At 63.9% G+C, this 114,463-nt stretch carries 97 protein-coding genes and 1 tRNA gene; 46 read left to right on the forward strand and 52 right to left on the reverse strand.

What is annotated here, in order from left to right; translation table 11 throughout:
* The first annotated feature begins 222 nt into the window (after window positions 1-222).
* The 4 genes from ACV1FX_RS22575 (at window position 223) to recQ (ending at window position 5,559) form a co-directional block, all read left to right on the forward strand.
* Window positions 223-1,524: an O-acetylhomoserine aminocarboxypropyltransferase/cysteine synthase family protein gene (locus ACV1FX_RS22575; protein ID WP_473119763.1), complete on the forward strand. Its 1,302-nt coding sequence runs from the start codon at window positions 223-225 to the stop codon at window positions 1,522-1,524.
* A 12-nt stretch (window positions 1,525-1,536) separates the two neighbouring features.
* Window positions 1,537-2,532: a homoserine O-succinyltransferase MetA gene (gene metA / locus ACV1FX_RS22580; protein ID WP_473119764.1), complete on the forward strand. Its 996-nt coding sequence runs from the start codon at window positions 1,537-1,539 to the stop codon at window positions 2,530-2,532.
* 110 nt (window positions 2,533-2,642) lie between these two features.
* Window positions 2,643-3,386 carry a polysaccharide deacetylase family protein gene (locus tag ACV1FX_RS22585; RefSeq protein ID WP_473119765.1) on the forward strand — a complete coding sequence of 248 codons (744 nt, stop codon included), beginning with the start codon at window positions 2,643-2,645 and terminating at the stop codon, window positions 3,384-3,386.
* Between the two features lie 307 nt (window positions 3,387-3,693).
* Entirely contained in the window at window positions 3,694-5,559 is a 1,866-nt protein-coding gene (gene recQ, locus ACV1FX_RS22590; protein ID WP_473119766.1) for a DNA helicase RecQ, read from the forward strand.
* Between the two features lie 206 nt (window positions 5,560-5,765).
* On the opposite strand, the gene ACV1FX_RS22595 is transcribed toward recQ, so the two are convergent.
* The gene (locus ACV1FX_RS22595; RefSeq protein ID WP_473119767.1) at window positions 5,766-6,782 is read right to left on the reverse strand and encodes a 1-aminocyclopropane-1-carboxylate deaminase; all 1,017 of its coding nucleotides are present in this window, start codon (window positions 6,780-6,782) and stop codon (window positions 5,766-5,768) included.
* A gap of 163 nt (window positions 6,783-6,945) precedes the next feature.
* Between ACV1FX_RS22595 and ACV1FX_RS22600 the strand changes: the two genes are divergently transcribed.
* Window positions 6,946-7,410, forward strand: a complete 465-nt coding sequence (locus tag ACV1FX_RS22600; RefSeq protein ID WP_473119768.1) for an Lrp/AsnC family transcriptional regulator — start codon at window positions 6,946-6,948, stop codon at window positions 7,408-7,410.
* Window positions 7,411-7,469: 59 nt separating this feature from the next.
* Here the strand turns inward: ACV1FX_RS22600 and ACV1FX_RS22605 are convergent, their stop codons facing one another.
* From ACV1FX_RS22605 to ACV1FX_RS22615, 3 genes are read right to left on the reverse strand one after another with little or no spacing between them, the layout of a single operon-like run.
* The gene (locus ACV1FX_RS22605; protein ID WP_473119769.1) at window positions 7,470-8,777 is read right to left on the reverse strand and encodes a citrate-proton symporter; all 1,308 of its coding nucleotides are present in this window, start codon (window positions 8,775-8,777) and stop codon (window positions 7,470-7,472) included.
* Between the two features lie 27 nt (window positions 8,778-8,804).
* Window positions 8,805-10,265, reverse strand: coding sequence for an NAD(P)-binding domain-containing protein (locus tag ACV1FX_RS22610; RefSeq protein WP_473119770.1), 1,461 nt, complete (start codon window positions 10,263-10,265; stop codon window positions 8,805-8,807).
* Entirely contained in the window at window positions 10,262-11,242 is a 981-nt protein-coding gene (locus tag ACV1FX_RS22615) for a LysR family transcriptional regulator (RefSeq protein WP_473119771.1), read from the reverse strand. The genes ACV1FX_RS22610 and ACV1FX_RS22615 overlap by 4 nt, the downstream gene beginning before the upstream one ends.
* Before the next feature lie 80 nt (window positions 11,243-11,322).
* Here ACV1FX_RS22615 and ACV1FX_RS22620 point away from each other — a divergent pair, with 80 nt between their 5' ends.
* The 3 genes from ACV1FX_RS22620 to ACV1FX_RS22630 are packed head-to-tail and all read left to right on the forward strand — an operon-like array spanning window position 11,323 to window position 13,540.
* Window positions 11,323-12,486 (forward strand): PLP-dependent cysteine synthase family protein, encoded by a 1,164-nt coding sequence (locus ACV1FX_RS22620; RefSeq protein WP_473119772.1) that lies wholly within the window; start codon window positions 11,323-11,325, stop codon window positions 12,484-12,486.
* Entirely contained in the window at window positions 12,483-12,971 is a 489-nt protein-coding gene (locus ACV1FX_RS22625) for a CMD domain-containing protein (protein ID WP_473119773.1), read from the forward strand. The genes ACV1FX_RS22620 and ACV1FX_RS22625 overlap by 4 nt, the downstream gene beginning before the upstream one ends.
* Window positions 12,968-13,540 (forward strand): peroxidase-related enzyme, encoded by a 573-nt coding sequence (locus ACV1FX_RS22630; protein WP_473119774.1) that lies wholly within the window; start codon window positions 12,968-12,970, stop codon window positions 13,538-13,540. The genes ACV1FX_RS22625 and ACV1FX_RS22630 overlap by 4 nt, the downstream gene beginning before the upstream one ends.
* 23 nt (window positions 13,541-13,563) lie before the next feature.
* Here the strand turns inward: ACV1FX_RS22630 and ACV1FX_RS22635 are convergent, their stop codons facing one another.
* Window positions 13,564-13,779: a hypothetical protein gene (locus tag ACV1FX_RS22635; RefSeq protein ID WP_473119775.1), complete on the reverse strand. Its 216-nt coding sequence runs from the start codon at window positions 13,777-13,779 to the stop codon at window positions 13,564-13,566.
* Between the two features lie 73 nt (window positions 13,780-13,852).
* Here ACV1FX_RS22635 and ACV1FX_RS22640 point away from each other — a divergent pair, with 73 nt between their 5' ends.
* Window positions 13,853-14,413: a carboxymuconolactone decarboxylase family protein gene (locus tag ACV1FX_RS22640; protein WP_473119776.1), complete on the forward strand. Its 561-nt coding sequence runs from the start codon at window positions 13,853-13,855 to the stop codon at window positions 14,411-14,413.
* Between the two features lie 15 nt (window positions 14,414-14,428).
* Here ACV1FX_RS22640 and ACV1FX_RS22645 read toward each other — a convergent pair whose 3' ends face one another.
* Both ACV1FX_RS22645 and ACV1FX_RS22650 read right to left on the reverse strand, forming a co-directional pair.
* Complete coding sequence (locus tag ACV1FX_RS22645; protein ID WP_473119777.1) at window positions 14,429-16,009, reverse strand: GGDEF domain-containing protein; 1,581 nt, start codon at window positions 16,007-16,009, stop codon at window positions 14,429-14,431.
* 235 nt (window positions 16,010-16,244) lie between these two features.
* Entirely contained in the window at window positions 16,245-17,144 is a 900-nt protein-coding gene (locus tag ACV1FX_RS22650; RefSeq protein WP_473119778.1) for a hypothetical protein, read from the reverse strand.
* Window positions 17,145-17,351: 207 nt separating this feature from the next.
* Here ACV1FX_RS22650 and ACV1FX_RS22655 point away from each other — a divergent pair, with 207 nt between their 5' ends.
* On the forward strand, window positions 17,352-17,603 hold the full coding sequence (locus ACV1FX_RS22655; protein ID WP_473119779.1) for a hypothetical protein: 252 nt from the start codon (window positions 17,352-17,354) through the stop codon (window positions 17,601-17,603).
* A 136-nt stretch (window positions 17,604-17,739) separates the two neighbouring features.
* Here ACV1FX_RS22655 and ACV1FX_RS22660 read toward each other — a convergent pair whose 3' ends face one another.
* The 3 genes from ACV1FX_RS22660 to ACV1FX_RS22670 form a co-directional block, all read right to left on the reverse strand.
* A complete protein-coding gene (locus tag ACV1FX_RS22660) occupies window positions 17,740-19,809 on the reverse strand; it encodes a methyl-accepting chemotaxis protein (RefSeq protein WP_473119780.1) in 2,070 nt (689 codons plus the stop codon).
* Between the two features lie 303 nt (window positions 19,810-20,112).
* Window positions 20,113-21,309, reverse strand: a complete 1,197-nt coding sequence (locus tag ACV1FX_RS22665; protein WP_473119781.1) for an L-talarate/galactarate dehydratase — start codon at window positions 21,307-21,309, stop codon at window positions 20,113-20,115.
* Window positions 21,310-21,346: 37 nt separating this feature from the next.
* The gene (locus ACV1FX_RS22670; protein WP_473119782.1) at window positions 21,347-22,702 is read right to left on the reverse strand and encodes an MFS transporter; all 1,356 of its coding nucleotides are present in this window, start codon (window positions 22,700-22,702) and stop codon (window positions 21,347-21,349) included.
* Between the two features lie 124 nt (window positions 22,703-22,826).
* On the opposite strand from ACV1FX_RS22670, the gene ACV1FX_RS22675 reads away from it, so the two are divergent.
* The 3 genes from ACV1FX_RS22675 (at window position 22,827) to ACV1FX_RS22685 (ending at window position 25,838) form a co-directional block, all read left to right on the forward strand.
* Window positions 22,827-23,705, forward strand: coding sequence for a LysR family transcriptional regulator (locus ACV1FX_RS22675; RefSeq protein WP_473119783.1), 879 nt, complete (start codon window positions 22,827-22,829; stop codon window positions 23,703-23,705).
* Between the two features lie 303 nt (window positions 23,706-24,008).
* The gene (locus ACV1FX_RS22680) at window positions 24,009-24,740 is read left to right on the forward strand and encodes an RraA family protein (protein WP_473119784.1); all 732 of its coding nucleotides are present in this window, start codon (window positions 24,009-24,011) and stop codon (window positions 24,738-24,740) included.
* 180 nt (window positions 24,741-24,920) lie between these two features.
* Window positions 24,921-25,838 carry an aldose epimerase family protein gene (locus ACV1FX_RS22685; protein ID WP_473119785.1) on the forward strand — a complete coding sequence of 306 codons (918 nt, stop codon included), beginning with the start codon at window positions 24,921-24,923 and terminating at the stop codon, window positions 25,836-25,838.
* A gap of 171 nt (window positions 25,839-26,009) precedes the next feature.
* Here ACV1FX_RS22685 and ACV1FX_RS22690 read toward each other — a convergent pair whose 3' ends face one another.
* From ACV1FX_RS22690 to urtA, 8 genes are all read right to left on the reverse strand, one after another.
* Entirely contained in the window at window positions 26,010-27,050 is a 1,041-nt protein-coding gene (locus ACV1FX_RS22690) for an aliphatic amidase (protein WP_473119786.1), read from the reverse strand.
* A gap of 40 nt (window positions 27,051-27,090) precedes the next feature.
* On the reverse strand, window positions 27,091-27,441 hold the full coding sequence (locus ACV1FX_RS22695) for an FmdB family zinc ribbon protein (protein WP_473119787.1): 351 nt from the start codon (window positions 27,439-27,441) through the stop codon (window positions 27,091-27,093).
* Between the two features lie 67 nt (window positions 27,442-27,508).
* Entirely contained in the window at window positions 27,509-28,738 is a 1,230-nt protein-coding gene (gene fmdA, locus ACV1FX_RS22700) for a formamidase (protein ID WP_473119788.1), read from the reverse strand.
* Between the two features lie 25 nt (window positions 28,739-28,763).
* The gene (urtE, locus tag ACV1FX_RS22705; RefSeq protein ID WP_473119789.1) at window positions 28,764-29,453 is read right to left on the reverse strand and encodes an urea ABC transporter ATP-binding subunit UrtE; all 690 of its coding nucleotides are present in this window, start codon (window positions 29,451-29,453) and stop codon (window positions 28,764-28,766) included.
* A 12-nt stretch (window positions 29,454-29,465) separates the two neighbouring features.
* Window positions 29,466-30,221 carry an urea ABC transporter ATP-binding protein UrtD gene (urtD, locus tag ACV1FX_RS22710; protein WP_473119790.1) on the reverse strand — a complete coding sequence of 252 codons (756 nt, stop codon included), beginning with the start codon at window positions 30,219-30,221 and terminating at the stop codon, window positions 29,466-29,468.
* A gap of 11 nt (window positions 30,222-30,232) precedes the next feature.
* On the reverse strand, window positions 30,233-31,372 hold the full coding sequence (gene urtC / locus ACV1FX_RS22715) for an urea ABC transporter permease subunit UrtC (protein WP_473119791.1): 1,140 nt from the start codon (window positions 31,370-31,372) through the stop codon (window positions 30,233-30,235).
* Between the two features lie 22 nt (window positions 31,373-31,394).
* Window positions 31,395-32,321 carry an urea ABC transporter permease subunit UrtB gene (gene urtB, locus ACV1FX_RS22720; RefSeq protein WP_473119792.1) on the reverse strand — a complete coding sequence of 309 codons (927 nt, stop codon included), beginning with the start codon at window positions 32,319-32,321 and terminating at the stop codon, window positions 31,395-31,397.
* A 158-nt stretch (window positions 32,322-32,479) separates the two neighbouring features.
* Entirely contained in the window at window positions 32,480-33,739 is a 1,260-nt protein-coding gene (gene urtA, locus ACV1FX_RS22725) for an urea ABC transporter substrate-binding protein (protein ID WP_473119793.1), read from the reverse strand.
* A gap of 171 nt (window positions 33,740-33,910) precedes the next feature.
* Here urtA and ACV1FX_RS22730 point away from each other — a divergent pair, with 171 nt between their 5' ends.
* The 3 genes from ACV1FX_RS22730 (at window position 33,911) to ACV1FX_RS22740 (ending at window position 38,793) form a co-directional block, all read left to right on the forward strand.
* A complete protein-coding gene (locus ACV1FX_RS22730) occupies window positions 33,911-37,282 on the forward strand; it encodes a hybrid sensor histidine kinase/response regulator (protein ID WP_473119794.1) in 3,372 nt (1,123 codons plus the stop codon).
* Complete coding sequence (locus tag ACV1FX_RS22735; RefSeq protein WP_473119795.1) at window positions 37,272-38,195, forward strand: response regulator; 924 nt, start codon at window positions 37,272-37,274, stop codon at window positions 38,193-38,195. Before ACV1FX_RS22730 ends, ACV1FX_RS22735 begins: the two co-directional genes overlap by 11 nt.
* A 244-nt stretch (window positions 38,196-38,439) precedes the next feature.
* Window positions 38,440-38,793: a hypothetical protein gene (locus ACV1FX_RS22740; RefSeq protein WP_473119796.1), complete on the forward strand. Its 354-nt coding sequence runs from the start codon at window positions 38,440-38,442 to the stop codon at window positions 38,791-38,793.
* Between the two features lie 171 nt (window positions 38,794-38,964).
* Here the strand turns inward: ACV1FX_RS22740 and ACV1FX_RS22745 are convergent.
* Window positions 38,965-39,054 (reverse strand) — tRNA-Ser (locus tag ACV1FX_RS22745).
* A 278-nt stretch (window positions 39,055-39,332) separates the two neighbouring features.
* On the opposite strand from ACV1FX_RS22745, the gene ACV1FX_RS22750 reads away from it, so the two are divergent.
* Window positions 39,333-39,593, forward strand: a complete 261-nt coding sequence (locus tag ACV1FX_RS22750) for a hypothetical protein (RefSeq protein ID WP_473119857.1) — start codon at window positions 39,333-39,335, stop codon at window positions 39,591-39,593.
* A 158-nt stretch (window positions 39,594-39,751) separates the two neighbouring features.
* Here the strand turns inward: ACV1FX_RS22750 and ACV1FX_RS22755 are convergent, their stop codons facing one another.
* The 3 genes from ACV1FX_RS22755 to ACV1FX_RS22765 form a co-directional block, all read right to left on the reverse strand.
* The gene (locus tag ACV1FX_RS22755; RefSeq protein WP_473119797.1) at window positions 39,752-41,215 is read right to left on the reverse strand and encodes a trehalose-6-phosphate synthase; all 1,464 of its coding nucleotides are present in this window, start codon (window positions 41,213-41,215) and stop codon (window positions 39,752-39,754) included.
* A gap of 240 nt (window positions 41,216-41,455) precedes the next feature.
* Window positions 41,456-42,265 carry a trehalose-phosphatase gene (gene otsB / locus ACV1FX_RS22760; RefSeq protein WP_473119798.1) on the reverse strand — a complete coding sequence of 270 codons (810 nt, stop codon included), beginning with the start codon at window positions 42,263-42,265 and terminating at the stop codon, window positions 41,456-41,458.
* Between the two features lie 3 nt (window positions 42,266-42,268).
* Window positions 42,269-43,744, reverse strand: a complete 1,476-nt coding sequence (locus tag ACV1FX_RS22765) for an MFS transporter (protein WP_473119799.1) — start codon at window positions 43,742-43,744, stop codon at window positions 42,269-42,271.
* A gap of 128 nt (window positions 43,745-43,872) precedes the next feature.
* Between ACV1FX_RS22765 and ACV1FX_RS22770 the strand changes: the two genes are divergently transcribed.
* Complete coding sequence (locus ACV1FX_RS22770; protein ID WP_473119800.1) at window positions 43,873-44,289, forward strand: DUF3175 domain-containing protein; 417 nt, start codon at window positions 43,873-43,875, stop codon at window positions 44,287-44,289.
* A gap of 220 nt (window positions 44,290-44,509) precedes the next feature.
* Here ACV1FX_RS22770 and ACV1FX_RS22775 read toward each other — a convergent pair whose 3' ends face one another.
* Together ACV1FX_RS22775 and ACV1FX_RS22780 are read right to left on the reverse strand one after the other, a co-directional pair.
* A complete protein-coding gene (locus ACV1FX_RS22775; protein WP_473119801.1) occupies window positions 44,510-46,555 on the reverse strand; it encodes a methyl-accepting chemotaxis protein in 2,046 nt (681 codons plus the stop codon).
* Between the two features lie 358 nt (window positions 46,556-46,913).
* Entirely contained in the window at window positions 46,914-48,956 is a 2,043-nt protein-coding gene (locus ACV1FX_RS22780; RefSeq protein WP_473119802.1) for a methyl-accepting chemotaxis protein, read from the reverse strand.
* Between the two features lie 261 nt (window positions 48,957-49,217).
* On the opposite strand from ACV1FX_RS22780, the gene ACV1FX_RS22785 reads away from it, so the two are divergent.
* Together ACV1FX_RS22785 and ACV1FX_RS22790 are read left to right on the forward strand one after the other, a co-directional pair.
* Entirely contained in the window at window positions 49,218-50,384 is a 1,167-nt protein-coding gene (locus tag ACV1FX_RS22785; protein WP_473119803.1) for an FIST N-terminal domain-containing protein, read from the forward strand.
* On the forward strand, window positions 50,381-51,739 hold the full coding sequence (locus ACV1FX_RS22790) for a hybrid sensor histidine kinase/response regulator (protein ID WP_473119804.1): 1,359 nt from the start codon (window positions 50,381-50,383) through the stop codon (window positions 51,737-51,739). The genes ACV1FX_RS22785 and ACV1FX_RS22790 overlap by 4 nt, the downstream gene beginning before the upstream one ends.
* Before the next feature lie 189 nt (window positions 51,740-51,928).
* On the opposite strand, the gene ACV1FX_RS22795 is transcribed toward ACV1FX_RS22790, so the two are convergent.
* From ACV1FX_RS22795 to ACV1FX_RS22815, 5 genes are all read right to left on the reverse strand, one after another.
* Entirely contained in the window at window positions 51,929-52,615 is a 687-nt protein-coding gene (locus tag ACV1FX_RS22795) for a response regulator (RefSeq protein WP_473119805.1), read from the reverse strand.
* Between the two features lie 115 nt (window positions 52,616-52,730).
* On the reverse strand, window positions 52,731-53,417 hold the full coding sequence (locus ACV1FX_RS22800; RefSeq protein ID WP_473119806.1) for a response regulator: 687 nt from the start codon (window positions 53,415-53,417) through the stop codon (window positions 52,731-52,733).
* A gap of 138 nt (window positions 53,418-53,555) precedes the next feature.
* A complete protein-coding gene (locus ACV1FX_RS22805; protein ID WP_473119807.1) occupies window positions 53,556-54,746 on the reverse strand; it encodes a c-type cytochrome in 1,191 nt (396 codons plus the stop codon).
* Window positions 54,747-54,873: 127 nt separating this feature from the next.
* The gene (locus ACV1FX_RS22810; RefSeq protein WP_473119808.1) at window positions 54,874-56,589 is read right to left on the reverse strand and encodes a PQQ-dependent methanol/ethanol family dehydrogenase; all 1,716 of its coding nucleotides are present in this window, start codon (window positions 56,587-56,589) and stop codon (window positions 54,874-54,876) included.
* 298 nt (window positions 56,590-56,887) lie between these two features.
* On the reverse strand, window positions 56,888-57,316 hold the full coding sequence (locus ACV1FX_RS22815) for an SRPBCC family protein (RefSeq protein WP_473119809.1): 429 nt from the start codon (window positions 57,314-57,316) through the stop codon (window positions 56,888-56,890).
* 527 nt (window positions 57,317-57,843) lie between these two features.
* Between ACV1FX_RS22815 and ACV1FX_RS22820 the strand changes: the two genes are divergently transcribed.
* The 4 genes from ACV1FX_RS22820 (at window position 57,844) to ACV1FX_RS22835 (ending at window position 62,891) form a co-directional block, all read left to right on the forward strand.
* On the forward strand, window positions 57,844-58,329 hold the full coding sequence (locus ACV1FX_RS22820) for a (2Fe-2S)-binding protein (protein WP_473119810.1): 486 nt from the start codon (window positions 57,844-57,846) through the stop codon (window positions 58,327-58,329).
* Between the two features lie 85 nt (window positions 58,330-58,414).
* A complete protein-coding gene (locus ACV1FX_RS22825; RefSeq protein ID WP_473119811.1) occupies window positions 58,415-60,757 on the forward strand; it encodes a xanthine dehydrogenase family protein molybdopterin-binding subunit in 2,343 nt (780 codons plus the stop codon).
* 15 nt (window positions 60,758-60,772) lie between these two features.
* Window positions 60,773-61,573, forward strand: a complete 801-nt coding sequence (locus ACV1FX_RS22830) for an FAD binding domain-containing protein (protein WP_473119812.1) — start codon at window positions 60,773-60,775, stop codon at window positions 61,571-61,573.
* A gap of 193 nt (window positions 61,574-61,766) precedes the next feature.
* Window positions 61,767-62,891 carry a CaiB/BaiF CoA transferase family protein gene (locus ACV1FX_RS22835; protein WP_473119813.1) on the forward strand — a complete coding sequence of 375 codons (1,125 nt, stop codon included), beginning with the start codon at window positions 61,767-61,769 and terminating at the stop codon, window positions 62,889-62,891.
* Between the two features lie 198 nt (window positions 62,892-63,089).
* On the opposite strand, the gene hppD is transcribed toward ACV1FX_RS22835, so the two are convergent.
* Window positions 63,090-64,208 (reverse strand): 4-hydroxyphenylpyruvate dioxygenase, encoded by a 1,119-nt coding sequence (hppD, locus tag ACV1FX_RS22840; RefSeq protein ID WP_473119814.1) that lies wholly within the window; start codon window positions 64,206-64,208, stop codon window positions 63,090-63,092.
* Between the two features lie 121 nt (window positions 64,209-64,329).
* On the opposite strand from hppD, the gene ACV1FX_RS22845 reads away from it, so the two are divergent.
* Both ACV1FX_RS22845 and ACV1FX_RS22850 read left to right on the forward strand, forming a co-directional pair.
* On the forward strand, window positions 64,330-64,809 hold the full coding sequence (locus ACV1FX_RS22845) for an Lrp/AsnC family transcriptional regulator (RefSeq protein WP_473119815.1): 480 nt from the start codon (window positions 64,330-64,332) through the stop codon (window positions 64,807-64,809).
* A 136-nt stretch (window positions 64,810-64,945) separates the two neighbouring features.
* Complete coding sequence (locus ACV1FX_RS22850; RefSeq protein ID WP_473119858.1) at window positions 64,946-65,257, forward strand: DUF1272 domain-containing protein; 312 nt, start codon at window positions 64,946-64,948, stop codon at window positions 65,255-65,257.
* Window positions 65,258-65,416: 159 nt separating this feature from the next.
* On the opposite strand, the gene fahA is transcribed toward ACV1FX_RS22850, so the two are convergent.
* The 5 genes from fahA to ACV1FX_RS22875 all read right to left on the reverse strand — a co-directional run bounded on the left by fahA (window position 65,417) and on the right by ACV1FX_RS22875 (window position 70,971).
* Complete coding sequence (gene fahA, locus ACV1FX_RS22855; protein ID WP_473119816.1) at window positions 65,417-66,685, reverse strand: fumarylacetoacetase; 1,269 nt, start codon at window positions 66,683-66,685, stop codon at window positions 65,417-65,419.
* Window positions 66,686-66,796: 111 nt separating this feature from the next.
* The gene (hmgA, locus tag ACV1FX_RS22860; RefSeq protein WP_473119817.1) at window positions 66,797-68,143 is read right to left on the reverse strand and encodes a homogentisate 1,2-dioxygenase; all 1,347 of its coding nucleotides are present in this window, start codon (window positions 68,141-68,143) and stop codon (window positions 66,797-66,799) included.
* Window positions 68,144-68,145: 2 nt separating this feature from the next.
* Complete coding sequence (locus ACV1FX_RS22865; RefSeq protein WP_473119818.1) at window positions 68,146-69,102, reverse strand: MBL fold metallo-hydrolase; 957 nt, start codon at window positions 69,100-69,102, stop codon at window positions 68,146-68,148.
* A gap of 19 nt (window positions 69,103-69,121) precedes the next feature.
* Entirely contained in the window at window positions 69,122-69,346 is a 225-nt protein-coding gene (locus tag ACV1FX_RS22870) for a DUF2783 domain-containing protein (protein WP_473119819.1), read from the reverse strand.
* An 11-nt stretch (window positions 69,347-69,357) separates the two neighbouring features.
* On the reverse strand, window positions 69,358-70,971 hold the full coding sequence (locus ACV1FX_RS22875; RefSeq protein ID WP_473119820.1) for an FAD-dependent oxidoreductase: 1,614 nt from the start codon (window positions 70,969-70,971) through the stop codon (window positions 69,358-69,360).
* Window positions 70,972-71,081: 110 nt separating this feature from the next.
* Between ACV1FX_RS22875 and ACV1FX_RS22880 the strand changes: the two genes are divergently transcribed.
* Window positions 71,082-71,630 (forward strand): MarR family winged helix-turn-helix transcriptional regulator, encoded by a 549-nt coding sequence (locus ACV1FX_RS22880; RefSeq protein WP_473119821.1) that lies wholly within the window; start codon window positions 71,082-71,084, stop codon window positions 71,628-71,630.
* A gap of 121 nt (window positions 71,631-71,751) precedes the next feature.
* Here the strand turns inward: ACV1FX_RS22880 and ACV1FX_RS22885 are convergent, their stop codons facing one another.
* Together ACV1FX_RS22885 and ACV1FX_RS22890 are read right to left on the reverse strand one after the other, a co-directional pair.
* The gene (locus ACV1FX_RS22885) at window positions 71,752-72,294 is read right to left on the reverse strand and encodes a GNAT family N-acetyltransferase (protein WP_473119822.1); all 543 of its coding nucleotides are present in this window, start codon (window positions 72,292-72,294) and stop codon (window positions 71,752-71,754) included.
* Entirely contained in the window at window positions 72,291-73,100 is an 810-nt protein-coding gene (locus tag ACV1FX_RS22890) for an N-acyl homoserine lactonase family protein (RefSeq protein WP_473119823.1), read from the reverse strand. Before ACV1FX_RS22890 ends, ACV1FX_RS22885 begins: the two co-directional genes overlap by 4 nt.
* A gap of 358 nt (window positions 73,101-73,458) precedes the next feature.
* Between ACV1FX_RS22890 and ACV1FX_RS22895 the strand changes: the two genes are divergently transcribed.
* The 4 genes from ACV1FX_RS22895 (at window position 73,459) to ACV1FX_RS22910 (ending at window position 80,080) form a co-directional block, all read left to right on the forward strand.
* Window positions 73,459-75,036 carry a caspase family protein gene (locus tag ACV1FX_RS22895; protein ID WP_473119824.1) on the forward strand — a complete coding sequence of 526 codons (1,578 nt, stop codon included), beginning with the start codon at window positions 73,459-73,461 and terminating at the stop codon, window positions 75,034-75,036.
* Window positions 75,037-75,158: 122 nt separating this feature from the next.
* Window positions 75,159-75,833 (forward strand): OmpA family protein, encoded by a 675-nt coding sequence (locus tag ACV1FX_RS22900; protein ID WP_473119825.1) that lies wholly within the window; start codon window positions 75,159-75,161, stop codon window positions 75,831-75,833.
* Window positions 75,834-75,989: 156 nt separating this feature from the next.
* Window positions 75,990-76,919: an efflux RND transporter periplasmic adaptor subunit gene (locus ACV1FX_RS22905; RefSeq protein ID WP_473119826.1), complete on the forward strand. Its 930-nt coding sequence runs from the start codon at window positions 75,990-75,992 to the stop codon at window positions 76,917-76,919.
* On the forward strand, window positions 76,919-80,080 hold the full coding sequence (locus tag ACV1FX_RS22910) for an efflux RND transporter permease subunit (protein ID WP_473119827.1): 3,162 nt from the start codon (window positions 76,919-76,921) through the stop codon (window positions 80,078-80,080). Before ACV1FX_RS22905 ends, ACV1FX_RS22910 begins: the two co-directional genes overlap by 1 nt.
* Window positions 80,081-80,086: 6 nt before the next feature.
* On the opposite strand, the gene ACV1FX_RS22915 is transcribed toward ACV1FX_RS22910, so the two are convergent.
* Window positions 80,087-80,761, reverse strand: a complete 675-nt coding sequence (locus ACV1FX_RS22915) for a Crp/Fnr family transcriptional regulator (protein WP_473119828.1) — start codon at window positions 80,759-80,761, stop codon at window positions 80,087-80,089.
* Window positions 80,762-80,963: 202 nt separating this feature from the next.
* On the opposite strand from ACV1FX_RS22915, the gene ACV1FX_RS22920 reads away from it, so the two are divergent.
* Both ACV1FX_RS22920 and ACV1FX_RS22925 read left to right on the forward strand, forming a co-directional pair.
* Complete coding sequence (locus ACV1FX_RS22920) at window positions 80,964-82,997, forward strand: AsmA family protein (RefSeq protein ID WP_473119829.1); 2,034 nt, start codon at window positions 80,964-80,966, stop codon at window positions 82,995-82,997.
* A gap of 228 nt (window positions 82,998-83,225) precedes the next feature.
* Complete coding sequence (locus ACV1FX_RS22925) at window positions 83,226-85,679, forward strand: adenylate/guanylate cyclase domain-containing protein (RefSeq protein WP_473119830.1); 2,454 nt, start codon at window positions 83,226-83,228, stop codon at window positions 85,677-85,679.
* A 132-nt stretch (window positions 85,680-85,811) separates the two neighbouring features.
* Here the strand turns inward: ACV1FX_RS22925 and ACV1FX_RS22930 are convergent, their stop codons facing one another.
* Window positions 85,812-87,068: a Spy/CpxP family protein refolding chaperone gene (locus tag ACV1FX_RS22930; RefSeq protein ID WP_473119831.1), complete on the reverse strand. Its 1,257-nt coding sequence runs from the start codon at window positions 87,066-87,068 to the stop codon at window positions 85,812-85,814.
* A gap of 181 nt (window positions 87,069-87,249) precedes the next feature.
* Window positions 87,250-88,221: a LysM peptidoglycan-binding domain-containing protein gene (locus ACV1FX_RS22935; RefSeq protein WP_473119832.1), complete on the reverse strand. Its 972-nt coding sequence runs from the start codon at window positions 88,219-88,221 to the stop codon at window positions 87,250-87,252.
* Window positions 88,222-88,518: 297 nt separating this feature from the next.
* Here ACV1FX_RS22935 and ACV1FX_RS22940 point away from each other — a divergent pair, with 297 nt between their 5' ends.
* The 5 genes from ACV1FX_RS22940 (at window position 88,519) to ACV1FX_RS22960 (ending at window position 92,165) form a co-directional block, all read left to right on the forward strand.
* On the forward strand, window positions 88,519-88,875 hold the full coding sequence (locus tag ACV1FX_RS22940; protein WP_473119833.1) for a hypothetical protein: 357 nt from the start codon (window positions 88,519-88,521) through the stop codon (window positions 88,873-88,875).
* 425 nt (window positions 88,876-89,300) lie between these two features.
* Complete coding sequence (locus ACV1FX_RS22945) at window positions 89,301-89,738, forward strand: hypothetical protein (protein WP_473119834.1); 438 nt, start codon at window positions 89,301-89,303, stop codon at window positions 89,736-89,738.
* A 16-nt stretch (window positions 89,739-89,754) separates the two neighbouring features.
* Window positions 89,755-90,870 (forward strand): lactonase family protein, encoded by a 1,116-nt coding sequence (locus tag ACV1FX_RS22950; RefSeq protein ID WP_473119835.1) that lies wholly within the window; start codon window positions 89,755-89,757, stop codon window positions 90,868-90,870.
* Window positions 90,871-90,992: 122 nt separating this feature from the next.
* Window positions 90,993-91,130, forward strand: coding sequence for a hypothetical protein (locus ACV1FX_RS22955; protein WP_473119836.1), 138 nt, complete (start codon window positions 90,993-90,995; stop codon window positions 91,128-91,130).
* A 159-nt stretch (window positions 91,131-91,289) separates the two neighbouring features.
* On the forward strand, window positions 91,290-92,165 hold the full coding sequence (locus ACV1FX_RS22960; RefSeq protein WP_473119837.1) for an efflux RND transporter periplasmic adaptor subunit: 876 nt from the start codon (window positions 91,290-91,292) through the stop codon (window positions 92,163-92,165).
* 190 nt (window positions 92,166-92,355) lie between these two features.
* On the opposite strand, the gene ACV1FX_RS22965 is transcribed toward ACV1FX_RS22960, so the two are convergent.
* Window positions 92,356-93,204 (reverse strand): caspase family protein, encoded by an 849-nt coding sequence (locus tag ACV1FX_RS22965; RefSeq protein WP_473119838.1) that lies wholly within the window; start codon window positions 93,202-93,204, stop codon window positions 92,356-92,358.
* A gap of 420 nt (window positions 93,205-93,624) precedes the next feature.
* Between ACV1FX_RS22965 and ACV1FX_RS22970 the strand changes: the two genes are divergently transcribed.
* From ACV1FX_RS22970 to ACV1FX_RS22985, 4 genes are all read left to right on the forward strand, one after another.
* Window positions 93,625-95,355, forward strand: coding sequence for a hypothetical protein (locus ACV1FX_RS22970; protein ID WP_473119839.1), 1,731 nt, complete (start codon window positions 93,625-93,627; stop codon window positions 95,353-95,355).
* A gap of 157 nt (window positions 95,356-95,512) precedes the next feature.
* Window positions 95,513-96,238, forward strand: coding sequence for a thermonuclease family protein (locus ACV1FX_RS22975; RefSeq protein WP_473119840.1), 726 nt, complete (start codon window positions 95,513-95,515; stop codon window positions 96,236-96,238).
* Between the two features lie 127 nt (window positions 96,239-96,365).
* On the forward strand, window positions 96,366-97,553 hold the full coding sequence (locus tag ACV1FX_RS22980) for a pyridoxal-phosphate-dependent aminotransferase family protein (RefSeq protein WP_473119841.1): 1,188 nt from the start codon (window positions 96,366-96,368) through the stop codon (window positions 97,551-97,553).
* Between the two features lie 269 nt (window positions 97,554-97,822).
* Window positions 97,823-99,922 (forward strand): S9 family peptidase, encoded by a 2,100-nt coding sequence (locus ACV1FX_RS22985; protein WP_473119842.1) that lies wholly within the window; start codon window positions 97,823-97,825, stop codon window positions 99,920-99,922.
* Between the two features lie 181 nt (window positions 99,923-100,103).
* Here ACV1FX_RS22985 and ACV1FX_RS22990 read toward each other — a convergent pair whose 3' ends face one another.
* The 5 genes from ACV1FX_RS22990 to ACV1FX_RS23010 form a co-directional block, all read right to left on the reverse strand.
* Window positions 100,104-100,823, reverse strand: a complete 720-nt coding sequence (locus tag ACV1FX_RS22990; protein WP_473119843.1) for a ribonuclease activity regulator RraA — start codon at window positions 100,821-100,823, stop codon at window positions 100,104-100,106.
* Window positions 100,824-100,969: 146 nt separating this feature from the next.
* Entirely contained in the window at window positions 100,970-102,706 is a 1,737-nt protein-coding gene (gene araD, locus ACV1FX_RS22995; protein ID WP_473119844.1) for an L-arabinonate dehydratase, read from the reverse strand.
* Window positions 102,703-103,566 (reverse strand): ABC transporter permease, encoded by an 864-nt coding sequence (locus tag ACV1FX_RS23000; RefSeq protein WP_473119845.1) that lies wholly within the window; start codon window positions 103,564-103,566, stop codon window positions 102,703-102,705. The genes araD and ACV1FX_RS23000 overlap by 4 nt, the downstream gene beginning before the upstream one ends.
* An 11-nt stretch (window positions 103,567-103,577) precedes the next feature.
* Window positions 103,578-104,339 carry an ABC transporter ATP-binding protein gene (locus ACV1FX_RS23005; protein ID WP_473119846.1) on the reverse strand — a complete coding sequence of 254 codons (762 nt, stop codon included), beginning with the start codon at window positions 104,337-104,339 and terminating at the stop codon, window positions 103,578-103,580.
* A 4-nt stretch (window positions 104,340-104,343) separates the two neighbouring features.
* Window positions 104,344-105,375: an ABC transporter substrate-binding protein gene (locus ACV1FX_RS23010; RefSeq protein WP_473119847.1), complete on the reverse strand. Its 1,032-nt coding sequence runs from the start codon at window positions 105,373-105,375 to the stop codon at window positions 104,344-104,346.
* 95 nt (window positions 105,376-105,470) lie between these two features.
* On the opposite strand from ACV1FX_RS23010, the gene ACV1FX_RS23015 reads away from it, so the two are divergent.
* The 3 genes from ACV1FX_RS23015 (at window position 105,471) to ACV1FX_RS23025 (ending at window position 110,375) form a co-directional block, all read left to right on the forward strand.
* Window positions 105,471-106,187, forward strand: a complete 717-nt coding sequence (locus ACV1FX_RS23015) for a GntR family transcriptional regulator (protein WP_473119848.1) — start codon at window positions 105,471-105,473, stop codon at window positions 106,185-106,187.
* A 194-nt stretch (window positions 106,188-106,381) separates the two neighbouring features.
* Window positions 106,382-106,801, forward strand: coding sequence for a response regulator (locus ACV1FX_RS23020; RefSeq protein WP_473119859.1), 420 nt, complete (start codon window positions 106,382-106,384; stop codon window positions 106,799-106,801).
* The gene (locus tag ACV1FX_RS23025) at window positions 106,779-110,375 is read left to right on the forward strand and encodes a PAS domain S-box protein (protein WP_473119849.1); all 3,597 of its coding nucleotides are present in this window, start codon (window positions 106,779-106,781) and stop codon (window positions 110,373-110,375) included. The genes ACV1FX_RS23020 and ACV1FX_RS23025 overlap by 23 nt, the downstream gene beginning before the upstream one ends.
* Window positions 110,376-110,513: 138 nt before the next feature.
* Here the strand turns inward: ACV1FX_RS23025 and ACV1FX_RS23030 are convergent, their stop codons facing one another.
* Window positions 110,514-111,149, reverse strand: coding sequence for a response regulator transcription factor (locus tag ACV1FX_RS23030; protein ID WP_473119850.1), 636 nt, complete (start codon window positions 111,147-111,149; stop codon window positions 110,514-110,516).
* A 150-nt stretch (window positions 111,150-111,299) separates the two neighbouring features.
* Between ACV1FX_RS23030 and ACV1FX_RS23035 the strand changes: the two genes are divergently transcribed.
* Window positions 111,300-111,632 carry a hypothetical protein gene (locus ACV1FX_RS23035; protein ID WP_473119851.1) on the forward strand — a complete coding sequence of 111 codons (333 nt, stop codon included), beginning with the start codon at window positions 111,300-111,302 and terminating at the stop codon, window positions 111,630-111,632.
* Window positions 111,633-111,656: 24 nt separating this feature from the next.
* Here ACV1FX_RS23035 and ACV1FX_RS23040 read toward each other — a convergent pair whose 3' ends face one another.
* The 5 genes from ACV1FX_RS23040 to ACV1FX_RS23060 all read right to left on the reverse strand — a co-directional run bounded on the left by ACV1FX_RS23040 (window position 111,657) and on the right by ACV1FX_RS23060 (window position 114,437).
* The gene (locus tag ACV1FX_RS23040; protein ID WP_473119852.1) at window positions 111,657-112,160 is read right to left on the reverse strand and encodes a response regulator; all 504 of its coding nucleotides are present in this window, start codon (window positions 112,158-112,160) and stop codon (window positions 111,657-111,659) included.
* A 143-nt stretch (window positions 112,161-112,303) separates the two neighbouring features.
* Window positions 112,304-112,618, reverse strand: coding sequence for a PilZ domain-containing protein (locus tag ACV1FX_RS23045; RefSeq protein ID WP_212402411.1), 315 nt, complete (start codon window positions 112,616-112,618; stop codon window positions 112,304-112,306).
* Complete coding sequence (locus ACV1FX_RS23050) at window positions 112,615-113,499, reverse strand: CheR family methyltransferase (protein WP_473119853.1); 885 nt, start codon at window positions 113,497-113,499, stop codon at window positions 112,615-112,617. Before ACV1FX_RS23050 ends, ACV1FX_RS23045 begins: the two co-directional genes overlap by 4 nt.
* Window positions 113,500-113,546: 47 nt before the next feature.
* Window positions 113,547-113,933 carry a response regulator gene (locus ACV1FX_RS23055; RefSeq protein WP_027554928.1) on the reverse strand — a complete coding sequence of 129 codons (387 nt, stop codon included), beginning with the start codon at window positions 113,931-113,933 and terminating at the stop codon, window positions 113,547-113,549.
* Window positions 113,934-113,963: 30 nt separating this feature from the next.
* Complete coding sequence (locus ACV1FX_RS23060; RefSeq protein WP_473119854.1) at window positions 113,964-114,437, reverse strand: chemotaxis protein CheW; 474 nt, start codon at window positions 114,435-114,437, stop codon at window positions 113,964-113,966.
* Between the last annotated feature and the right edge of the window lie 26 nt (window positions 114,438-114,463).

The following is a 114,463-nucleotide window of genomic DNA, read 5'->3' on the forward strand; positions in this document are numbered from 1 at the left end:
CCACCTTCTCCCGCAAGGGGAGAAGGGATCGCACCGTTCACGTGGCGCAAGCTATAATAGATTCAAATTTTAGCTAATTCGGCATCAAGCGTTAGGGTTACTTCGTCAATCTCTAGACGAATTATTGCCCGCTTTACCACCCGCCTCTAACACGAGGACGGCGGATAACGCACATCCCTTGACGTGCCAATAAGTGCGAGCCGCCGGACGCGGAGGTGGACGATGCGCAACGAAACGATCGCTATTCACGCCGGCTACGAACCAGAAGCGACCACACATGCGGTCGCCGTGCCGATCTACCAGACCGCGGCCTATGCGTTCGACAGCGCCGATCATGGCGCGGCTCTCTTCAATCTCGAAGCGGAAGGCTATCGCTACAGCCGCATCGCCAATCCGACTACGGCGGTGCTGGAGAAGCGCATCAGCGAGCTCGAGGGCGGCGTCGGCGCGCTGGCAGTCGCGACCGGTCAGGCTGCGCTGCATTTCGCCTTCGTCAACGTCGCCGATCACGGCGGCAACATCGTTTCCGTGCCGCAGCTTTACGGCACCACGCACACCCTGCTCTCCCACATCCTGCCGCGCCAAGGCATCACCGGCCGCTTCGCCGAGAGCGACAAGCCCGAAGCGCTCGCGCGCCTGATCGACGAGAACACGCGCGCGGTGTTCGCCGAGTCCATCGGCAACCCCGCCGGCAATGTCTGCGACATCGAGGCGCTGGCGAAAATCGCCCATGCCCATGGCGTGCCGCTGATCGTCGACAACACGGTGGCGACGCCGATCCTGCTCAAGCCGTTCGATTATGGCGCCGACATCTCCGTGCATTCGCTGACGAAATTCCTGGGCGGCCACGGCACCACCCTCGGTGGAGCAATCGTCGACTCCGGGCGCTTTCCCTGGGCGCAGCACGCCGCGCGCTTCCCGGCCTTCAACACGCCCGACGCGTCCTATCACGGCCTCGTCTATGCCGAGCGCTTCGGCAAGACCGCCTTCATCGAGCGCGCGCGCAGCATCTATCAGCGCACCATGGGCTCGGTGCTGTCGCCCTTCAACGCCTTCCTGCTGCTTCAGGGTATCGAGACCGTGGCGCTGCGCATGGAGCGCCATGTCGAAAACGCGCGCAAGGTCGCGGATTTCTTGCGCGCTGACCCGCGCGTAGCCTGGGTCAATTATGCGGGCTTCCCGGACAGTTCGTATTATCCGCTGGTGCAGAAATATCTGGCAAGCAACGGCTCCTCCCTGTTCACCTTCGGCATCAAGGGCGGCATGGAGGCCGGCAAGGCGTTCTATGATGCGCTCAAGCTGATCACGCGGCTCGTCAATATCGGCGACGCGAAATCGCTCGCCTGCCACCCGGCCTCGACGACGCACCGCCAGATGTCGGCCGAGCAGCAGCGCGCGGCTGGCGTCCTGCCGGAGACGATCCGCCTCTCGATCGGCATCGAGCATATCGCCGACATCATCGAAGACATCGACCAGGCGTTGGCAAAGGCCTGCCCGTCGGAACGGCTTCAGGCCGCGGAGTAGACGACAGCGCCGATGACCATCTTGATCGACAAGGATCAAGGTATCTTGAGCCCGGCCCTCGTGCCGGCGCTGGGTGACGCGCGCGGCGAGGCCCGCGAGATCAAGATCGGGCTGATCAACAACATGCCGGATCCTGCACTGAAAGCGACCGAGCGACAGTTCATGAAGCTGTTGCAAACCGCCGCCGGCGAACGCCGCATCCGCTTCCAGTGTTTTTCGCTACCTTCGGTCAAGCGCTCGCCGGAAGCGCGCTGGCATGTCGAGAGCGAGTATTCCGATCTCTCCGATCTGAAGCGGCAAAGATTCGACGGATTGATCGTGACCGGCGCCGAGCCGGTCGCACCCGATCTCGACCAGGAGCCCTACTGGCACGATCTCACCGACATCATCGACTGGGCGAGGACCAACACGCGCTCGACGATCTGGTCTTGCCTTGCCGCGCACGCAGCGGTGCTGCATCTCGACCGGATCGCGCGGCGACCTCTCGCCGTCAAATGCCACGGCGTTTTCGATTGCGAGACGATCGGCCGCGATCCGCTCACGCACGCCGCTCCGTCGTCTCTCAAAGTCTCGCATTCGCGGCTGAACGAGGTCGCAGAGGCCGATCTCGTCGACCATGGCTATCAGGTGCTGACACGCTCGGCCAAGGCCGGCGTCGACGTTTTCGCCCGGCAATATGCCAGCCGTTTCGTGTTCTTCCAGGGCCATCCGGAGTATGACGCGCTGTCGCTGCAGCGCGAATATCTGCGCGATATCGGCCGTTTCCTCGCGCGCGAGCGCGACATCTATCCGGCGTTGCCCATGAGCTATTTTGACGCGCCGACCGAGGAGAGGCTCATCCGCTTCGAAAAGCGCGCCAGGCATCAGCGTCATCCGGCAATGGCGAGCGAACTACCCGCGCTGAATTTGCGCAGCGATATCGCCGCAGGCAGCGCTGCAGCCGTGCTTTTCCGGAACTGGCTCGATTTTCTCGCCGAAGATGCAGTCGCGACGCTGTCTCTGCGCTAGAGGGACGAGCGAGTTCCCCGTTAGGATTAACGAACCGTAAAGCTTGCGTCGGGCCGAGGACGGATGGTTCATTGCTACGGCCCCATTTGGAAATACAGGGAAACAACCCGGTGTGGTCGGCCATCAATGGACGCGTAAGCAATCGGCTGGCCCGGCATTTCGCGGTCTCGCCGCACCGGCTGTCGGCGCATGCGCCGATGGTCAGCTTCACCTTCGATGATGCTCCCGACAGCGCCGCGAGCCATGGCGCGCCCATGCTGGAGGAGTATGGCGGCCGCGCCACGTTCTATTTGGCCGGCAGCCAGATCGGGCAGTGGTCCGGTCACTGGCTCGGGCTGTCTAACGACGCCATCCTGCGGCTTCACGGTCGCGGTCATGAGATCGCCTGCCACACATTCTCACACCGCCGCGCGGCGGACCTCGACGAAGCCACGCTGGCGCGCGAGATCGAGCAGAACCGCAACTATTTTCACGCGCTCGACCCGACGATCAAGCTCGAGAATTTCGCCTATCCGTATGGTCTCGCCTCGATCTGGCGCAAGGCGCAACTCAGCAAGAGCTTCCGCTCCGCACGCGGCATCCTGCCCGGCGTCAATCGCGATGTCATCGACCTGCAACTGCTGCGCTCCACGCCTTTGATCGACAAGGACATCGATGCCGGCGGAATCGATCGCTATTTCGACGAGACGGCTGCGAGCGGCGGCTGGCTGATCTTCTATGGCCACGACGTCGTCAACCAGCCGAGCCCCTATGGCTGCTCGCCGTCGCTATTGCACCACGCATTGGAAGCGGCACAGAAGCGCGACGTTCCGATCGTGACGGTCGCCGAAGCCCTGCGACGAATCGGGGCCTAGACGGTTCTCTTCCCTTCTCCCCTTGCGGGAGAAGGTGGCATAGGCGGCCTCCGGCCGCCGTTCTTAAGAACGCCGAAGCGAAGCTTCGGCTATGGCGCCGGATGAGGGGTTTCTCTCCGCGCGAAATAATTGCTTGCGAGTACGTGGAGAGAGACCCCTCACCCGTCTCGCCGCTGAGCGGCAAGCCACCCTCTCCCGCAAGGGGAGAGGGGAAGGGCACCGCCCGTGTCGAGCAAATACCCTTGCCACCGCGGCCGCGCCATGCGACTGCCGTTAACCGAATCTCACGGCCCGGTCCGACGCGTCCATGTCCGCCCCCTCCACCGCCTCGCAACCAGCGCCGACCGACGGCCGCGACGCGTTGTCGGTGTTGCACTCGGTCTTCGGCCTCTCCGGGTTCCGTGGCGCGCAAGGCGAGATTATCAGGCATGTGACGGCGGGCGGCAATTGCCTGGTGCTGATGCCGACCGGTGGCGGCAAATCACTGTGCTACCAGCTGCCTTCGCTGCTGCGCGAGGGTTGCGGCATCGTGGTGTCGCCCCTGATCGCGCTGATGCGCGACCAGGTTGCAGGCCTGATCGAATCCGGCGTCAACGCTGCCGCGCTGAACTCCTCGCTGACGCCGCAAGAGGCCTCCGAGGTGGAGCGGCGGCTGATCGCAGGCGATCTCGACCTGCTCTATGTCGCGCCTGAGCGACTGGTCACGCCGCGCTGCCTGTCAATGCTGGCGCAGGCCCGGGTCGCCGTGTTTGCAATCGACGAGGCGCACTGCGTCTCGCAATGGGGTCATGATTTTCGTCCTGAGTATGTTGCGCTATCGGTCATCGCAGAGCGTTTTCCCGACGTACCGCGGATCGCGCTCACTGCCACCGCCGACGAGCTGACACGCAAGGAAATCGTCGAGCGGCTGCAACTCTCAGGCGCGCCGCAATTCGTTTCCAGCTTCGACCGGCCAAACATCCGGTACGAGATCGTCGATAAGCGCAATTCGGTGGCGCAGTTGAAGGAGTTCATCCGGGAGCGCCATGCCGGCGACGCCGGCATCGTCTATTGCCTGTCGCGCAATCGGGTCGAGGAGGTCGCTGCCGCCTTGAGCGATGCCGGCATCCCGGCGCTGCCCTATCATGCCGGGCTCGACGGCGGTGTGCGCTCGCGCAACCAGGATCGTTTCCTTAGCGAGGACGGCATCGTCATCGTCGCGACCGTCGCCTTCGGCATGGGCATCGACAAGCCCGACGTGCGCTTCGTCGCGCATCTCGACCTGCCCAAGAGCATCGAGGCCTACTACCAAGAGACGGGGCGCGCCGGCCGCGACGGCAATCCGTCCGCCGCGTGGATGGCCTACGGCCTCTCCGACATCGTGCAGCAGCGTCGCATGATCGACGAGTCCGGCGCCTCGGACGCGTTCAAGCGGGCGTCGATCGGCAAGCTCGACGCCCTCGTTGGGCTTGCCGAGACCGCGCATTGCCGGCGCAGGCGGCTGCTCGCCTATTTCGGCGAGACGGTCACGGCTGAGAATTGCGGCAACTGCGACAACTGCCTGACACCGCCGCAGATGCGCAACGGCAAGGTGCTGGCGCAGAAGCTTTTGTCCTGCGTCTACCGCACCGGACAGCGCTTCGGCGCCATGCACCTGATCGACGTTCTGGTGGGACGGCTGACCGAGAAGGTGACGCAGTTCGGCCACGACAAGCTGTCGGTGTTCGGCATCGGCCGCGAGCTCAACGAGAAGCAGTGGCGCACGGTGCTTAGGCAATTGGTGGCGATGGGACACCTGCAGAGCGACAGCGAGGCTTTTGGCGCGCTGAAGCTGACGGAGTCCTCGCGCGACGTCTTGCGTGGCGAGACGGAAGTCTGGCTGCGCGAGGAAGCGCCTGGCACACGCCTTCGCGCCAGCCGCGCAAAATCGCGCCGCGGCGATCTTGCACCCGCCGCCAGCACTCCACAGGGCGACGTTGATCCCGAATTGCGCGCACGTCTGCGCGCCTGGCGCTCCGAGATCGCCCGCGAGCGCGGGGTGCCCGCCTATGTCGTGTTGCACGATGCAACGATCGACGGCATCGTGCGCGCCTGGCCGACGACGCTGGATGAGCTACGCAACGTGCCCGGCATCGGCGACAAGAAGCTCGAGCATTACGGCGAGGAGCTGCTGCGGCTGGTCAGGACGCGGTAGGGTGCACGACAATATCTTCGCTGTCATCCCGGACAAGCGCAGCGCCGGACAGCGTGGAGCGCTGTCCCGTAGCGGAGCGACCCATACCGCGTGATTCGTCTTGAGGCAGGCGGGACGACGTTCTTCGCCAAACCACTGCCTGTGGTTATGGGTCCCGGGCTGGCGACTTCGTCGCGCCCCGGGACGACAGTCTTGGTGGGGCCGCCTCAGCCGTTCCGGAACGCGTAGGCGTAGCCGTTGAGCGCGGGCGCGCCGCCGAGGTGGGCGTAGAGAATCTTGGCGCCCTTCTCGAAATAGCCCTTCTTGGTGAGGTCGATCAGGCCCTGCATCGACTTGCCCTCGTAGACGGGGTCGGTGATCATGCCTTCGAGACGCGCGGTGAGGCGGATGGCTTCCTTGGTCTCTTCCGACGGCACGCCATAGGTCGGATAGGCGTAATCCTCGACCAGCACGACGTCGTCTTCGACGAGCTCCTTGCCGAGCTCGACGAGTTTAGCCGTGTTCTGCGCGATCGAAAGAACCTGTGCCTTGGTCTGCGCCGGCGTGAAGGAGGCGTCGATACCGATCACTTTTCGCGCGCGGCCGTCCGCGGCGAATCCAACCAACATGCCCGCATGGGTCGAGCCGGTGACGGTGCAGACGACGATGTAGTCGAACTTGAAGCCGAGGTCCTGCTCCTGCTTGCGCACCTCTTCAGCGAAGCCGACATAGCCGAGGCCGCCATATTTGTGCACGGAGGCACCGGCCGGAATCGCGTAAGGCTTGCCGCCCGCGGCCTTCACTTCATCGATCGCCTGCTCCCAGCTCTTGCGGATGCCGATGTCAAAACCGTCCTCGACGAGACGCACGTCGGCGCCCATCACGCGCGACAGCAGGATGTTGCCGACGCGGTCGTACACGGCGTCCTCGTGCGGCACCCAGGCTTCCTGCACCAGGCGGCACTTCATGCCGATCTTGGCCGCAACAGCGGCCACCATGCGGGTATGGTTGGACTGCACGCCGCCGATCGACACCAGCGTGTCGGCATTCGAGGCAATCGCGTCGGGAATGATGTATTCGAGCTTGCGCAGCTTGTTGCCGCCATAGGCAAGACCGGAATTGCAGTCCTCGCGCTTGGCATAGATCTCGACATTGCCGCCGAGATGTTTTGACAGCCGCTCCAGTTTCTCGATGGGGGTCGGCCCGAAGGTCAGTGGATAGCGCTCGAATTTTTCCAGCTTCATGCGAAATCATCCCAATCTGGCGTTGAACTCAAGGGAGGAACTATCACCCCTCGAATGAAATGTGCTCTCGAATATTGCGCAACAATCTCGCAGAATATTGCACTGCGAACGTCATATGCTATTCTTTCTCTCATAATACATTGCAAAAACGGAATAATCTTCCATGTCCGGAAGGCTCGATCGCACCGACCTTAAGATATTGCGGTTGCTACAGAATAACGGCCGGCTCAGTAATGCGGAGCTAGCCGAAACGGTCGCCATCAGCCCTGCCACCTGTCATCGCCGCACCCAGCGCCTGTTCGAGGAGGGCTTTATCGCCTCGGTGCGCGCGATGGTCGCGCCGAAGAAGGTGGCCAAGGGCACGCTGGTGATGGTCGGCGTCGTGCTCGACCGCTCGACGCCGGAAAGCTTTGCGCTCTTCGAGCAGGCGGTGGCGAAGCTGAAATGCGTGCTCGACTGCCACCTCGTCGCCGGCGACTTCGATTATTTTTTGAAGATCCGGGTCGGCGACATGGAGGATTTCAACCGCATCCACGCCGAGCAGCTCATCGCGCTGCCGGGGGCACGCCAGACCCGCACCTTCTTCGTGATGAAGGAGGTCGTCGACAACGCGCCGCTGGAGTTCTAGAGCACCATCCGGAGCGCGATGAGATCCTCATCTCATCGCGTTTCGAGCGGCGAGGCCAGTCACGAGACCTGTTCGGCGACGCGCTCCGCCGCAGCCACGCCGCGCTCGCTGTCCTCGGGCCGCATCGCGATCACCGAGATCAGACCGAGGCCGACGCCGATCATGACATAGAAGATCGGCGCGAGCGGGGAGCCCGTGAGCGCGATCAGCCAGGTCACGAAGAACTGGGCGAAGCCGCCGAAGATCAGCACCGCGATATTGTTGACGATCGCAAGCGCCGTCGAACGGACGCGGATCGGGAACAGCTCGACCAGCGTGGTGCAGTAGACGCCGAGGAAGAACGCGCTGAAGAATCCGATCACGACCTGGGCGACCAGGAGCTTCGCGATCGACGGCTCGGAGATCACCCAGGCATAGAGCGGATAGAGCGAGATGAAATAGCCGGTGAGCGAGGCGAGAAGCAGCGGCTTGCGCGGATAGCGGTCGGAGACGGCGCCGGCAACGGGGACGACGACCACCATGACGATCGCCGCGATCATCTGCACCAGAAAACTCTGCATCAACGGCAGCTTCAGCACCTCCTTGGCATAGGTAACGGTGTAGCCGAACGTGACGTAGAACGAGACCGCGCTCGCGACCACCATGCCCATGCCGATCAGGAAATTGCGACCAGGATGTTTCAGCGCGGCGATGAAGCGCTCCTTGTGCACGGTTGCCATGTTGCGCTGGGAAGCTTCGGGCTCGACCACCTTGGCGCGCATGTAGAGCAGGATCGGAACGATCACGAGGCCGACGAAGAACGGAATGCGCCAGGCGCCGGCCGCAAGCTGCTCCTGGGTGAAGGTGAGCGTGAGGATGGCACCGAGCACCGCGCCCAGCACGTTCGCCATGAGCTGGCCTGCGATCTGCCAGGAGCCGTAGAATCCGGTACGGCCGGCAGGCGCCGCCTCGATCAGATAGGCGGTCGAGGTGCCGAACTCACCCCCGACGGAAAAACCCTGGAGCAGCCGCGCCAGCAGCACGATCAGCGGCGCGGCGATGCCGGCCGTCGCATAGGTTGGCGTCAACGCGAGTAGCGCGACCGAGAGCGCCATGATTCCCATGCCGAGCGTCATCGCCGCCTTCCGCCCCTTGCGGTCGCCGAAATAGCCGAGCACGAGACCGCCGACCGGCCGCATGAAGAAGCCGGTGCCGAACAGCGCGGTGGTGAGCAGCAGCGCGTTGATCTCGCTGCCCGGGACTTTCGGGTCGACCGGGAAGAACAGGTTCTTGATGACCGGCGTCATCAGCGCGAACACCGTGAAGTCGTACCACTCCATCGCGTTTCCGGCGATCGCCGCCACGATGGCTTTTCTGTTCGTCTGCATCTCGCGCTTGCCTGTCCGGTTGCTGGGTTACTCGGCGGGTTGATGGGTGGCGTCGGCGTCGATCCATTCGTCGCCAAGGATCTCGGCCGTGGCGAACGCCTTGAAATTGGCGAAGTGAATCTCGCGATCCTCGACGAAGAGGCGACGAACGATGCCGCGTGCGAGCCGGTCGGCGCCTTCGCTGATCGCGGGGATATCGCCGGAGAGCTTGCCGTGGCTGAGCGTTGCCGGATAGTTGAAGCCGTAGAGCCGCGACAGCATCGGACAGGCGCCGGCCACCCTCTCCTGAAACTGGAAGATGTCGCCGAGGTCGGGCGAGCCTTCCAGCTCGGCATTGTCCATGCCTGCAGGCGTCGGGAAACGATCGCGCCAGAACCGGATATGCGGCGCGAATTCCCTAAGCTCGGGCCGCAACGCCAGGTCGACCTTGAAGCCGGTGCCGAAGATGATGAAGTCGGTCTCATAGCGACCCTTCGGCGTCGTCACGACGAGATGATCGCCTTCGACGACGAGATCGTCGATCGGGCTTGCGAGATGGAAATGCGCATGGGGGTACGCCGAGACGCGCAGCACGCTCTGGCGCGGTGGCGGCGTCTGCGCTTTCATAGTGTGATCGAGGAAGCGCCATTTCCACTCGTCAGCGAGGCCGGCAAAGCCGTGCACGACGCCCTGGCTGCCGATGCCCGTGAATTTGTTGATGCGCGGAATGTCCGCGCGCCGAATGAAGAGGTCGAGCCGCGCAGCGCCGGTCTCCAGCGCCACCGCCGCATTGTCCATCGCCGATGCGCCGGCCCCGACCACGGCAACGCGCTTGCCGCCGAGCTTCTCGAAGTCGATCGCATCGGACGAATGCGCCCAGAACCGCCGGTCGATGCTGTTCACGAGCGGCGGCACGTAGGCGCTGCCAAGGCCGTCGCGTCCCGTCGCCAGCACGACATGGCGCGCCAGGATTCTTTGCGACGCGCCGCGCTCGCTGACATCGAGCTCGAACAGCTCGTCGGCACGCGCGTGGATGCGCTCGACCGTCACCTCGTTGCGGACCGGCAGGTTGAGCACCTTGCGATACCAGACGAGATAATCCATCCACATCGTGCGCGGCGCGCGGTCGAGCGCCTTCCAGGCGTCGCGGCCATATTGCGCTTCGTAGAATGCGCGGAATGTCAGCGCCGGCATGCCCATCGCAGGACCGGTCAATTCCTTCGGCGAGCGTAGCGTACGCATCCGCGCGAAGGTGACCCATGGCCCCTCTTCGCCCGCGCGCGCACGGTCGAGCACGAGGTGGTTGTCGACGCCGAGCCGCTTCAGCATGGCCGATGCGACGAGGCCGGCCATGCCGGCGCCGACGATCACGACGTCGACCACGGCCTCGCCATCCACCACGCGACGCGGCACCCAGGATTTGGCCGGCAGTTCCAGCCAGGACAGATCCTGCTTGAGTCGCTCTTCGAGCGCCGCGAGGCCGGCCGCGTTTGGCGTCATCGTCGTCATGAACTGGCTTTCTCGAATGCGTCGACCACCTCATCGGGCTCGAGGCTTGCGGCCGCGCCGTTGTGCAGCTTGGCGCCGGGCATCAGCGCCACCGCCGCGCGCAGCGCGTCGTTGAGGGAGGCAACGGTGGGCGTCAACTCGCGCCCGGTTGGCGAGAGTGCAGCGAACAGGAAAGGAATAGAGACATCGAGACGCCTGACGACAACGCCTTCCACCGGAAGGCTCGACGTCAGCACCGGCTCGACGATGGCGACGCCGAGCGACTGCTTGGCCATCGCGATCGCGGTCATCGAGGAATTGGTGTCGATGATCTCCGCGGGTGTCACGCCCTCGCGCTCCAGCGCTTCGTCCACCCGGCGGCGCAGCCGGTAGGGATTGGCCATCGTCAGAAGACGGCCGCCGCTGAGATCCTTCAGCCGGATCGCCTTCTTCTTCGCGAGCGGATGATCCATCGCGACGCAAGCGACACACGGCACCTCACAGACCCAGTGCACGTCGAGGCCGGGATGCTGGACCGGCAGGCTGGCGAGCCCGAAATCCACCGATTGCGACAGCACCGATTGCACGACGTTCTCGGCCGAGAGCGCCTGCACATGCACCTGGCCGGGCAAGAGTCCGCGCTCCAGCGCGGCCAGCGCAGCCGGGACGAAGCCCGCGGCGAGCGCCGGGATTGCGGCGAGGCTCAGCACCGGAAGCGCACCGGCGCCGATCGCGTTGGCGCGCTGACGGATGTGCTTCAGGCCCATCAAGAGCCGCTCGACCTCGGCATGAAACAGCACGCCCTTCGCCGTCGGGCTGATGCGCGGACCATTGCGGGTGAACAGAAGATAGCCGACATCGGCCTCGAGGTCCTGGATCTGCCGCGTCACGACGGACTGCGAGCGGCCGAGCAGCCGAGCCGCGCCGGTGATGCTGCCGGCCGACATCACCGCGGCGAAGGCCTCCAAGAGCCGAATGTCGATAATTTCATTGTTCATGGATGGGCTGCTTGCATTATTCAAATACAGCATGAACAATATTTCTTGATGCGCAAGTCGAATTATGAGAGATTTTTGCCATGCCAAAGGAGCCCGTTCCTTTTCGCCATCAAGATCCGGCTGGACCGGCCTACAGGCGCGGCTGGGCGGACGAGGCCGTGGCGGCGATCGAGGCCGACCAGTGCCGTTCGGCGGATACGCACCTGATCCGCCTGATCGTGCCGGCGCTCGCCGGCATCGACATCTATCTCAAGGATGAATCGACTCATCCGACCGGCAGCCTGAAGCATCGCCTGGCGCGGTCGCTGTTCCTCTATGCACTCTGCAACGGCCACATCCGCGAAGGCACGCCTGTGGTCGAGGCGTCGTCGGGATCGACGGCGGTCTCGGAAGCCTATTTCGCGCAGATGATCGGCGTACCCTTCTACGCGGTGATGCCGCGCACCACCTCGGCAGAAAAGATCGCCGCGATCGAGCATTATGGCGGCAACTGCCATCTGATCGACGACGGCCGCGCGCTTTATGCCGAGGCCGCCGCGCTCGCCACCCGGCTGAACGGCCACTACATGGACCAGTTCACCTTTGCCGAACGCGCCACCGACTGGCGCGGCAACAACAACATCGCCGAGTCGATCTTCACCCAGCTCAAGGGCGAGCCGCGCCCGGTGCCGGACTGGATCGTGATGGGTGCCGGCACCGGCGGCACCTCGGCGACCATCGGGCGCTATTTGCGTTATCGGCAATATCCGACGCGACTTTGCGTCGCCGACGTCGAGCATTCCGCCTTCTTCGACTGCTTCCGCACCCAGGACCGCACGCAAGTTTGCGAGCGGCCCTCGCTGATCGAAGGCGTCGGCCGTCCGCGCTGCGAGCCCTCCTTCGTGCCCGGCGTGGTCGACCGCATGATGAAGATCCCGGACGCCGCGACGATCGCGGCGATGAATCTTCTGACCCGCCGGCTGCGCCGCGCGGTCGGCGGCTCCACCGGCACCAACTTCCTGGCGCTGTGCCGGCTCGCTGGCGAGATGCGCAACGCGGGCGAGACTGGATCGCTGGTGACGCTGATCTGCGACTCCGGCGAGCGCTACCGCCAGACTTATTACGAGCCGCAATGGCTGGCCGCACGCGGGCTCGATCCCGCGCCCTATGAAACCGAGTTGTCGGCGTTCCTGGAGACGGGAAAGCCGCTCGGCTTTGCGGTCGCGGATGTGGCAAACCCGCAGAGCTCGCGAGGTGGCGCGTGACGCTGATCGAGACGATGGCCGGCGTGCCCGAGGGGTCACGGCTTGGCCAGGCACTGAGAGCGCGCGCCGAGATTTTGCGCCTGAGCGAAGCCGCCCATGACGCGGTGCTGGTGCCGCGAGAGCCGGGCGGACTGAGCCACGGCCTGCGCGCGGCGCTCGCGGCGCGCATGTGCCGGCATGTCGGCGATGCCGCGCTGACCGCACACTACGAATCCTATCTCGCGCACTCGCATGATCTGGATGTCGCCGCCCTCGCCGAGCCCGGCGGCACTTGCGGCAATGCGCTGAACGACGCCATGGCGCGCCACGCCGACCTCCTCACGGTCTCCCCGCGCGAGGCGACGCGACAGGACGTCGAGACGCTGAAGGCCGCCGGGGTCAGCGAGGCCGACATCGTGCGGCTGTCGGAGCTGGCCGCTTTCGTGAACTATCAGTTGCGGGTCGTTGCCGGCCTGAAACTTCTCAAGGCAGTCGAGGCCCGATGAGCGAGGTCGTTCACACCTTCACCGCCACGATCCCGACCTGGTCGCCCTACGTCACCCCGGTTGAGCTCGCCTCCGCAACGCCGGAGCAGCTCGCGGCGATGAAGGTCACGCCGTCGAACAAGGGCGTGTCGCCTTACGTGCTGACGCTGGCGCATGATCCGGAATCGCTCGAGGTCCGCTCGCCGCTGTTCAACATGATCATGTACGGCAAGGACGGCTTGTCCTCTGCCGAGCGCGAGCTCGGCGCGCTCAGCGCCTCCATCGTCAACCGCTGCATCTATTGCGCGGCCGTCCATGCCTCGCGCTTCATCGGCCTCACGGGGCAGAACGATGTCGTCGAGGAGATCTTTGCCGACGAGCGCGACGCCACGCTGGAGGCGCGACAGCAGGCTCTGTTCGATTTCGCCACGAAGTTATCGACGACGCCGATCGAGGCCACGACGGAGGACGCGCAGCGCCTGGCAGACGCCGGTCTCAGCGAGCTCGAGCAACTCGACCTCGTGCTGTCGGCCGCGATCTTCGGCTGGGCCAACCGGCTGATGCACACGCTGGGCGAACCGCGAGCGTGATGCCGAACGTAGGTGGCTCGAACTTAGTCCTCCCAAGTCCGGATGTGGAGCGACGGCGCCAGAAAATCGGTCCAAAGGAGATAACCGCCCAGCAAGGCCAAGGAGCCGCCAAAGAAGAGAAGGCGGAAGTAGATCGCTTCGCGCAATAACAGCTCAACATCCGCGACGGCCTGCGACTCCTGCCAAGACATAGCACGGTTGTGGCGGCGTCTCCATGCCACCAGGATCGCGACGCGCATGTCACGGCAACTTCACTTGCCTTGCGCCGCTACCCGGGCAACGTTCGCCACTCCCTGAACGAGGAGAGCTGCCATGCGCCTTCCCATTCTCGATCCGAAAGAGCTGACCGCCGAGCAGAAGCCGCTGTATGACGACATGCGAGCGGGCATCAAGGATCATTTCAAGGGCTTTGTGAACATGCGCGAGGACGGCGCGCTGCTCGGCCCGTGGAATCCGTGGCTCCGCGAACCGCGTTTCGGCAAGCCGGTGTGGGATCTGGTCAAGGCGATCGCATCGAATCCGCTGCTGCCGGCGCCGGTGCGCGAGGTCGCGATCCTCGTCACCGGCTCGCATTTCCGCTCCGGCTACGAGCTCTATGCCCATGTGCTGGTCGCCGAGCAGCGCGGCCTGTCGGATGAGAAGCTTGCGACCATCGTCGCCGGCCAGCGGCCGGTCGACCTGACCAAGCAGGAGGCCGTCGCCTACGACATGGCATCCGCGCTGGTCAGCGGCGGCGTGCTCCCCGAGCTGACCTGGCGCGCGGCGGTGAAGGAGTTCGGCGAGCACGGGGCGGCCGAATTGTCCTATCTCGTCGGCATCTATTGCATGGTCTCGGTTACGCTGAACACGTTCGACGTGCCGGTGCCGGACTAGAAGCGGCTTCCGCGATTACTCCGCCGCCTTGCTTGCGGGCGGCGGGGGCGACCAGGCAATGCAGCGATTGCGGCCTTCCGCCTTGGCCTGGTAGAGCGCGTGATCGGCCGCGCTCATCAACGCATCGGTGCCGGACATGCTGACGCTGGCCTCGGCGATGCCGATGCTCACGGTGACGCCGAACTGGATCTTATGGGCGGCGATAAGCGAGCTCATCACGCGCTTCCGGATGCGCTCGGCGACCGTTCGCGCGCGGGACAGGCTGGTTTCGGGCAGGAGAACCGCAAACTCCTCGCCGCCAAGGCGGCCGATGATATCTGACTTGCGCTTGCCATCGAGGCACGCGGCAGCGACCGTCTTGATCGCGGCATCGCCGACCGCATGGCCGTAGCGATCGTTGACCGACTTGAAGTGATCGATGTCGAGCATCAAGACCGATACCGAGCGATAGTAGCGCTGGAAACGGCTCCATTCAGCATCGAGGCTTTCCAGGAAATGGCGCCGGTTGAAAAGGCCGGTGAGCGGATCGGTGGTGGCCAGCGTCTCCAGCATCTTGGCCTTCTGCGTGAGGTCGGAGATGTCGACATAGGTCAGCATGCGGCCGCCATTCGACATCGTCGTGCAATGAGCGCGAATGCGTCTGCCATCTGGCGTCTGAAGGTCGCGCACGTGATCGCCGGCCTTGACCTCTTCGACACGTTTGGCCGGAAATTTCGCGAGCTCGCCTGGGAGAAGATCCGGCGCGCTGGCACGATGCACGCGCCGCACCAGCGACGCGTAGGCCGGCCGGCTTGCCGCTTCCTCCTCGCTGACCTCCCAGAACCGCCGCATCCGCCGGTTCATGAAGCTCGCGTTCAGGTCGGAATCGAGCAGAAGCACGCCGTCCTGGACGTTCTCCAGCGCGTCCCGCAGCAGCTTGAGCTCGTCGGAGGCGCGCACGATGTCAGTGACGGGCGTGTAGGTCAGCATCCGCCCGCCGTCAGGCAGAGGGGTGCACTGGACGCGCATGACATCACCGTTTGTTCGGCGCAGATCGACCGGCGTCGGGTCTCCCGCCTCAATCTGGCGAACGCGCCTTGCAACGAGCGCATCGAGGTCGGCGGCCGGCACTTCGTAAGCGCCGGTATCCCGTCCATGATAGAGCAACGTGAGGATAGAGGGATTGCTGTCGGCGACCTCCTCGGGCAACCGCCACATCTGGCGGAATGACCGATTGATCAGGCGCGCCCTGAGCTGCGGGTCGAGCAGCACGATGCCGGTCGGCACGTGATCGAGCGCGGCGCGCAGCGCCAGCATCTGGCTGCGCATCAAGGCATCGCCGCGTCGCGCCGAGGGCTCCTCGCTTCTCGTCTCGCCTGCGGCCCTGCCGAGCGCGACACCGATCTCGCGATCGGAACGCCAGACCACGCGGCACGCCAGCAACTCGTCGTCGGCAAGCTTCAACTGGAATTGGTCGGGTACGCCAAGGCCGGTCTCGAATTGGAGCGTGGCGCCTTCCTCCGACATGCGGCGCACCACGCAATCGAGCGACGATTGCCCAAAGTTGAAGATAATCTTCCCGGCCAGAAACGTTCGTTCCGGCGTCAAGCGGGGCATCACGACCTCCCAGACGAAACCGGTTTTCAGTCTGCCGCAATGCTCCTTGCGGCGGGATAACGCAGCTGGCGATTCAACAGGGAAGGCTAACGATCTGTTGATCGGACAAGGCTGGCAGGCGACGGTCGGCGCATGAAAAAACCTTTGTCCATCAATGAGCGCGAGCGTACGCACAGCACCGTCATCCGGGCAATTGCGGCAGGTTTGCTTTACCGAAAATCCACCACGCTGGAAGTCAGTTGCGCACCGCGTAAAGCGGCGTCCGCAGCGTTACCTGGTAAGACGGTTTCGGCATCCACGCGATTTGCGCCGTGATGCCGAACAGGCGGTTGTCGTTGTCGTCCATGCGGTCCAGATCGAGCCGCAGGATCGGCTGGGTGAAGGGCTGGATCTGCGCCAGGCCACCGAGCCGTGCCCCGCCGAAGGATTGCGCACCCAAGCGGCCGGTGAATTTCCAGTTGCTCGGCCATTGATAATAGCCGCCGGCATAGACGATCGTGTTCGGATTGATGCTGGCGAATGGGCTGGCGATATCCGTGCGGGTATACTGCACGCCGGCCAGCCAGCCGCGCGTTTCGTCCTCGTCGAGCGCGTAATCGAACTCCAGGATATTGTTGAACGACGTTGTGACGCCGGGTTCGTTGGGCACCGATTGTGTCAGCGTCGATTGCAGCGTGATGGTCGGAATGCGCCCGCCGTTCTGCTGATAGAGATCAGCCTGAATGCCTATGTTCCAACTCGTGATGACAAATGACGACCAACCGCTGGTGCCGAGATTGGTCGTGCTGCCGGATACGCCACCATAGAGCGACACCCGATCACTGACGTCGACGGTGAGCGGCAGATCGACCGCGATCGACTGCGCCGCCGGCAGGCCGCGGGGAAGTGAGACGCTTCTCAGCGCGGCCAGCGCTTCAAGCGCGGTCGACAGCGAGGAATTGCCGAAACCGAGGCCGAGCGTGCCGGCCGGAATGGCCGCATAAATCGTCCTGAGGTCGAGATAGATGTTGGGGACCGAGGGCTTTGCCGCATCGTCCTCGTCGTTCTCGGCGGCGAACGCTATGCCGGATGCATAAATGCACGCGACGCAACCAAGCACCGCCTGGCGCAGTGAAGCAGCGGCGCGAGCGCTCATTGTTCGACTTGCACCGGCCATGCGACAGCCCACGGAATGACGCTTTTGTGGAGAATGCTTCGCGTAAGTTGGGCCGCGATCGCCTACAGCGTCAAGCCGTATCCGCAATCTGTGGACTGTCCGGCCGCGCATCGTTACCCTGCCGTGATCGCAACGACACACTCGCCTGCCAAGCTCATGCGACCAGGATCAGAGAGGATAAATGCAATGAAGACATCACGCCGTGTTTTGCTGGCCGGAATGGCAGGACTCGTCGCGGCACCACAGGCCACAGGCAGCGCTTTCGCTTCGACCACCGATGCGGCGGACATGACGGTCGCCGAAGAGCATTTCGCCCGGTTGATCGCAGCCGCGCACGCACCCGACATCATTTGCGCGCGACAGGCCGGGCGCTACGCGGAAACGCATTGGCGGGAGTATGTGGCAGCGGCCCGGGCGGTGCTGGGCGCAAGAGGGTGAGCTTTCCTCCTTCTCCCATTGCCGGAGACGGTAGCATGGGCCGATCGCGAAGAAGCTCGGCATCACGATGCGGATCGACCTGGTGCGGACCGCGACGCAGTCGTTCGCGGATACGGCCTTTAGCGCGAGCCTGAGCTCAAGCCGCGCGCAAGGAGACGAGGAACTGCTCCATCTGCGCCCTGAGATTTTCGGTGCGTTGCGCCAGCTCGGCCGAAGCGGCCTGCACCTCGCTTGCCGCAGCGCCGGTACGTTGAGCGTCCTCGCTGACCCCGGAGGCATGCTCGGAGGTGGCGTCCGTACCCTGTGCGGACTGGACGACTGCCCGTCCTATCTCCTGAGTTGCCGCCGCCTGCTGCGAGGCTGCCTCGGCGACAAGACCGCTGGTCCGATTGAGCCCTTCGATCAGGGCACTCACCTCGGAAATCGCATCGACGGTGCGACCTGTCTCCGACTGCATTGCAACGATTTGCTCTTCAATCTCGCTCGTTGCGCGTGCCGTTTGATTGGCGAGGGATCGTACTTCCGCCGCGACCACTGCGAATCCTCTACCCGCCTCGCCGGCGCGCGCCGCCTCGATCGTCGCGTTGAGCGCCAATAACCTTGTCTGCTCCGCGACGCTGTTGATCAGTTCCATCACCTTTCCGATGCGACCGGCCGCGTCCGAAAGACCGCTGACCGTCGCACCGGCCTGACCGACCGCAGCGGACGCGGCTGCTGCCTGACGCGCACTTTCTCCCATCTGCTCGGCAACCGTCGAAATGCTGGCGCTCAACTCCTCCGTGGCAGCAGCGACGGCACGCACGCTCTTGCTGGCTTCCTCCGATGCAGTCGATACGGCGCCTGCGCGACGCATTCCATCTGCAGCGATGGTCGACATGCTCGTGGCCGTCGCATCCAGCTCGGTCGCGGCCGAGGCAACGACGCTCAGCACGGCCGTGGTTTCGGTTTCGAAGTGGTTGAGGAGCTCGTCGACCCGCCTCGCCCTTGCGAGCTCCGCCTGTTGCGTTTCGCGCTGGGCAGCGGCAAGAGCTATTCGCTCCTGAGATCCTTTGCGCAAGGTCTCGATCGCCTGTGCCATCTGGCCCAGTTCGTCCGCCCTTTCACATCCGGGCACCTCGATCTCGAGATGGCCTTCCGCAATCTCTCCGAGCGTGCCGGTGAGCCGATGCAGAGGCCGCATCAATCGACGCAACAAGACCACGATACTGGCAATCGTCAGCGCGAGGATGAAGATAACCAGGGAGATTGCCGTGACGAAGCCGAGCGTCGCCGCTTCCGCGATGGCGGCGGCACGGGCAAGCGCCTCGTCCAACGCCGCATCGCGCATATCAAGGATCGCGAATTGAGCCGGCATCGCCCAGGCCCGCCACTGTTCCATCTTTTCGGGCCAGACGGCGGCAGTATTCGCGGCGAGCGCGCCGGAGGCGAGCTTCAGCGCGGCCCGCCAGCGCGGTTCCGATCGATCGAGATAATTCTGCCGCTGTGTCTCGAGCGCCCGAAGCAATCCTTCATTTCCGGGAATCGCCTGCACGAAGCGAACCAGAGTTTCCCAGGCCAGCGCGGCGCGGCCGGTGAGCATGACCGCGGTCTCGACACCTTCGGCCGTGACCGGCGCGCCGCCGACCCAGGCCGTGAGAGCGCCGTTGCGACGCCCGACGGTGTCGCGCAGGATTGTCACGGTGTTGGCGATCTCGACCAGCGGAACGATGTCCGGAGCGCGGCGCGAGAGCTGGGAGGAGGCCACTTCAGAGAGTTTCTGCAGGGTCTCCGTGCCGGTGTTCCGGATGGTAAGGGCCGCATTGCGCAAAGCGGGGTCGCGCTGCCCGACAGGCTGCGCCAGGGCCGCCAAGGCTTTCTCTCGCAGCTGTGCGGCCGAGCGAGCGATCTCGCGCGATGGCTGCGCATCGATGCCGGCTGCCAACGCGCTGTCGATCGCCCTGTTGATGAGCTTGTCGGCTTCAGCGGCGGTTTTCCGGGCGGATTCAATATCGGGCGTGTCGCTGAGCAGGGACGGGCCGATGCCGCCGAATTCAAGCGCTATCGCGAATTGCGCACGCTGAGCATCGCTGACCGTCCGCATGGCGGAAATGGCAGCCTGCCCATCACGCATCCCCTCCCAGGTTCGATGCGCAAACCACACCGACCCGACGATGCTCGGCGTCGCCACCAGGCAGAAACTGACCAGAAACAGGCTGCGGATTCGCATTTGGCTGAGTCATCCCCCCGGACGAGCCGTTGAACGTGCCGCGAATCTAGTCTGATGGTCCTTCCGCTGAGTTAATGGCTAACCACGACGCTCCCGAGCAGATACTTGTCTCACATGATGAGACAGGCATCTAGACTCCCATTCTCAGCAAAGCGATGGCTGAGCGACCGCGGCTGTTCCAGCATTCCCCCACTCAGATGAATTAAGAACGCTCGCGGCTTTTGCAGCCGCTGTTTGGATCGCTGCCCGGGAAATCGGGCCCGGACGTCTGGCTCGGTCGCCCGAGCCAGACCGGCTTCGTCATTACGGCCGCTTTCCGACCTCGTGAGTGCTTCGCGTCCACGCGCGTGCCTGCTCCGAAAGGCTGAAGCCGAGTCCGGGACGGTTCGGCACGATCATGCGGCCGTTGCGAACCTCCAGCGTTTCGTTGAACATCGCTTCCGACCATTCGAAATGCTCGACCCACGGCTCGCGGCCATAGGCGGCCGTGAGATGGAGATGGATCTCCATGCAATAGTGCGGCGCGAGCTGCAGCTTCTTGTGATCGGCAAGCGCGAGGATTTTGAGGAACGGTGTGATACCACCGACCCGCGGCGCATCGGGCTGGATGAAATCGACGGAGTTGTGCCGGATCAGCTCATAGTGCTCGTCCACGCTGGTCAACATCTCGCCGGTGGCGATCGGCGTCGCGAGCTCCGCAGCCAGCGCGGCATGTCCTTCGTAGTCGTAGGCGTCGAGCGGCTCCTCGATCCAGGTCAGGCTGTACTGTTCGGCGATGCGGCCGAATCGCAGCGCGGTGGTGCGGTCCCACTGCTGGTTGGCATCGATGGCCAGCGGAACATCGCCGATGTGCTTGCGCACGGCTTCGATGCGCTGCAGATCGACCATCGGGTCGGGCTGGCCGACCTTGAGCTTGATCGCGCCGATGCCCTTTTCGAGCGCCATGGAGACGCGCTCCTTGACCTCTTCGATGGGCATGGAGAGGTAGCCGCCCGACGTGTTGTAGCAGCGCACGGAATCGCGATGCGCGCCGAGCAGCTTGGCGAGGGGCAGCTTCGCGCGCTTGGCCTTCAGGTCCCAGAGCGCGATATCGAACGCCGCGATCGCCTGCGTGGAGAGGCCGCTACGGCCGACCGACGCGCCGGCCCAGACGAGCTTGTCCCAGATGCGCGCGATATCATTCGGATCTTCGCCGATGAGTTCGCCGGCGATCTCCTTTGCGTGAACGAATTGGCCGGGACCTCCCGCGCGCTTGGAATAGCTGTAGCCGATGCCGCTGTGTCCCTGCTCGGTCTCGATTTCGGCGAACAGGAATGCGATTTCGGTCAGCGGCTTCTGCCGGCCGGTGAGAACCTTCGCATCGCTGATCGGCGCTGCAAGCGGCAGAAAGACCAGCGACAGCTTGACCCAGGCGATCCGGTCGGTCGTGGCCTCGCCCGGGGCCAATCCTGCCGCAAGCGGGTTGGCGATAATGCGCGGTGTATTTTGCACGAAGCTCATCTCTGCTTTCTCCTATGTGTTGCTTTGAGGGAATGTTCTATTCAGCGGGAACGGGAGCGCCGCCAGGCAGCTGTGCGCTCTCCCGAATGACCATGCGCTGGATCGGACCTACGACGACCCAATAGCTGATAATCGCGAGCAAGCCGTGCAAGCCCACATAGAGCAGCGCGCCGTTGAAGGATCCGGTCGCCGCCAGGATGTAACCGATCGCAACGGGCGTCACGATGCCGGCCGTATTGCCGATGGCGTTAAATACGCCGCCGGTGAGTCCGACCACCTCCTTCGGTGCGGTATCGGCGACGACGGTCCAGCCAAGTGACCCAAATCCCTTTCCGAAGAAGGCCGCGCTCATCAGAACCAGGATGAGGGCGGTGGAGTCGGTGTAGTTGCAACCGATGATCAGCATCGTCATCAACAGGCCGATCGTAATCGGGGTCTTTCGCGCGACGCCGAGCGATCCGCTTGTCTTGAGCAGCCAATCCGAGAAGAAGCCCGTCGCCACGCCACCGATGAAGCCCGCGATCGCCGGGATCGTTGCGATGAGGCTGGCATCCAGAACGGAGAAACCGCGCGCCTTCACGAGATAGCTGGGAAACCAGGAAACGAAGAACCAGGTGATCGAACTGATGCCGTATTGTGCGAGAAAGATGCCGACGAGCATCCGGCTGCGGAAGATCTCGGCGAGATCCGACCACTTCGGGCCGGCATGTTCGGCCGCGCCGGCTCCCGTCGATCCCAGATCCACAAGTCCGCCGCCCGCGCGAATGTAGTCCAGTTCGCCGCTGCTGACCTTGGGATGAGTCGCCGGCGGAAAGTAGGTGAAGAACCACAAGGCGGCGAATGCAAGGCCCAGCACGCCCATGACCGTGAAGATGTGCTCCCACCCAAAGCGATGATCGAGCAGGCCCATCAGCGGCGTGAAGATCACAAGCGACACATACTGAGCACTGTTGAAGATCGCGCCTGCGATGCCGCGCTCGTTCGACGGAAACCAGGCAGCGATGATCCGACCGGCCGCCGGACCAACTGGGGCCTCAAAGACACCGAGCAGGAAGCGCAATGCCAGCATCGCCAGAAACGGATAGGCCAACCATCCCACGCCGCTCATCAGGAAGGTGACGATCGACCACAGCATCAATCCGACCAATATCGTGATCTTCGCCCCGAGCTTGTCGCTGATCCAGCCTGCGGGAATGTGGGCCAGCACGTAGGCCCAGGCGAATGCAGAGAACATCCAGCCGAGTTCGACCGGGCTGATGCCCAGGTCCTTCGACATGTTGGGACCGGCGATCGCCAACGTCGCGCGGTCGCCGCTGCTTAGCGCCAGAAGCATCGTGATCAGCGCCAGGATCACGAACCGATACTGAATTCGCCCCAACCGCATCCCCGGCATGCTCGGTCCTCCGTCGATGTTTCTTGCGGATCGATCTCGCGTCGATCGCGGGCTCGAACCTAGACGGCAGATCAATTCACGTCTAAGCTCAATTTTGGATCGTATTAATACCTAATAGGTATGGATGATTGAATTCGCACAAATTCGCGCCTTCGTGGCGGTGGCCGACGAGCTCCATTTCGGACGCGCGGCCAAGCGCCTGAACATGACGCAGCCACCGCTGAGCCGGCACATCCAGCTGCTTGAGCAACAGCTCGACGTGACGCTGCTCGAACGAACCAGCCGGTCGGTCGAACTGACAGCTGCCGGTCGCGCTTTCCTGGTCGAGGCGCGCGCGCTGCTTCAGCAGCGGGAGAATGCGGTCAAGGCCGCACGAGAAACGGCTGTCCGTGTCGGCGGCTCGCTCAAGATCGGCTTCGTCGGCGCGACCACCTACGGATATCTCCCCTGGCTGGCCTCCCGCCTCCGCAACGAGCTGCCGCACGTCGAGACGGACTTCGTCGAGCTCACGTCACGCGAGCAGCTCGAGGCACTCAAGTCGGGACAGATCGATCTCGGCCTGGTGCGGCCGCTGCAGACGATCGACTCGATCAGCAGCGCCTGCGTTTTTCGCGAGGAACTAGCGCTCGCCCTTCCGCTCGAGCACCCGCTGGCGGTGCGCCGCCGCCCTGAGCTGGCGCAACTCGATGGCCAGCCCTTCATCATGTACTCAAAGGCGGGACCGTATATGAACTCACTGCTGACCTTGGCTTTCGCCGCCGCCGGAATTCGCCCGAACGTCGTCCAGTCGATGAGTCAGGCCCAGGCCATTCTCGCACTTGTCAGTACCGGTTTGGGCCTTGCGATCGTTCCCGGCGAAACCCGCAACGCCTGCTTCGACAACGTCGTGTTCCGGCCGATCCGGCTTGGTTCATCGGTGTTCGCTGAGTTGCACGCCATATGGCGCAGCGACAACAAGAATCCTTTCCTCACGCGTCTGCGCGAACTGAGTTTTAGAAACTAAGGCCGCGCATGCGCGATATCGCCTTCGGCGGGAATTTCTTGTCCGAATTCACCGTAACGACGACAGCGTAGGCGGCACCGCCTCTCGCTCGTACGCGCTCGCCATGGTCTCATTCGGGTCGAAGATGAGGCGGGATATCTCGCTCCGACATGTTCCTACGATGTGAGACACCCGTTTGTCTCCGCAGACGGGAGCATCTTCCTCCAGCCCGAACGAGAGTTATGGTGCTCCCAGTCAAGGAGAGCACCGGGTGCGACGCCACGTCCGTCATTCGATTGCTGATCGCTCTGGAGAGAGACCACAATGGCCGCGATTTCAAACCAAATCCTGGAAAAGCTGAAAGCCTGCTCGACTGCGACGCTCACCACACAACTGTTCAAGCGCAACTATCGCCAGCAGTTCCTCGTCGGTGTGAAGCCTCTCAATCCGAATGCCGGGTCCTTTGCAGGCGAGGCCTTCACACTGCGGTTCATTCCCTCGCGCGAAGACAAGGATTGGGATCTCGCGGATCTGCGCAAGCGCGGCGAAGACAACATGCAGTGGGAGGCGATCGAAGCAATCGGCGCAGGCCAGGTTCTGATGATCGATAGCCGCAACGATCCCCGTGCAGCATCCGCAGGCAACATGCTGATGACGCGCATGATGCGCAAGGGCGTCGCAGCCGCGATCACCGACGGGGCATTCCGCGACGGAACGGAAATCTCCAGAATGCCCTTTCCCGCCTACTGCACGGCCAACACGGCATCGACACGCCCTGCTTACCATCGCGCCGTCGATATGCAGTTGCCGATCGGCTGCGCCGATGTCGCCGTCTATCCCGGCGACATCATTGTCGGTGACAGTGATGGTGTCGTCGTCGTGCCGCGCTCGATCGCCGAAGACCTGGCGAACGATTCCTACGAGCAGGAGCTTCGCGAAAAGTTCTTGTTCACGAAGATCGATGCCGGCGTACCGCTCTGGGGAACCTACCCGCCAAACGAGGCAACACTGAAGGAATATGCCGAATGGCGTGCCCGTCAGCAGGCGGCGGAATAAGGCGATGACCGCGCCGACCAAGGCTTAGCAAGCCGAAGCTCTCATTCGGCATTACTTCCAGGCCTGCAACGACGCCGATCATCGCGCCCTGCTCGATTGCTTCACGAACGACGCAGCGCTTCGCGGGCGACCTCAACCAGATCTCGCGATGCGTGATCCTAGCGGCTTGAAGGATATTCCATGAGTACGACGCCTTTGTTGATTGCCGGCGCAGCTCGTCTCGGCTTTTCCGCAGCAGCAGGCGGACGCGTAACGCTGCTCCGGCTGTGTCGCACCGATGGGGACAATCTGGCGCGCGACGTGTTGCGACCGTTTCCGGACGGAATCGAACCGACGGAATTGCTGCACTGGCCAAAGGGCGGGATCTATCCGCTCATTCCCTACAGCAACCGCGTCAAGGACGGGACGCTTCTGTTCCAAGGCAAGCGATACGATCTGCCGGCACATCCCGACGCCCATCCGCACACATTGCACGGGCATGCGCACCGGATGACGTGGGAGGCGATCTCGCAGGCCCAATCTCGCGTGAAGATGCGATACGTCCACAGCGGAGGCGCCGAATGGCCCTGGCCGTTCAGCGCGACGCTGGAGATCGACCTTGAACCGTCCCGCGCTCTCTTCCTCCTGTGTCTTCGGAACGATGGGCAAACGCCGATGCCGGGTGGAATCGGCCTGCATCCTTACTTCCTGCACGACCCGGACGACCGGATCGCATACGACGCCCCGATCGACTGGCCAGTGACCGCGGACTACCTTGCCGCGCTCCCGCGGGATTGCCCTGATCCCGCCGAGGCGGGTCCCCTGCCACCTGGCGAGGTGACGCTTTATCGCAGCGGATGGCGCGGTCTGTGCGTCATCGACCGTACGAACGGAGACCGGATCGAGATGCGGGCAGATTCAGTATTTTCCCACTTCGTCCTGCATCGGCCGGCAAGTGCAGAACATCTCTGCACGGAACCGGTGAGCCATGTCGCCGACGGGTTCAACCTGTTCGCCGAGGGGCACCCGGACACCGGAACGGTCGTTCTCGAACCGGGAGAAGCGTTGACCGGCTCTATGACGATCTCGCTTGGCACGGCTGACGCAGCATCGCCGTGAGCTCCGGCATCTGAGCCCCCCTGACAAAGCAAGCGATCGCGCCGATGAGCCTCGGGCTTTGCCAGCGGATAACCTTGGCGAAGCAGAGATCGACCGCGTCCATCGGCAAGCGTAAGCTTCGAGCACAGAATCCCAAAGCTGAGATGACATCGGGATATCTGGCGCAGCGGTCTAGTAGTTGCTCGCCGACAACTCGTTCGGAATGCCCTCGATCGGGCACTCCTCCGTGCCCACGGTCGAACGGGTCATCGCCTCAACCATCTCACGGGTACCGTCGGGATCAGCGATCCAGTTCTTGTAGAAATCATAGGGACATGCGGCGACGCCGCGCACGTCTTCGCCGGAGTTGATCTTGCCGGTGTAGCCGCGATGCAGCAGCTTGAAGAGATGGTTCTGCGACTGGCCGTTGCGGCGGGCGTCGCGGATCAGGTTCTTCGACAGGCCGGCGTACTGGATGCCGTATTCCTCCTCGCCAGTCTCGCCGAGCGTGCGGCCGTCGAAGCCGATGATCGCGGAATGACCGAAATAGGAGTAGACGCCGTCGAAGCCAGCAGCGTTGGCAACCGCGACATAGACGTTGTTGGCCCAGGCCATCGCCTTGGAGATCAGGACCTGCTGCTCCTTGGCCGGATACATGTAGCCTTGGCAGCGCACGATCAGCTCGGCGCCCTTCATGGCGCAGTCGCGCCAGATTTCCGGATAATTGCCGTCGTCGCAGATGATCAGGCTGATCTTGAGACCCTTGGGCCCCTCCGACACATAGGTGCAGTTGCCGGGGTACCAGCCTTCGATCGGCACCCAGGGCATGATCTTGCGATACTTCTGCACGATCTCCCCCTTGTCGTTCATCAGGATCAGCGTGTTGTAGGGCGCCTTGTTCGGATGCTGCTCATGGCGCTCGCCGGTCAGCGAGAACACGCCCCACACCTTGGCCTTGCGGCAGGCCGCGGCGAAGATCGCCGTCTCCTCGCCCGGCACCTGCGAGGCAGTCTCGTACATCTCCTTGGCGTCGTACATGATGCCGTGGGTGGAATATTCCGGGAAGATCACGAGATCCATGCCGGGCAGGCCGAGCTTCATGCCCACGACCATGTCGGCGATCTTGCGGGCGTTGTCGAGCACCTCGGCTTTGGTGTGCAGCCGCGGCATCTTGTAATTGACGACGGCAACGCCAACCACGTCGCTGCTGGAAGAGATGTCACCGTGAAGCATTTGAAACGCCCTTCTGTTCTGGTTCGAATTTTTCCGTCAATCAGTGGCTGATCATCCAGGGCCGTGCGGTCGGAAAGCCGACGGCGCCGCTCTTGCTTTTCGTCACGAGCCGTCCCGGCTTCTTCTTCGTACCGGTCCCGCAGCAGCCGCAGCCCGGTCCGTGCGCGGCCTTGTATTGGTCGAGCGTCTTCGGCGCGTGCTTTGAGCGTTCGTTGGTGGCATTCGCCTTGCGCTTGTCCGCGGGCATGCAGAAGAACGCCGGCGCGGTCAGGATCACGCGCGGCGATTCCGTCTCGCAGCGCGGACAATCCTGCGGCGCATCGCATTCGGCCATCGGCCGCATGTCGGTGAACGGGCCGCAATCATTGCAGAGATATTCATAGACGGGCATCGTCGCCCCCTTCGATGTTGCACATCGGATGCGGGGCTCGCCGCCCCGCATCCACCTCGCTCAGGGATTATTTGTCGGGCGAGATCGGCATCTGGATATCGCCCGTGATGTGCTTGATCGGCCCGGCCGACGACGGCATCACGTCGAAGTCGAATATCTCGGTCGGCAGCCATAGCGTGGCACAGGCGTTGGGCACGTCGACCACGCCGGAGATGTGGCCTTGGCAAGGCGCGGTGCCGAGGATCGAATAGGCCTGCGCGCCCGAATAGCCGAACTTCTTCAGATACTCGATCGCGTTCAGGCACGCCTGCCGATAGGCGATGTGGACGTCGAGATAGTGCTGCTTGCCGGCCTCGTCGACCGAGATGCCCTCGAAGATCAGATAGTCCTTGTAGTTCGGCGTGATCGGCGACGGCTTGAACACGGGGTTCTTGATGCCGTATTTCGAAACACCGTCCTTGATGACGTCGACCTTGATGTGCAGCCAGCCCGCCATCTCGATCGCGCCGCAGAAGGTGATCTCGCCGTCGCCCTGGCTGAAATGCAGATCGCCCATCGAGAGGCCACCGCCGGGTACATAGACCGGGAAGTAGATCTTCGAGCCGCGCGACAGGTCCTTGATGTCGCAATTGCCGCCATGCTCCCGCGGCGGCACGGTGCGGGCGCCCTCGAGACCGATCTTGGCCTTGACGTCACCCTTGGCCTGACCGGCATGCGCGGTCGGCGCAAACGGCGGATTGGCGAGGCCCGGTACGCGGGTCGGATTGGTCGCGATCAGCTCGGCTTCCCGCGCATTCCAGGCCGCAAGCATCTTGGCATCGGGCAGACAGCCGATCAGCCCCGGATGGATCAGGCCGGCGAAATTCACGCCTGGCACGTGACGCGACGAGGTGTAGAGACCCTTGATGTCCCAGATCGACTTCTGCGCCAGCGGGAAATGGTCGGTCAGGAAGCCGCCACCGTTCTGCTTGGAGAAGAAGCCGTTGAAGCCCCACAGGCTCTCTTTCAGAGGCCCGACATCAAGCAAGTCAACGACGAGCAAGTCTCCGGGCTCGGCGCCCTTGACGCCGATCGGGCCGGACAGGAAGTGCACGATCGACAGGTCGATATCGCGCACGTCATCGGCCGAGTCGTTGTTCTTGATGAAGCCGCCGGTCCAGTCGACGGTTTCGATGATGAAGTCGTCGCCGGGGCTGACCCACTCGACGATCGGAACCTCCGGATGCCAGCGGTTGTGGATCTTGTCGTTTTCATAGGCTGACTTGCTCAAGTCGACCTTGATCAGCGTATCAGGCATCGAGATGCTCCCCTTCGTTTACTGGTTAGACGGACAAAAACTTGGAGATCTGCGCGGCATCGACGCTGTCGCGCGGATCGTCCCGCACGATCTCGCCGTTCTCGATCACGAGCACGCGGTCGGCGATATCGAGCGCAAAACTCAGCACCTGCTCGGAGACGACGATCGAGAGTCCCCGCTCGTCGCGAATGCGCTTAAGCGTACGCGCCATCTCCTTGATGATCGACGGCTGGATGCCTTCGGTCGGCTCGTCCAGCAGCAGCACCTTCGGCTTGGTCGCGAGCGCGCGGGCGATCGCGAGCTGCTGCTGCTGACCGCCGGAGAGATTGCCGCCGCGGCGGCCCTTCATTTCCAACAGCACCGGAAACAGCTCGTAGATATCAGCCGGCACCTCCGAGCCGCCGGAGACGACGAGGCCGGTCTCGATGTTCTCCTTCACCGTCATGGTCGAGAAGATCATGCGGCCTTGCGGCACATAGGCGAGGCCTTTCGCGACCCGGTCGTAGCTCGGTAGTGCGCCGAGTTCGGTGCCGTCCATGGTCACCTTGCCGCTTCTGGTCGGCACGATGCCCATCAGCGATTTCATCAGCGTGGTCTTGCCCATGCCGTTGCGACCCATGATCGCGACGATCTCGTTCGGCGCGACCGAGACGTTGAGGCCATGCAGCACCTCGCTCTGGCCGTAAGCGACGTGAAGATCATCGATTACCAGCATTGATGTCGCTCCTTAATGGCCGAGGTAAACTTCGATCACTTTCGGGTCGTTCTTCACCTTCTCCATGGTGCCCTCGGAGAGGATCTGGCCCTGGTGCAGCACGGTGACCTTGTGCGCGATGTCCTCGACGAACTTCATGTCGTGCTCGATCACCAGCACCGAGCGGTCCTTGATGATGCGGTTGAGCAACTCGGCGGTCTTGGTACGTTCGGAGACGCTCATGCCGGCGACGGGCTCGTCGAGCATCAGCAAGTCCGGATCCTGGATCAGCAGCATGCCGATCTCGAGCCACTGCTTCTGGCCGTGGCTGAGCAGCGCCGCGCTCATGTTGAGACGGTCCTTGAGGAAGATCATTTCCGCGACCTCGTGAACGCGATCGCGTACGGCGGCATCGCGCGTGAAGGTCAGCGCGCCGAACACGGTGCGGCCGCGCGGATAGGAAATCTCCAGGTTCTCGAATACGGTGAGGTCGTCATAGATCGACGGCGTCTGGAACTTGCGGCCGACGCCGGCCTTGACGATCTGGTTCTCCTTCAGCTTGGTCAGGTCTTTGCCGCGGAATTCGATCGAGCCTGAGGTGGCTTTGGTCTTTCCGCAGATCAGGTCGAGCACCGTGGTCTTGCCGGCGCCGTTGGGACCGATGATGACGCGGATCTCATTCTCCTCGACGTAGAAGGAAAGATCGTTGACCGCCTTGAAGCCGTCGAAGGAGACGGTGAGGCCTTCGACCGAGAGCAGGAAGGGTTTTGGCTGATGTCCAACGAGCATAAGGATCCTCCTCACTCTGCCGGCGCGCCGTCGGCGACCGAATTGTCGGTCCAGCCCGACTTCGGCTTGCGCGAGGCGATCAGGCGGTTGATGCGCGGCTGGATGTAGTCGCCCCAGATGCCGGCAAGGCCGTTCGGGAATGCGAGCACCACGGCGATGAACAGCCCGCCGAGGCCGAACAGCCAGAGCTCGGGGAATGATTCGGACAGACCGGTCTTGGCGAAATTGACCAGGAGCGTGCCGTAAACCGCGCCGAGGATTGAGAGCCGACCGCCGACCGCGGTGTAGATCACCATCTCGATCGACGGCACGATGCCGACGAAGGACGGCGACATGAAGCCGACATTGAGCGCGAACATCGCGCCGCCGATCGCGGCGAATACCGCGGCGATCGTGAAGGCGAAGATCTTGAAATTGGCGACGCTGTAGCCGGAGAACCTCACCCGGTCCTCCTGATCGCGCATCGCCACCAGGATGCGACCGAGCTTGGAGTGGCGCACTAGCTGGGCGATGCAGATGCAGGCGAAGAGACAGCCGACCTCGAAGAAGTAGAGAACGACCTTGGCGTGGTCGGGACGGATGTCCCAGCCCTTCAGCGTGCGCAAATCGGTCATGCCGTTGATGCCGCCAGTGTAGCCCTGCTGTCCGACGATCAGGATCGTCAGGATCGCGGCGACGGCTTGCGTGATGATCGCGAAATAGGTGCCGCCGACACGGCGCTTGAACATCGCAGCGCCAATGATCAGGGCGAAGATGCCGGGCACCAGGAGGACGGCTGCGATGGTGAAGGTCAGGCTGTGAAACGGCTTCCAGAAGAACGGCAGCGCGGTAATCTGATTCCAGTCCATGAAATCGGGGATGCCGGGGGTCGACTGGATCTTGGTGTTCTCGACGCTCGAGGCTTCGAGCTTGAGGAACATCGCCATGCAGTAGCCGCCGAGGCCGAAGAACACGCCCTGCCCGAGGCTCAGGATGCCGCCGTATCCCCAGCACATCACCAGCCCTAGCGCGACGAAGGCGTAGGTCAGGTATTTGGCGACCAGGTTGAGGCGGAAGACGTCGAGGGAGAGCGGCAGGATCACCACCAGGAATGCGGCGAGCACCAGAATGCCGATCAACTCCGAACGCGTGGCAAAGCGATTGTCGTTCATGGTTGCGCACCCCTGCATTTCGTTATTTTCGGACCTTGAGGGCGAACAGCCCCTGCGGCCGCAGCATCAAGATTCCGACCACCGCGAGCAGCGTCAGCACCTTCGCCATCGAACCCGACATGAAGAACTCGAGCGTCGACTGGGTCTGCGAGATCGAGAAAGCCGAGGCGATGGTGCCGAGCAGGCTGGCGGCGCCGCCGAACACGACGACCAGGAATGTGTCGACGATGTAGAGCTGGCCCGATGTCGGACCGGTCGAGCCGATCATGGTGAAGGCCGAGCCGGCGACGCCCGCGATGCCGCAGCCGAGCGCGAAGGTATAGCGGTCGACCTTCGCGGTATTGATGCCGACCGCGCCCGCCATGATGCGGTTCTGCACGACGGCGCGCACCTGACGGCCCCAGCGCGATTTGAACATGACATAGGCCACGGCGATCGTGATCAAAACGGTAAGACACATCACGAAGACGCCGTTGATCGGCACTTCGATGCTGTCGCTGACATGCAGCGAGCCGAGCATCCATTGCGGCAGCTCGACGCCGACCTCACGCGCGCCGAACACGGAGCGGTAGGCCTGCTGCAACATCAGGCTGAGACCCCAGGTCGCGAGCAGCGTATCGAGCGGGCGCTTGTAGAGATGGCGTATCAGAACCCATTCCACCAACATTCCCAGCGCGCCCGATGCGACGAAGGCCAGGATCATCGCGAGGAAGAAGTAGCCGCCGAACAAGCTCGGCATATAGGTCTGGAACAGATTGGAGGTCATCCAGGTGACGTAGGCACCGAGGATCATGAACTCGCCATGGGCCATGTTGATGACGCCCATCTGGCCGAAGATGATCGCAAGGCCCAGCGCCATCAGCACGTAGACGGAGAACAGGATCAGGCCGGCAAAGCCCTGCATGACGAAGATGGAGCCAAGATCGCCAATCGAATAGTCGCCGAACATCTGATTTCTCCGTCGAGGGGGACAGCGTCTCGCGTCCGGGGACAGCGTCCCGCGTCCGAGGTTCCCGCGTCGCGAGTGATGTCGCGACGCGGGGTCGTGAAGCGTGGATTGACGGCCCACGCCAGGGAGCTCTTGCTCGGGGAAGGATCGCGAAGAACTTACTGGTAGCCCTTCGGGAACGGATCGGGCTCGACGAGATCAGCCGTCTCGTAGATCAGCTCGAACTGCCCATCGAGCTTGGCGCGGCCGACGCGGGTCTTGGACCACAAGTGATGGTTCTCGTGGATGCGCACGTAACCTTCCGGCGCACCCTTGAACTCCACGCCCGGCGACGCCGCCGCGATCTTGTCGACGTCGAAGGAGCCGGCCTTCTCGACCGTCAACTTCCACAGCCACGGGCCGAGATAGGCAGCCTGGGTGACGTCTCCGATGACAGTCTTCTCGCCCCACATCTTCTTGAATGCCGGCACGAAGGCCTTGTTGTTCGGATTGTCGAGCGACTGGAAGTACTTCATGCAGGCATAGGCGCCCGCGATGTTCTCGCCGCCGATGCCGTCGATCTCATCCTCGGTCACCGAGATCGTCAGCAGCGGCTGCTTGGCGAGATCAATGCCGGCGGCCTTGAGCTGCTTGTAGAAGGCGACGTTGGAGCCACCGACGACGTCGGTGAAGATCACGTCGGGCTTGGTCAGCTTGATCTTGTTGATGACCGAATTGAACTGGGTGCTGCCGAGCGCATAATACTCCTCGCCGACGACCTTGCCCTTCAGCACGTTTTCGACGTGCTTGCGTGCGATCTTGTTCGACGTGCGCGGCCAGATGTAGTCGGAGCCGATGAAGAAGAAAGTCTTGGCGCCCTTCTCCTTGGCGATCCAGTTCAGGCCTGCGAGAATCTGCTGGGTCGCCTCCTGGCCGGTGTAGATCACGTTCTTAGACTGCTCGAGACCTTCGTAGAACGTCGGGTAGTACAGCATGCCGTTGTACTGCTCGACCACCGGCAGCACCGCTTTGCGCGAGGCCGAGGTCCAGCAACCCATGATCGCCGCGACCTTGTCGTTGACCAGCAGCTTCTTGGCCTTCTCAGCGAAGGTCGGCCAGTCGCTGGCGCCGTCTTCCTGGATGAACTTGATCTTGCGTCCGAGCACGCCGCCGGCGGCGTTGATCTGTTCGATGGCGAGCTTTTCAGCCTCGATCGAACCGGTCTCGGAAATGGCCATGGTGCCGGTCGCCGAGTGCAGGATGCCGACCGTCACCTCGGTGTCGGTGACAGCCAAGCCCGTGGTGTTGACCGCCGAGGTCGCCGGGACATCGGCCAGCGATGCCCGCGGCAGCATCGTGATGGCCGGCAAGGCCGCCATTCCCATCAATAATTTGCGCCGCAGAGGCGAAATCAGGCCCTTGTTTGCTTCGTCTGACATGAGCACCCCACTGTTTGTTCGAGGACACGCGATTGGTGCCGTGAGGATGGCTCGATTTTGTGCAGCGCAAGCATACGCAAGATCGCGTATACTGCACCGCAAAATACCGACGTAGGCTTTTGGTACGGGATTTGCGAGGGCTCCGGCTGGTCCAGGAGCGGGGTGTAAAGAGTGGCAGGGCGGCAGCGAATAGACCGCGTCAGGCGCCAGTACAACCAATGGGTCGCCAACCAGACGCTGGAAGACTACGCGCTGCGCTTCACCGCCAAGAGCGCGCGCCGCTGGTCCGCTGCCCGCGTTGCCAACACCGCCCTCGGCGCCATCTCCTTTCTGGCGCTGGAGGCCATCGGTGGCACCATCACGCTGAACTACGGCGTCACCAACGCCAGCGCCGCGATCCTCGTCGTCTCCATCATCATCTTCTGCTGCGGCGTGCCGATTGCCTATTACGCCGCCAAATGCGGCATCGACATCGACCTGCTCACCCGCGGCGCCGGCTTCGGCTATATCGGCTCGACCGTCACCTCGCTGATCTACGCCTCCTTCACATTCATCTTCTTCGCCATCGAGGCGGTCATCCTGGCCACCGCGCTCGAGATGTGCTTCGGCATTCCGCGCCCGATCGGCTATCTCATCAGCGCTGTCGCGATCATCCCGCTCGTCACCTACGGCATCACGCTAATCAGCCGATTCCAGCTCTGGACCCAGCCGATCTGGATCATCCTGCACATCCTGCCCTTCGCGGCGATCGCCTGGGCCAACCCCTACTCGTTCACGGAATGGCGCAAATTCGCCGGCGAGCATGGCGACGCGAACGGACATTTCGACCTGTTGCTGTTCGGTGTCGCATCTTCGGTGGTGTTTTCGCTCGTTGCGCAGATCGGCGAGCAGGTCGACTTCCTCCGGTTTCTGCCGCGCGACCGACGCACATCGCGAACCTCATGGTGGATCGCCCTGTTGATCGCTGGCCCCGGCTGGATCTTCTTCGGCGCGCTGAAGCTGTTGCTGGGTTCATTTCTCGCTTTCTTTGCGCTGAGCCACGGCCTCTCCGGCGAACAGGCGGCCGAGCCCGCGCACATGTATCTCGAGGCGTTCCGCTATGTGCTGTCGCAGCCGGACATGGCGCTGGCGCTCACCGGCACATTCGTGATCCTGTCGCAGATCAAGATCAACGTCACCAACGCCTACGCCGGCTCGATCGCCTGGTCGAACTTCTTCTCGCGGCTGACGCACAGCCATCCCGGACGCGTGGTGTGGCTGGTATTCAACGTGATGGTCGCGCTGCTGCTGATGGAGATCGGCGTCTACAAGGCGCTGGAGCAGACGCTCGCGCTCTATTCCAACGTTGCGATTGCCTGGGTCGGCGCACTGGTCGCCGATCTCGTGGTCAACAAGCCGCTCGGCCTGCGACCGCCGCAGATGGAGTTCAAGCGCGCTCATCTCTACGACATCAACCCGGTCGGTGTCGGTGCCATGACGATCGCAACCATCGTTTCGATCGCGACCTTCTACGGCCTGTTCGGCCCGACCATGAAGGCACTCGCCGCTTTCGTCGCACTGACGGTCGCCTTCGTCACCGCGCCTGTCATCGCATGGCTCACTGACGGGAAATTCTACATCGCGCGCAAGCCGAAGAAGAGCTGGGCCAATATCGAAGCGATCCAGTGCTGCATCTGCGAGCACCATTTCGAACCGGAAGATACCACCTCCTGCCCGGCCTATGCCGGTCCGATCTGCTCGCTGTGCTGCTCGCTCGATGCGCGTTGCCACGATCTCTGCAAGCCGCACGCACGCGCCCAGGCGCAATTTTCCGAGACGCTCGGCAGGATCCTGCCGCAGCCGATCTATGAGCGGATCAACTCGCAGCTCGGCCACTATATCGGCGTGTTCGTGATCTCCGCCGGCCTCGTGGCGCTGGTGCTGGGGCTGATCTATCTCCAGACTTCGGCGAGCGTGCATGGCGAGAACATTCTGGTCTCCAACGTGCTGTGGAAGGTGTTCTTCTCGCTCAGCATCATCATCGGCGTGGTGGCCTGGCTGTTCGTGCTGGCGCAGCAGAGCCGCCGCGCGGCGGAGGCCGAGACGCGGCGGCAGACCACGCTCCTGATCCAGGAGATCGACGCGCACAAGCGCACCGACGCCGAGCTCCAGCGCGCCAAGGAGGTGGCGGAATCCGCCAACCTCGCCAAAAGCCGCTATGTCGTCGGCCTGAGCCACGAGCTGCGCTCGCCGCTGAACGCGATCAGCGGCTACGCCCAGCTTCTGGAGCAGGACGCGACGCTTCTCACCAAGCCGCGCGACCAGGTCCGCGTCGTCCGTCGCAGCGCCGATCACCTCTCCGGTCTGATCGACGGCATTCTCGACATCTCCAAGATCGAGGCGGGACGGCTTTATCTCTCGCGCGACGAGGTGCGCCTCAGCGAGTTCCTGGACCAGCTCGTCGGCATGTTTCGCCTCCAGGCCGCCGCCAAGGGCATCGACTTCGTGTTCAGGCGGCCGGCGCGGTTGCCGCTCGTCGTCTATGCCGACGAGAAGCGGCTGCGCCAGGTGCTGATCAATCTGCTCTCCAACGCGATCAAGTTCACCCAGACCGGCAGCGTGCAGTTCGTGGTAAACTATCGCAGTCCAGTTGCCGAATTCGAGGTGACCGACACCGGCCCCGGCATCCAGGGCGACGATCTCGAACGCATCTTCGCGCCGTTCGAGCGCGGCGCGCTCGGCGTCTCGCAGCCGCAGACCGGCACCGGGCTCGGCCTCACCATCAGCCGGTTGCTGGCCGGCGTGATGGGCGGCGACATCAAGGTCACGAGCACGGTCGGCAGCGGCAGCACGTTCAAGGTCAAGATTTTGCTGTCGGAGGTCATCAATCCCCGGCGCATCGCGCCGGTGGAGGCTCCGGTCTCCGGCTATCACGGCGCGCGCAAGACCATTCTGATCACCGACGACGACCCCGCGCATCGCGACCTCCTGCGCGAGGTACTGGCACCGCTCGGCTTCATCCTGCTCAGCGCGCCCGATGGCCCCGGCTGTCTCGCGCTGGCGCAGCATTGCCGACCCGACCTGTTCCTGCTCGACATCTCGATGGCCGGCATGGACGGCTGGACGGTGGCGGAGACCTTGCGCGCCAACGGGCATCATCAGGCACGCATCCTGATGGTATCGGCGAGCGCGATCGAGGCGCATGGCGCGCCGCTCGCTCAGCCGTTCCACGACGGCTATCTGATGAAGCCGATCGACATCCCACGGCTGCTCGAAACCATCCGCCAATTGCTCAAGATCGAATGGCAGTACGAAGCCGACCGGGTGCCGGCGCCGCTGTGGAAGCCGGAAAGCGGCTCGCGGCCGCCGGCAAAATATGTCGACGAGCTGATCGGCCTCGGCCAGATCGGCTATGTCAGGGCGATCCAGCTCAAGCTCGACGAAATCAGCACCGAGCATCCCGAGCACGCCGATTTTGTCACCCAGATGCGCGCGCTGGTCGACCGCTTCGATCTCGACCAATACATGGCGACGCTGAAAACCTTGCATAGCTATGATCACTGATCCCAAGAAGCGCGAGGTCGCCCTCGTCGTGGACGACTCCCCCGAGACGTTGCGGCTTTTGACCGACGCGCTCGACGGCGCCGGGATGACCGTGATGGTCGCACTCGACGGTGCGTCGGCGATGCGGATCGTCGACCAGATCACGCCCGACATCGTGCTGCTCGACGCCGTGATGCCGGGCATCGACGGGTTCGAGACCTGCAAGCGGCTGAAGCGCGATGCCGGCCTCGACGACGTCCCGATCATCTTCATGACGGGTCTCGCCGAGACCGAGCATATCGTACGCGGCCTCGAGGCCGGCGGCGTCGACTATGTGACAAAACCGATCATGGTTGAGGAGATGTTGGCGCGGATCCGCGTCCACCTCGCCAATGCGCGGATGACCCGGAGCGCGCGCGCAGCGCTCGACGCCTCCGGCCGCTATCTGCTCGCGGTGAACAATGCGGGCAAGCTGTTATGGGCGACACCGCAGGCGCGGAAGTTGCTGTCGGATACGCTCGCCGGCGCCGACGACGATTTCGCGCTGCCCGAACCGATTCCGCAATGGCTCGACCAGGTGCAGAAGAGCAAATCCGCAAAGACCGCGACCACGGCCTCTTTCCCGGGGAACGAGCAGTTGCGGCTGCAATACATGGGCAGGCTCAGCCCGAACGAATTCCTGCTGCGGCTCGCCAAGGACACCAGCGGCGACATGCCCGCGGAATTCTCCAGCCAGCTCGGCCTCACCACGCGCGAGAGCGAGGTGTTGTCCTGGCTCTCCAAGGGCAAGACCAACCGCGACATCGCTCAGATCCTCGGCCTTAGTCCGAGGACGGTCGACAAGCACCTTGAGCAAATCTATTCCAAGCTGGGTGTCGAGAACCGAACCGCGGCGGCGGCGATCGCCGTGAACGCCACACGACGGAACTCCTAGCAAAAAGCACCTGCGCTCCACCGACTCTACGGGAACCAACTACGGCGATTGCTGCGGACACAGTGGGATCGCGTTCACCGGCAGCACATTTCGCGCCGCATCAATTCGCGATCGCCTCTGTCGCTCAATCTTTGGGCATGCATCCGCCTCGCAGCTCGGGCTAATTCGTCATCAAATACGAGTTCGCGATGCGTCGCTGAGCCGTGCGCGACGATGATGCGAACATAGCGCTGTGGAGGGTCGCATGCGAAAGTCGGCGCAGATCGCCTTGCTGGCGTATCTGCTCGCGCTGGGGCGGGTCAGTTTCGCATTCGACAGCGGGCAATACGAGAACGTCCCCGCGGATATCCGCACCTGGTTCAAGAGCGTGATTGCGCCAAACGGCGTGCCCTGCTGCGATATTTCCGATGGCCACCGCACCGAATATGATGTTCGCGAAGGCGCCTATTGGGTTCCGATCGAAGGCCAGTGGATGGCGGTCCCCGAGCGCGCCATCATCCGCGACCGCGGCAATCCGGTGGGGCAGGCCGTGGTGTGGTACGTGCATCACCGCGGCAGCATCGTGATCAGCTGCTTCGTACCTGCGGATGCGGTATGAAAGCGCGCCGATTTAGCATCAGCGACACCTGAACAGGATGAAGCGCCCGATCTCATCGCAAAGACGACTTCAGCCTTAGGTCGACACTGCTCCTCAGAGCGCCCGTTTTCGCTCACCCTGATCACGTACCCAAGCGCACGAAATCGCAGCTTGCAGCATGCAATCGTGCAATGGCGGAGAGAGTGGGATTCGAACCCACGGTACGGTTTCCCGCACACACGCTTTCCAAGCGTGCGCCTTAAGCCACTCGGCCATCTCTCCGGAGCGCCCTCTCTTGAAGGTGCGCCGCTGATTTTGCAAGGGACTGCGGGCCGATCGGTTGAAATTTCCTTAAGCCGTTGTATTTCAATGATAATCTATATTGCTCCGAGGCCTGAGCGATACCCCGCGGGGTGAACCGGAGGCGGTTCTGCCGCGACGATTCACGGAGAAGCACGTATCCGACAGTTGAGGGGGACACCGTGACCTGCTTTCGAGCCATCGCCGCCCTGGGCTTTGTATGCGCCGTCTCCGTGATTTCGGGTCCGGCGGCCGCGCAGATGTGCACGCGCCAGGGCGTCGATGTCACCTGCGATGATGGCCGGCGGGGGCTGCTGGCGGGCGATGCCATCATCTGGCCGGACGGCACGCGCTCAAGCGCCTCGCCGCATCCCAGTGTGATCATCGGCAACAAATCATCGGTCCATGTCGGCCAGGGCGTGTTCGTCGGTCAGGGCAACGGCATGGTGCCGATGGACGACCCGAACGCGCCAAACAAACGGCGCTGCGCGGTGCTCGACGGCGTGTCGTATTGTTATTGAGCGAGCTTGCGCCGCGGTCCTAACCTCGCCCCGCCTGCGGGGAGCGGTCGATCGCAAAGCGATCGGGTGAGGGGGCCACCAGTCCGTCTGTCACCATCTTTGTGGAAACAGCCCCCCAGCCCTCTCCCCGTAAGAATGGGGAGAGGGAGAAGAGAGGGCTACATCAACCTCACGCCTGAGATCGCCGACCTCAGCCAGCGCAGCGCCTGCGGGGATTGGGCGGTCAATGGCGCAACGGTGGACTTCTCCGTTCGGCTCTTCTCCAGCTCCGCGACGAAGTCGGACGACCATTGCTGGATAGTGTGCCCGCGCAGCTTCTTCATCATCGCGGCCCAGCGCATCTTGCGCTCGGTGAGCGGCATCGAGGCTGCGATCGAGATCGCGCGCGCCATGCCGTCGATATCGTGCGGGTTGACCAGCAGCGCGGTATCGAGCTCATTGGCAGCGCCCGCGAATTTTGACAGCACGAGCACGCCGGGATCGGCAGGGTTTTGCGCGGCAACATATTCCTTTGCGACGAGGTTCATGCCGTCGTGCAGCGGCGTCACCACGCCGACCTGCGCGGTGCGATAGAGCCCCGCGAGCACCGCCTGGCTAAAACCCTTGTTGAGGTAGCGGATCGGCGTCCAGTCGACCTCGCCATGGCGGCCGTTGACGTCGGTAACGAGACGCGCGACCTCGTTCTGGAGATTGCCGTAGGCCTCGATGCTGCCACGCGAGGGGTTTGCGATCTGAAGCAGCGAGATGCTGCGCGAAAACTGCGGCTGCTCGGTCCACAGCCGATCGAACGCGCTGATGCGATTGATCAGACCCTTGGAATAGTCGAGCCGATCGACGCCGATCGCGAGCTTCTCGCCATTGAGGCTGCGACGCAGCCGCGACACGTCGGGATGCGAGACCGACTTCGCGGCGTACTGCGCGAATTTTTCCGCATCGATTCCGATCGGAAAAACCTGACAGCGCGTGCGGCCATGCTTGGAGGTGACGATGCCGTCCTCGATCGTCAATTCGAGTTCCTGGCCGACATAGCCGAGAAAATTCCGGCAATCCTCAGCGGTCTGGAAACCGATGAGATCATAGCCGAGCATCGCATCGATCAGCTCGCGATGATGCGGCACGCCCTGCATCACGGCAGGCACCGGCCACGGCGTGTGCAGGAAAAAGCCGATGGGGTCATCGATACCGAGATCGCGCAGCTCCGCGCCGAGCGCGAGGAAATGATAATCCTGCACCCAGAACGCAGTGCGCTCCTTGCGGAAGCGCAACAGCGCACGCGCCATGAAGGCGTTGACCTCGCGATAGCTGAGATAGTCGCCTTGCGAGACGCGAATGAGGTCGCTGCGCGAATGCAACGCCGGCCATAGCGCCGAATTGGCAAACCCCTCGTAATAGCCGCCGTAATGCGCCGCCGGCAGATCCAGCGTCGCCAGCGCGCCGGTGCCCAGCGCTTCGATCTCGGCGAAGGGTTCCTTCTGGTGGCCATCGCGCACACGGCCCGAGGAACCCACCCAGATCGCTCCCGAATGTTCCACCACGGGAAGCAGGGCAGCCGCAAGGCCGCCGGTCATTGGTTCGTTAGCTTTGCCGCGCGCAACGCGGTTCGATACGACGACGAGATTCACAGGGTCGTCCCCTCCTGTTATTCCGCCTCGTTTAACTGGCGTTCATCAATATGGTTCCGGATCATGGTTTCAACGAATTGAAACCAAAATCAGGCGCGCGTCGCGGAACCTTCATTTGTCCTCTGAAACGAAAAATTCGACGCAAACACAGTTTTCTGCGTTCCCATCGCCCAGCAAAAATCGACCGCGTGCACAGCGGTTCCGAGGCCTTTGTGGCCCCCGCATGGCGCTGCCTTGCTTTTACCTTGTGTCGCCATCGAGCAGATGGGCGAGGAACTCGCGCACATCACTGGGTGAGTCGAAGTGACCATTCACGCCACGCGCGCGACGTCCCACCGAGAATGCGAGCCCGTTCATGTCGGGCATGATCGCAAACACGGTCTCATCGGTAACATCATCGCCGATGAAGAGCGGACGGCGTCCCCTGAAGGGCTCGTGCGTCATCAGTTCGCGCACGCCGCTCGCCTTGGTGAAGCCGGAATGCTTGATCTCGCAGACGAACTTGCCGGGCAAAACCTCGATCGGCGCGTTCGGCAGATCGGCGCGGATCAGCGACACGGCCGCATAGATCGCCTTCTCCGCATGCGGAGCGAGACGGTAATGCAGTGCGAGCGAATAACCCTTGTCCTCCAGCAGAATGCCGGGTGACAGCTTTGCGATCGCAGCCAGCCGCCGCTTCAACTCCTTGTCCATCGGTGGAGCGTGGCTTGCCACCGCCTCGCTGTCCGGCTCCAGCCGCATTTCGGCGCCATGGCCGCCGACGGCCGGAAATTGATCCGGCGCGAAAATCAGATCGATGTCGTTGAGCGAGCGTCCGCTGACGAGCGCGAGCGCGCCGGAGGTCCGCTCGACGAGACGATTGAGCGTGTTCGAGAGGCCGGGCGGCACCCAGACCTCGCGCGGCGTCGGCATCAGTTCGAGCAGTGTGCCGTCGATGTCGAGCAGTATGGCCGTCTCGCTGAGATGCGGGACTAGGGCCTGCGGCACCGGCACCGTCTCCGGCGTCTCATCGTCTTCCATGGTTCGTACGTCCATCACTTCCGAATTCATAGCTTACTCCATAAAGGCAAGCGGCCGCGCGATTTGCTCGAGCGATTTGCGCTCCGCGGCGACGGCGTAGCGCCACGCCACGATTGCGGCCGCGATCATCAGCGCCGATCCCAAAAGGTAGCCCGCGAACACGCTGGTGCGGGACCCGGTGTCGATCAGCGCTCCGAACAGTGCAGGCCCCACGACCCCGCCTATGCCGGTGCCGATCGCGTAGAACACCGCGATCGCAAGCGCGCGCACCTCCAGCGGAAAGGTCTCGCTGACGGTAAGATAGGCGGCGCTCGCGGCCGGCGAGGCAAAGAAGAAGATTATCATCCAGGCGATCGTCTGCCCCTGCGCGCTCAGCGCGCCGATCGAGAAGAGGTAGCCCGAGATCGCGAGCAACAGGCCTGATACGCCGTAGGTCAGCACGATCATGGTGCGGCGGCCGAGCGTATCGAAGAAGCGGCCGAGCAGCAGCGGGCCCAGAAAATTTCCGGCGGCAAAGGGGAGGATGTACCAGCCGACGCCGTCGGCGCTGATACCGTAGAAATCGGTCAGGACCAGCGCGAAGGTGAAGAAGATCGCGTTGTAAAAGAAGGCTTGCGCGCTCATCAGCACGAGCCCCACCAGTGCGCGCTGGCGATAGACAGAGAACAGCGTATGCACGACCTCGCCGAGAGGCGTGTGGTCGCGCATCTTGAGGCGGATCTTCGCGAAAGCGGTATCGCTCTGCTGGTGGCCGATCACGGTGCGCTCGATTTCGTCAACGATCGCATGGGCCTCGTCAGGTCGACCGTGGATCATCAGCCAGCGCGGGCTCTCCGGAATCCACATCCGCATGAACAGCACGACCAGACCGATCGTTGCACCGATGAGATACGCGAGGCGCCAGCCGAGATCGGGGCCGACCACGGCGGGATCGAGCAGGATGATGGCGCTCACCGCGCCCATGGCGGCGCCGATCCAGAAACTGCCGTTGATGACGAGATCGGTCCAGCCGCGGTAGCGCGCCGGCACAAGTTCCTGGATGGTCGAGTTGATCGCGGTGTATTCGCCGCCGATGCCGGCGCCGGTGATAAAACGAAACAAGGCGTAACTTGCGATATTCCACGACAGCGCAGTCGCGGCGGTCGCGGACAGATAAACCGCCAGCGTGATGAAGAACAGCTTCTTGCGCCCGATGCGATCGGTCAGCCAGCCGAAGCCGAGTGCGCCGAGCACGGCACCGGCGAGATAGGCGGAGTTGGCAATGCCGAGGTCAAGATTGGAGAAGCGCAGCGTGGCGCTTTGCTTCAAGGCGCCCGAGAGTGCACCGGCCAGCGTCACCTCCAGCCCGTCCAGAATCCAGGTGATGCCGAGTGCCAGCACGACGCGGGTGTGAAAGCCACTCCACGGCAGTGCGTCGAGGCGCGAAGGGATGCTGGTCTCGACCACGCGATCATGCACCGCCGCCGAGGCAGAATCAAAATTCAGCGCTGGGGTTTGCTGCAAGTCCATCGCGCTATTGCTGGAGGTGCGGTGTGATTCAATCCGCGACCATCGACAACGCTTGCGGCGAAGTCGGGTTCCCACGGGAACTGCCTTGCAGCGTGGCGGTTTTCAGAGGAGCTGCAAGGAGTTAACGCATGGCTCAGGTCAGAAAGTCGACACATTCGCGCAAAACCGCGAAGCGCAAGGCGGCACATCACACATCAAGCCGCGCAAGGCGCCGTCCCGGCTCGCGCAAGGCTTCCTCACGCAAGACTTCGAAAACGACATCGAAACGAGCAGCGCCCAAGCGCTGGTCGCAGCGGGTGACGAAGGAGAGCGACGCGCTCGATCTCAAGCAAGGCGTGTTCAAGCAGACGAGCCCCAAGAAGATCGCAGCGTCCCTGAAGCGTTCAGCCGAGCACTCGCGGCGCCGCAAATCCGGTGCCTATCGCTCGGCGCTATCTATGCTGACCTTCTACATCAACCGCGCCGGCAAGACTTTGCCGAAAACGCAGCGCACGCGGCTCGAGCGCGCAAAGGTGGAGCTGAAGCGTGCGTTTGGGAAGGAGTAAAGGTTCAAAACCCTCCGTCATCCCGGACAAGCGCAGCGCCGATCCGGCATCCCCGCGCGAGCGCACTGTGCGCGTCGCGATAACCACAGGGAGTAGTTTGGCGGAGACTCGTGGTTATCAGCTTCGCGCCGCAACCGCTCGCCGTGGTTATGGGTCCCCGCCTTCGCGGGGACGACAGCGGAGTGTGGGCGACGGCGGAACGCTAACGCGCAGCGAATACTTACGCCGCCCTGATGTTCGCCATGAAGCGATCGAGCTCGGCGCGCAGGCGCGTGCTTTCGCTGGAGAGCGTCTTGGCCGAGTTCAGCACCTCCTCCGAGGCAGAGCCGGTCTCGGCGGCGCCGCGGTTGACCTGGCCGATGTCGGTGGCCGCAGTCTGAGTGCCCTGCGCGACGTTCTGGACACTGCGGGCGATCTCCTGCGTCGCCGCGCCCTGCTCTTCCACAGCGCTGGCGATCGACGTTGCGATGGTCGAGATCTGGCCGATGGTGGCGCCGATCTCCTTGATCGCCGCAACCGACTCGGCCGTGGCGCCCTGCATGCCCGTAATGTGCGAAGAGATCTCGTCGGTCGCCTTCGCGGTCTGGCTCGCCAGCGACTTCACTTCGCTGGCGACCACCGCAAAGCCGCGGCCGGCTTCGCCGGCGCGGGCCGCCTCGATCGTGGCGTTCAAGGCCAGAAGATTGGTCTGCTCGGCGATCGCCGTGATCAGCTTGACGACCTCGCCGATCTGCTGGGCCGCATGCGACAGCTTGCCGATGCGACCATCGGTCTCCCTGGCCTGCACAACGGCGGCTTCCGCGATGCGGCTGGAATCACGGACCTGGCGGCCGATTTCCTCGACCGAGGCCGAGAGCTCCTCGGTCGCGGTGGCAACCGACTGCATGTTGGACGATGCCTGCTCGGAGACCCCTGCGACCTGGCTCGACAGGGTCTGCGTGGTCTCGGCGGTGCGGGTCAGGGTCGAGGCGGCCGATTCGAGCTGCACGGCCGAGGCCGACACGTTCGAAACGATGGCGCCGACCGCGGTCTCGAAATCATCGGCAAAGCGGATCAGCTCATTGCGGCGTACCGCAGCCGTCTCCTTGTTCTGGGCTTCGCTCGCCGCCGCATCGCGCTCGGCCTTCGCAACAGCCTGCATCTTGAACGCTTCGACCGCACCGGCCATCTCGCCGATCTCGTCCTTGCGACCGAGGCCCGGCAGCACGACATCGAAATTGCCCGCGGCGAGCTCCCGCATCGCCTTGCACATCGCGATCATCGGCCGCGAGATGCCGTTGCCCAGCATCAACGCGAGCACGGCGCCGATCGCGAGGCCTCCCAGCGCGAGCATCAGGATGAGCCGCTCGGTCTCGCCGATCGCTGCATCGGCACTGGCCTCGATGCGCTGCTGATCGGCTGACAGGTCCGACCTCAGTTCATTCGAGAGTTTCAGGATTGCGCCGGCAGACTTGGTCATCTCACCGTTCAGCTTGGCAATCGCCTTCACGTTGTCGGACAGTTTTGCGAAGGAGGCGCGGTACTGCTTCAGGAGATTGCCGATCTCGGTGACGCGATCGGTGATCTTCTGGTCGCTGGCATAGATCGAGACCAAAAGGGTCTCCAGGAACTTGATACGCGCGGTGATGCCGTCTGCGGCCTTCATCTCGGGCTTGGCGACGAAGGCGCTGACCGAGGTGGAGACGGCGAGATATTGCGAGGTGATGTCCTTGGCCGTGGTCTGGACCGACGGCAGCCCTGCCAGCGCAGCCGTGTCGGCGAGATCGTCGAACTTGACGCGGATCTTGTTGCCGACTGCGTTGAGCTCTTCGCTGGCGATCCTGGTGTTCTCGCGCGTCAGCGTGATGACGTCGCCGAAGACTTTTGCGAAGGCCTGGAATTCCTGTTGCAGCTTGCCGATCTGCTCGCGCCGCGCCGGCGCCGTGGTGGCGGCCGTCGACCTTGCGATCGCCGACTTGAGGCCCTCTTCGGCGGCCTTCGCCGCGGTCTCATCGTCTGCCGCACCTGTCAGCGTGTAGGCCCGCGCCAGCGCCTGGTAGGAAATCATGTCGCGATCGACGGCGCGGGCCAGGTCCGCTTCCGACACGCTCGTCCGGTAGGACGTCACCGCGCCTGCGACCCGCTCGAAGCCGAGATAGGCAGAGGTCATGCTGACGGCCAGGATGACCAGCACCGCGACAAAGCCGAGGATGATCTTGGCGCGGAAGCGCAACGTCGGAAGGATCGCGCGCTTGGCCTTGGTCGACTGCTTGGACTTGACGGACATGTCCCCCCCGTTTCACCTGCGGCCAGCCAGCCGCAGTCGAGGAGCAGCCCGCTCCCTGACTCCCGGATAAAATACCGCGGAAAGGATAAGCCGCCGTAAATTGGCGGTGGTGCGGCTGGCGAGGGGATGGAGCGGCGGTGAGGCATCCTCACCTGTCATCCCGGGCAAGCGAAGCGCAAATCCGGGATCCCCGCGCGAGCGCACTGTGCTCGTCGCGATAACCACAGGGAGTAGTTTGGCGAAGACTCGTGGTTATCAGCTTCGCGCCGCAACCGCTCGCCGTGGTTATGGGTCCCCGCCTTCGCGGGGACGACAGCGGAGTGTGGGCGACGGCGGAACGCTAACGCGCAGCGAATACTTACGCCGCCCTGATGTTCGCCATGAAGCGATCGAGCTCGGCGCGCAGGCGCGTGCTTTCGCTGGAGAGCGTCTTGGCCGAGTTCAGCACCTCCTCCGAGGCAGAGCCGGTCTCGGCGGCGCCGCGGTTGACCTGGCCGATGTCGGTGGCCGCAGTCTGAGTGCCCTGCGCGACGTTCTGGACACTGCGGGCGATCTCCTGCGTCGCCGCGCCCTGCTCTTCCACAGCGCTGGCGATCGACGTTGCGATGGTCGAGATCTGGCCGATGGTGGCGCCGATCTCCTTGATCGCCGCAACCGACTCGGCCGTGGCGCCCTGCATGCCCGTAATGTGCGAAGAGATCTCGTCGGTCGCCTTCGCGGTCTGGCTCGCCAGCGACTTCACTTCGCTGGCGACCACCGCAAAGCCGCGGCCGGCTTCGCCGGCGCGGGCCGCCTCGATCGTGGCGTTCAAGGCCAGAAGATTGGTCTGCTCGGCGATCGCCGTGATCAGCTTGACGACCTCGCCGATCTGCTGGGCCGCATGCGACAGCTTGCCGATGCGACCATCGGTCTCCCTGGCCTGCACAACGGCGGCTTCCGCGATGCGGCTGGAATCACGGACCTGGCGGCCGATTTCCTCGACCGAGGCCGAGAGCTCCTCGGTCGCGGTGGCAACCGACTGCATGTTGGACGATGCCTGCTCGGAGACCCCTGCGACCTGGCTCGACAGGGTCTGCGTGGTCTCGGCGGTGCGGGTCAGGGTCGAGGCGGCCGATTCGAGCTGCACGGCCGAGGCCGACACGTTCGAAACGATGGCGCCGACCGCGGTCTCGAAATCATCGGCAAAGCGGATCAGCTCATTGCGGCGTACCGCAGCCGTCTCCTTGTTCTGGGCTTCGCTCGCCGCCGCATCGCGCTCGGCCTTCGCAACAGCCTGCGTCTTGAACGCTTCGACCGCACCGGCCATCTCGCCGATCTCGTCCTTGCGACCGAGGCCCGGCAGCACGACATCGAAATTGCCAGAGGCGAGCTCCCGCATCGCCTTGCACATCGCAATCATCGGTCGCGAAATGCCGGTCCCGAGCAGGAAGGCGAGGATGGCACCGAGCAACGTGCCGCCGGCAGCCAGCATCAGGATCAGATGTTCCGTCTGGTCGATGCTCGCCTCGGATTCCGTTTCCAGCCGCTGCTGCTCGGACACCAGATCGGCCTTCATCGCCGTTGCGCCCTGCATGATGGCGCCCGCCGAGCCGCTCATCTCGGTGACGAGGTCGTCGATCATCTGGGCTTGGGCAACTAGCTTTTCCAGACCGGAGCGATAGGCCGCTAGCAGGTCCTTTGCGTCCTTCAGGCCGGCAACAGTCTTGTCATCCATGGAGTAGACTGCGCCCAACGCGTTCGCGACGAACTCCAACCGCGCAAGCGCGCTGCGGGCGACCGTCTGGTCGGAATTGATGACAAAATTGCTCGCTGCCGCACTTGCGGTCTGGAACTGGGCATTGACCTGCTTCGTTCCGAAGTCGATCGCCTGCGCTTCGGAATCCGGCGCACTGAAGCCGACTTCATCGAGCTTGTACTTCAGGAGGTTGGCGTTGCGCTGAAGCTCGTTCTGCACCATGACCGCGCTATCACGCTTAGACTGCAGGATCTTGGCAAAGGTCGCGGAGAAGTTCGAGAACTCCTTGGCGAGCTTGTTGAGGCTTTCCAGCCGCGCCGGTTTCTTGGCGCCCTTGATGGCCTGGTCGATCGCCTTCTTCAGGCCGGCTTCGGCCTCCAGCGCGACCTTCGCATCATCCTCCTTGCCGGTGACGACGAAGTAACGGGCGGTCGATCGATAGGCGAGCAACTCGCGGTCGATATTGCGGGCGAGGTCGGCCTCGGAGACGCTGGTGCGGTAGGAGCCGACGCCGGCCGAGACCCGCTCAAAGCCGAAATAGGCAAAGGCCATGCTGATGGCCGAGATGACGAGCACAGCGGCGAAGCCGAGGATGATCTTGGCGCGGAACTTCAGGGTCGGAAATAATAATGTGCGTTTCGATTTCGACGCGGTACGCCCGGCCATTCCAACCCCCAACCTTTGTTCTTGCAGCATTCATGCGGCCCGGAAGCAGCCCCTCCCGAACCGGTGCGGAAAATTAAGGCAGAAACGTCAAGGGGCGGTAAATTCGTCCGGCCTGCATCCCGCACGAAGAAGGTTCCGGTTCAAGCCCTCGGGGCCGTCGTGTTGCGGCTGACCGGAAAGCGCCTTACTCTTTGGCACTTTGTCGGGCACTTATCAGGCTCTTGGCGTCAGACCGAGCCGGTCCTCGAGGGGAGAAACGGAGTGGGGCAAACCGACTTTCGGTTTGGCGGTGCGTCTGGCGTTGCCGTTGCCAAATCGAAGGCAGCGAGCGTCGATGAGGCCGTGGCCGAGCTTGCGGCCCAGCTTCCGTCCGACGAGCTGGCGCTGATCCTGGTCTTCCTCTCCCCCGCTTACGATCCCCATCATTTCATCGCCGAGATCACCCGGCATTTCGACGACACCCAGGTCTGCGGCTGCACGACCGCCGGCGAGCTCGCTCCGGACGGCTGGGACGAGAACAGCGTCGTGGCGCTGGCCTTCAGCCGCGCCGACTTCTCGGCCGTGATCCGGCCCATTCTCAATCTCGACAGCTTCCGCGTCGAGGACGGCCGCAGGATCGGCGGCGAGCTCCGGCACGAGTTGCTGCGGGTGACACCGCAGGTCGACCGCGGCAATCCATTCGGCCTGGTGTTGATCGACGGCCTGTGCCGCCGCGAGGAAGCGGTGATGTCCGCCATCTATGCCTCGCTCGACGACATTCCGGTCGTCGGGGGATCGGCGGGCGACGGTTTGCGCTTCGAGAAGACCTGGGTGTTCTTCGACGGCAAGGCCCACACCAATGCCGCCCTCCTGATCCTCCTGAACACGTCGCTGCCGTTCCGGGTCTTCAAGTGTGACAATTTCGAGCCGCAGCCGCAAAAGATGGTGGTCACCGAGGCCGACATCGAAAATCGGACGGTCAGGGAGCTGAACGCGGAGCCTGCGGCGAAGGAATATTCGCGCATGGTCGGGATCATGGATGCCAAGCTCGACCCGTTCTCCTTCGCGTCCCACCCCGTGCTGGTGCGTGTCGGCGGCTCCTATTATGCGCGGTCGATTCAGCGCGTCGAGCCGGACGGCTCCTTGCATTTCTTCTGTGCCATCGACGAGGGCATGGTGCTGACGGCAGCCACGTCGCGAAGCCTGGTCGGCTCGACGCGCGAGACGTTTGCCGAAATTCGCGATGAGATCGGCGACGTGTCGCTCTTCATCGGCTTCGAATGCCTGTTGCGCCGGCTGGACGCCGAGCAGCATCAGCTTGCCCGCGACATGTCCGAGCTGTACCGGCAGAACCGCGTCGTCGGCTTCCACACCTATGGCGAGCAGTTCGGCTCGATGCATGTGAACCAGACATTCACCGGCGTCGCCATCGGCAGGCGGTCGGCGTGACCGAAGCCTGGCAGGATCGCCAGACGGTCGAACAGCTTCGGCTGGAAGCCGCCAAGCTGAGGAAGATCAATGCCGCCCTGATGTCCCGCGTCGAGCGCTCGATGGACCAGCAGCTCAACGCGTTTTCGCTGTTCGAGACGGCCATCGCGCTCGATCACCAGGTTCGCGACCGGACGCACCAGTTGCGCGAGGCGCTGCATTCGATCGAGCGCGCCAATGAGGGGCTCTACCGCGCCAAGCAGCAGGCCGAGGCCGCGAGCTCGCTGAAATCCTCTGTTCTGATCTCGGTCACCCACGACCTGTTGCAGCCGTTGAATGCGGCGCGCCTGACGCTGTCGGCGCTGACCGAGATGATGGAATCGCAGGAGGCGGGCCTCCTGATCGATCAGGTCGATCGCTCGCTGGTGACGCTGGAGGATTTGCTACGCTCCCTGCTGGAGATCGCAAAGTTAGATGCCGGCGCGCTCCGGCCCGACGTGCGTCCGATCGCGCTGGCGCCCCTGTTCGAGCAGCTCCGTAACGAGTTCGAACCTATCGCCGCACGGCAAGGTCTTTCCTTGCGCATTCGCACCTCGCAGCTTGCGGTAACGTCGGATGGGATGATGCTGCGGCGGATCCTGCAGAACCTGCTCGCCAACGCCATCCGCTATACCCGCAGCGGCGGCGTGATCATGGGGTGCCGGCGAAGAGGCGACCGCATCTGCGTCCAGGTCTCCGACACCGGACCGGGAATCGCGCAGGCGCAGCAGGAAGCGATCTTCCGCGAATTCCAGCGCGGCGAGGCCAGCGCCACCGACCAGGCCGGTTTCGGCCTCGGACTCTCGATCGTCCGCCGTTTCGCAACTGTGCTCGGACATGAGGTGCGGCTGTCATCGCAGGTCGGCAAGGGATCGACCTTCGCCCTGGAGCTGGAGCCGGCCGACCTCAGTGAAGTCAGCGACGAGGTGCATGCGGTCAAGCTGGCCGAGCGGCACTATGGCGGGCTCGAAGGCGCCAAGATCCTGCTGATCGAGAACGATCCGAACGGCTCCGAGGCCATGGCCGCCCTGCTGGAAGGCTGGGGCTGCGACGTCGCGACCACGCGATCGGCCGCGGACGCATTGCTGCGTCTCAGCGAGCTCGGCGGCGCCCCTGATGCTGTGATCGCCGACCTCCATCTCGATCACGGTGAGAGTGGCCTCGTGGCCGTCGCCGACATCCGCGAGCATTTGAAGCTGGACGTGCCGGCCATGATCATCACGGCCGACTACTCCGAAAAGGCCGCCAAGGAAGCCAGCCTCCACGGCCTCGAGGTGCTGAAGAAGCCGATCAAGCCCGCCGAAATGCGCGCGTTGCTGTCGTTCCTGCTGACTTGAGGCGCGGTGAGGTCGGTTTATCGGGCCACGCACCGATCGCGTTGGTTCGGCATGCCGGTGCCACAAGCTCGTCATGGCCGGGAGAAGCCCGGCCATGACGAGCTTGAGGGGACTGTCCTCAACGCCATATGCGATCGCCCTGCAGTAGGAACGGAGCGAGGGAAAGATGCGACCTCGCTGTTCGTCCAACTACTCCGACTGCGCGCGATCGTGCTTCGCCCGCGCGCCTTCGCTCGCCAGCGTCGCGAAGTCGATCCGGGACATTTCGACGATTGCCTTGGTGCGGCTCAGCACATTGAGCTTGCGCAGGATGTCGGAGACGTGAACCTTCACGGTGGTCTCCGAAATCTTCAGCTCATAGGCGATCTGCTTGTTCTGCAAGCCGCGCTTGAGCATTTCGAGCACGCGCAATTGCTGCGGCGTCAGCTCGTGCAGACGCTTGATGAGATCCTGCGCGGGGCCGGCGCCGCGTTGCGGACGGGTCGAACGGTAGGCGGCGGGAACGCAGACCGCGCCACGCAACGCCTCGCCGATCGACTGCGCAAGCTCCTGCTTGGACGACGATTTGAGGATGTAGCCAGCGACGCCGAGCGACAACGCGCCGGAAATGATCTGCGGATCCTGATGTCCTGACACGATGACGACGGGAATTTTGGGAAACGCCTTGCGGACGCGGATGATACCCGAAAGACCGGTCGTGCCCGGCATCGACAGATCGAGGAGGATGAGGTCCAGCTCTGATGTCGTCGACAACAGCTCAAGCGCGCCGTCGATCGAAATCGCCTCAACGATGTCGGCATCGGGCGCCACCATCTGCAGGGCGCCTTCGAGCGCCTCGCGAAACAGCGGATGGTCTTCGACAATCAGAAATCGCATCACGCGTGAGCCATTCCCAAGTTGTTGCGCAAGATATTGCCGGGTTCGACGTTGAACTGACCATGTCGCAACCTGGTCAATCCGGGTTGATCCAGGTCAAGAACGGCGGCGCGCCTCATTGTGGCCTGCCGCGATCGAGGCGTGCATAGGGCCGGCTCTTGGGGTCGGGCAGGTCCATCTTGCCGATCTCGATGATCGCCTTGTTGCGGCTGAACAGTCCGAGCTTGCGCAGGATCTCGGTGATGTGCGCCTTCACGGTGGATTCGGCGAGCTGAAGCTCCTGGGCGATCTGCCGGTTCGGGTAGCCGCGGCGCAGCAGATCGAGCACGCGAAGCTGCTGCGGGGTGAGCTCGCGCAGCTTGACCGCGAGCGCCTTGCTGGTGTCGGCCCGGCGACGCTGCGGCGTGGCGACAAAATCCTTCGGCACGGACACCGATCCGCTGAGCACGCCTTCGATCGATTGTGCGAGCTCGCGCTTCGACGTCGATTTCGGCAGATAGCCGGCGGCGCCCAGCGCCAGCGCCTCGCGGACGACGTGCTGGTCCTCCTCGCTCGATACGATGGCGACGGGCAGGCGCGGATAGGTCTCGCGCAAGCGGAGAAAGCCGGAGAAGCCGGTCGCATCCGGCAGCGAGAGATCGAGCAGCGCGAGGTCGATGCCCTGTTCGGCCGACAGGATATGCAAGGCGTCCTCGATCGACATCGCCTCGAAGATCCGCGCCTCCGGCAATGCCAGCCGCACCGCATTGCCGAGCGCCTCGCGAAACAGCGGATGATCGTCGATGATCAGGAAGCTGGTCATGGCGCCTTCCCAAGAATCCACCGCACGGGCGTCCACCGCAGAAGTGGAAGCGGTACCTCCATGCGGCGCCCATCCGGCAACGGAATGATGCCGGACGGACGTTACCTCATCCTCCTGATCGCGTCCGGTCAAGGGAGTTCAGTCGTTCGATTCGGACTGGACCGTGAGCAGGAAGGAATAGATGCTGTCGAACTGGTCGTCGGTGAAGACTTCCTTCCAGGCCGGCATGCCCTTGGCAGGCCGTCCTTCATGCACGGTGGTCCAGTATTTCTCGCGCATCTCGTCGCCGTAGCGATGACGCAGCAGTCGCAGATCGATCTTCTTCTCGCTCTGGATCGCGTCGGGACCGTGACAATGCGCGCAGGTGCCGTTGAAGATCTCCTTGCCGGCGCCGACGGCCTCGGCGCTTGGCGCGGCCGCGTCGCCCTTGGTCTCGGTCGCCACCACATTGGCGACCTCGGTCACTTGGACACCGGTTCCCGTTCCCGTCGTTGTTCCTGCAGGCCGTGCTTGCGCCGCGCCGAAGCGAACGGCCTCCCCGGTCGGCAGGCCGTATTTCACCGCGAGATCGGCAATGGTCTTCTGAAGCTGTGGCAGGATCGCGTCGACGCGATCGCGCAGCTCCGTCGACGTCTTTGCGAAGCCGATGGCCGCATCCCATGACAGTCCTTCGCCCTCGGTGAGCTCGATCTGGTAGCGACCGCCGTAGGTGGTCTTGTTCAGCCAGCCGGCGACGGGTCCCCAGATGAAGGCGACGTCCGCCCTGCCCTGGTCGAGCGCCTGCATGCCTTCCTCGGGCGACAGCACGGTGACCTTCTGGATGTCGTCGCGGCTCGCGAGCAGGCTTTGCGGCGTGCTGGCGAACTGCACGGCGACACGCTTGCCCCTCAGGCCATCGACGCCGCCGATCGCCTGTCCCTTCGCCGCCACCAGGGCATAGCCCTCTTTTGCGAAAGTGTTGGAGAAGATCACGGCCGGTCCCATGAAATCCTCGGAGCGCGGCAGGCCGATCATGGCATCACATTGCTTGCCGAGCAGCGTGACGCGCACGGTGCGCTTGCCGAAATAGGATTTGTACCAGTCATAGGCGATCGGCCGGCCGAGCGCCTGCGCGAGGGCCTCCCCGATCTCGACATAGAAGCCTGGCTGCGACGGACTATCGCTCGAGAACGGCAGATTGGTCGGATCGGCACACAGCCGGAACGGCTGCGTCTCGTCCGCATGAGCCGTTGCGGCGGGTGCGATCATCGCGGACGCGGCTGCCCATGCGACCAGCGCTGTCACGGCACGATTTCGGCTCTTGCCGCTTCCAAGATGATTCCGGCGCATCCTCATCTCCCGTGGTTGGGACTTGTTGGACCAGGCGTTGCGGCTGACGGCATCGGCCAATGCCGCAACGATCGTCTGGAAAAAGCGCGCGCGTATCTCGTCACCTCTGAGATACGCGCGCGAGTGGTCACTGGACGGAGAACACGAAGAGCGAACCGCCCTCGGGAGCTGCGGCCGTCATCTTCCCGCCGATGCCGCCCAGGAACGCAGGCATCGCAGCGGTGCGACCGACGACGATGGCCACGTATTGCTTGCCGTCGACCTGGTAAGTCACGGGACCGGCACCGATGCCGGAGCCGAGATTCTTGCTCCAGAGCAGCTTGCCGGACTTCGCATCGATGGCGCGGAAGTCGCCATGGATGTTACCGGCAAACACCAGGCCACCAGCCGTCGTCAGCGTGCCGCCGTTGAACGGCAGGTCTTCCTTGATCGACCAGACCTTCTTCTGCGCGACCGGATCCCACGCGACGAGCTCACCCATGAAGCCGCCGGGGCCTTCCTTCGGCGGAAACTCACCACCGAGGTAGAACACGCCGCGCTTGTAGGAAATGTCGCTCACCGACCAGTCCATGCAAACGTTGTTGGACGGGATGTAGACGAGACCGGTCTGCGGATTGAACGACATCGGCTGCCAGTTCTTGCCGCCGATCAGGTTCGGGCAGACGTCCTTGATCGGATGGCCCGGTCCCGGACGCTTGTCGGGGTCTTCGACCGCACGCATGGTGGCGACGTCCCACTTCTGCGCCCAGTTCGAGAAGACATATTTTTCTGCCGAAAGAACCTTGCCGGTCTCACGGTTGGCGACGAAGAAGAAGCCGTTGCGATCTGCCTTCATCAACGCCGGAACGTTGCTGCCGCCGATATTGAGGTCTGCGAGCACGGCTTCGTTGACGCCGTCGTAGTCCCAGGCATCGGCCGGCGTGGTCTGGATGTGCCACTTGATCTTGCCGGTATTGGGGTCGAGGGCGAGTGTGGACGCCGTATAGAGATTGGTCAGCTTGCCGAAATCGCCATTGCCCGTCGAACGGACAGCCGAGTTCCAAGGAGCGGGGTTGCTGGTGCCCCAATAGACCGTGTCGGTCTTGGGATCATACGAGCCGACCAGCCAGGCCGCGCCGCCGCCATGCTGGGCGGAATCGCCCTTCCAGGTGTCGCCGCCTGGCTCATCCGGCGTAGGCACGGTATAGGTCTGCCACATCTGCTTGCCGGTGTTGATATCGAAGGCCAGCAGCGCGCCGCGCACGCCGTATTCACCGCCGCCGAAGCCGGTGATGACCTTGTCGCGCACGACGAGCGGCGGCGAGGTGATGACCGAGCCCTGCTTGTAGTCGACCACCTTCGCGGTCCACAGCGACTTGCCGGTCGCGGCATCGAGCGCCGTCAGCTTGCCGTCGAGGCGGCCGACGAAGATCTTGCCGTCGGCGTAGGTGACGCCGCGATTGTTCACGTCACAGCAGGCGTATTGCAACACGTCATCGGGAATGTCGGGCTCCCAGGTCCATTTGCGCTGCCCCGTCGCGGCATCGAGCGCGTAGACGTATTTCGGGCCCCAGGAGCTCGAGACGTAGAGCGTGTTGCCGATCACGATCGGCGAGGATTCGTTCGAGCGCAGCGAGGCCAGCGAGAACGAATAAGCGAGCGTCAACTTGCCGGCGTTCTCGGTGTTGATCTGATTGAGCGGGCTGAAGCGCGTGTTGCCGTAGTCGTGGCCGGCAACGGCCCACTGGTTCGCATCGGATTGCGCCTTGAGCACCGAGTCGTTGGCGCGAGTGACGGTGGTGCTGGCGGCCAGCATCGCAATCATCGAAATGCCAGCCAAAAAGCCCTTCGTTCCAAAGGTCATGTATTCCCTCCGCGGTGTTGGTGTGCACGCCATGTTGGGCGTCTGAGCGCGCTGCGCTCGTGATGCGCAGTTTGTCTGCGAGCCATCGTTCGAAATTACAGCATCGACTTTGCGCGCTTAGTATAGGCGGAAGGTAGTAGTGCAAATCATCGGCGGCTTTTGCCGCTCATCTCGTTGTCGACGCTCGCGTCTTGCCCTTGTTTTACAGCTCGAAATGCACGATCGGATTTGCGGCAACATCGTGCCGCGATCCAATCGTTGCACCTGACATCGCGTGCCGATCACCTGCGCGCGCCAATCACGACGACGGCGCGACCACGGCCGCGAAGTTCTCGAAGAAATTCGCGGCGAGCTTGCGCGACGTCGAATCGATCAGGCGCGAGCCGAGCTGCGCTTCGGTCTCGTAGTGCAGGATGGTGACGTCAGGCGATTCTTCCTCGAGCCTGACTTTCGCGCCGCCCTTGGCGAAACCTGCGACGCCGCCGGCGCCTTCGCCGATGATGCGGTAACTGTTGGGCGCGTCGATATCGGCCAGCGTCACCTTGCCGCTGAACGTCGCCTTCACCGGACCAACCTTCAGCACCACCGTTGCCGTCATCTCCGTCGGCGATGACATCTCGAGCGATTGGCAGCCGGGGATGCAGCGCCTGAGTGTATCGGGATCGTTGAGCGCAGCCCACACCTTGGCCTTCGAGGCCGGAATCCGCTGACTGTCGTTCATCTGCATCGCTTCCACCCTTTTGCCGCTGCTTGTCCGGCTCGACTAGGGTGGACACCCGCCGTCGATCAATCGCCAGGAAGTACTAGGCGGCCCGCGATCGCCACGGCTGGCGGATGCGTCTCCGCGCGGGAGGCAGCCAGGAACGACATCAGCAAAATCAATAACTTACATCGATATCGCCTACTACCAAGATCGCGATTGCAAAGCCGTGAGCGCATGCTCCTATTCGCACAACGAACAAGGCATCAAGGGGAGAAGCGACGCGCGACAGGGCTGAGGTCCGAGGGCGAGCGGCGTCGTGCGGCGGCTCGGAAAGCACGCCGCCGCGGGCGCGACGCAGGTCTTTTCGAAAGCGTCTTGCGGGCCGCACCACGCGCTGGCGGCGGCAGGGAACGCCATGAGCGAATCGCGCGCCTGCGACTGGCCACGATGACCTTTCCATGACGCGCACTCACCAAAATCCCAGTTGCAAAGTTCCGTTCGCGCTGTCTCTAATTGGAATAACGACAAACAAACATACGGGAGGTACTCACGTGTCTACAGTCAAACTGACAGTGAACGGCAAGGCTGTCTCTGTCGATGTCGAGGACCGCACGCTGCTGGTCCATCTCCTGCGCGAACATCTCAACCTCACCGGCACCCATGTGGGCTGCGACACCAGCCAGTGCGGCGCCTGCGTCGTGCATGTCGACGGGCGCGCGGTGAAATCCTGCACCATGCTCGCGGGACAGGCCGACGGCGCCAGCGTCACCACGATCGAAGGTCTTGCCAAGGGCGACGAGCTGCATCCGATGCAGGCCGCGTTCCGCGACAATCACGGTTTGCAGTGCGGTTACTGCACGCCGGGCATGATCATGTCGGCAGTCGACATCGTGCAGCGCCACGGCGGCCAGCTCGATGAAGCCACCGTCCGCCACGAGCTGGAAGGCAATATCTGCCGCTGCACCGGGTACCACAACATCGTGAAGGCCGTGCTGGATGCGGCCGGCCGCATGAAGGTCGCGCAGGCCGCCGAGTAAGCAGCGACCTCGCCTCAATCGAACAACCGCCGCAGCTTTCGATGGAAAGCGCGGTCAAACAAATTTCCGGTCGGGAGGACAGGACATGGGTGTTGAAGGCATTGGCGCAAGCGTCGTGCGCAAGGAAGACAAGCGTTTCATTACCGGCAAGGGCCGGTATGTCGATGACGTCAAGATACCGGGCATGACCTACGCCCATTTCATTCGTAGCCCGCACGCGCATGCCAAGGTGAAAGGCATCGACGCCTCCGCGGCGCTGAAGCTGCCGGGCGTGGTCGCCGTGCTCAACGGCAAGCAGATCGTCGACGACAAGGTCGGCAACCTCATCTGCGGCTGGGCCATCACCTCCAAGGATGGTAGCCCGATGAAGATGGGCGCATGGCCCGCGATGGCACCGGAGACCGTGCGCTTCGTCGGCCAGGCCGTCGCGGTCGTGATCGCCGAAAGCAAGAATCTGGCCCGTGACGCCGCCGAAGCCGTCGTCGTCGACTACGAGGAACTGCCCGCTGTCGCGAACGTGACCGACGCGATCAAGGCCGGCGCGCCTCAACTGCATCCCGAGGCACCCGGCAACCAGATCTATGACTGGGTGATCGGCGACGAGAATGCGGTGAACGACGCCTTCTCGAAGGCGGCCAATGTGGTGAAGCTCGACCTCACCAACAACCGCCTCGCGCCGAACCCGATGGAGCCGCGCTCGGCGGTCGCCGACTACAACGAGGCAGAGGAGCATTTCACGCTCTATACGACATCGCAAAATCCGCACGTCGCGCGTCTCGTGCTGTCGGCCTTCTACAACATCGCACCCGAGCACAAGCTGCGCGTGATCGCGCCCGACGTGGGCGGCGGCTTCGGCTCCAAGATCTACATCTACCCCGAGGAGATGGTGGCGCTGTGGGCGTCGAAGAAGACGGGACGTCCGGTGAAGTGGACCGGCGACCGCACCGAGGCCTTCCTCACCGATGCGCATGGCCGCGACCATGTCACGCATGCGGAGATGGCGTTCGATGCGAGCAACAAGATCACCGGCCTGCGGGTGAAGACCTACGCCAATTTCGGCGCCTACATGTCGCTGTTCTCCTCGGCGGTGCCGACCTATCTCTACGCGACACTGCTGTCGGGCCAGTACGCCATCCCGGCGATCCATGCCGAGGTGATCGCTGTCTACACCAACACCACGCCGGTCGACGCCTATCGCGGCGCGGGCCGGCCCGAGGCGAGCTATCTGGTCGAGCGGATGATGGAGACGGCGGCGCGGCAGCTCAAGGTCGATCCGGCCGAGCTGCGCAAGACGAACTTCATCACCCAGTTCCCGCATCAGACGCCGGTCATCATGGCCTATGACGCCGGCGACTTTAACGCCTCGCTCGATGCGGCGATGAAGGCGATCGACTATGCCGGCTTCGCAGGCCGCAAGGCGAAAGCGAAGGCGGACGGCAAGCTGCGCGGCATCGGCGTCTCCTGCTACATCGAGGCCTGCGGCATCGCGCCGTCGAAGGCGGTCGGCAGTCTCGGCGCCGGCGTCGGCTTGTGGGAATCGGCCGAGGTGCGCGTCAACCCGGTCGGCACCATCGAGGTCCTGACCGGCTCGCACAGCCACGGCCAGGGCCATGAGACGGCGTTCTCTCAACTCATTGCAGAACGCCTGGGGGTTCCGATCAGCCAGGTCTCGATCGTCCATGGCGATACCGACAAGGTGCAATTCGGCATGGGCACCTACGGCTCGCGCTCCGCGGCCGTCGGTCTCACCGCGATCCTGAAAGCCGTGGAGAAGGTCGAAACCAAGGCCAAGAAGATCGCAGCGCATCAGCTTGAAGCCTCCGAAGCCGACATCGTCATCGAGAATGGCGAGTTTAAGGTCGCCGGCACCGACAAGAAGATCGCGCTGCCGATGGTCGCCCTCGCGGCCTACACTGCGCACAATCTGCCTGACGGGATGGAGCCGGGCCTGAAGGAAAGCGCCTTCTACGACCCCTCCAACTTCACCTTCCCGGCCGGTGCCTACATCTGCGAGCTCGAGGTGGATTCCGCCACCGGCAAGACCTCGTTCGTCAATTTCGTGGCGGCCGATGATTTCGGACGGCTGATCAACCCGATGATCGTCGAAGGCCAGGTCCATGGCGGACTCGCACAAGGCATCGGACAGGCGCTGCTCGAGCACGCCGTCTATGACGCCAACGGCCAGCCAATCACGGCCTCGTTCATGGATTACACCATGCCGCGCGCCGACGACCTGCCGTCGTTCAAGCTCAGCCACACCACGACGCTGTGTCCGGGCAACCCGCTCGGCGTCAAGGGTTGCGGCGAGGCCGGCGCGATCGGCGCGTCCGCAGCCGTGATCAACGCGATCACGGACGCGATCGGCAAGAACAATCTGGAAATGCCCGCGACCCCTGACCGGGTGTGGCGCACGATCCACGCGGCTTGAGAAGGAGGAACGAAGATGTACCAGACCACTTATCATCGCGCCTCCTCCGTGGATGAGGCAGCCGCGCTGTTCGCCAAGGGCAGCGAGGCGAAATATCTCTCGGGCGGCCAGACGCTGCTGCCGGTGATGAAGCAACGGCTCGCCAGCCCCTCCGACGTGATCGATCTGGCCAGGATCAAGGAGCTGATCGGCGTTGAAGCCTCCGGCGACACGCTGACCATCAAGGCCGCAACGCCGCATTACGATGTGGCGACCAGCGACGCCGCGAAGAAGGCAATCCCCGCGGTTGCCTATCTGGCTTCGCTGATCGGCGACCCCGCCGTGCGCTATCGCGGCACGATCGGCGGCTCGCTCGCCAACAACGATCCTGCCGCCGACTATCCGGCCGCGACGCTGGCGCTCGGTGCGACGATCAAGACCAACAAGCGATCGATCGCGGCGGACGACTACTTCAAGGGCCTGTTCACGACCGCCCTCGAGGACGGCGAGATCATCACCGCCGTGTCGTTCCCGCTTCCCGCGAAGGCGGGCTACGCAAAATTCCCGCACCCGGCCTCGCGCTTCGCACTGACCGGCGTGTTCGTTGCCCAGACCAGATCGGGTGATGTCCGCGTCGCCGTGACCGGCGCCTCGCAGAGCGGCGTGATGCGCGTTGGCGCCATCGAAGCCGCGTTGAAGGCGAACTGGGCGGCGAGCGCGATCGATGGCGTCTCGATCCCAGCGAGCGGGCTGCTCTCGGATCTGCACGGCTCCGCCGATTACCGCGCCAATCTGATCAAGGTGATGGCGCAGCGCGCGGTTGCCGCGGCAGGCTGACAGCGTCTCAACACAATATTTCCGCGGCGCGCAGCAATGCGCGCCGCTTTTATTTTGCGCCCATGCATCAAAAGCGCTTGCCTCGTCAGGTCGAAGGCGGGAAAATTTAATCGACCAATTAACTCGTCCATAGAAGACGTCCAGCCGGGCCTGCGCGGCGCGCACCCGTCTTGGCCCCTGAGGAAACAAGACCGTGCTCGATCAATCAGCCCAAGAAAGATCAGAAGGCTCCTCCGTTCGCGCCACCGGCCCGCTCGCGGGTTTCCGCATCGTTGAATTCGCCGGCATCGGCCCCGGCCCGTTCGCCTGCATGCTGCTCGCCGACATGGGCGCCGAGGTCGTCACGCTCGATCGCATCGGCGCCAGGAAGAGCATGAAGTCGGTGGCCGGCCGCGGCCGCAAGGTGATCGAGATCGACCTGAAGGACAACGCGGCGATCGCAGATGTTCTCGACCTGCTCGCCAACGCCGACGCGCTGATCGAGGGTTTTCGCCCGGGTGTGATGGAGCGGCTCGGCCTCGGGCCCGATGTCGTGCTCGCGCGCAATCCAAAGCTCGTCTACGGCCGCATGACCGGCTGGGGTCAGGAAGGTCCGCTGGCGAATGCCGCGGGCCACGACATCAACTACATCTCCATCACCGGCGCCTTGGCGGCGATCGGCACGAAGGGCGCGCCGGTGCCGCCGCTCAACCTGGTTGGCGATTTCGGCGGCGGTGCACTTTACCTCGTTGTCGGCGTGCTCGCTGCGCTGCTCGAGGCGCAAAGGTCCGGCAAGGGCCAGCTGGTCGACGCCGCGATGTGCGACGGCGCGGCCTCGCTGATGTCGTTCTTCTTCGACATGACCGCGATGGGCCGCTGGACCGAAGGCCGCGACCAGAATTTTCTCGACGGCGGCGCCCATTTCTACGGCGTCTATGAATGCGCCTGCGGCCATTTCATCTCGATTGGCTCGATCGAGCCGCAGTTCTACGCGCTGCTGCGGCAACACGCCGGACTCACCGACGCCGATTTCGAGGCGCAGATGGACCGCAAGGCCTGGCCGGCGCTGAAGAAGAAGCTGCAGGCGGTCTTCAAGAGCAAGACGCGCGAGGACTGGTGCAGCATCATGGAAGGCACCGACATCTGCTTCGCCCCGGTGCTGACGATGTCGGAAGCAACCGAGCATCCGCACATGGTCGCCCGCAATGTCTTCATCGAACGCCACGGCGTGAAGCAGCCAGGACCCGCGCCACGGTTTTCGCGCACGCCCTCAGCGGTGCGGGAGCCGGAGGCTGCGGAGATCGGCGCGGTGACGAGTGCGTGGAAGGCGGGGCGGTAGCAACGCTCTCGCCATCACCTCCGCTGTCGTCCCGGGGCGCGCGAAGCGCGAGCCCGGGACCCATAACCACAGGGCGCAGTGGTTACGGGGGCTCGGAGTTACCAGTTCGCGCCGTAACCACTCCCTGGGGTTATGGGTCCCGGCCTTCGCCGGGACGACAGCTTTGTTTGACGTCGCAGTGTGCCTAACAACGCCTGCTCAAGCCGCATCCTCCACCTTCAGCACCCCGCGCCGAATCTGATCCTCCTCGATCGATTCGAACAGGGCCTTGAAATTGCCCTCGCCAAAACCGTCGTCGCCCTTGCGCTGGATGAACTCGAAGAAGATCGGGCCGATCGCGTTCGCGGAGAAGATCTGCAGCAGCACCTTGGTCTGGCCGCCATCGACGACGCCTTCGCCGTCGATCAGAATGCCGTTTCGCTGCAATCGCGAAACGTCCTCGCCATGCCTGGGCAGCCGCGCATCGACCTTCTCGAAATAGGTGTCGGGCGGTGACGGCATGAAGGGCAGGCCGGCCTCGCGCAGGCCCTCGATCGTGCTGTGGATCTCGCGGCAGCCGCAGGCGATGTGCTGGATGCCCTCGCCGCGATAGACCTTCAGATACTCCTCGATCTGGCCGGAATCGCCGGCATCCTCGTTGATGGGAATGCGGATCTTGCCGTCGGGGCTGGTCAGCGCCCGCGAGAACAGGCCGGACGCGCGGCCTTCAATGTCGAAGAAACGGATCTGGCGGAAGTTGAAGAGCTTTTCGTAGAAGCCGGCCCAGACATCCATGCGGCCGCGATGGACGTTGTGGGTGAGATGATCGAGATAGAACAGTCCGGCGCCAGCGGGCCGCGGATCGCGCGCACCAAGCCATTCGAACTCGGAATCATAGGCCGAGCCTCTCGCGCCATAGCGGTCGACGAGATAAAGCAGGCTTCCGCCGATCCCCTTGATCGCGGGCACGTCCAGCGTCTTCTGCGCAGCGGTAGCGTCCGCCGGCTCGGCGCCGAGCGCGATCGCGCGGTCGTAGGCCGCCTTCGCATCGACCACGCGGAACGCCATGGACGGCGCGCACGGCCCATGCGCGGCGACGAACTCGAAGCCATGCGTGCCCGGCTCCTCGTTGACGAGGTAGTTGATGTCGCCCTGGCGATAGACCGTGATTGTCTTGGTCTTGTGGCGCGCGACCGGCGCAAAGCCCATCAGCTTGAACAGCGCGTGCAGCTCTTGCGGATCGGGATGGGCATATTCGACGAACTCGAACCCGTCGGTCCCCATCGGATTATCGGCGCTGATGGTGGCGGGCGGCGCATCGTGCGGAAACGGACCCATTGGCGATCTCTCCCAGTTTGTTCGCCTGAACTATCTTTCATGGGGCGCGCAACAGGTGTGCAAATGGGATGCAATTCCGATACCCTATGCATGGTTTGTGCATGAAATGGGCAAATGACGCATGATCCCGGTAGATGCCTTCGATCTCAAGATCCTTACCGCGCTCCAGGACGACGGCCGCCTCACCAACCAGGAACTCGCCGATCTCGCGGGGCTGTCGGCCTCGCAATGCTCGCGGCGGCGCATGCGGCTCGAGGAGGAGAAGGTAATTGCGGGCTACCACGCCGATCTCTCCAGCGAGGCACTCGGCTTCGGCGTCGTCGCCTTCATCCAGGTGACGCTGGCGACGCACTCGCCCGACAATGCCAAGCGATTCCGCAGCCTCGTCAACCGCATCGACGAGATCCAGGAGGCCTATTCGCTCACCGGCGATGCCGATTATGTGCTGAAGGCCGTGCTGCGCGATCTCAAGGGCCTCTCCAATCTCGTCAACGACGTGCTGATGCCGCACCAGAGCGTCGCGCATGTGCGTTCCTCGATCGTGCTCGACCGGCTGAAGGAAAGCTCGAGGCTGCCGCTGAAGGGGCTCACGCCTGGCTGAAATCGAGGGAAATGCGGCATTCGCGCGACAGGTGCGATCTGCAATGATGATCGCCGCTAACCTATTTTTGTTTGAGCATGATCTTTTCGGAAAACCGCTTCACACTTTTCCGGATCATGCTCCGGGAGATAGCGCCATGGCCCTGCAGCTTCGGCCGAACTGCGAATATTGCGACTGCGACCTGCCGCCGAATGCTGCGAACGCGCGGATCTGCTCATATGAATGCACGTTCTGTGCGGACTGCGTCGAGACGAAACTCTTCAATGTCTGTCCGAACTGCGGTGGTGGTTTCACGCCGCGCCCGATCCGGCCCGCCAGGGAATGGCGGCCGGGCGTGTGCGTGGCCAAGCACGCGCCGTCGGACAAGCGGGTGCATTTGAAGTACAGCACGGAGGATGTCGCGACCCATTGCGCAAGGATACGCGGCGTACCGGCGGGAGATCGGTGAATCGCCTCCACACCGTCATTGCGAGGAGCGAAGCGACGAAGCAATCCAGAATCTTTCTGCGGAGAGATTTCTGGATTGCTTCGCGGAGCCTGTCATCGGGCCGCGCCTCGCGCAGACCCGGTGGCTCGCAATGACGGAGAATGTCGCAACAGCGCCGTCCTATTCCGGCGGCAGAATCGTCCCCTCGACCTCGCCGAAGCCGACGCGGTAGCCGTCGCCCTGGCACCAGCCGCGCATGACGAGGCTGTCGCCGTCTTCGAGAAACGAACGTTTGATGCCGCCGGGTAATTCCACCGGCTCGGTGCCGTTCCAGGAGATCTCCAACAGGCTACCGCGCTCGTTCTTCTCAGGGCCGGAGATCGTGCCGCTTCCGAGGAGATCGCCGACATTCATGGCGCAGCCGTTGGAGGCGTGGTGCATCAATTGCTGCACCGACGACCAGTACATGTACTTGAAATTGGTGCGGCTGATGCTCGCCGCCGCATTCGTGCCGGCGGCGCGCAAGGAGACGTCGAGCTCGATATTGTAGTTCTGCGGCAGGCCCTGCTTGAGATAATCGAGCGGCGCCGGGCTCTGCTCGGGACCCTTAGTGCGGAACGGCTGCAGCGCCTCGCGCGTCACCACCCACGGGCTAATCGATGTGGCAAACGCCTTGGCGAGGAACGGGCCGAGCGGCACATATTCCCATTGCTGGATGTCGCGCGCGCTCCAGTCGTTCAGCAGCACGAAGCCAAAAATCATCTCCTCGGCCTGCTGCTCGGTGAGCATGCCGCCCATCGGCGACGGTTGACCGACCACGACGCCCATCTCCAGCTCGAAGTCGAGCCGCTTGCAGGCGGCAAAGCTCGGTACCTCCGCAGTCGGCGGCTTCAACTGCCCGCGCGGCCGCTTCACGCTGGTGCCGCTGACGACCACGGTCGAGGCGCGGCCGTTGTAGCCGATCGGCATGTAGAGCCAGTTCGGCTGCAGCGCATTGTCCTTGCCGCGGAACATCACGCCGACATTGGTGGCGTGCTCTTTCGAGGAATAGAAATCGGTATAGCCGGAGACCATAATCGGTAGATGGAGTTTGGCGCGCGACATCGGGACTAGTGCGAGCTTCCGCAGCTCATCGTTGTCACGCAGCTCTGGATTATCATGCCTCAACAGCTCGCTGATCCGCGCGCGAGTCCTCGACCAGATCTTCGGGCCCTGATGCATGAACCCATTCAGCCAGCCCGCAGCAAACACGCCTGGATTGCCGGTATCCAGGCGACCGTCCTGCTCAAGCTCCCAGAGATCGAGAATGTAGTCGCCAATGGCAACTCCAACGCGGGGCGCAGGCCCATTCGCGGAGAACACGCCGTAGGGCAGGTTCTGGATCGGGAAGTCGGAGGACGGATCGACGTCGATGAAGGAGCGGAGGCTGGGGTCATTAGGATGGGGCACTCAATTCTCCAATCGGAAAATCGTCATGCCCGGGCTTGAGCCGGGCATCCATCACTTCGACGAGCGATGGATCGCCGGGTCAAGCCCGGCGATGACGAGCATAACAGATCATCACGGCCGGTTCGGATCGAACCGCTTCTCCAAGCCTTTCCAGCAATCCGCATAGTCATCCTGCAACGTCGAGGACTTCGCGGCATGCGCGGTGACGCGCTGGGGGTAACGGGTCTCGAACATGAAGGCGAGCGTGCCGGTGAGCTTGACCGGCTTGAGCTCGCCATTGCTGGCGTGCTCGAAGGCATCGCGGTCGGGGCCGTGCGGCAGCATGCAGTTGTGCAGGCTGATGCCGCCGGGCACAAACCCTTGCGGCTTCGCATCATACACGCCGTACACGAGCCCCATGAACTCGCTCATGATGTTCATGTGATACCAGGGCGGACGGAACGTGTTGTCGGCGACCATCCAGCGCTCGGGGAAGATGACGAAGTCGATATTCGCCGTGCCCGCCGTCTCCGACGGCGAGGTCAGCACCGTGAAGATCGAGGGATCCGGGTGGTCGAAGGCGATCGCGCCGACCGGCGAGAAGGTGCGCAGGTCGTATTTGTAGGGCGCGTAATTGCCGTGCCAGGCGACCACGTCGATCGGCGAATGGGCTAGCTGCGTCTTGAACAGCGATCCGCCCCATTTCACGTAGAGCTCGGTCGGCGTGTCCTTGTCCTCGTAGCAAGCCACCGGCGTCAGGAAGTCGCGCGCATTGGCAAGGCAATTGGCGCCGATCGGGCCGCGCTCGGGCAGCGTGAAGGCGCCGCCGTAGTTTTCGCAGAGATAGCCGCGCGCCGGCCCGTTCGGAATCTCCACGCGGAACTTGACGCCGCGCGGGATCACCACGATCTCGCCGGGTTCGGCGTCGATGCGGCCGAATTCGGTGACGAGGCGAAGGTTGCCCTGCTGGAGCACGAACATCATCTCACCGTCGGCATTGTAGAAATGCCGGTCCACCATCGATTTGGTGATGAGGTAGACATGCGCAGCCATGCCTGCTTGCGTATTGACGTCGCCGGCCGTCGTCATGGTCTGCACACCCTCGAGGAAGGTGATCTCCTCCTTCGGAATCGGCGTCGGATCCCAGCGCAGCTGCGCGATCGGCAGATCGTATTCATGGCACGGCGCCGAGCGCCACAGGCCTGCGTCGACCTTCTCGAAGCGTCCCGAATGCTTCACCGACGGGCGGATGCGATAAAGCCAGGAGCGCTCATTGGTGCCGCGCGGCGCGGTGAAGGGCGAGCCTGACAATTGCTCGGCATAGAGCCCGTAGGCGCAGCGTTGCGGCGAGTTGCGTCCCATCGGCAGTGCGCCCGGCAACGCCTCGGTTTCAAAACTGTTGCCGAAGCCGGACATGTAGCCCGGCGTGACCTGGGCCGTGCTGCGAACGATCTGGTCAGGCGAGGCATTGATGTTCATGACTATCCTCCTCCTTGCAATGCAGCCCACATCTCCTGGTCGCGCTTGTCGGTCCAGATCACGGGGTCGTCGATCCCCGACGCCTCGTCGAAGGCGCGCGACACGTTGAACGGCAGGCAGTGCTCATAGATGGCAAAGCTCGAAAATTTGGGATCCATCACCTCGCGGGTGGCCGCCATCGTCTCCTTCAGCGTGTGGCCCTTGGCGACGGAAATCTCCGCCGCGCCATAGAGCGTAGCGACGAAGTCGCGCGTCATCGCGATCGCCTCGCGCGCGGTCGTGGTGCCTTTGAGCGCATCGCCGCGGCCCGGCGCGATCGCCTTGGGATTGAAGTTGCGGATCTCGGTCAGCGTCAGCGGCCATTCGCGCAAATGCGCATCGCCGCAATAGCAGGCCGAGTGGTATTCGATGAGATCGCCGGAGAACATCACCTCGGCATCCGGCACCCAGGCGACGATGTCACCCGAGGTGTGTCCGGCCCCGAGCTGCATCAACCGCACCTCGCGTTTGCCCAGATAAATCGACATCTCGCCTTCGAAGGTGAGCGTTGGCCACGTCAGCCCGGGAATGCTCTGCGCGTCCTGGAATAAACGGGGAAATCGACCATACTCGGAATCCCAGTCCTGCTTGCCGCGCTCCTCGATCAGTCGATAGGTCTCCTGCGAGGCGACGATGCCTTGCGCCTCATAGGCGGACGCGCCGAGCACGCGTACGGCATGATAATGCGACAGCACGACATATTTGATCGGCTTGTCGGTGACGGTGCGGACGCGCTCGATCACCTTGTTCGCCATCGCGGGCGTTGCCTGCGCGTCGAACACCAGACAACCATCCTCGCCGACGATGACGGCGGAGTTTGGATCGCCCTCGGCGGTGAAGGCATAAAGGTCAGTACCGATCTCGGAGAAGGTAACCTTCTTCTCGGCGAGATCGCCGGTGGATGCGAAGTTCTTCGCCATCAGTTCGTTCCTTGCACGGTTATTGTTGTTGCTGTTGTTGCTGCTGGCCGTCGACCATGCGGCGCCTGGCGAGCACGATCGCTTCGTTGAGCACGTCGATGTCGCCGATATGGTTGGCGAGGATCAGCACCAAGGCGGCATCAAAATCCGCGCTCTGCTCCTCGGTCAGGCCGCGATGCGCCTCGACGATGGCACGGAAGGCATCGTCAGGCCGTGCGAAATTCGAGCTGGTGGAGAGAGCCATTCGCAAAACCTTCAGTTCAAGCCTTGAGCGCGCGACAATGCGGCTGCTACCAGCGCCTTCGTCGGATGGCGGAAGCGGGCCGCGACGTAGCCATCGGGCCGCAGCAGATAGGCTGTGTCCGGCTCGGCATCGTAACGCTTCGCCGCGAGCCCGCCGGGATCGACCAGTCCGTTCTCGCCACCGATGCGGATGTCCTTCACGCCACCGGGCAATTCGATCGCCGCGCCATTATCAAACCCAAGCACGGCAAATTGCGTTCCACCCTTGCGGAACATATCAGTCAGATAGGCGCCCTCGCCCGTGCGGGTCCTGACCGGCGCATCCAGCATGGAACAGCCGGGCCGCGGACCGCCGCGCCATGTCTCTACATCGGCGGAGGAGAGCGACGTGTCGTAGCTGCAGGGCACCGAGAGCCGGCCGCCATTGACCATGCGCTTGCCGAACTCGGTTTCCTTTGCCAGCGACAGCACCGCCTTGCGCAGCCGCGCCTCCTGATGCGAGTTCGGCGCCATGAAATCCGTCGATCTCGTCGATTCGCGGATGTTCTCGTCCGCCGCCATGCTGCGCTCGAAATGATAGCTCTCGAGCAGCGTCGCCGGTGACTGGCCACGCAGCACCCGATCGAGCTTCCAGGACAGATTTTCCGCGTCCTCAAGCCCCGAATTGGCGCCGCGCGCGCCGAAGGGTGAGACCTGGTGCGCGGAGTCGCCGGCGAAGATCACGCGGCCATGGATGAAGCGATCCATCCGCCGGCACTGGAATTTGTAGAGCGAGATCCATTCGAAATCGAACTTGTCGTGCCCGAGCATGCGCGCGATGCGCGGCCGCACGTTTTCCGGCTTTTTCTCGACGGTCGAATCGGCATAGCGATTGAGCTGGAGGTCGATGCGCCAAACGTCGTCGGGCTGTTTGTGCAGGAGCGCGGAACGCCCGGTATGGAAGGGCGGATCGAACCAGAACCAGCGCTCGGTCGGGAATTCCGCGGTCATCTTGACGTCGGCGATCAGGAATTGATCCTCGAACACCTGGCCTGCGAATTCCGCACCGACCATCTGCCGCAGCGAGGAGCGGGCACCGTCGCAGGCGATGACGTATTGCGCATGCAGGCGATAGGCACCTTCCGGCGTCTCGATCGTCAGCACGGCGCAATCGTTGCGTTGCTCGAGCGCCGTCACCTTGTTGCGCCAGCGCAGGTCGATCTCGGACAAGTCCCTGATGCGATCAACGAGATAGGCTTCTGCGTAATATTGCTGGAGGTTGATGAAGGCAGGCCGCTTGTGCCCCTCTTCCGGCAAGAGGTTGAACTGGTAGAGCTGGGACTCGCCGTGGAAGATCTTGCCGACGCTCCACACGACGCCCTTCTCGACCATGCGGTCGCCGACGCCCAGCCGGTCCCAATATTCCAGCGAGCGCTTTGAGAAGCAGATCGCGCGCGAGCCCTCACCAATGCGATCGGCATCGTCAAGCAGCACCACGCGCTGGCCGCGCTGCGCCAGATCGATCGCAAGCGACAGCCCCACCGGCCCCGCGCCCACCACCACGATCGCATGCTCGGCCGCAGACAGGCCGGGGCGATCCTGGTCGGGGTGGCGGCGATAGCCGAACTGGGTTTTTGCCTGCGCCATGCGCTAACCTTTCGCTCTGGTCAGGAGGGGACTTATCTGCTAGATAGTCTCACGTGCAACTATCTTGGACCGGCTACCGCCGTCCGTCAACTGGCATTTCGGAGCGATTTTTGACGAGGACATTGGGCGATATCGCGCTGAAGGCGAAGGAAGCGGAAACGGCCGAGGCCTCGCCGAGGCCGAAGGTGCGGCTCGATCTGTTCAAGTTCGTGCCGTTCCGCCTCAACCGTCTGGCGGCGGAGGTGAGCTCTGCGCTCGCGACCGAATATCAGGAGCGCCACGGACTCGACATTCCGGCCTGGCGGGTGCTCGCCACGCTCGGCTTTCGCAGCGATGCCTGCAGCGCGCAGTTCATCTCGCTATGCACCCGCACCCATAAATCCACGATCAGCCGCGCGGTCACCGCGCTGCTGCATGACAGCCTGATCGAGCGCGTCGAGAACGAAGCCGACCGCCGCGAATTCCGCCTGCAACTGACGAAGAAGGGCCGCGCGCTCTACGAAGAACTGTTCCCGCAATTGTTGCGACGGGAGGACGAGATCCTCAGTTGCCTCTCCGCGCAGGAGCGCAAGCAATTCTCAGTGCTGCTCGGCAAGATCGAGCAGAGCCTCGACTTGATACAGACAAGTGAAGAGGCGGACGCGAAGCAGGCGTATTAGGGCGGGGGCTCATAAAATCCCAATATGCGCGTGCGGGGATGGCGAGGCCCGCATCGCCAGGAAGCGGACATCGACGATACATAAGCGAAGGTCCACCAAGGGCTCCAGCCGGACCTAGCGCTCAGCCGACATTCGCTTCCAGCACATATCGATGCTGCATGACCGTCTCGCCTCGTGACTGAGAATTGCGCTGGACAGTATCAAGGGGTTTGAAGCCGAGCTTGGTCAAAACGCGTCCAGACGCAGGATTGTCGAACGCGTGTCCCGCTCTGAGCCTGAGAAGACGAGCGTCGCGGAAGGCAAACTGAATCAGAGCGCGAGCTGCTTCGAAGGCGTACCCTTGCCCCCAGTGTGCGCGATCAAGCCAGTACCCTAAATTTGCTTCGCGCTCCGCAATCGCGTCCAGATAGGCCATCCCGATCATTCGCCCTTCGAGCTCGATTACAAATCGGTACGCTTCTCCGGCCTGCCAATGACGCGAATGATCGGCGAACCAGCGGCCCATGTCTTGTCGGTTTGGGGGATAAGACATCGTGCGCAGCATGCGCGTGACTTCCCAGTCCGATTGAATATCGAAGGCCCGATCGGCATCAGAACTGCGTGTCGGACGAAGACTAAGACGCTCCGTATCCAGGGAACGCGGAGCTATGTCGACCGCACTCATGTTCGCACAAACGACCGCGTCGGCGGCAAATGCAGTGCCCAGGCATCGACCTTGTCGCTGGCGCGCGGATAGATCTCGGTGACCAGCGGATCGTGCCCGGGGATGAAGCGATCGGGATGACCGGCGAGGCGCTCGATCGTCTCCCAGCCTGCGGCCATGTCGCCGACATTGTAGACGATCGGGAACGGGCTGCGCCGCTGCAGATTGGCGTAGTAATGCGCCGCGTCGGAGGCGAGCACCACGGGCCCGCGCCCGGTCTCGACCCTGACCACCTGCAAGCCATCGGAATGGCCGCCGACGCGGTGCACGGTGATGCCGGGCGCGATCTCGCCGTCGCCGGAATAGAAGCTGACACGCTCGCCATAGACATGGCGCACCATCTGCGTGACGTGCTCGACCGAGAACGGATGTCGCAACAGGCCGTTGCACATGCAGCGGCCAGTCGCGTAAGCCATCTCGCGTTCCTGCAGATGGAAGCGCGCGCTCGGAAAGCGATCGAGATTGCCGGCGTGGTCGTAATGCAGATGTGTCACGATGATGTCGGCAACCGCCGAAGCCTTGACGCCAAAGCGCTCCAGCGCATCGACCGGATTGAGCGTCAGCTTGCGGGCGCGCAAGGTGGCTTCCTCGGCATTGAAGCCGGTATCGACCAGGACATCGCGGCCCTGCCCTCGGATCAGCCAGACAAAATAGTCGAGATCCTGCGCGGCGCTCTCATGTGGGTCCGGCGACAGGAAGTTCATGTGGGGAGTGCGGGGCGACATCGTCGCGTAGCGCAGCGCGTAGACTTCGTAGAGGTTTCCCATGGTTGCACTTTTTTCGTTGAGGGGAGCCTGAGATCGATCGCGAACGCAGCAAGCCATCGCGGCACGCAAAGGTCAAACGCCGCCTCTGGCGCGGCCGCCATGTGAGACCGATCACATTTTTGTCGCGATGGCCGCGCTAAGAGGTATTTCCGCCTGCCCCTCGATCGAGCGATGCCGTGACAGCCGCCTCAGTCCCTTCCAACTTTCCCGCGGCGTCGCGGTCAATTGTCGCGATAATGCCTGTTCTCCAAGCGGTTGACGCCCCCACCCCCCGGTTTGATAATGCAAAATGCGTAAGTTAAGGTCGCCGCGGCGCAAAGCTCGCGAACGGCGCCTTTTTGGCTGGACCGCGCTCGTTATGAAGATTCGCTTTCTTTCGCTTCTGCTCTTGACGTTCTCGGTCGTCCTGACCGCCCCTTCCTTTGCCGCCGGCGACCGCTATGCGCTGGTCATCGGCAATGCCAAATATCCGGACGCCGACAGCCCGCTGAAGGAGCCGATCAACGACGCACGCGACGTCGCAGACGAGCTCAAGCATGACGGCTTTGCCGTCGATGTCGGCGAGAACCTGACCGGCGACGCCATGCGCCGCGCCTTCGACAAGCTCTATGGCAAGGTCAAGCCGGGCTCGGTCGTGCTGTTGTTTTACAGCGGCTTCGGCATCCAGTCGGCGCGCCAGAGCTACATGATCCCGGTCGACGCCCAGATCTGGACCGAGTCCGACGTGCGCCGCGACGGCTTCAGCATCGAGACCGTGCTCGGCGAGATCAACACCCGCGGCGCCGGCGTCAAGATCGCGCTGATCGATGCCTCCCGGCGCAACCCGTTCGAGCGGCGGTTCCGCAGCTTCTCCGCGGGCCTCGCTCCGGTGATCGCACCGAACGGCACCCTTGTGATGTATTCGGCCGCCCTGAGCTCGGTGACCTCGGATGCCGGCGGTGACCGCAGCCTCTTCGTCCAGGAACTTTTGAAGGAAATCCGCGTCCCCGACCTGATGGCGGAGGAAACGCTGAACCGCACCAAGATGGGCGTCACCCGCGCCTCGCGCAACGAGCAGGTGCCGTGGATATCGTCATCGCTGGCCGAGGATTTCTCCTTCATTCCAGGCGCCGGCGGATCCCGGCCGACCGCCACTTCGCAGCCGTCCGCTCCGCCCGCGCCCACGCCGCCGGTGGTTGCAAACAACCCGCCGCCTGCGCCGACACCCGCACAAACTCCTGCACAAACTCCCGCTGCCCCGGCACCACCGAAACCGCAGGTCGAAGCGAATGTTGCCCCGCCTCCCGCTCCTGCGCCTTCTCCGGCCCCTGCAGCGTCACCGAAGCCGCAAATTGATGCGGCTATTCCCGCACCGCAGCCTCCGGCGAAGCCGGCCGACGCCGGTACCAGCCCCAATAGCGGCGGCAACACCGACAGCGGACCGAACCAGGCCGCGCTGGCGGACGATCCCACCATCAAGAGCCTGACCGCCAAGATTGCGGCCAACCCCGACGACGTGAACGCGCTCTACCGGCGCGGCCAGGTCTATGCGAGCAAGGGCGCCTATAACCTTGCGATCAAGGATTTCGACGACACGATCCGGATCAATCCCAAGGACGTCGAAGCCCTGAACAACCGATGCTGGACCCGCACCGTGATCGGCGACCTCCCGGGCGCGCTGAAGGATTGCAACGAGGCGCTGCGGCTGCGCCCGAACTTCGTCGATGCGCTGGACAGCCGCGGCCTGGTCAACCTGAAATCGGGGGCGGTGAAGAACGCCATCGCCGATTTCGATGCGGCGCTGAAGATCAACCCGCGCCTGACCTCATCGCTCTACGGGCGGGGGCTTGCCAAGCAGCGCAACGGCTCGGCCTCGGAAGGCGCGCTCGATATTACCAACGCCAAGGCGATGGACCCGAACATCGTCCAGGAGTTCGCAAGCTACGGAGTCCGTTGATATTTTTTTGAGATTCGGGGCGTCGCGCCTCGAACCCCCGAGAGCCCCGCGGAGACCAACGCAAGGATGCAGCAAGGGCGCTTCCGGCTTGTTGCGGGAATTTTTTGCAGGAGGGACTGGCAATGAGATTGGCCGCAAAGGGTGTGACCGCGATCCTCTCGATGCTTGCGATCGGCGCCGCACTGGCGCTGCCGCCGGGAAGCGCATTCGCCGGCGACGACAAGGACACCAATAACAACGTCACCGAGGACCAGATCGTGCGGGCGCTGGCGCCGCCGAAGAAGCCGCTGACGCGCGGCCTCTCGATCGGACCGCAAACCGCTGATCCGGCGCCGAGCGCCGCCGAGACCAAATTGCTGCAGAGCGTCCGCGGCCGCGCCACGCGCTCGCTCTCGGTGAACGAACGCGAGGAAATCGCAACCGCCGCCAAGGACAAGCCGAATATCGATCTCGAGATCACCTTCGACTACAACTCGGCCAACATCAGCGCCAAATCGATGCCATCCGTGCAGGCGCTCGGCCGCGCGCTGACCAATCCCGACCTCAAGGGCTCGACTTTCGTCGTCGCCGGCCACACCGACGCCGCCGGCGGCGAGGCCTATAACCAGGACCTGTCGGAGCGCCGCGCGGACGCGATCAAGCGTTACCTCGTCGACAAGTACAGCATTTCCGCAGGTGATCTCGTCACCGTCGGTTATGGCAAGAGCAAGCTGAAGGATCCGAGCCAGCCCATGGCCGAGGTCAATCGCCGGGTGCAGGTCGTCAATATGGAAAACAAGACCACCGCATCCAAATAAGCCCGACACATTGTGCAAGTGACCCGTCGTGTGGTGTAAGTTCGTGCGTCCGACGCGCGTCCCGCAGCCTTGCGGGACGCAGCTTCGTTTCGGGGAAACTCTTTCAGTGGCGGGCCGCGAGCCGGCAACAGCGGGCCAGGCCAGGATGATCCGGCGATGAACATCACCGAATACCTCAAGCCTGCGGGAACCGCGGCATTCATGGTCTTGCTCGGCGTCGGCTATTACTGGTTCGAGAACCGCCATCGCCCGGAGGTCAAGGAAACGCCCGGCGACGCCGTCGTGGTCGTGACCAAATCGACCAATGCCTGCTTCTCCGATCTGGTGCGCGTGACCGGCTTTTTCGTGCCGCGCCGCGAGGCGGTGGTGACCGCGGACCAGGAAGGATCACGCGTCACCGACCTCTTCGTTGCCGAAGGCGCGACCGTCACCGAGAACCAGGAACTGGCGCGGCTGAGCCCGCCTCCGCAGATGCCGGGACAGCCGGCAAGGCCGGGGCCACAAGGACCGATCTCGCTCAAGGCGCCTGCCGCGGGCCTCGTCACCGAAGTTCGCACGGTCGTCGGCGCGCCGGCCTCGCCGCAGGCGGGCCCGATGTTCCGCATCGCCGTGGGCGGCGAGATCGAGCTCGATGCTCAGGTCCCGGCCGTGCACATGCCCAAGCTCAATCCCGGCGCGACGGTGCGGATCAGCCGGGACGACGCCCCCGACCTGATCGGGCGGGTCCGGCTGGTCTCGCCCGAGATCGACCGCGCCACGCAGCTCGGCCGCGTCCGGATTAGCGTTGCCAACAATCCGTCACTGAAGGTCGGCATGTTTGCCCGCGCCTCCATCGACGCCAAGCGGAGCTGCGGCGTCGCGGTTCCCAAGACCGCCATTGACCATCTCACCGTCCAGGTGGTCAAAGGAAATACGGTCGAGACGCGACGGGTACGGGTCGGGCTGACGTCCGACACTGCAACGGAAATCCTGGAAGGTCTCGACGTCGGCGAAATCGTCGTGGCCGACGCCGGCTCTTCGCTCCATGACGGCGACCAGATCAAGACCGTCTTCGCCGATGAACTCGATCGATCGCGAGTACGCTGATGGCTCTCAATATCTCGGCATGGTCGATCCGCAATCCGCTGCCGTCGGTCGTCTTTTCCATCATCCTCCTGATCCTGGGCTGGGTATCCTTCACCAAGCTGGCGGTCACGCGATTGCCTTCGGCCGACATCCCCGTGATCTCGGTCGCGGTGTCGCAATTCGGTGCGGCGCCCGCCGAGCTTGAATCCCAGGTCACCAAGACGGTTGAAGACGCGGTCTCCGGCGTCGAGGGCGTGCGACACATCACCTCGCAGATCACCGACGGCCTGTCGGTGACCACGATCCAGTTCGCGCTCGAGACCAATACCGACCGCGCACTGAACGACGTCAAGGACGCGGTCACGCGGGTGCGCTCCAACCTGCCACAGAACGTCACCGAACCCTTGATCCAGCGCGTCGACGTCATCGGCCTGCCGATCGTCACCTATGCCGCGATCTCGCCCGGCAAGACGCCGGAACAGCTCTCCTATTTCGTCGACGACGTGGTCAAGCGCGCGCTGCAGGGCGTGCGCGGCGTCGCCCAGGTCGAGCGCATCGGTGGTGTCGAGCGCGAGATCCTGGTCTCGCTCGATCCGGACCGGCTGCAGGCCATGGGCCTGACGGCCGTCAATGTCAGCCAGAGCCTGCGCGGCACCAATGTCGACGTCGCCGGCGGCCGCGCCGAGATCGGCAAGAACGACCAGGCGATCCGGACGCTGGCCGGCGCCAAGACGCTGAGCGATCTGGCCGGCACGATGATCCCGCTGTTCGGCGGCGGCGAGGTCCGGCTCGACGATCTCGGCACCGTCACCGACACCATCGCCGACCGCCGCACCTTCGCCCGCTTCAACGGCGAGCCGGTCGTCGCCCTCGGCATCAAGCGCTCCAAGGGCGCCAGCGACGTGGTGGTCGCCGCCGCCGTGCAGAAGCGCATCGATGCGCTCAAGATCGCCTATCCCGACGTCGACCTGAAGCTGATCGACACCTCGGTCGAATACACCAAGGGCAATTACGAGGCCGCGATCTCGACCCTGTTCGAGGGCGCGATCCTTGCCGTCATCATCGTGCTGCTGTTCCTGCGCGACCTGCGCGCCACCATCATCGCCGCGATCTCGCTGCCGCTGTCGATCTTCCCGGCCTTCTGGGCAATGGACCTGCTCGGCTTCTCGCTCAACCTCGTCAGCTTCCTCGCCATCACGCTGTCGACCGGTATTCTGGTCGACGACGCCATCGTCGAGATCGAGAACATCGTGCGGCACATGAACATGGGCAAGTCGCCCTACCGTGCCGCGCTGGAAGCCGCCGACGAGATCGGACTCGCGGTGATCGCGATCTCGCTGACCATCATCGCGATCTTCGCCCCCGCAAGCTTCATGTCAGGCATCGCCGGGCAGTTCTTCAAGCAGTTCGGCATCACCGTCTCGGTGCAGGTGTTCTTCTCGCTGCTCGCCGCGCGCTTCGTCACCCCGATGCTGGCGGCCTATTTCCTCAAGCACCATAACCACGAGGAGCCGCCACCCGGCCGCGTGCTGCGCACTTACCACAAGATCGTGGCGTGGTCGGTGAAGCACTATTTCATCACCGTGCTGATCGGCTTTGGCATCTTCGCCGCCTCGATCTGGAGCATCACGCTGTTGCCGCAAGGCTTCCTGCCGGCGCAGGACAGCGCCCGATCGCTGCTCGCAATCGAGCTGCCGCCGGGCACCCAGCTCTCCTATACCGAGAAGGTCACCGAAGACATCGTCGCGCGGCTGCGCAAGCGACCCGAGGTGAAGAGCATCTTCGTCGACGGCGGCCGCGTGCCGCCCGGCACGCAGGAAGTCCGGCGCGCCTCGCTGATCATCAACTATACGCCGAAGAACGATCGCAAGGTCACCCAGCGCGAGCTGGAATCCTCGATCGGCCAGGAGCTCGAAAGCATCCCCGACATCCGCTTCTGGTTCCTCGACGAGAATGGCCTGCGCGCGATCTCGCTGGTCGTGACCGGCGTCGACGCCAACATCGTCAACAACGTCGCGAGCGAGCTTGCGACGCAGATGAAGCGGATCCCGACCATCTCCGACGTCATCTCGGAAACCGCCCTCGAGCGGCCCGAGCTGCGCATCGAGCCCCGCGCCGAGCTTGCGGCGCGACTCGGCGTCTCGACCGAAATCCTGTCCCAGACCATCCGCGTCGCCACCATCGGCGACGTTGGACCTGCGCTGGCTAAATTCGACGTCGGAGACCGGCTGGTGCCGATCCGCGTTCAGCTTGAAGACGCCGCACGTGGCAATCTGAAAACGCTGGAGCAGTTGCGGGTGCCGCTCGGCGAGCACGGCGAGAAGGGCGGCGTACCGCTTTCGGTCATCGCCGACGTCAAGCTCGACCAGGGTCCGACCACCATCAACCGCTACGATCGTGAGCGCCAGGCGACCGTCGCCGCCGACCTCGTCGGCCACGCCGCGCTCGGTGACGCCACCCGGAAGATCTACGAGCTGCCGGTGATGAAGAGCCTGCCGAAGGGCGTGAGGGTCAGCCCGTCCGGCGACGCCGAGAGCCTGAACGAGCTGTCGGACGGCTTTGCCACCGCCATCACCGCCGGCCTGATGATGGTCTATGCCGTGCTGGTGCTGCTGTTCGGGACCTTCCTGCAGCCGATCACCATCCTGTTCTCGCTGCCGCTCTCGATCGGCGGCGCGATCGCGGCGCTGCTCGTGACCGGCAAGCAACTCACCACGCCGGTGTGGATCGGCATCTTGATGCTGATGGGCATCGTGACCAAGAACGCGATCATGCTGGTCGAGTTTGCGATCGAAGCGATCCGCGCAGGCAAGCCGCGCGACGAAGCCATGATCGACGCCGGCATGAAGCGCGCCCGTCCCATCGTGATGACCACGATCGCGATGGTCGCCGGCATGATGCCGAGCGCACTCGCGGTCGGCGCCGGCGGCGAGTTCCGCTCGCCGATGGCGCTCGCGGTGATCGGCGGCCTGATCTTCTCGACAGTGCTGTCGCTGGTGTTCGTGCCCGCGATGTTCATGGTGATGGACGACATCGGCGCGCTATCCTGGCGTTTCGGCAAGCGGCTGATCGTGCACAGCGCCGATGCGGAAGCCAGCGATCACCACGCCAAGCCGCCTGTCGAAACGGCGCCCGCACAGCCTGCGGCGCCGAAGAGCTTCGTACATCCGGCGGCGGAGTAGCTACGCCTACTCGTTCCTCGCGATCGACGTCAGCTTGGTCATGTTCTTGAGCAGGATCCGACCGCGCTGCAGGTCCAAGATCGCTTCCTTGCGCCAGGCCTGGAGTTGGCGGTTGACGCTTTCACGGGCGGCGCCGACGAAGACGCCGAGCTGCTCCTGCGAGATGTGCACCTCCGAACCGAAATCGGCCGCCAGCGCGCACAGCCTGCGTGCAAGCCGCACCGGCAGGGGCTGGAGCATGGACTCTTCCATGCGCTCGCTCTGCCAGCGGATGCGCTGGCAGAGCAGCATGATGATCTTGATTGCGACCTTCGGCTCGCGCTCCAGGAAGGAAAGGAAATCCTCGCGTCGCAGCACGAACAGCTCGCTGGCCTCGCCCGCGGTCGCATCCGCGGTGCGGTCCTGGCCGTCGAGCACGGCGACCTCGCCGAACAGGTCGCCCGGTCCCATGAAATTCAGCGTCAGCCGGCTGCCGTCGGAGACGCCGGTTTCGATCCGGACCTGGCCGCGGCGGACACCGAACAGCGCATCGCCGGCGTCGCCCTTCTGGAACAGCACTTCGCCGTTGGCCAGATTCTGGGTGTGGCAGAGATTGGACAAGCGTTGCAATTCGTCCGCTCCGAGGTCGGCGAACATCGGGTTCATTTTGAGAATGACCGCAAATTCGGCCTGTTTGCTCATTGCAATTTCCTTGGAACCATCAACATGACATTCGCGGAAAACCCGCGGCCAGAAGTGTGTCATAAGTCACATAAGTTTGCAGCACCCCCTGTTTATTTTTGGCCGCTTGGAGCGGTTTCCCCTCCCGGGATAGACTGACAGGCAACGAACGGGTGATCAGGCCCGGCCGGATTCGACGCCGCTATCCGTTTGGAAAGTCGACATGAGAGTATTGAAATTCGCCGGCGCCGCGGTCGCCGCCGTCATCATCGTCATCGCGCTTCTGCTGGTGATCGGAATCCCCTCCGGATTCCTGACCTCTGCGATCACCTCGCGGGTGGAAGGCACGACGGGCTACCGCCTGACGATTGCCGGCACCACGAAGGTCAGCCTGTGGCCGACACTGAAGGTGACGCTGAATGACCTCACGCTGCAGGATCCGAAGGATCGCACCGGAATCAGCCGCCTCACCGTCGATAGCGTTCAGGCCGAGATGTCGCTGGCGAGCGTATGGTCGGGACATCCGAAGATCGGCGATCTCGTCGTCACCCATCCGGTGCTCTACCAGCCGCTGCTCCGCGAGCGCATGCCGACCTCAGCGTCGACATCGAAGCCGACCGCGCTGCTCGCCGCGGATGACGTCAGCGTCGATCGGATCAAGATCGCCGACGGCGAGGTCGCGTTCTCGGTCGCGCGCGACCGCGTCGAGAGCCGGCTCAGCGCGATCAACGCGGACGCGACCGTGAATGCAGATCGCAAAGTCAATTTGAAGGGCACGGCACGGGCCGGCGACCACGGCATCAAGTTCGACATCAGGGCAGTGGCGCCCGCCGCACCGGTCGAGCGGCAGACGATCCCGCTCGACTTCGCCATCGACGCGCCGAGCCTGCTGCAATCGCAGCTCAGCGGCCATGCCGAGGCGCGACTGAACGGCTCGGTCGTGATGATCAACAGCGTCAACGGCACGCTCGGCGACGGCGCGTTCAATGGCTGGGCCTCGGTCGACATCGCCAGCAAGCCGCTGGTCAAGCTCGATCTCGATTTCCAGCGGCTCGACATGCCCGTGTCGAAATCCGCCGACGGTGCCGCAGGTCAACCCTGGAGCGATGCGCCGATCAGCATCTCCGGACTCAACTATGTCGACGCGCAGATGCGGGTCTCGGCAACCGAGGCCAATATCGGCGAAGCGCATTTCGCGCCTCTTGCGATCGATGCGAAGCTCGCCGGCGGCGTGCTGAAGGCCGCCACGGCCAATCTCGGTGCCTATGGCGGCCAGGTCTCCGGTGAGGCGATCCTGGATGCGACCAGCGGCGCGCCGAGCCTGGCGATGCATTCCGACCTCGTCGGTGTGCGCGCGTTGCCACTGCTCAAGGGGCTCGCCGATTTCGACCGGCTCGACGGCAAGCTGCAGGCGAAGATCGCGGTGCGCTCGGCAGGTGCCAGCCAGCGCGCGCTGATGGCGAACATGCAGGGCACGGTGTTTGCCAACTTCCAGGACGGCGCCATCCGCGGCATCAACGTCGCGCAGATGATCCGCTCGCTGACCACATCCACACTGTCCGGCTGGCAGGACAGCCAGGAGCAGAGCACGGATCTTACGCAGCTCTCCGCCTCCTTCCGCATCGACAAGGGCCAGGCGGTGACGACCGATCTTAACCTGATCGGCCCATTGGTGCGCGTGACCGGCGCAGGCACGATCGCGCTCGACACCAAGATGATGGGCTTTCGCGTCGAGCCGAAGCTCGTGATGACCACCGAGGGCCAGGGCCGCACCTCCGACCCCGTCGGGTTCGGCATTCCCGTGATGATCGAGGGCTCCTGGTCGCAGCCGAAAATCTATCCGGACATGGCAGGCGTGCTCGACAATCCGGAAGCTGCCTATGCAAAGCTGCGCGAGATGGGCAAGGGCCTGTTCGGTCCTGACGGTGCAGGGCTCGGCAATATCCTGGGCAATCTCGGTCTCGGCGGCAACGCACCGAACGGAAATAGCGCCGGCAATGGCAATCCGCAGGGACAGCCGTCGCAAAACAATCCGCTCGGCGGCGCGCTGGGCGAGGCGATCGGCAATCTGATCCAGCAGGGCCTGTCCGGTCGCGCTCCAGGGACCAGCACCGGCCGCAGCCGGGGTCTGCCGGGCACGCCGACGCCGCCAGAGCCGCAAGGCTCGCCCGCACCGCCCGCGAAGGACGAGCCGCCCGCCGAGCCGCAGGACAGCCAGCCGATGAACGACGTGCTGCGGCAGTTGTTCAACCGGTGATTTTGCTGCGGTGGGCGTTGCTCTGGCAGCCTTTGCCGGGCTAGCTCCTCCCTGCCCCCTCTCCCGCACGGGAGCAGGGAACGGAAAGAGCCGGGTTTGCAGCGACAATTGCTCTCCCGTTCGTCCGGCGTCCTGTCCATAGCCGGCAAGCCCGGGCGGCTGTGCGGGCGGAACTGTGCTAGAACGGCCAGGAGGCGCCGGCGTCAGCCGCGGCGCGTGAGGATCTGGATGACGGGAGCGAAAGACAAGACCTGGTTTTTCCGCGAGGGCCTGTTCGCCAAATATGTCGTCTCCCTCGTCGGCCTCGTCGTGTTCGTGCTCGCGGTCAACGGCGCGATGGAGACCTGGATCTCCTATCGCGCGACCCGAACCACGATCGTCGACGGCATGGAGGAAAAGGCGCAGGCGACCGCCAAGCGGATCGAGCAATCGGTCTCCGAACTCGAGCGCCAGATCTCCTCGGTGACGCGCGCGAGCCTCGACACCATCGACAAGCGCCGCGCCGGCTACGCCCAGCTTCTCAATTCGGCGGCCGCCGTGGGCCAGCTCTCCCAGCTCAACGGCGACGGCCGCGAGGTGCTACGCCTGTCGCGCGTCTCGGTGTCGGTCGGCAGCAATGCGGACATGTCGCGCGACATGCGCTTCAGCTTCACCGACACGGTCGCCCGCGGGGTGAACTACGCGCCGCCCTATTTCTCCGACGACAAGCCGTTCATGTCGATCGCCGTCGCGCATTCCGGCTTCAACGCCGGCGTCACCGTCGCCGACATCGATCTCGGCTTTCTCTCCGATTTCCTCTCCGACGCGCAGGTCGGCAAGGTCGCCCTCGCCTATGTCGTCGATCCTCACGGCAAGGTGCTGGCGACCTCGTCTCGCGGACCCGAGATCGCGACCGATCTCGCCAAGCTGCCGCAGGTCGCCGCCGCCATCGCGCCGGACCGCGATCCGGTCGCTTCCGGCACCGATTTCAACGGTCATGCCGTGCTGACGGCGGCAAGCGCGGTGCCGAAGCTCGGCTGGGCCGTGCTGATCGAGCAGCCGACCGCGCATGCACTCTCGCCGATCCGCGACCAGCTGGTGCGGATCGGACTTTTGATCGGCATGGGCCTGCTGGTCGCAATCCTCGCCGGAACGCTGCTCGCACGTCGCATGCTGATCCCGATCACCGCACTCAGCGCCGGCGCACACCGGCTCGGCGAGGGCGATTTCAGCCATCGCATCGACGTGCGCACCTCCGACGAGCTGGAGGGACTCGCCAATCAGTTCAACAGCATGGCGAACCAGATCCAGGAGACCTATTCGAGCCTGGAGACCAAGGTCGAGGAGCGCACGCGCGACCTCGCGCGGTCGATCAACGAGCTCAAGGTTCTGGAAGAGGTCGGCCGTGCCGTCGCCTCCTCGCTCGATCTCGATGCGGTCTTGCCGACGATCGCCGCCCGCGCGCTCGAGATCACCCATGCCGACGCGGTCCTGATCTATGGCTACGATGCCGACAAGCACCGCTTCAACCTGGTCGAGGCCAACGGCATCGACAAATCCGCCGAAGGCGCGCACGTCACCATCGACGAGGGCGCGAGCCTGCTCGGCGACGCCGCGAGGAGCGGCGAGCCAATCGCGCTTCCCGATCTCGATGAGGCCTCCGAGCAGCCTTTGCGCAACGTCGCGGTCGATGCCGGCTTCCACTCCGTGCTCGTGGTGCCGCTGGTCGACCAGCAGGGCACGCTCGGCTCGCTGGTGGTGCTGCGCCACGCGCGCGGCGAGTTCGCCGGCAGCCTGACCGGATTGATGCGCACCTTCGCGCATCAGGCGGTGCTGGCGATGCGCAATGCCCGCCTCTTCTCCGAGGTCGACCACAAGGGCCGCGAGCTCGCGGCCGCCCACGAGACGGTGCAGCAGCAAGCCGCGAAGCTTCAGGAGCAGACCGAGCAGCTCCGCAACTGGAACCGCTCCCTGGAAGAGCGCGTCGAGAAGCAGCTAGGCGAGATCGGCCGCATCAAGCGCCTGGAGCGCTTTCTCGCGCCGCAGGTCGCGCAGCTCATCGCCTCGTCCGACGGCCACGATGCGCTGCTCGACAGCCACCGCCGTGAGGTCACCGTCGTGTTCTGCGATCTGCGCGGCTTCACCTCTTTCACCGAAGCGACCGAGCCGGAAGAGGCGATGAACGTGCTGCGCGAATACCACGCAGCACTCGGTGAGCTGATCCATCGCTACGAGGGCACGCTCGACCGCTTCGCCGGCGACGGCGTGATGATCCTGTTCAACGCACCGATCCAATTTTCCGACCACACCAAGCGCGCGGTGAAGATGGCTGTCGAGATGCGCGATGCGATCGGCAAGCTGACCGAAAAATGGAAGAATCGGGGCCATTCGCTCGGCTTCGGTGTCGGCGTCGCGCTGGGCTATGCCACGCTGGGCCAGATCGGCTTCGAGCAGCGGCTGGAATATGCCGCCATCGGCAGCGTCACCAACCTCGCCTCTCGCCTGTGCGATGAAGCCAGGGCCGGCCAGATCGTGGTCGCGCGGCGCGTCTACGGCATCGTCGAGCCATGGGTCGAAGCCCGCCCGCTCGACGATCTTCAGCTCAAGGGTTTCAATCACCCCGTGCTCGCGATGGAGATCCTGAGCTGGCGCGAGGAAGTCGACAACGTCGTGGATGCGTCGGCGGCACGGCGGAGGATGTGAGCTATTGCGGCTCCCTCAGCCGTGAGGAGCGCCGGATCGTCCCCCAGCGTCGTCCTGGCGAAAGCCGGCACGACGACTGAGATCGAGGCGCCATTTGCACAGCGGCGGTGAGAGTTCTCGTCGTCACTCCGCTCACACGCCCCGCTTCAGCCCCATCGCCTCGAACTGCGTCTTCTGCTCGTCGGTGAGGCCCCACTCGAAATCGTCGAGCGCATCGCCGACACCCTTCACCACCTCGAGCATGCTGTCCAGCCGCGCCTTCACGGCTTGGAGGCGGGCTTGCGGAGTGCGCAGGTTCTGCGGTGGACAGGGCGGCAGGACTTCCATGGTGCCCATGGTGGTGTCCTGCAGCACCTCGAGCGCGGCGCGCTTGGTCTCGTCGAGGCGAAGAGCGGTCGCGATGTCGTCGGCCGGCCATTGCTGCTTCACGAGCTGCTCGTACTGGCGCTGCGCCTGCTCCTCGCTCGAGGGCTCAGCGGGCGCCTTGCAGGCTGCGGCCTGCATCTCCTTGCGCTTGGTCTCGGCAGCATTCGCGCGACCGTCCTTGCCGAGCGCGTTGAGGCGCGACTTCTGTTCGTCGTCGAGCAGACCGTAGAACTTCGCAAGCGGCGGCGCGACCGCATCCACCGCGCTGATCATCGCCTCGATACGGCGCTGCATCAGCGCGAAGCGATCGAGCGCATTGGCGGCAGCTTCAGTCGGGCAGGAGGCGCGGATGGCGGCACCCGCCGAGCCCCAGGCGCCAGCGAGCTCGTCGAGCCCGGCGCGCTGAACTTCGTTCGGCTGCACCGTGCGCAGGATCGCATCGATCGGAAGGCCCACGGCATCCCCGGTGTCGCAGAGCTGCTGGAGCTCGGGGACCTTGCGGTGGCGGCGGCCGCCCGCGGTATAGGCGGCAAGCTCGGTCGGAGCATAAGGCGCGAAGATCGCGGCATAGATATCGCCATAGCCATAGGCCCAAAGCGCGGTGCCGTCGCCGCGCATCGTGAAGTCGGTGATGTCGTCATCGGCAAACGGCCAGAACAGCGGGCCGACCCAGCCATAGGTGCCGTCGGCATGCTGCCACCAGCCCTGCTCGGCGCGGCCACCGCGCCAGCCGGCGAGGGCCGCAACCGCCGTGAGCTGGGCGCGAACGGTCGGGCGGACGGCGTCCGCAGCGGGGCGGAGGTCTTGCGGATGCAGCGCGGCCATCCGGGCACGACCGTGTCGCGCAGCCATGCGCATATGTCGGATGCCGGCAACCCCGAGCATGCGCGCCATCGCAAAGCGCGCAACGCCGAGCGGGCCGCCGACCCGCAGCCCGAAGCCGGCCTTGGCTGGGTCAGGCAGCGTCGCGAGAGTGACCAGCGCGATCCCCGCGACCGCAATTCCCAGGCGGGATTTCGACATGATGGTCACCTTGGCTCCCTCCTCCGCGCCAAGCCGCATCTCGTCACAAGGAGAATGACGCGCAGTGAACCAGAAAGTTCCGGCGACGAGGGAATGGTGGATTTCGCTTGCGCCTTCGCTCTCAGAATTGCGGTAGACAGGTCGACAAGTCCGCCCTTCAATTCGCGGGGCGCGGGACCCCTCACCTGACCTTGCGCGGCAGGACGAAGGTCTGGCCGGGATAGATGCGATCCGGGTTGTGGATCTTGTCGCGGTTGGCATTGTAGATCAGGGCGTAGCTGAGGCCATCGCCATAGGTGCGGCGGCTGATCTGCCAGAGGCTGTCGCCGCGGGTGACGATGCGGCTTATCGAAATCGATCCCGTCGTCTCCGTCTTCGCGTCAGTCTTCGCGCGCAGCGGCCCCTTCTCGGCAGTCGGCGCGGTGGCGAGTGCCAGTGCGGCGCCCGGCGCCGCCGCCGGTGATGCTGCCGCGCCGTCCCCCTTTACAGACGCTTCCTTGACGGGCGTCTCTTTCGCGAGCTTGGCGACATCGGTGCGCGCCGGCGTCGCGCTCGGCGGCTGGGCCATCGCGTGCAGCGTCACGGGAACGTCGGTTCTTGATTTCGTCACGCTCCCGTCCGGCGCCGTCGATTGCAGGCTGAGCTTGTAGCTTCCCGGCGGCAGCTTTGGCGGGGTCATCACGAACAGGCCGGACGCATCGGCGACCGCAGAGGCATGGCTCTCACCATCGCGCAGCAGTTCGACGCGCGCGCCCGGCGTGGCGCGGCCGGCGATTACCGCCTCGCCGTCGTCATCGACGCGTGCGACGTCGAAACGAGGCCCGGTCTCCTCGACCGCTGCGGGCGGCGGAGCCGTTGGCGTCGGCAGATCGGCGAGCGCCGTCTGGGCTTTGCCGAGCGCAGTGGCAATGTCATTGCCGGGCGCCGCTGACGGTGCGACGGACGGCGCGGTCGGCGGCAGGAATGTGGGCGCGGCGAGCGCCGTCTTGGCTTCCGGCTTGGACGCGACCTTGGCTTTGTCGGCGGCCTTGACCTCGGGCTCGCCGCGCAACGCCTGCCACAGCCCGCCGGTGCCGACGACGATCGCAGTACCGCCGGCCGCGACCAGCAGGAACGAGCAAACGGCGATTGTCGCCTTCGATGCGATCTCCATGAATCCCGAAGCCCCTTAAAGCCCTTCACGACAAATCACAGGACGCAAACCTGCGCTGAATTCGCTTCCGCATCAAGTCGGCAAAACGGACGACCGGCAATCGGTCACAGCTTCTGACCGATAGGGCCGCGATGGTACGCGTTTCAGAATAGGATCAAACTTTCGGCCCGCGGGTTGTCGCAGTCGCTGATGGCGGAACAGTCCGGCCGGAGGGGTATCAGCTGAAAATGCATCGCGTGCGCACCGGGCCTTGCGTCCGGAGGGTCTTGTTGCGTGCGAAACTCAAGAGGCGAAAGGATGTCTGTCGGCTCTCGGTTACTCCCCCTCGTTGCGGCGCTTGCCCTGATCGGCGCCCCCGCACAAGGCCGCGACGACGGCCGGTTTGCGAATTCTCCCCTCAAAGGCTGGTTCGAAAGCCTGCACAGCAAAGGCGGCGGCCCGTGCTGCGCGGACGCCGACGGCACCGCGGTAGCCGATGCCGACTGGGACACCAGAGACGGCCACTACCGCGTTCGTCTCGAAGGCCTGTGGGTCGACGTGCCCGACGACACCGTGATCACCGAGCCGAACCGCGCTGGCCGCACCATGGTCTGGCCGTACTACATCAACGGCCGCACGCAGATCCGCTGCTTCATGCCCGGCAGCATGACGTAAGGATTTGGGACTTTCGTATCTCGGTTGCAGCGCAGCGTGCCACGCACGTTGCGCCCGATCTCGTGCAAAAGAAGATTCAGAGAATTACCGTCGCGCGCCTAAAACTCGCTTCACCCCGATGACGGCCAAAGGCCGTCGCATCGAATGGAGACGCGCAGTGAAGCAAACTCCGCGGAATTACGGAGAGAGGCAGTCCGGCGCTGCGATCTTCAAGACCTTTTCGCCGCGCGCACTTCCGCGAACTCGGCATCGGGATGCGCGACGATGGTCGCGAACATGATGCCGCTGATGATGATCGACCAGGCGGTGTCCCAATAAATCCAAAACACGTCAGCCTCCGCAAAAGCCTCCCGCCGCAAACACAATTCTAGAACAGCCGGGCGAAGATGCCGTTCCTCTTTTGCTGCGGCCTGTGAGCGCACCCGATGCCGCTATCCTGGGGCAGATATCTTGCCGAACTATCCTCTATTGGTCGGCTGCGGCTTGCGATCGGTTTGATCGGAGTGCTGCTTTGCCGCCACGTCTTCATCGCGCTGGCTGGTTTTTGGGCGTGGCGGAGATTTAGGCTGGCCCGCTTGGCCGCCATGCTTGCCGCCCATGTCGGGTTTGCCTTCAAGATCGTTTTCGCGGGGCAACACACGGACTCCCCTGATAAGGACATCCGCCCCGTCCAGGTCGGGGCATGCACCATTCAATGCGCGCGCATCGCATTGGTTCACATCCATCGCGCCCACTCATTCGCGACGATCGATCCAATTCTGACATCGATCGATCCAAACTGGATTTTGGTGGAATGGTATGAGGCCGGATATCCTCGCCGCAAACCGAGAACAGCCATGCCGGACGGCAGCGGCGCTTTTTGAAGCTGGAGGAAGCCTGATGTATCGACTGTCCCGCCGTACCGCACTGCAACTGCCGCTTGCGGCATGTGCCGTCATCCTCGCCACCCACCTTGGAGCAAGCGCCGGCATGGCCGACACCTTCGCCTATGTCGGCAATGCCGACAGCAACGACGTCTCCGTCTTCCGCATCCACGACAAGGGCGAGATGAGCCCGGTGCAGACCGCGCCCTTCGTCGGCATCGAGAAGCCCGGCTCCTCGACGCCGCTGGCGGTGACGCCCGACCACCGCGTGCTGATCGCCGGCGTGCGCTCGCAGCCGTTCTCGGCCGTGAGCTTTGCAATCGACCCGAAGACCGGCACGCTCAAGCACATCGGCAACGGGCCGCTCGCCGACAGCATGGCCTATGTCATGACCGACCGCACCGGCAAGTTCGTGTTCAGCGCCTCCTATGGCGGCAACAAGGTCGCGCTCAATCCGCTGTCCGACACCGGCGTCGTCGGCGAGCCCAAGCAGGTGATTCCGACCGGGCTGAATGCGCACGCCTTCATCCCCTCGCCCGACAACCGTTATGCGTTCGCGACCAATCTCGGCTCCGATCAGGTGCTGGCCTTCGCCTTCAATGCCGCCACCGGCGAGCTGACGCCGAGCGATCCGCCGGTCTACAAGGTGCCGGAAAAATCGGGCCCGCGGCACTTCGTGTTCCACCCCAACGGCAAGTATGTCTATCTGATCCACGAGCTGAACGGCGACGTCGCGGCCTTCAGCTATGACGCCAAGACCGGCGCGTGGAGCGAGATCCAGCGGACCACCGCGCTGCCCGAAGGCTTCAGCGGCAAACCCTGGGCCGCCGACATCCACGTCACGCCGGACGGCCGCTTCCTCTATGCCTCGGAGCGGACCACAGACACGCTCACCGCCTATAAAATCGATCCGGCAACGGGCAAGCTCAGCACGGTCGGCACCGTTCCGACCGAGAAGCAGCCGCGCGGCTTCAATATCGATCCCACCGGTCACTATGTCGCCGCGGTCGGCGAACTGTCCGACGGCATGACGGTCTATGCGATCGACCAGACCAGCGGCGCGTTAACCAAGCTGAAGTCCTATCCGACCGGCAAGAAGCCGAACTGGGTGGAGTTCGTCACGCTGCCGTAAGAATGCGGGTGCCGCGGCCGACCGACCTACGCAATCATCCGTAGTTTCGGTCGCGGCTCGCTGCCGTCATATTCCGGTACGTGATGGACCGACATATCGTCTTCAAATGCCCGCAGACCGGCATGAACGTTCAGCATCGGCTTACGACCGAGCCGAGCGATGCCAGGGATACGCACGACTCGGTGACCTGTCCCGCGTGCGCGCGCCTGCACCTGATCAATCGCACCACCGGCAGGCTGCTCGGCGAACGCCACGGCTGACGGATGGCGCGACGCCGAACCTGATCTTCAATCCCGCGACTAATCAAAGGCTTGCCGTGGATGGCTCTGCGGCATTCTCTCCTGCCCGGCACCGGGCGCCATGGTCTGTGCCGTCGCCTTCTGCTATCGAGTGAAGCCTTGATCCCGTGGATTAGTCCGATGCGTCATTGCACCCGCACCCTGTTTCCCGTGGCCATCGCCGCCGCGCTGGCGCTTGGCTCCCTGCCGGTCCGCGCCGATGAGGAGGCGCCCAAGGGACCGGCCGTCACGGTGCTGAAGGCGGCAAAGTCCTGTTTCTCCGACATCGTGGAAGCGAGCGGCACGATCATCGCGCGCGAGGAAACCTCGGTGCGGCCCGAGCGTCCCGGATTGAAGGTGACGGAGGTGCTGGCGGAAGCCGGCGACACCATCACCGCCGGCCAGGTGCTGGCGCGGCTGGCGCTGCCCGAAGGCGGCACGGTCCAGGTGACGGCGCCGGTTGCCGGCGTGATCTCGGCTTCGACCGCGCAGATCGGCGCGCCGGCCTCGGGGCGCGGCGAAGCGCTATTCTCGATCGTGGCGCGGAGCGAATATGACCTCGTCGGCCTCGTCGCCACCGCCGACATCAAGAAGCTAGCGGTGAACCAGCCGGCTACCGTACGCATCGCGGGTGCCGGCGACATCGACGGCAAGGTGCGCAAGATCGGGCCGACGGTCGAGCCGAACATCCAGCAGGGTATGGTCTATATCGGCATCTCGACGCCGCGGCGGCTGCTGCTGAATTCGAGCGGACGCGCGCTGATCAAGACCGGGCAGAGCTGCAATGTCGCGGTCCCCCTCACCGCCGTGCAGTACAGCCCCGCCGGCACCGTGGTGCAGATCATCCGCCGCAACCGCGTCGAGACCAAGCGCGTCGAGATCGGGCTGATGTCCGGCGGCAATATCGAGATCCGCGACGGCGTCAACGAGGGCGACATCGTCGTCGCCCGCGCCGGCGCGCTGTTGCGCGAAGGCGACCCGGTTCGCCCGGTGATGGCGAGCGCGGAGACGAAATAGGGCTTTCTTCACCTCGCGGGGAGATAGGCGCAGCGGACTGCTGCATCGTCATTGCGAGCGAAGCGAAGCAATCCAGAATCTTTCCGCGGAAAGATTCTGGATTGCTTCGTCGCTTCGCTCCTCGCAATGACGGAGAAATTTGGTGGGCTCGGCGCTTTGCGCCTTTGCTCACCCAAAATACGGCGCGAGACTAGCCGCCGGCCTGATCGAACTGGACGTCTTCCAGGAGCGAGGACGACACCGTCGGGACCTGGTCGCCTTCGGATGCGCGGGAAATGGCGACGCGAGTCTTGTTGAAGACGCTTTCGGCGCTGCCCTGCGCATTGAGGTTGTTCAGGAGCTCGCTGACCAGCACACTGTTGTCGCCCTTGCCGTCGTCGGCGACCTTGCCGGGCGAGGCGGAGGAGAGGATCAGCGCATTGTCAGGCGTGCTGATCGGCGCGAGCCCGTGGCTGTAGGAGCGGAAGCGGCGTTCATAGGGGTTGCGGCGCGAGGCATCGACGACGACGAGCTTGGCCTTGGCGCCCTGCTCCTTCATCATCTCGAGCACGCTCTCGATCGAGACGCCCTGACGGCGGACGTCGCTTTCCTTCCAGATCACGGCGTCGACCGGCAGCATGTAGCTCTCGCGGCCGGCCTGCACGCCGTAGCCGCCGAAGAACAGCATGACGACGCTGTCGCGCGTGATCTTCGACTTCAGGCGGTTGACGGCGCGGACCATGTCGTCCTTGCTGGCGTCCTCCACCATGTCGACGTCGAAGCCACCCTTGCGCAGCGAGGACGACAGCGCGCGCGCGTCGTTGATCGACTGCGACAGCGGCGCATTGGCGTCAGGGTAATGACCATTGCCGATGACGAGAGCGAGGCGCGACGCATGGCCGACCGAACCGGTGACCTCAGCGGTCGAGATCGCCTTGGCGGCATCGAGGGCACGCATGTTCAGGGCAGCGTGGGCGCCGATCACCAGCGACACCGTGCCGATCAGGGCCGCGGCGACCGCGATGGTGCGTCGGGAAATGTCGAGCTGCCTTACATTCATCTCGGTTCATTCCTGTCAGGAGCCATCGAGGCGCGCATACCTGTTTGAGTAGCGCGATGGCGTCTTTAGGTTTGAGGGATCGGCCGGGGGTGTCTCCCCGAATTGCGCGCAATTTGCGGCGCCGCACCAAATAAAGCCTTAACCGGATATCGCCCGCGGGGCAATAGATTGCCCTTCTTTTTAGCTAAACCTCTGAATGCACTGGTTAATTACGAGCGAACCACATCGGGCTTTCCTCATCCTTCGGTGCTCTTTTCGGGCAGAAAAGCGCTGTTCCAGCGGCGGCTTTTTCTGTGATATTGGTCACATTTGTGTTCCCTGTGAATTCGTGACACTTTTCAAACACTTGCGGAGGCATTGGCGCGCTACCGGGACAGCGCGCCGTGAACCCAGGCAAGGCCCCGCGCGACCAGGTCATTCATGAGCTTTCATTATTTCGCCGGGCACGCCTTCCGCGCCCTGACGGCACGGAAGGACGGCCCCTCGCTTTACGACGTCTGCGATCCCGTGCTGGCGGGCCCGGCTACCGGCGATCCGCACCTGGCAAAATTCTACAAGACTGCGCTCGGCAATCCGGCGCTGCGGGCGCTGCTCCGCCGCGCCGGCCTGCCCGACCTGCGCGATGAGACAAGGCTCGCCCGGCTGCGCGCGGCACTGACCCGCGCCCGGGACGATGCCGAACCTGATTGGGAGGCGGTCGGCCGGCCCGTCGCCGACCTCCTCGACACCATCGCGCTCGACCATCCCAGGCCGCCGCCGCTGCCGTTCAACGGCGCAGCGCCGGCGCTCCCGGCGATCGACAGCGTGATCCGCGACTGTGCGCAACATCTGCTCCGCAGCTTCCGCCAGAACGGCTTTCTGCCGACCTATGCCGCGTTCAACCTGATCGGCGATCCCGACCTGCGCGGTCGCGAACTGATCATGGCGCTGACCGGCTTGAACTCGCGCGGCTACAAGAACTCCTCGCTGCTGTTCAACCTCGCGCGCGTCTTCATCGCGCGCTCGAGTGCAGGCGCCATCATCAATCCGCCATGGCGGGGCATCGCCGAGCCGATGTGGGAGCCGGTGCAGATCCGCCACCGCTCGGCCTATTACGACGCCTTCTTCATCGAGGCGCTGCTCGCCTATGGCGAGACCGGCCTCGCCTCGCCAACCGACGCCGCTGCCGCGAAGACCGCAATCGCGAACATGGTCGATTTCTGCATCAACATCAGCCGCGAGGAGGTAAAGGGCACGGATGGCGCGCGCTTCGACGTCATCACCGCGCTCGCGCCGCCGCCGCACCCTCGCTTCTCCCGCTTCTTCGCGCAGATCAAGCAGGACCTCGGCTTCGGCGTCTACGTGCCGGACTGCGACACCACGGCGTGCTCGTTCTCGGCGGCGACGCAGGCCGGCTGCGAGGATCCGATCCTCTCCCAACCGCTGCTCGATTTCTACGCCGGCTACCAGGTACGCGAAGGCGTCAACGAGCCGCGCGTTACCGTGCCGCTCAACGACAACATCGATTACGAGGGCGGCGTCGCCACCTGGATCGACAATCTCGCCGGTGAGCGGCCCTACGGCAACGATCTCGATCCGACGCTGAACCTCGATATCCTCGAAGTGTCCTTCCGCAATCTTGCGCGGTGGAAAGTTTTGGAGACGCCGGCGCGGCTCGCCACCGTGCATCGCATCATCGCCTTCCAGAAGCGGCTGGCGACAAACGGCGCCTTCGCCAATCCGCGCTCGCACATCTACTATCTGCCCGAGCTCTACAGCGCCTATTTCGGCCGCTGCTATGCCGCCTTCCTGTCGCTGCCGCTGGCAGCCCAGGCTGCGATCGATCCCGACGGCGCCTTCGATTTCATCCGCGCGCGCGTGCTGGGCTATGTGCAGGGTGAGATGCTGGTTGCCGAGATGAATGCGTTCGACGCGGCGCTGGCCTTGATTGCGCTCGGCCATCTCGGCGCTGATCCCAAGACTTTCGCGCCGGCGCTGAACTGCATCGTCAAAGCTCTCGGCGAGGGCGGCCGCCGCGGCCCGTTCCGCGCCTATGAGTGGAACAAGATGAAGACCCCGACGCGGATTTTGGTCGGCGGGCCGGAGGTGACGTCGGCCTTCGTGCTGATGGGGTTGGCGGTGGCGAGGCGGCGAATGGTGCGTGGCGGATAGCGAATGGCGCGTCCCCTGTTCGCCAGTCCTGTTCGCTATTGGACCCTGCGATGACAGGAAGTTGAAAGCTCATATGTTGGGCAACGGCTGGCCCGTCGGCCCAAAGCCGACCACAATTGCACGGCTTATCGTGGTTTTTTACCATATGCGGACCGGCATGTTGCGCCAATTCATAGCTGCGATTTCCCTTCTCGCCGTGCCGACGCTGGCGCACGCCGCCGACATCACCGGCACGGCAAAGATCCGCGACGGCGATACACTCCAGATCGGCAATGCCCGCATCCGCCTCGGCGGCGTCGACGCGCCGTCGACCGACCAGCTCTGCCTCAACACCAAGGGCGAGCGCTGGACCTGCGGCGTGGCGGCACGCGACGAGCTGACCAAATACACCGAGGGCAAGACCTGGGTCTGCCATGCGCGGTCGATCGACCGGCGCGGCCGCACCGTGGCGCGCTGCGAGGTCGACGGCGAGGACATCCAGAAATGGCTGGTGCGGAGCGGCTGGGCGCTGGCCTTTACTCGCATCTCCCGCGACTACGAGGCCGATGAAGGCGCCGCGCGCGAGGCCAAGGCCGGCATGTGGCAGGGCGCCTTCATCGCCCCCTGGGACTGGCGCGTGCGCAACAAGAAGACCACGATCCTCGGCGCCACCAAGCCGCCCGAAGGGGCGCATGCGATCCTGCTCGCCTCTGCCTCGGGCCCCGTCGCGCCCTCGCCGGATTGCACCATCAAGGGCAACGTCAACAGTGCCGGGGAATGCATCTTTCACCAGCCGACCAGCCGATGGTACGCGCAGATCAAGATGAAGATCAGCAAGGGCACCCGCTGGTTCTGCTCGGTCGAGGAAGCCGAGGCCGCTGGATGCCGCGAAACGCGGCGATAGGGTCTCCGGACGCTCTCGCTCTGCATGATCATCCCGCGTTTTACGTGCTTTTCTTGGCTCCCCGCGGCGCGTAAAAGCTAGCTCAATGACCCTCCAGACCGTCTTCATCGATTAAGGAAAAACAACAATGACCGTTCGCGCGGGCCGGGAATTTCTGGCCATCCCCGGGCCCACCACGATGCCCGACGAGGTGCTGCGGGCGATGCACCGTCCGGCGATCGACATCTACTCCAAGCAGATGACCGATCTGACCGAGAGCCTGATCAGCGACCTCTCAAAATTGTTCGCGACCAAGGGCAAGTCCTACATCTACATCGCCAACGGACACGGCGCCTGGGAAGCCGTGCTCAGCAACGTGCTGTCGCGCGGCGACAAGCTCTTGGTGCTGGAAAGCGGCCGCTTCGCGATCGGCTGGGGCAACGCGGCGGCGCTGATGGGCGCTGATGTCGAGGTGCTGCGGGGTGACTGGCGCCGCGCGGTGCGGCCGCACGAGGTCGAGGAGCGCCTGCGCCGAGACAAGGAACACAAGATCAAGGCCGTCGTCGTCGTGCAGGTCGACACCGCTTCGGGCGTGCAGAACGACATCGAGGCGATCGGCAAGGCGATCAAGGCGAGCGGCCATCCCGCGCTGTACATGGTCGATACCGTGGCTTCGCTCGGCTGCATGCCGTTCGAGATGGACAAATGGGGCATCGACGTCGCGATGTCCGGCTCGCAGAAGGGTTTGATGACGCCGCCCGGCCTCGGCTTCGTCGCAGCGAACGATCGCGCGCTCGAGGCACACAAGAAGGCGAACATGGCGACGCCCTACTGGAGCTGGAGCGAGCGCGAAGGCACCGAGCATTATCGCAAATATGCCGGCACCGCGCCGGTGCATCTGTTGTTCGCGCTGCGCCAGGCGATCGACCTCCTGCACGAGGAAGGCATTGAGAACGCATTCCGTCGGCATAGCCTGCTCGGTGAAGCCGCCCGCCGCGCGGTTGCGGTGTGGTCGGAGGGCCAGGTCCTCGGCTTCAACATTCTGGAGAACAGCGAGCGTTCCAACACGGTGACCACCGTGACCGTGGGCAACGGCCATGATCCCGCAGTGCTGCAACGCTATTGCAAGGACAAATGCGGCGTGGTGCTCGGCACCGGCATCGGCGATCTCGAGGGCCAGGCCTTCCGCATCGCCCATATGGGCCACGTTAATGCGCCGATGCTGCTCGGCACGCTCGGCGTGATCGAGGTCGGCCTCAACGCACTGAAGATTCCGCACGGCAAGGGCGGGCTGGAGGCGGCAGTGGCGTATCTCGGCGAGCAAGTCGGGGCGTAGGCTTGGGTGAGGCTTGGGCGTAAGCCAAACACTCCAATGTCGTCCCGGTGAAGGCCGGGACCCATTACCACAAGATGTGATTGGGCGAAGACTCGGGGTTACCAGCTCGTACGACAACTCTTCCCTGGGGGTATGGGTCCCGTCCTTTGCCGGGACGACAGCGGAGTTTGACGCGACCTTCGAGCCCCACAGCCGCATTGAGCTTCTTTAAATCCCCCACTTTCGCTCCGATATAAAGGCGAGACACGCCCCCTGACGCGAGGATCGACTTGACCAAAACCGCCAGCCCCACCAAGCCCCCCGTCGCGCCGCGGCGGCCGCATTCGTTCACCCGGCACGGCATCACCGTGAGCGACGACTATGCCTGGCTGAAGGATGCGAAATGGCAGGAGGTGCTGCGCGATCCGACCCAACTCGATCCCGACATCCGCAACTATCTCGACGAAGAGAACGTCTATACCGAGAGTCTGCTCGGCCACACCGCGCCCTTGCAGAAGACGCTGGTGCGCGAGATGCGCTCGCGGATCAAGGAGGACGATTCCAGCGTGCCCTCGCCGGACGGCGCGTTCGCCTATTTCCGCAAGTTTCGCGAAGGCGGCCAGCATGAGCTTTTCGGCCGCATGCCGCGCAATGGCGGCGACAGCCATATCGTGCTCGACGGCGATGCGCTCGCAAGGGACCACAAATATTTCAGGTTCGGTGGCAGCCGGCATTCGCCTGATCACAAGCTGCAGGCCTGGACCGCCGACACCAAGGGCTCGGAGTATTTCTCGATCCGCGTGCGCGATTGGGCCACCGGGGCCGATCTCGACGACCTCGTCGAGGAAACCGACGGCGGCGTGGTCTGGAGCAAGGACGCATCGAGCTTCTTCTATGTGAAGCTCGACGACAATCACCGGCCGATGCAGGTGTGGCGACACCGGCTCGGCACGAAGCAGTCGGACGATATCCTGGTCTATGAGGAGCAGGACTCCGGCTGGTTCACCCATCTGCACGAGAGCACCAGCGGGCGTTTCTGCGTGATCGCCGGCGGCGACCACGAGACATCCGAGCAACGCCTGATCGATCTCGCCAATCCCGACGCACCGCCGCGCCTGGTCGCGGCGCGCGAAGAGGGCGTGCAATATTCCCTCGCCGATCGCGGCGATCAGCTTTTCATCCTCACCAACGCCAATGACGCCATCGACTTCAAGATCGTCACAGCACCGCTCGCGTCGCCCGAGCGAAAGAACTGGCGCGATCTGATTCCGTATCGTCCGGGGATCTATATCATCGATATCGATCTCTATGCCGGCCATCTGGTGCGGCTCGAGCGTGCCAACGCGCTGCCGGCGATCGTGATCCGCGATCTCGGCAACAACGAAGAGCACGCCATCGCCTTCGACGAGGCCGCCTATTCGCTCGACACAATGGGCTCCTACGAATTCGAGACGACGAACCTGCGCTTCTCCTATTCGTCGATGACGACGCCGTCTGAGGTCTATGACTACGACATGGCCGGGCGCTCGCGCGTGCTTCGTAAGCGCCAGGAGATTCCGAGCGGCCACGATGCGGCCGACTACGTCACCACCCGCATCATGGCGAAGGCCCATGACGGCGCGGAGGTGCCGGTCTCGATCCTGTATCGCCGGGGACTCAAACTCGACGGCACGGCACCGCTGCTGCTCTACGGCTACGGCTCCTACGGCGCCGCGATGCCGGCCTCCTTCAACACCAATCGCCTATCGCTGGTCGATCGCGGCTTCGTTTACGCCATCGCGCATATCCGCGGCGGGGCCGACAAGGGCTGGGGCTGGTATCTCGACGGCAAGCGCGAGAAGAAGACCAACACGTTCGACGATTTCGCGGCGAGCGCACGCGCGCTGATCGCGGCAAAGTACACGAGCGCAAAACGCATCATTGGTCACGGCGGCTCGGCCGGCGGCATGCTGATGGGCGCCGTCGCAAATCGCGCCGGCGAGTTGTTCGCCGGGATCGTCGCCGAAGTGCCGTTCGTCGACGTGCTCAACACCATGCTCGACGACACGCTGCCGCTGACGCCGCCGGAATGGCCGGAATGGGGCAACCCGATCGAGAGCGAGAAGGATTTTCGCACCATCCTGTCCTACTCGCCCTACGACAACGTTGCGGCAAAGGACTATCCGGCGATCCTGGCGATGGGCGGCTTTACCGATCCGCGCGTCACCTACTGGGAGCCGGCCAAATGGATCGCGCGCCTTCGCGCCACCATGAGCGGTGGTGGCCCGGTCCTGCTGCGCACCAACATGGGCGCCGGCCACGGCGGCGCATCGGGGCGCTTCGATCGGCTGGATGAAGTCGCGATCGTCTATGCGTTTGCACTGTGGGCGGCTGGGATGGCGGAAGTATAAGCTGAACTGCCCTCCCAATATTGTCCTGGCGAAAGCCAGAACCCTTAGCGCGTGATCTATCAGATAAGCGCAGGCGACAGTCCCACGGCAAACCTTCTTAACAACTGATCGTCGCCAAACTACTCCCTGGGGTAATGGGTCCTGGCTTTCGCCAGGACGACGATTGTGAACGTGGCGCGAGCTACCTTCCGTTCGCCTTGCGCCAGGCCGCGAAATCGGTGAGCGTCTGTGGATCGGTCGCCGGATAGAGCCCGAAGATGGGGCGGCCCTTGCCGACTTCTTCCGTAACGAAGTCCTCGAAGGCAGTCATCTCGAACGTCTCGTTGGCGATCTCTTCGGCGAGATGCGCGGGGATGACGATCACGCCATCACTGTCACCGAGGATGACGTCGCCGGGAAACACCGGCGCGTCGCCGCAGCCGATCGGCACGTTGATCTCGATCGCCTGGTGCAGCGTGAGGTTGGTCGGCGCACTCGGGCGGTGATGGAAGGCGGGGAAACCGAGCTTGGCGATCTCCGCGGAATCACGAAAGCCGCCGTCGGTGACGACGCCGGCGACGCCGCGCTTCATCAACCGCGTCACCAGGATCGCACCGGCAGATGCGGCGCGCGCGTCCTTTCGGCTGTCCATCACCAGCACGGCACCGGGGGGACAATCCTCGACCGCCTTGCGCTGCGGATGCGAGCGGTCCTTGAACACGTCGATGGTGTTGAGATCCTCGCGCGCCGGCATGTAGCGCAGCGTGAAGGCCTCGCCGACCATGGTCGGCTGATCGGGGCCAAGGGGATGCACATCCTGGATCATCTGGATGCGCAGGCCGCGCTTGAACAGCGCGGTGGCGACGGTGGCGGTGGAGACGGATTTGAGCTTGTTGCGGGTGGCGTCGCTGAGTTTTGACATTTTGTTCTCACTCTCTCTTTAGTCATTGCGGGATGCGCCCGGCCGGCGCAGGCCCGGAATCCATACTCACGTTCGTGGTTATGGATTCTCAGGTGCGCAATTGCGCACCATAGCTCGCCGCTTCGCGGCACCCCGGAATGACAGCGTTAATAGATGGAAGGCTCGCCGATCGGCGCGCCAAAACCCGTCTCCAGGAAATCGAAGTCGCAGCCGTCATTGGCCTGCTTGATGTGCTTCGAGAACATCCAGCCATAGCCGCGCTCGAAACGGCGCTCGGGCTGCTTCCATTCCGCACGGCGCTTGGCGAGCTCCGCGTCCGAGACATCAAGATTGATGGTGCGCGCGGCAACATCGAGCGTGATGTGATCGCCGGTCTTCACCAATGCCAGCGGGCCGCCGACATACGACTCCGGCGCGACGTGCAGGATGCAGGCGCCGTAGCTGGTGCCGCTCATGCGCGCATCCGAGATGCGCACCATGTCGCGCACGCCCTGCTTCACGAGCTTGGTCGGGATCGGCAGCATGCCCCATTCCGGCATGCCCGGTCCGCCCTGCGGCCCGGCATTACGCAGGACAATGATATGTTCCTCGGTGACGTCGAGATCGGGATTGTCGACCGCCTTCTTCATCGACGGATAATCGTCGAACACCAGCGCGGGCCCCGTATGCTTGAGGAAGCGCGGCGCGCAGGCCGACGGCTTGATCACGCAGCCGTCGGGCGCGAGATTGCCCTTGAGCACGGCAAGCGCGCCCTCCTTGTAGATGGGATTGTCGACCGAGCGGATGACATCGTCATTATAGACCGCAGCGCCCGCGATGTTCTCGCCGACGGTCTGGCCGCTGACCGTGATGCAATCGAGATGCAGATGCTGCTTGATCCGGCCCATCAGGGCCGGCAGGCCGCCGGCGTAGAAGAAGTCTTCCATCAGATAGGTATCGCCGCTCGGCCGCACGTTCGCGATGACCGGCACCTTGCGGCTCGCGATCTCGAAATCGTCGAGCCCGATGTCCTGCCCGGCCCGGCGGGCCTGCGCGATCAAATGGATGATCGCATTGGTGGAGCAGCCCATCGCCATGGCGACGGCAATTGCGTTCTCAAAGGCCTTGCGGGTCTGGATCGTCTTCGGCGTCAGGTCTTCCCAGACCATCTCGACGATGCGGCGACCGCATTCAGAGGCCATGCGGATGTGGTTGGCATCTGCCGCGGGAATCGATGATGCGCCGGGCAGCGTCATGCCGATCGCCTCCGCGATCGCGGTCATGGTCGAGGCGGTGCCCATGGTCATGCAGGTGCCGTAGCTGCGTGCGATGCCGGCTTCGATGTCGACCCAGTCCTTTTCGGAAATCTTGCCGGCGCGGCGCTCGTCCCAGAATTTAAAGCCATCCGAGCCCGACCCGAGCGTCTTGCCCTTCCAATTGCCGCGCAGCATCGGACCGGCCGGCAGGTAGATCGCCGGGATGTTCATCGAGGTGGCGCCCAGCAGCAGCGCCGGCGTGGTCTTGTCGCAGCCGCCCATCAGCACGACGCCGTCGATGGGATGACTGCGCAGCAGCTCCTCCGCTTCCATCGCCAGCAGATTGCGATAGAGCATGGTGGTGGGCTTGAGCAGCGATTCCGACAGCGAGATCGCCGGCAACTCGACCGGCAGGCCGCCGGCCATCAGAATGCCGCGCTTGACGTCGTCGACGCGCGACTTGAAGTGCATGTGACAGGGCTGCACATCCGACCATGTGTTGATGATCGCAATGATCGGGCGATCCTTCCACTCCTCGGGCGCATAGCCCATCTGCATGGCACGGGAGCGGTGTCCGAACGAGCGGATATCGTCGGGTGCGAACCAGCGTGCGCTGCGAAGCTGGTCAGGCGTTTTCTTCTTGGTCATGACTGGGTACCCCATTTCTGGACGGTGTTCCGCTCGATAGCACGGAATATCAGGTTCTCGACAAAGAGCCCGATGATGATGACGGTCAAGAGACCTGCGAAGACCGCAGGAATGTCGAGAAGGTTGCGATTCTCGAAAATGAACCAGCCGAGCCCGCCCTGCCCCGAGGACACGCCGAACACGAGCTCGGCCGCGATCAGCGTACGCCAGGCAAAGGCCCAGCCGATCTTCAGTCCCGTAAGGATCGAGCCGAAGGCTGCGGGAATGAGGATTTTCGCCACATAGGGCAGCCCGCGCAGGCCGTAATTGCGGCCGACCATGCGCAGCGTGTTGGACACGCTCTTGAAGCCGGAATGGGTGTTGAGCGCGACGGGCCACAGCACCGAATGGATCAGCACGAAAACGAGACTGGCATTGCCGAGCCCGAACCAGATCAGCGCCAACGGCAACAGTGCGATCGCCGGCAGCGGGTTGAACATCGCCGTGACCGTTTCGAGGAAATCGGTGCCGATGCGGGTCGAGATCGCGAGCACCGTGAAGATGGCGGCAAGTACGATGCCCGCCGAATAGCCCATGAACAACACTTTGAGCGAAGTCCAGGCGCGCAGGGGAATGGTGCCGTCCTTGACGCGCTCGAACAGCGTGATGAAGGTGTCGTGCAGCGTCGGGAACAGCAGGGGATTGTCGAGGTAGAGGCCGTAGGCTTCCCAGACCGCCGCAAGGAACAGGATGATGACGGCCTTGCGGACAAAGCCGTCGTTCCATAGCAGCTCGAGGACGCTCAGCTTGCGTTCCAGCTCCCCGGCGCTGACGGCGTCCGCAACCGGCGCGGCTCGCAGCAGGATTCTCGCTTCGCCCATGAGAAGCTCCCTCAATGCGCCGTTGCTTCGCCGGCGAACAGGAGATCGTGGATCTCCTTCTCCAGGCGCCCGGCACTGCCGTCGTCATTCGAGACGCGGTCGACATCGACCACCTCCGCCTTGACGCGCCCGGGATGCGGCGAGAGCAGCAGGATGCGGTTGCCGATCCGGATCGCTTCCGCGATCGAATGGGTGACGAACAGCACGGTGAATTTGGTCTCGCTCCAGAGCTGGAGCAACTCGTCCTGGCAGGTCCGCCGCGTCAGCGCATCGAGCGCCGCGAACGGCTCGTCCATCAGCAGAATGTCCGGCTCCATCGCCATGCCGCGGGCGATGGCGACGCGCTGCTTCATGCCGCCCGAGAGCGTGTGCGGATGGGCATCGACCACACGGGTGAGACCGACCTTCTCGATATAGGCTCGCGCACGCGCCTCGGCCTCCTTGCGCGGCAGCCGACGCGCGGTCAGGAGCGGGAACATCACGTTGGCGAGCACCGTCTTCCAGGGCAGGAGCTGGTCGAACTCCTGGAAGATCATCATGCGGTCGGCGCCGGGACCGACGATATCGCGCCCCTGGATTGCCATCCGCCCCTCGCTCGGCACCATGTAGCCGCCGACCGCCTTGAGCAAAGTCGACTTGCCGCAGCCGGACGGTCCGAGCAGCACGAAGCGGTCGGACTTGTCGACGGTGAAGGAGACCTTTTCGGTCGCGGTGACGACGGCGCTCGAGGTCTTGTAGCGCAGCGTCACCCCGCTGACATCGAGCAGCGCCATGGGCTCAGCTGCCCTTCAGATCGTGCGCGACGGGGAGATAATAGTCCGTCCACGCCTTGGGCTGCGTCTTCAATGTACCGGTCTTGAACAGGTGCGCGGCAAACTTCATCGTGCCCTGCGGCTCGAGATTCCACTCCATCATGCCGGGCTGCTTGAGCAGATCCAGCAGGTCCTCGACCGAGGTCTTGTCGCCGGTGATCTCCTTGTAGATCTCGACCGCCTGCCTGGTGTCGCTGCGGATCAGGTCCTGCGCTTCCTGGGTCGCGTCGCGCACGGCCTGGATGATCTTTGGATTGGCATCGGCGAATTTCGTCGTGGTGAAGAACTGCGCCTGGCTGAGCGGCCCGCCCATCACGTCGGGTGAATTCAGCACGACATGCGCGCCCGGCACGTTCTTCAGCTCGAGCACGCTGAACGGCGGAATCGAGAAGTGGTTGTGCACCTCGTGCTTGGGATTGGCGAGCGCGGCATAGGCATCGGGGTGACCGAGTTGCACGGTGTTGGCATCCAGCTTCGACCACTGGTCGGCGCCAAAGGCTTCGGCGGCCGCTATCTGCAACACGATCGCCTGGGTCGAGACCTTCACCGTCGGCACTGCGATCTTGTCGGCAGGGCCAAAATCCTTGATCGATTTGATGTTGGAGTCGCGGCTGATCAGCGTCATCGGCTGGGCCGACGTTGCGACGATGCCCTTCACGCCGCCGCGGGTGCGGTCCCACAGCAGCAGGAGATTGCCGGTTCCGGTGTTGAGGATGTCGACGCCGCCCGCGAGCAATGCGTCGGTCTGCGCGCCGCCGCCGGAGAAGGTGATCCATTTGGTGGTGACTCCGGATACACCGAGCGAAGCTGCGTGTTTCTCGATCAGCTTCAGCTTCTCCATGATGTGGCTCGGCATGTAGAAGATGCCGGGCTGTCGTGAGAGTGCGATCTCGGATTTCTGCTGCGCCCGCGCAGGGGCCGCCGACAGGGCCAGAGCGGAAGTCACCACTGCGATCAGGGCGGCGGCAGCAAGGCCGCGCTGGAACTGCTTGATCATTGTTGTTCGTTTCCTCCGGCCGGCATTGACGAGCGGCGTTGCTGATGCACTAATGCATTAGTGCATCAAAGGCAAGTGCGCCGGAGCAGCAAGCCATGGAAGTGTCCCACATGGGGCCTCGCGCAACATCCCGCCCCGGCGCGCGGCTCGACCGCGCGCGGCAGGCCGCGCCGCAGGTGTTCGAGCGGCTGCGCAACGCCATTCTCGCGCTCGAGCTGCCGCCGGGCTCGCCGCTGTCGCGCGCCGATCTTGCCGCGCAGTTCGGCGTCAGCTCGACGCCGATACGCGACGCCCTGATGCGACTGGACGAAGAAGGGCTCGTCGACGTCTTTCCGCAGCACGCGACGGTGGTCAGCCGCGTCGATGTCGGCCGCGCCCAGCAGGCGCATTTTCTGCGCCAGGCGCTGGAACTCGAGATCGTGCGGCTGCTCGCGGAGAGTCATGACGAAGCCCTGATCACCCGTCTCGACCACGCGATCGCGCTCCAGCAGCAATGCGCCAAGGCCGGGGACTTCGAGAGCTTCATCGCCGGTGACAACGATTTCCATGCCGAGCTCTATGCCGCCGCCGGCAAGCAGGAGCTCTGGACCCTGGTGCGCAGCCGCAGCGGACATATCGACCGTTTGCGACGACTACATTTGCCCTCCCCGGGCAAGGCCCAGAACATCGTGCGGCACCACAGGCTGATCGCCCGCGCGATCGAAGCCGGCGATCCCGATGCCGCGCAGCAGCACTTGCGCACGCATCTGTCAGGTACGCTCAGCGAGCTCGACAAGATCCGGGCGCGCTATCCGGAATATCTGAGCGACTAGATCGCCATGCAAGAAATGATTGTTATATTCAAATAATACAATCATTTATATAGGCGCTCGCTTCCGAGCCGCGCCACAAGGCACATTCCATCGTCGCGAAGTGCTTGCAGGTTACGCGGAATCCGCGCAACAATTTCGTATTCCCTGCTTCGATCGACATGGTCGACCTGGACCGGGCTCGGGGGGACTGGAACTTGGCCAACATCCTGATCGTGGATGACGATCCGGCCGTGCAGATGACAATCCGGCTGCTGCTGGAGAAGGCCGGCCATCGCGTGACGGTCGCCGGCGACGGCCATGAGGGCCTTGCACTGTTCGAGGCTAGTCAGTTCGACCTGTTGTTCCTGGACATTTTCATGCCCGGAATGGATGGACTTGAGATGATGCGGCATACCCGGGCGCGTGCACCGGCGGTGCCGATCATCGTGATTTCCGGCCGGTCGGCCGCGCCCGACGTCTATGCCGAGCCGGATTTCCTGAAGATGGCGACCAAGCTCGGCGCGGTCGCGAGCTTGCCCAAGCCGTTCCGCCCCGAGGCACTGCTCGCGACCGTCGACGATTGCCTCCAGGCGGGGAAGCCAAGGATTCCTGATGCCAGCACCGGCGGCAGATGATGAGGGCAGCGGTTCTGCGGCGCACCAGGACAAGCGGAATCGCACCCGAAATGGCGGAAAGCGCGACATGACACTGGCGACGCGGCTCGCTATCGCCATGATCCTGCTGGTTGCGGTGACCGTGGCCGCAGTGGGCTGGCTGAGCTTCTGGAGCGTCGAGCAGGCCGTCCTGCCGCGGGTGATCGACCGGCTCGAGACCCATTCGCGGCTGCTTGCATCCGACCTCGAAGGCTATGTCGCCGGTGCGCGCGGCGATATCGCCGGCTACCGCGCAGCCGCCGCTCTCAACGGCCTGATCCGCGCGCATCTTGCCGGAGGGACCGATACGCTGGATGGCGTGTCGGAAAAAACCTGGCGCGACCGTCTCGCGGCGCGTCTTGCCGCCGAGATCGATTCCAAGCCTGCTTACGCGCAGTTTCGCATCATCGGCATTGAGGAGGGCGAGCCGGAGCTGATCCGGGTGGACCGCACCGGCCCCAGCGGCTCGGCGCGGATCGTTCCGAATGATGAGCTCCAACGCAAGGGTGAACGCACCTACTTCCAGGAGACGATCCGCCTTCCTCCGGGCGAGATCTACGTCTCGCAACTCGAACCGGCGAGCGATCGGGGCGGCACGACGACGGTCCACGCACCGACGTTACGCGTAGCCTCGCCGCTGTTCACGCCGGACGGCAAGCCGTTCGGAATCATCCTCGTCAACGTCGATATGCGTCCTGCGCTGGAGCGTCTCCGTTCGCTGGTCCGTCCGGGCGAGCAGCTCTACGTCGTGAACGCGCGCGGCGACTACATCGTGCATCCCGACGCCAGCCGCGAGTTCGGCCTTTCGCACGGCGCGACCAACAATTGGGTAAAGGACTTTCCCTACTTTGCGGGGCTGATCGGAGCCAGCAAAGGCGCTGCCCAGGTCATCAAGGATGTGCGAGGCCGGTTTGGCGGCGCAGCTTTCGCGCCGGCGCTACTTGCCGGCAAAGAGTGGCTCGGAATCATCGAGATTGCTCCCAACTCGACATTCGCCCGTTTTGCCGCTGCGATCCAGGACACGACGCTCTCCGTCGGCCTGATTGCGGTGCTCGGTGCGGCAGTGCTGGCGATCCTGCTGGCGCGAACCCTGACGCGGCCGGTCGTGCAATTGACGCGCGCCGTCGAGACCGTCGGCCGAGGCGGCGAGATCACCATTCCAGTCGACGCGCCGGGCGAAACCGGCGCACTGGCACGGGCTTTCGCGCAGATGGTAGCGGAGGTGCAGGCCAAGACCGCAGCTCTCGAACGCGAGGTTCGCGAGCACCGCCGGACCGAGGCCGCACGAAGCCATCATGCGGAACGCGAGCGCCTGTTCAGCTCCGCGGTCGAATCCTCCGACGATGCGATCGTCATGCAGTCGCTCGACGCCATCATCACCGGCTGGAATCCGGCAGCAGAACGGCTCTACGGCTATTCGGCGGACGAGGCGATCGGCCAGCACACATCGATCATCGTGCCTGCCGACCGGCGCGAGCACGGCAAGGATTATCTGCGACGGATCGCACGCGGCGAGTCGATCGAACGATTCGAGACGGTGCGCCTGCGCAAGGACGGCAGCCCCGTGGAGATCGCCCTCAGCCTGTCGCCGATCAAGGGTCCCGACGGCGAAATCATCGGAGCCTCCGGGTCGGCCCGCAACATCACCGAAGCCAGACGCACCGAACGGGCGCTGCGACAGCAGCTCGAGGAACGCCGACGGATCTTCGACGCCTCGCAGGACCTGATCATGATCATGGATGCGCGAGGCTTTGTCGCCCAGATCAGTCCAAGCTCGGAAGCCATTCTCGGTTATCGCCCGGAAGAGATGGTTGGCCGCAGCGGCGCCGACTTCATTCATCCCGATCATCTGGAGCGGTCTCGCGAGGACATGCGGGCCCTGCGGCGCGGCGAACGGCCGAAGCTCGCCGACAGCCGCTGCATCCACAAGGACGGGCACGAGGTCTGGCTCTCGTGGCTGGGGACGTGGTCTGCCGAGATGAAGCGCTTCTACTTCGTCGGGCGCGACATGACCGAAGCCCGGCTTGCACAGGAATCGTTGCGTGAGAGCGAGCAGCTTGCCCGCAACATCATCGAGACATCGCTCGATGCCTTCGTCCAGACCGACGAGAACGGGATCATCCTGGCCTGGAATTCGCAGGCGGAAAGGCTGTTCGGCTGGCGACGCGATCAGGCGCTGGGCAGGAACAACGTCGACTTGATCGTCGCCGAGAGCGAACGCGAAACGGTCAGAGCCGGCCTGCAACGCTTCGTGAGCGCGGGAGACGGCAGGCTGGTCGAGCGCCGGCGCGAGATGATGGTCCGAAGGCGCGACGGCAAGGAATTCAAGGCCGAGCTCAGCGTCACCGCCTTGAACCGCCGCGAAGGCCTGCTGTTCAACGTGTTCTACCGCGACCTCACCGACAAGATCGCGGCCGACGAGCGCATGCGCCACGCCGAGAAGATGGAGGCGATCGGCCAGCTCACCGGCGGTGTGGCGCACGATTTCAACAACATCCTCACCGTGATCACCGGCACGATCGAGATTCTGGCAGAAGCGGTCGAGAAGGAGCCGCAGCTTGCCGCCATCACCAGGATGATCGATGAGGCCGCAGGGCGCGGCGCCGAGCTTACCCAGCACTTGCTCGCCTTTGCGCGCAAACAGCCGCTCCAACCGCGCGAGATCGACGTCAATTCGCTGATCGTCGACACGGCGAAGCTGCTACGTCCGACGCTGGGCGAGCAGATCCAGATCGAATCCGTGTTCGAGGCGGAAAGCTGCGTGGCGATCGTCGATCCCAATCAGCTCACCACCGCCCTTCTCAACCTGGCGCTCAACGCCCGCGACGCCATGCCAAACGGCGGCAAGCTGATCCTGGAGACGGGCGCGGCCTATCTCGACGAGGCCTACGCAGACATCAACGACATTCGCCCCGGCGACTACGTGCTGATCGCGGTCAGCGACACCGGCACCGGGATTCCGGCAAAGCTCCTGGACCGGGTATTCGATCCCTTCTTCACCTCGAAGGGACCCGGCAAGGGCACCGGGCTCGGCCTCTCCATGGTCTATGGCTTCATCAAGCAGTCCGCCGGCCATATCAGGATCTACAGCGAGGAAGGACACGGCACGACGATCAAGATGTACCTGCCGCCCGGCACCACGGCGACTGCGCGCGGCGAAGGCTTGTCCTCGGCTACGATCGAGGGCGGAGACGAGACGATCCTGGTGGTCGAGGACGACCGCCTGGTGCGCGACTATGTGCTGGCGCAGCTGCATTCGCTGGGCTACGCGACGCTGGAAGCGGCCAATGCGGCTGATGCGGTGGCAATCGTTGCGGCCGGAAAGCCGTTCGATCTGCTGTTCACCGACGTCATCATGCCGGGCAAGATGAACGGCCGGCAGCTCGCCGACGAGATCCTGAAGACGAGGCCGGATCTCAAGGTGGTCTATACCTCAGGCTATACCGAGAACGCGATCATCCATCACGGACGATTGGACTCCGGCGTGCTGCTGCTGGCCAAGCCGTATCGCAAGTCGGATCTCGCAAGGATTTTGCGCAAGGCGCTGGACGGCTGAATTCGCGCGCAACTCACGTGTCCCGGACAAGCGAGGCGCAGAGCCAGGACCCAAAACTGTTTGCCGTGAATTGGAGACATGGGCCCCGGCTCAGCAGCGCATCATTGCACGATGCGCTGCGCGGGGTACGAGAGCAATCTACGACGCGCGCTGCGCGGCCGTCATCACGATGCGGATCAGGTCGGCCGCGTTGCGGGCACCGAGCTTCTTCATGATGTTGGCGCGATGGTCCTCGATGGTGCGCGGGCTGATTCCGAGCGTGCGGCCGGCTTCCTTGTTGGAGGCACCCGCGGCGAACTGCTCGAGCACTTCGCGCTCACGCCGGGTCAGGGGCTCGCGCCCGGGGAAGTGGAGCTGGCCGAACTTGGGCGAAGCGTTCTCGGCCTGCCGGCGTGCATACGCCCCGATCGCCTCGTCGAGCCGGTTGACGATCTCGCTGCCGCGGAACGGCTTCTCGATGAAGTCGAGCGCACCGTTCTTGATGGCGCTGACCGCCATCGAGATATCGCCCTGCCCGGAGATCATGAAGATCGGCGCGGGATAATCCTCGCCGTGCAATTCCCTCAGGATATCGAGGCCCGACTTACCGGGAATGTGGACATCGAGCAGGATCGCGGCCGGTGTGCGGTTTCGCGCGACCGCGAGCAGCGCGGCGCCGTCGGCAAAACAGATCACCTCATAGCCTGCCGCCTTCAACACCATCGAGAGGGTGTCGCGAACGGCAGGATCGTCGTCGACCACGAAGATCTCGCCACGAGAGGTTTTTTCGGCCATGTGCCACGTCCATCCGGCATGAGAAGACTCGCGTCCGCACCAAGCGTTGTGGCGTCCGGCACGGATTCGGCCCACCCGCATTTGTACGGGACATGAAGTTAACGCACAAGTAGCGGCGTAGTGCCTAATGACTGGGGACGGAGTATATCCATGCAAAATTCAGCTGGCACGGCCCCGCTTGTCACAGCGACCATTTTCGACAGCCGTCAGTTGATCGCTGCCGATCTTCGCTCTCTGATCGCGCAAATCGAGACCAGTCTGCGCCTGATCGAGGCCGCGATCACGCTGGAGCACGCGTGCGAGCCACCGGGTTCCACCGACGTCTTCGTGCTGGATGACGTTACGCCCCGCTACGCCACGGCACGCGCAGCGCTCGGCGAATGCTGGGCCGGCCTCGACCTTGCGCTGGAATCACTATCGGATTTCGGCCAATCAGCCGAAATTGGGACCGCAATGGTGCGGCAGCCGCCCCTGATCGGCTGAGGCCGATCCGCACCCCCGCGCGTCTTAAGCGCGGTGGCGCTCCACGATTGCATCGGTGGCGACGCCGCCCCAGGTATGCATCGTCGGCAGCCCCATCGCAGTCTTGCCCAGATTGGCAAGGCTGATGCGCAACACCGCGAGATCGAGCGGCTTCGGCAGGCTCTGCAGTTCGATCCCCACCGAGCGAGCAAAATTTCGGGCGGCACTGCGGCGCCGGCCATCCATGCCGCTGATGACGATCACGGAGCCCGCGAATTTCGCCTCCGACATCACGCGCAGCACCTCGATGCCGTCGCCGTCCTCAAGCACGAGATCGAGCGTCACACAGTCGAAGCGGCGCGCGCGAAGCTGGTTGACCGCCTCCGAAACCGAGGGCGCTACCGTCACCTCATGGCCGGCCTGCCTGGCTGCGACCGCGATCAGGCTGCGCTGAGTGGCGTCGTCATCGACGACCAGAAGCTGCAGCGGGCGCCGTTCGCCGGCATCGGACTGATTTGACGGGAGGGAGGAGAAGGAGCTTCTTGGCATTACCGGGTCCTGCGATTGAGACCGGCAATTCATATATTGCGCGCACTTAGGCCACGTAAAACGGAGGCCGCGAATTCAATCGGATGTTTCCGGCAAATCCGACACAACGCGTTAAGAAGGAGAGCGGGAGGCCCTTGCCGCGCTCAGACCGTCGCGTCATGGCCCGCAGCGGCGCGCTTCTTCTTGTTCTTGCCGCGCAAGAACTGGATGTCCATTTCCGCGCCGTTGACGCGCACCAGCTCGCAACGGCGATAGGCAAGGCCTGTCGAGGACAGCAGCAGAAAGAATTCCTTGAGGTTCAGACCCTGGATCGAACCTTCAACCGTCAGGATGGCATCGGTGTCGGAAATTGCGTTGAGCTTGCAATCGCGACGCCAGGTTCCGTCGATCGCCATGATGCAGACATCATAGCCGCGGCTGAACGTCACGCGTTCCGCACCCTTGCCATCCTCGCTCATGCGCGCAGTCCTGCCATTGCAGTGGTCCTCGGAGGCGCCCCGGCAATCGCGGGCTTTGCGCCGGCGCTGCGCGCGTCGTTCGGCTTGTAGAGGCCGCGGCGCTCCGGAATCGGGCGGAAGGTGTCGGTCAGTCCGACAACGGTTTCCGCCGCCCCGAGCACCAGGAAGCCATCGCCCTCGACCTGACGGGCGAGGCGGTTGAAGATGTTGATCTTGGTCTCCTGGTCGAAATAGATCAGCACGTTGCGGCAGAAGATCACGTCGAAGGTGCCGAGCTGGGAGAAGTCGTGCAGCAGATTGAGCTGCCGATGCTGGATCATGGCGCGCAGCTCGGGATTGATCTGCCAGGTCTCGCCGGTCTGCTTGAAATATTTGACCAGGAGCTGAATCGGCAGGCCGCGCTGCACCTCGAACTGGCTGTAGATGCCGGCCTTGGATTTCTCCAAGACCTCCTGCGACAGGTCGGTGGCGATGATCTCGACCCGCCAGCCGGTGAGCGCCGCGCCCATCTCCTTCAGGCTCATCGCCAGCGAATAGGGTTCCTGTCCGGTCGAGCCGGCAGCGCACCAGATCCGCACGCTCCGGCGCGCCGTGCGCGCCTTCAGCACTTCCGGCATGATCGTATCGCGGAAATGATCGAACGGGACCTTGTCGCGGAAGAAGAAGGTCTCGTTGGTGGTCATGGCTTCGACCACGCTGGTGACCAGCGCACTCGATCCAGCTTGCAGCTTCTGGACGAGTTCGCCGATGCCGGAGAGGCCGGCCTTGCGCGCGAGCGGCAGCAGCCGGCTCTCGATCAGATATTGCTTGTCGGCAGACAGGTCGAGACCGGAATGGTCTCTCAGGAACTTCCGCAGATACTCATACTCGGGCGGGGTCACAGGGCAGCCTCTCGCAGGATTACCGGGAACACTCAGGCTAGGAAGATTTAAGCAAAGGCTTGTCCGACCGGGATCAAGCCGACTTCAGCGAACTTGTCGGCGATGATGTCCTTGTCGAACGGCTTCATGATGTATTCGTTGGCGCCGCCGCTGAGCGCCTGGGCGATGTGGGCGACGTTGTTCTCGGTGGTGCAGAACACCACCTTGGGCTGGTCGCCGCCGGGCAGGCGGCGCATGTGGCCCATGAATTCGAAGCCGTCCATGACCGGCATGTTCCAGTCGAGCAGCACCGCGTCGGGCAGCTTCTGCTGGCAGATCTCCAGCGCTTTCGAGCCGTCCTCGGCTTCGGTGACTTCGAATTCCAGGCCTTCCAGGATGCGGCGCGCGATCTTGCGCACGACGCTGGAATCATCGACGACCAAACATGTTTTCATTTTGATTCTCCGGCTTCGATGTTGTTGGGCTCACGCAGCCATTTGCACTTTGGTTTCGAGCTCGAGGACGCGATCGACGTCGAGGACGACCATGAGCTGGCCGTCGAGGCGGTGGACGCCGCCGGCAAGCTTGGCCATGCGGGGGTCGAGGTTGACGGGGTTCTCCTCCTTGCCGTCCTCGGGCAGGCGCAGCACCTCACCGATCGTGTCGATCAGGAGGCCGTAGGACTCGCCGCGCAGGTCGACGCCGACGGCCATCGGCACCTTGCCGTCCTCGGCCTTGGGCAGGCCGAGGCGCGCGCGCATGTCGACCACGGTGACGATGCGGCCGCGCAGGTTCAGAACGCCGGCGATCTCGCGGGAGGCCAGCGGCACACGGGTGACGCGCTCCGGCATGAACACATCCTGGACGCGCGAGATCGGCAGGCCGAAGAGCTGGCCGCCGATCATCGCGGTGACGTATTCGACCATGGCGCCTTCGGCGGATTGGGTCTTGCTGCTCATGGATGTCTCTCCTCGTCCCCTTTACG

The sequence above is a fragment of the Bradyrhizobium ingae genome (genome assembly GCF_055791185.1).

Coding starts and splice junctions, on each gene's coding strand:
- ACV1FX_RS22575 (WP_473119763.1), top strand. CDS start 223: ATGCGCAACGAAACGATCGCTATTCACGCCGGCTACGAACCAGAAGCG.
- metA (WP_473119764.1), top strand. CDS start 1,537: ATGACCATCTTGATCGACAAGGATCAAGGTATCTTGAGCCCGGCCCTC.
- recQ (WP_473119766.1), top strand. CDS start 3,694: ATGTCCGCCCCCTCCACCGCCTCGCAACCAGCGCCGACCGACGGCCGC.
- ACV1FX_RS22595 (WP_473119767.1), bottom strand. CDS start 6,782: ATGAAGCTGGAAAAATTCGAGCGCTATCCACTGACCTTCGGGCCGACC.
- ACV1FX_RS22600 (WP_473119768.1), top strand. CDS start 6,946: ATGTCCGGAAGGCTCGATCGCACCGACCTTAAGATATTGCGGTTGCTA.
- ACV1FX_RS22605 (WP_473119769.1), bottom strand. CDS start 8,777: ATGCAGACGAACAGAAAAGCCATCGTGGCGGCGATCGCCGGAAACGCG.
- ACV1FX_RS22610 (WP_473119770.1), bottom strand. CDS start 10,265: ATGACGACGATGACGCCAAACGCGGCCGGCCTCGCGGCGCTCGAAGAG.
- ACV1FX_RS22615 (WP_473119771.1), bottom strand. CDS start 11,242: ATGAACAATGAAATTATCGACATTCGGCTCTTGGAGGCCTTCGCCGCG.
- ACV1FX_RS22620 (WP_473119772.1), top strand. CDS start 11,323: ATGCCAAAGGAGCCCGTTCCTTTTCGCCATCAAGATCCGGCTGGACCG.
- ACV1FX_RS22630 (WP_473119774.1), top strand. CDS start 12,968: ATGAGCGAGGTCGTTCACACCTTCACCGCCACGATCCCGACCTGGTCG.
- ACV1FX_RS22635 (WP_473119775.1), bottom strand. CDS start 13,779: ATGCGCGTCGCGATCCTGGTGGCATGGAGACGCCGCCACAACCGTGCT.
- ACV1FX_RS22640 (WP_473119776.1), top strand. CDS start 13,853: ATGCGCCTTCCCATTCTCGATCCGAAAGAGCTGACCGCCGAGCAGAAG.
- ACV1FX_RS22645 (WP_473119777.1), bottom strand. CDS start 16,009: ATGCCCCGCTTGACGCCGGAACGAACGTTTCTGGCCGGGAAGATTATC.
- ACV1FX_RS22650 (WP_473119778.1), bottom strand. CDS start 17,144: ATGAGCGCTCGCGCCGCTGCTTCACTGCGCCAGGCGGTGCTTGGTTGC.
- ACV1FX_RS22655 (WP_473119779.1), top strand. CDS start 17,352: ATGAAGACATCACGCCGTGTTTTGCTGGCCGGAATGGCAGGACTCGTC.
- ACV1FX_RS22660 (WP_473119780.1), bottom strand. CDS start 19,809: ATGCGAATCCGCAGCCTGTTTCTGGTCAGTTTCTGCCTGGTGGCGACG.
- ACV1FX_RS22665 (WP_473119781.1), bottom strand. CDS start 21,309: ATGAGCTTCGTGCAAAATACACCGCGCATTATCGCCAACCCGCTTGCG.
- ACV1FX_RS22670 (WP_473119782.1), bottom strand. CDS start 22,702: ATGCCGGGGATGCGGTTGGGGCGAATTCAGTATCGGTTCGTGATCCTG.
- ACV1FX_RS22675 (WP_473119783.1), top strand. CDS start 22,827: ATGATTGAATTCGCACAAATTCGCGCCTTCGTGGCGGTGGCCGACGAG.
- ACV1FX_RS22680 (WP_473119784.1), top strand. CDS start 24,009: ATGGCCGCGATTTCAAACCAAATCCTGGAAAAGCTGAAAGCCTGCTCG.
- ACV1FX_RS22685 (WP_473119785.1), top strand. CDS start 24,921: ATGAGTACGACGCCTTTGTTGATTGCCGGCGCAGCTCGTCTCGGCTTT.
- ACV1FX_RS22690 (WP_473119786.1), bottom strand. CDS start 27,050: ATGCTTCACGGTGACATCTCTTCCAGCAGCGACGTGGTTGGCGTTGCC.
- ACV1FX_RS22695 (WP_473119787.1), bottom strand. CDS start 27,441: ATGCCCGTCTATGAATATCTCTGCAATGATTGCGGCCCGTTCACCGAC.
- fmdA (WP_473119788.1), bottom strand. CDS start 28,738: ATGCCTGATACGCTGATCAAGGTCGACTTGAGCAAGTCAGCCTATGAA.
- urtE (WP_473119789.1), bottom strand. CDS start 29,453: ATGCTGGTAATCGATGATCTTCACGTCGCTTACGGCCAGAGCGAGGTG.
- urtD (WP_473119790.1), bottom strand. CDS start 30,221: ATGCTCGTTGGACATCAGCCAAAACCCTTCCTGCTCTCGGTCGAAGGC.
- urtC (WP_473119791.1), bottom strand. CDS start 31,372: ATGAACGACAATCGCTTTGCCACGCGTTCGGAGTTGATCGGCATTCTG.
- urtB (WP_473119792.1), bottom strand. CDS start 32,321: ATGTTCGGCGACTATTCGATTGGCGATCTTGGCTCCATCTTCGTCATG.
- urtA (WP_473119793.1), bottom strand. CDS start 33,739: ATGTCAGACGAAGCAAACAAGGGCCTGATTTCGCCTCTGCGGCGCAAA.
- ACV1FX_RS22735 (WP_473119795.1), top strand. CDS start 37,272: ATGATCACTGATCCCAAGAAGCGCGAGGTCGCCCTCGTCGTGGACGAC.
- ACV1FX_RS22740 (WP_473119796.1), top strand. CDS start 38,440: ATGCGAAAGTCGGCGCAGATCGCCTTGCTGGCGTATCTGCTCGCGCTG.
- ACV1FX_RS22750 (WP_473119857.1), top strand. CDS start 39,333: ATGTGCACGCGCCAGGGCGTCGATGTCACCTGCGATGATGGCCGGCGG.
- otsB (WP_473119798.1), bottom strand. CDS start 42,265: ATGAATTCGGAAGTGATGGACGTACGAACCATGGAAGACGATGAGACG.
- ACV1FX_RS22765 (WP_473119799.1), bottom strand. CDS start 43,744: ATGGACTTGCAGCAAACCCCAGCGCTGAATTTTGATTCTGCCTCGGCG.
- ACV1FX_RS22770 (WP_473119800.1), top strand. CDS start 43,873: ATGGCTCAGGTCAGAAAGTCGACACATTCGCGCAAAACCGCGAAGCGC.
- ACV1FX_RS22775 (WP_473119801.1), bottom strand. CDS start 46,555: ATGTCCGTCAAGTCCAAGCAGTCGACCAAGGCCAAGCGCGCGATCCTT.
- ACV1FX_RS22780 (WP_473119802.1), bottom strand. CDS start 48,956: ATGGCCGGGCGTACCGCGTCGAAATCGAAACGCACATTATTATTTCCG.
- ACV1FX_RS22795 (WP_473119805.1), bottom strand. CDS start 52,615: ATGCGATTTCTGATTGTCGAAGACCATCCGCTGTTTCGCGAGGCGCTC.
- ACV1FX_RS22800 (WP_473119806.1), bottom strand. CDS start 53,417: ATGACCAGCTTCCTGATCATCGACGATCATCCGCTGTTTCGCGAGGCG.
- ACV1FX_RS22805 (WP_473119807.1), bottom strand. CDS start 54,746: ATGCGCCGGAATCATCTTGGAAGCGGCAAGAGCCGAAATCGTGCCGTG.
- ACV1FX_RS22810 (WP_473119808.1), bottom strand. CDS start 56,589: ATGACCTTTGGAACGAAGGGCTTTTTGGCTGGCATTTCGATGATTGCG.
- ACV1FX_RS22815 (WP_473119809.1), bottom strand. CDS start 57,316: ATGCAGATGAACGACAGTCAGCGGATTCCGGCCTCGAAGGCCAAGGTG.
- ACV1FX_RS22825 (WP_473119811.1), top strand. CDS start 58,415: ATGGGTGTTGAAGGCATTGGCGCAAGCGTCGTGCGCAAGGAAGACAAG.
- ACV1FX_RS22830 (WP_473119812.1), top strand. CDS start 60,773: ATGTACCAGACCACTTATCATCGCGCCTCCTCCGTGGATGAGGCAGCC.
- hppD (WP_473119814.1), bottom strand. CDS start 64,208: ATGGGTCCGTTTCCGCACGATGCGCCGCCCGCCACCATCAGCGCCGAT.
- ACV1FX_RS22845 (WP_473119815.1), top strand. CDS start 64,330: ATGATCCCGGTAGATGCCTTCGATCTCAAGATCCTTACCGCGCTCCAG.
- ACV1FX_RS22850 (WP_473119858.1), top strand. CDS start 64,946: ATGGCCCTGCAGCTTCGGCCGAACTGCGAATATTGCGACTGCGACCTG.
- hmgA (WP_473119817.1), bottom strand. CDS start 68,143: ATGAACATCAATGCCTCGCCTGACCAGATCGTTCGCAGCACGGCCCAG.
- ACV1FX_RS22865 (WP_473119818.1), bottom strand. CDS start 69,102: ATGGCGAAGAACTTCGCATCCACCGGCGATCTCGCCGAGAAGAAGGTT.
- ACV1FX_RS22870 (WP_473119819.1), bottom strand. CDS start 69,346: ATGGCTCTCTCCACCAGCTCGAATTTCGCACGGCCTGACGATGCCTTC.
- ACV1FX_RS22875 (WP_473119820.1), bottom strand. CDS start 70,971: ATGGCGCAGGCAAAAACCCAGTTCGGCTATCGCCGCCACCCCGACCAG.
- ACV1FX_RS22885 (WP_473119822.1), bottom strand. CDS start 72,294: ATGAGTGCGGTCGACATAGCTCCGCGTTCCCTGGATACGGAGCGTCTT.
- ACV1FX_RS22890 (WP_473119823.1), bottom strand. CDS start 73,100: ATGGGAAACCTCTACGAAGTCTACGCGCTGCGCTACGCGACGATGTCG.
- ACV1FX_RS22895 (WP_473119824.1), top strand. CDS start 73,459: ATGAAGATTCGCTTTCTTTCGCTTCTGCTCTTGACGTTCTCGGTCGTC.
- ACV1FX_RS22900 (WP_473119825.1), top strand. CDS start 75,159: ATGAGATTGGCCGCAAAGGGTGTGACCGCGATCCTCTCGATGCTTGCG.
- ACV1FX_RS22905 (WP_473119826.1), top strand. CDS start 75,990: ATGAACATCACCGAATACCTCAAGCCTGCGGGAACCGCGGCATTCATG.
- ACV1FX_RS22910 (WP_473119827.1), top strand. CDS start 76,919: ATGGCTCTCAATATCTCGGCATGGTCGATCCGCAATCCGCTGCCGTCG.
- ACV1FX_RS22915 (WP_473119828.1), bottom strand. CDS start 80,761: ATGAGCAAACAGGCCGAATTTGCGGTCATTCTCAAAATGAACCCGATG.
- ACV1FX_RS22920 (WP_473119829.1), top strand. CDS start 80,964: ATGAGAGTATTGAAATTCGCCGGCGCCGCGGTCGCCGCCGTCATCATC.
- ACV1FX_RS22925 (WP_473119830.1), top strand. CDS start 83,226: ATGACGGGAGCGAAAGACAAGACCTGGTTTTTCCGCGAGGGCCTGTTC.
- ACV1FX_RS22930 (WP_473119831.1), bottom strand. CDS start 87,068: ATGTCGAAATCCCGCCTGGGAATTGCGGTCGCGGGGATCGCGCTGGTC.
- ACV1FX_RS22935 (WP_473119832.1), bottom strand. CDS start 88,221: ATGGAGATCGCATCGAAGGCGACAATCGCCGTTTGCTCGTTCCTGCTG.
- ACV1FX_RS22940 (WP_473119833.1), top strand. CDS start 88,519: ATGTCTGTCGGCTCTCGGTTACTCCCCCTCGTTGCGGCGCTTGCCCTG.
- ACV1FX_RS22945 (WP_473119834.1), top strand. CDS start 89,301: ATGCCGCTATCCTGGGGCAGATATCTTGCCGAACTATCCTCTATTGGT.
- ACV1FX_RS22950 (WP_473119835.1), top strand. CDS start 89,755: ATGTATCGACTGTCCCGCCGTACCGCACTGCAACTGCCGCTTGCGGCA.
- ACV1FX_RS22955 (WP_473119836.1), top strand. CDS start 90,993: ATGAACGTTCAGCATCGGCTTACGACCGAGCCGAGCGATGCCAGGGAT.
- ACV1FX_RS22960 (WP_473119837.1), top strand. CDS start 91,290: ATGCGTCATTGCACCCGCACCCTGTTTCCCGTGGCCATCGCCGCCGCG.
- ACV1FX_RS22965 (WP_473119838.1), bottom strand. CDS start 93,204: ATGAATGTAAGGCAGCTCGACATTTCCCGACGCACCATCGCGGTCGCC.
- ACV1FX_RS22970 (WP_473119839.1), top strand. CDS start 93,625: ATGAGCTTTCATTATTTCGCCGGGCACGCCTTCCGCGCCCTGACGGCA.
- ACV1FX_RS22975 (WP_473119840.1), top strand. CDS start 95,513: ATGTTGCGCCAATTCATAGCTGCGATTTCCCTTCTCGCCGTGCCGACG.
- ACV1FX_RS22980 (WP_473119841.1), top strand. CDS start 96,366: ATGACCGTTCGCGCGGGCCGGGAATTTCTGGCCATCCCCGGGCCCACC.
- ACV1FX_RS22990 (WP_473119843.1), bottom strand. CDS start 100,823: ATGTCAAAACTCAGCGACGCCACCCGCAACAAGCTCAAATCCGTCTCC.
- araD (WP_473119844.1), bottom strand. CDS start 102,706: ATGACCAAGAAGAAAACGCCTGACCAGCTTCGCAGCGCACGCTGGTTC.
- ACV1FX_RS23000 (WP_473119845.1), bottom strand. CDS start 103,566: ATGGGCGAAGCGAGAATCCTGCTGCGAGCCGCGCCGGTTGCGGACGCC.
- ACV1FX_RS23005 (WP_473119846.1), bottom strand. CDS start 104,339: ATGGCGCTGCTCGATGTCAGCGGGGTGACGCTGCGCTACAAGACCTCG.
- ACV1FX_RS23010 (WP_473119847.1), bottom strand. CDS start 105,375: ATGATCAAGCAGTTCCAGCGCGGCCTTGCTGCCGCCGCCCTGATCGCA.
- ACV1FX_RS23015 (WP_473119848.1), top strand. CDS start 105,471: ATGGAAGTGTCCCACATGGGGCCTCGCGCAACATCCCGCCCCGGCGCG.
- ACV1FX_RS23025 (WP_473119849.1), top strand. CDS start 106,779: ATGCCAGCACCGGCGGCAGATGATGAGGGCAGCGGTTCTGCGGCGCAC.
- ACV1FX_RS23030 (WP_473119850.1), bottom strand. CDS start 111,149: ATGGCCGAAAAAACCTCTCGTGGCGAGATCTTCGTGGTCGACGACGAT.
- ACV1FX_RS23035 (WP_473119851.1), top strand. CDS start 111,300: ATGCAAAATTCAGCTGGCACGGCCCCGCTTGTCACAGCGACCATTTTC.
- ACV1FX_RS23040 (WP_473119852.1), bottom strand. CDS start 112,160: ATGCCAAGAAGCTCCTTCTCCTCCCTCCCGTCAAATCAGTCCGATGCC.
- ACV1FX_RS23045 (WP_212402411.1), bottom strand. CDS start 112,618: ATGAGCGAGGATGGCAAGGGTGCGGAACGCGTGACGTTCAGCCGCGGC.
- ACV1FX_RS23055 (WP_027554928.1), bottom strand. CDS start 113,933: ATGAAAACATGTTTGGTCGTCGATGATTCCAGCGTCGTGCGCAAGATC.
- ACV1FX_RS23060 (WP_473119854.1), bottom strand. CDS start 114,437: ATGAGCAGCAAGACCCAATCCGCCGAAGGCGCCATGGTCGAATACGTC.